General features: G+C 71.9%; 90 protein-coding genes, 1 tRNA gene, 1 rRNA gene, 1 pseudogene and 1 riboswitch. Of the genes and pseudogenes, 31 read left to right on the top strand and 62 right to left on the bottom strand.

The genetic code is table 11. The features are described 5' to 3' along the window. The first annotated feature begins 49 nt into the window (after positions 1-49). The 3 genes from ACZ59A_RS18295 to sepH all read left to right on the top strand — a co-directional run bounded on the left by ACZ59A_RS18295 (position 50) and on the right by sepH (position 4,089). Complete coding sequence (locus ACZ59A_RS18295; RefSeq protein WP_470959852.1) at positions 50-1,306, top strand: MFS transporter; 1,257 nt, start codon at positions 50-52, stop codon at positions 1,304-1,306. Then, positions 1,260-2,585 carry a D-arabinono-1,4-lactone oxidase gene (locus ACZ59A_RS18290; protein ID WP_470959851.1) on the top strand — a complete coding sequence of 442 codons (1,326 nt, stop codon included), beginning with the start codon at positions 1,260-1,262 and terminating at the stop codon, positions 2,583-2,585. The genes ACZ59A_RS18295 and ACZ59A_RS18290 overlap by 47 nt, the downstream gene beginning before the upstream one ends. 400 nt (positions 2,586-2,985) lie before the next feature. Beyond that, entirely contained in the window at positions 2,986-4,089 is a 1,104-nt protein-coding gene (sepH, locus tag ACZ59A_RS18285) for a septation protein SepH (protein WP_470959849.1), read from the top strand. Positions 4,090-4,161: 72 nt separating this feature from the next. On the opposite strand, the gene ACZ59A_RS18280 is transcribed toward sepH, so the two are convergent. Beyond that, on the bottom strand, positions 4,162-4,998 hold the full coding sequence (locus tag ACZ59A_RS18280; RefSeq protein WP_470959847.1) for a sulfurtransferase: 837 nt from the start codon (positions 4,996-4,998) through the stop codon (positions 4,162-4,164). A 287-nt stretch (positions 4,999-5,285) separates the two neighbouring features. Here ACZ59A_RS18280 and ACZ59A_RS18275 point away from each other — a divergent pair, with 287 nt between their 5' ends. Next, the gene (locus ACZ59A_RS18275; protein ID WP_470959845.1) at positions 5,286-6,089 is read left to right on the top strand and encodes a VOC family protein; all 804 of its coding nucleotides are present in this window, start codon (positions 5,286-5,288) and stop codon (positions 6,087-6,089) included. Between the two features lie 10 nt (positions 6,090-6,099). Here ACZ59A_RS18275 and ACZ59A_RS18270 read toward each other — a convergent pair whose 3' ends face one another. The 4 genes from ACZ59A_RS18270 to ACZ59A_RS18255 form a co-directional block, all read right to left on the bottom strand. Continuing rightward, positions 6,100-6,771 (bottom strand): thymidine kinase, encoded by a 672-nt coding sequence (locus ACZ59A_RS18270; RefSeq protein ID WP_470959843.1) that lies wholly within the window; start codon positions 6,769-6,771, stop codon positions 6,100-6,102. 65 nt (positions 6,772-6,836) lie between these two features. Beyond that, positions 6,837-8,057: an alkaline phosphatase family protein gene (locus ACZ59A_RS18265; RefSeq protein ID WP_470959841.1), complete on the bottom strand. Its 1,221-nt coding sequence runs from the start codon at positions 8,055-8,057 to the stop codon at positions 6,837-6,839. Then, positions 8,057-8,653: a DUF5998 family protein gene (locus ACZ59A_RS18260; RefSeq protein ID WP_468047853.1), complete on the bottom strand. Its 597-nt coding sequence runs from the start codon at positions 8,651-8,653 to the stop codon at positions 8,057-8,059. Before ACZ59A_RS18260 ends, ACZ59A_RS18265 begins: the two co-directional genes overlap by 1 nt. 62 nt (positions 8,654-8,715) lie before the next feature. Continuing rightward, the gene (locus ACZ59A_RS18255) at positions 8,716-11,610 is read right to left on the bottom strand and encodes a bifunctional acetate--CoA ligase family protein/GNAT family N-acetyltransferase (RefSeq protein WP_470959839.1); all 2,895 of its coding nucleotides are present in this window, start codon (positions 11,608-11,610) and stop codon (positions 8,716-8,718) included. Between the two features lie 199 nt (positions 11,611-11,809). Here ACZ59A_RS18255 and ACZ59A_RS18250 point away from each other — a divergent pair, with 199 nt between their 5' ends. After that, the gene (locus tag ACZ59A_RS18250; RefSeq protein WP_179937166.1) at positions 11,810-12,091 is read left to right on the top strand and encodes an HPr family phosphocarrier protein; all 282 of its coding nucleotides are present in this window, start codon (positions 11,810-11,812) and stop codon (positions 12,089-12,091) included. 114 nt (positions 12,092-12,205) lie between these two features. On the opposite strand, the gene ACZ59A_RS18245 is transcribed toward ACZ59A_RS18250, so the two are convergent. From ACZ59A_RS18245 to ACZ59A_RS18230, 4 genes are all read right to left on the bottom strand, one after another. Continuing rightward, positions 12,206-12,985, bottom strand: a complete 780-nt coding sequence (locus ACZ59A_RS18245) for a GntR family transcriptional regulator (RefSeq protein WP_470959837.1) — start codon at positions 12,983-12,985, stop codon at positions 12,206-12,208. 202 nt (positions 12,986-13,187) lie between these two features. Beyond that, positions 13,188-13,982 carry a M23 family metallopeptidase gene (locus ACZ59A_RS18240; protein WP_470959835.1) on the bottom strand — a complete coding sequence of 265 codons (795 nt, stop codon included), beginning with the start codon at positions 13,980-13,982 and terminating at the stop codon, positions 13,188-13,190. Between the two features lie 14 nt (positions 13,983-13,996). Beyond that, positions 13,997-14,158: riboswitch (cyclic di-AMP (ydaO/yuaA leader) on the bottom strand. A 269-nt stretch (positions 14,159-14,427) separates the two neighbouring features. After that, complete coding sequence (locus tag ACZ59A_RS18235; protein ID WP_470960620.1) at positions 14,428-15,813, bottom strand: M16 family metallopeptidase; 1,386 nt, start codon at positions 15,811-15,813, stop codon at positions 14,428-14,430. 20 nt (positions 15,814-15,833) lie between these two features. Further along, positions 15,834-17,207, bottom strand: coding sequence for a M16 family metallopeptidase (locus ACZ59A_RS18230; protein WP_470960619.1), 1,374 nt, complete (start codon positions 17,205-17,207; stop codon positions 15,834-15,836). 299 nt (positions 17,208-17,506) lie between these two features. Here ACZ59A_RS18230 and ACZ59A_RS18225 point away from each other — a divergent pair, with 299 nt between their 5' ends. After that, positions 17,507-19,954, top strand: a complete 2,448-nt coding sequence (locus ACZ59A_RS18225) for a DNA gyrase/topoisomerase IV subunit A (RefSeq protein ID WP_470959833.1) — start codon at positions 17,507-17,509, stop codon at positions 19,952-19,954. 96 nt (positions 19,955-20,050) lie between these two features. Here ACZ59A_RS18225 and ACZ59A_RS18220 read toward each other — a convergent pair whose 3' ends face one another. Next, positions 20,051-20,452, bottom strand: coding sequence for an SEL1-like repeat protein (locus ACZ59A_RS18220; protein ID WP_470959831.1), 402 nt, complete (start codon positions 20,450-20,452; stop codon positions 20,051-20,053). Positions 20,453-20,611: 159 nt separating this feature from the next. Here ACZ59A_RS18220 and ACZ59A_RS18215 point away from each other — a divergent pair, with 159 nt between their 5' ends. The 3 genes from ACZ59A_RS18215 (at position 20,612) to ACZ59A_RS18205 (ending at position 24,070) form a co-directional block, all read left to right on the top strand. Next, positions 20,612-21,598, top strand: a complete 987-nt coding sequence (locus ACZ59A_RS18215) for a sucrase ferredoxin (RefSeq protein ID WP_470959829.1) — start codon at positions 20,612-20,614, stop codon at positions 21,596-21,598. A gap of 103 nt (positions 21,599-21,701) precedes the next feature. After that, positions 21,702-23,372, top strand: a complete 1,671-nt coding sequence (locus ACZ59A_RS18210; protein ID WP_470959827.1) for an ATP-binding protein — start codon at positions 21,702-21,704, stop codon at positions 23,370-23,372. After that, positions 23,369-24,070, top strand: a complete 702-nt coding sequence (locus ACZ59A_RS18205) for a response regulator (RefSeq protein WP_470959825.1) — start codon at positions 23,369-23,371, stop codon at positions 24,068-24,070. Before ACZ59A_RS18210 ends, ACZ59A_RS18205 begins: the two co-directional genes overlap by 4 nt. 30 nt (positions 24,071-24,100) lie before the next feature. Here the strand turns inward: ACZ59A_RS18205 and ACZ59A_RS18200 are convergent, their stop codons facing one another. From ACZ59A_RS18200 to ACZ59A_RS18175, 6 genes are all read right to left on the bottom strand, one after another. Beyond that, complete coding sequence (locus tag ACZ59A_RS18200) at positions 24,101-25,708, bottom strand: solute symporter family protein (RefSeq protein WP_470959823.1); 1,608 nt, start codon at positions 25,706-25,708, stop codon at positions 24,101-24,103. Beyond that, complete coding sequence (locus tag ACZ59A_RS18195) at positions 25,705-26,157, bottom strand: DUF485 domain-containing protein (protein ID WP_468047873.1); 453 nt, start codon at positions 26,155-26,157, stop codon at positions 25,705-25,707. Before ACZ59A_RS18195 ends, ACZ59A_RS18200 begins: the two co-directional genes overlap by 4 nt. Before the next feature lie 101 nt (positions 26,158-26,258). Further along, a complete protein-coding gene (locus ACZ59A_RS18190; protein WP_470959821.1) occupies positions 26,259-26,948 on the bottom strand; it encodes a response regulator transcription factor in 690 nt (229 codons plus the stop codon). Then, the gene (locus tag ACZ59A_RS18185) at positions 26,945-28,099 is read right to left on the bottom strand and encodes a sensor histidine kinase (RefSeq protein WP_470959819.1); all 1,155 of its coding nucleotides are present in this window, start codon (positions 28,097-28,099) and stop codon (positions 26,945-26,947) included. Before ACZ59A_RS18185 ends, ACZ59A_RS18190 begins: the two co-directional genes overlap by 4 nt. Next, positions 28,096-28,599 carry a DUF1453 domain-containing protein gene (locus ACZ59A_RS18180; RefSeq protein WP_470959817.1) on the bottom strand — a complete coding sequence of 168 codons (504 nt, stop codon included), beginning with the start codon at positions 28,597-28,599 and terminating at the stop codon, positions 28,096-28,098. The genes ACZ59A_RS18185 and ACZ59A_RS18180 overlap by 4 nt, the downstream gene beginning before the upstream one ends. A gap of 204 nt (positions 28,600-28,803) precedes the next feature. Further along, positions 28,804-30,927, bottom strand: a complete 2,124-nt coding sequence (locus tag ACZ59A_RS18175; protein WP_470959815.1) for a DNA gyrase/topoisomerase IV subunit B — start codon at positions 30,925-30,927, stop codon at positions 28,804-28,806. Positions 30,928-31,368: 441 nt separating this feature from the next. On the opposite strand from ACZ59A_RS18175, the gene ACZ59A_RS18170 reads away from it, so the two are divergent. Further along, positions 31,369-31,593, top strand: a complete 225-nt coding sequence (locus ACZ59A_RS18170; RefSeq protein WP_358620766.1) for a DUF7455 domain-containing protein — start codon at positions 31,369-31,371, stop codon at positions 31,591-31,593. A gap of 162 nt (positions 31,594-31,755) precedes the next feature. Here the strand turns inward: ACZ59A_RS18170 and ACZ59A_RS18165 are convergent, their stop codons facing one another. From ACZ59A_RS18165 to ACZ59A_RS18140, 6 genes are all read right to left on the bottom strand, one after another. Next, positions 31,756-32,586 carry a S1 family peptidase gene (locus ACZ59A_RS18165; RefSeq protein ID WP_470959813.1) on the bottom strand — a complete coding sequence of 277 codons (831 nt, stop codon included), beginning with the start codon at positions 32,584-32,586 and terminating at the stop codon, positions 31,756-31,758. A gap of 214 nt (positions 32,587-32,800) precedes the next feature. Beyond that, positions 32,801-34,372, bottom strand: coding sequence for an RNA polymerase sigma factor (locus tag ACZ59A_RS18160; protein WP_470959811.1), 1,572 nt, complete (start codon positions 34,370-34,372; stop codon positions 32,801-32,803). A gap of 489 nt (positions 34,373-34,861) precedes the next feature. Next, complete coding sequence (locus tag ACZ59A_RS18155; RefSeq protein ID WP_470959809.1) at positions 34,862-35,812, bottom strand: FadR/GntR family transcriptional regulator; 951 nt, start codon at positions 35,810-35,812, stop codon at positions 34,862-34,864. A gap of 154 nt (positions 35,813-35,966) precedes the next feature. Next, positions 35,967-38,042, bottom strand: a complete 2,076-nt coding sequence (locus tag ACZ59A_RS18150; protein ID WP_470959807.1) for an ATP-binding cassette domain-containing protein — start codon at positions 38,040-38,042, stop codon at positions 35,967-35,969. 130 nt (positions 38,043-38,172) lie between these two features. After that, complete coding sequence (locus ACZ59A_RS18145) at positions 38,173-38,934, bottom strand: NUDIX hydrolase (RefSeq protein WP_470959805.1); 762 nt, start codon at positions 38,932-38,934, stop codon at positions 38,173-38,175. 168 nt (positions 38,935-39,102) lie between these two features. Continuing rightward, the gene (locus tag ACZ59A_RS18140; RefSeq protein ID WP_470959803.1) at positions 39,103-40,488 is read right to left on the bottom strand and encodes a DUF4192 domain-containing protein; all 1,386 of its coding nucleotides are present in this window, start codon (positions 40,486-40,488) and stop codon (positions 39,103-39,105) included. Between the two features lie 110 nt (positions 40,489-40,598). Here ACZ59A_RS18140 and ACZ59A_RS18135 point away from each other — a divergent pair, with 110 nt between their 5' ends. After that, positions 40,599-42,788 (top strand): RecQ family ATP-dependent DNA helicase, encoded by a 2,190-nt coding sequence (locus ACZ59A_RS18135; protein ID WP_470959801.1) that lies wholly within the window; start codon positions 40,599-40,601, stop codon positions 42,786-42,788. A gap of 219 nt (positions 42,789-43,007) precedes the next feature. Next, positions 43,008-43,628, top strand: coding sequence for a hypothetical protein (locus ACZ59A_RS18130; protein WP_470959799.1), 621 nt, complete (start codon positions 43,008-43,010; stop codon positions 43,626-43,628). 80 nt (positions 43,629-43,708) lie between these two features. Here ACZ59A_RS18130 and ACZ59A_RS18125 read toward each other — a convergent pair whose 3' ends face one another. From ACZ59A_RS18125 to ACZ59A_RS18110, 4 genes are all read right to left on the bottom strand, one after another. After that, positions 43,709-44,365, bottom strand: a complete 657-nt coding sequence (locus ACZ59A_RS18125; RefSeq protein ID WP_470959797.1) for a hypothetical protein — start codon at positions 44,363-44,365, stop codon at positions 43,709-43,711. Between the two features lie 68 nt (positions 44,366-44,433). Next, the gene (locus ACZ59A_RS18120) at positions 44,434-45,135 is read right to left on the bottom strand and encodes a ribonuclease HII (RefSeq protein ID WP_470959795.1); all 702 of its coding nucleotides are present in this window, start codon (positions 45,133-45,135) and stop codon (positions 44,434-44,436) included. Positions 45,136-45,325: 190 nt separating this feature from the next. Beyond that, the gene (locus tag ACZ59A_RS18115) at positions 45,326-46,216 is read right to left on the bottom strand and encodes an ADP-ribosylglycohydrolase family protein (protein WP_470959793.1); all 891 of its coding nucleotides are present in this window, start codon (positions 46,214-46,216) and stop codon (positions 45,326-45,328) included. 11 nt (positions 46,217-46,227) lie between these two features. Continuing rightward, complete coding sequence (locus ACZ59A_RS18110) at positions 46,228-46,887, bottom strand: histidine phosphatase family protein (protein WP_470959791.1); 660 nt, start codon at positions 46,885-46,887, stop codon at positions 46,228-46,230. Positions 46,888-47,070: 183 nt separating this feature from the next. Between ACZ59A_RS18110 and ACZ59A_RS18105 the strand changes: the two genes are divergently transcribed. Next, positions 47,071-47,694, top strand: a complete 624-nt coding sequence (locus ACZ59A_RS18105; RefSeq protein ID WP_470959790.1) for a TetR/AcrR family transcriptional regulator — start codon at positions 47,071-47,073, stop codon at positions 47,692-47,694. A gap of 48 nt (positions 47,695-47,742) precedes the next feature. On the opposite strand, the gene ACZ59A_RS18100 is transcribed toward ACZ59A_RS18105, so the two are convergent. The 4 genes and pseudogenes from ACZ59A_RS18100 to nrdR form a co-directional block, all read right to left on the bottom strand. After that, positions 47,743-48,348, bottom strand: a complete 606-nt coding sequence (locus ACZ59A_RS18100; protein ID WP_468047904.1) for a YdbC family protein — start codon at positions 48,346-48,348, stop codon at positions 47,743-47,745. 138 nt (positions 48,349-48,486) lie between these two features. Continuing rightward, positions 48,487-49,674 (bottom strand): annotated as a pseudogene (locus ACZ59A_RS18095) (pyridoxal phosphate-dependent aminotransferase); the annotation flags it as partial. 325 nt (positions 49,675-49,999) lie between these two features. Continuing rightward, complete coding sequence (locus tag ACZ59A_RS18090; protein ID WP_470959788.1) at positions 50,000-52,864, bottom strand: vitamin B12-dependent ribonucleotide reductase; 2,865 nt, start codon at positions 52,862-52,864, stop codon at positions 50,000-50,002. Positions 52,865-52,978: 114 nt separating this feature from the next. Beyond that, complete coding sequence (nrdR, locus tag ACZ59A_RS18085) at positions 52,979-53,500, bottom strand: transcriptional regulator NrdR (protein WP_468047907.1); 522 nt, start codon at positions 53,498-53,500, stop codon at positions 52,979-52,981. A 454-nt stretch (positions 53,501-53,954) separates the two neighbouring features. Between nrdR and lexA the strand changes: the two genes are divergently transcribed. Continuing rightward, complete coding sequence (lexA, locus tag ACZ59A_RS18080) at positions 53,955-54,758, top strand: transcriptional repressor LexA (protein ID WP_470959786.1); 804 nt, start codon at positions 53,955-53,957, stop codon at positions 54,756-54,758. Positions 54,759-54,851: 93 nt separating this feature from the next. On the opposite strand, the gene ACZ59A_RS18075 is transcribed toward lexA, so the two are convergent. From ACZ59A_RS18075 to ACZ59A_RS18060, 4 genes are all read right to left on the bottom strand, one after another. After that, on the bottom strand, positions 54,852-56,852 hold the full coding sequence (locus tag ACZ59A_RS18075) for an ATP-dependent DNA helicase (protein WP_470959784.1): 2,001 nt from the start codon (positions 56,850-56,852) through the stop codon (positions 54,852-54,854). Between the two features lie 167 nt (positions 56,853-57,019). Then, the gene (locus ACZ59A_RS18070) at positions 57,020-57,706 is read right to left on the bottom strand and encodes a GNAT family N-acetyltransferase (protein WP_470959782.1); all 687 of its coding nucleotides are present in this window, start codon (positions 57,704-57,706) and stop codon (positions 57,020-57,022) included. Positions 57,707-57,773: 67 nt separating this feature from the next. Beyond that, on the bottom strand, positions 57,774-59,801 hold the full coding sequence (locus ACZ59A_RS18065) for an IucA/IucC family protein (protein ID WP_470960618.1): 2,028 nt from the start codon (positions 59,799-59,801) through the stop codon (positions 57,774-57,776). 436 nt (positions 59,802-60,237) lie between these two features. Next, the gene (locus ACZ59A_RS18060; RefSeq protein WP_470960617.1) at positions 60,238-61,782 is read right to left on the bottom strand and encodes a diaminobutyrate--2-oxoglutarate transaminase family protein; all 1,545 of its coding nucleotides are present in this window, start codon (positions 61,780-61,782) and stop codon (positions 60,238-60,240) included. A gap of 242 nt (positions 61,783-62,024) precedes the next feature. Between ACZ59A_RS18060 and ACZ59A_RS18055 the strand changes: the two genes are divergently transcribed. Continuing rightward, entirely contained in the window at positions 62,025-63,200 is a 1,176-nt protein-coding gene (locus ACZ59A_RS18055) for a trypsin-like serine peptidase (protein WP_470959780.1), read from the top strand. A gap of 83 nt (positions 63,201-63,283) precedes the next feature. Here the strand turns inward: ACZ59A_RS18055 and hflX are convergent, their stop codons facing one another. From hflX to miaA, 6 genes are all read right to left on the bottom strand, one after another. Beyond that, positions 63,284-64,786, bottom strand: coding sequence for a GTPase HflX (hflX, locus tag ACZ59A_RS18050; protein WP_470959778.1), 1,503 nt, complete (start codon positions 64,784-64,786; stop codon positions 63,284-63,286). 118 nt (positions 64,787-64,904) lie between these two features. Next, a complete protein-coding gene (locus tag ACZ59A_RS18045) occupies positions 64,905-66,533 on the bottom strand; it encodes a M1 family metallopeptidase (protein WP_470959776.1) in 1,629 nt (542 codons plus the stop codon). Positions 66,534-66,599: 66 nt separating this feature from the next. Further along, on the bottom strand, positions 66,600-68,828 hold the full coding sequence (locus tag ACZ59A_RS18040; protein WP_470959774.1) for a RelA/SpoT family protein: 2,229 nt from the start codon (positions 68,826-68,828) through the stop codon (positions 66,600-66,602). A 135-nt stretch (positions 68,829-68,963) separates the two neighbouring features. Continuing rightward, positions 68,964-69,893 carry a diaminopimelate epimerase gene (gene dapF / locus ACZ59A_RS18035; RefSeq protein WP_470959772.1) on the bottom strand — a complete coding sequence of 310 codons (930 nt, stop codon included), beginning with the start codon at positions 69,891-69,893 and terminating at the stop codon, positions 68,964-68,966. A 125-nt stretch (positions 69,894-70,018) separates the two neighbouring features. Further along, the gene (locus ACZ59A_RS18030) at positions 70,019-70,519 is read right to left on the bottom strand and encodes a hypothetical protein (protein WP_470960616.1); all 501 of its coding nucleotides are present in this window, start codon (positions 70,517-70,519) and stop codon (positions 70,019-70,021) included. 108 nt (positions 70,520-70,627) lie between these two features. Then, complete coding sequence (gene miaA, locus ACZ59A_RS18025) at positions 70,628-71,566, bottom strand: tRNA (adenosine(37)-N6)-dimethylallyltransferase MiaA (protein ID WP_470959770.1); 939 nt, start codon at positions 71,564-71,566, stop codon at positions 70,628-70,630. A 189-nt stretch (positions 71,567-71,755) separates the two neighbouring features. On the opposite strand from miaA, the gene ACZ59A_RS18020 reads away from it, so the two are divergent. Both ACZ59A_RS18020 and ACZ59A_RS18015 read left to right on the top strand, forming a co-directional pair. Then, a complete protein-coding gene (locus tag ACZ59A_RS18020) occupies positions 71,756-71,992 on the top strand; it encodes a gliding motility protein (RefSeq protein WP_470959768.1) in 237 nt (78 codons plus the stop codon). A 25-nt stretch (positions 71,993-72,017) separates the two neighbouring features. Then, complete coding sequence (locus ACZ59A_RS18015; RefSeq protein WP_468047930.1) at positions 72,018-72,278, top strand: antitoxin; 261 nt, start codon at positions 72,018-72,020, stop codon at positions 72,276-72,278. A 243-nt stretch (positions 72,279-72,521) separates the two neighbouring features. Here the strand turns inward: ACZ59A_RS18015 and ACZ59A_RS18010 are convergent, their stop codons facing one another. Genes ACZ59A_RS18010 through miaB form a run of 3 tightly spaced genes read right to left on the bottom strand, consistent with a single transcriptional unit; the run spans position 72,522 to position 75,125 of the window. Then, on the bottom strand, positions 72,522-73,262 hold the full coding sequence (locus tag ACZ59A_RS18010) for a class III extradiol dioxygenase subunit B-like domain-containing protein (RefSeq protein ID WP_470959766.1): 741 nt from the start codon (positions 73,260-73,262) through the stop codon (positions 72,522-72,524). Positions 73,263-73,272: 10 nt separating this feature from the next. Further along, positions 73,273-73,578 (bottom strand): hypothetical protein, encoded by a 306-nt coding sequence (locus ACZ59A_RS18005; protein WP_468047934.1) that lies wholly within the window; start codon positions 73,576-73,578, stop codon positions 73,273-73,275. 56 nt (positions 73,579-73,634) lie between these two features. Beyond that, positions 73,635-75,125 (bottom strand): tRNA (N6-isopentenyl adenosine(37)-C2)-methylthiotransferase MiaB, encoded by a 1,491-nt coding sequence (gene miaB, locus ACZ59A_RS18000; protein ID WP_470959764.1) that lies wholly within the window; start codon positions 75,123-75,125, stop codon positions 73,635-73,637. Positions 75,126-75,203: 78 nt separating this feature from the next. Between miaB and ACZ59A_RS17995 the strand changes: the two genes are divergently transcribed. After that, on the top strand, positions 75,204-76,193 hold the full coding sequence (locus ACZ59A_RS17995; protein ID WP_470959762.1) for a TAXI family TRAP transporter solute-binding subunit: 990 nt from the start codon (positions 75,204-75,206) through the stop codon (positions 76,191-76,193). A gap of 51 nt (positions 76,194-76,244) precedes the next feature. Here the strand turns inward: ACZ59A_RS17995 and ACZ59A_RS17990 are convergent, their stop codons facing one another. Both ACZ59A_RS17990 and ACZ59A_RS17985 read right to left on the bottom strand, forming a co-directional pair. Then, positions 76,245-77,651, bottom strand: a complete 1,407-nt coding sequence (locus ACZ59A_RS17990; protein ID WP_470959760.1) for a sensor histidine kinase — start codon at positions 77,649-77,651, stop codon at positions 76,245-76,247. An 18-nt stretch (positions 77,652-77,669) separates the two neighbouring features. Beyond that, a complete protein-coding gene (locus ACZ59A_RS17985) occupies positions 77,670-78,392 on the bottom strand; it encodes a response regulator transcription factor (protein ID WP_470960615.1) in 723 nt (240 codons plus the stop codon). Positions 78,393-78,687: 295 nt separating this feature from the next. On the opposite strand from ACZ59A_RS17985, the gene ACZ59A_RS17980 reads away from it, so the two are divergent. The 8 genes from ACZ59A_RS17980 (at position 78,688) to ACZ59A_RS17945 (ending at position 85,240) form a co-directional block, all read left to right on the top strand. Then, positions 78,688-79,464, top strand: coding sequence for an amino acid ABC transporter ATP-binding protein (locus tag ACZ59A_RS17980; protein ID WP_470959758.1), 777 nt, complete (start codon positions 78,688-78,690; stop codon positions 79,462-79,464). Positions 79,465-79,537: 73 nt separating this feature from the next. Continuing rightward, positions 79,538-80,446, top strand: a complete 909-nt coding sequence (locus ACZ59A_RS17975; RefSeq protein WP_468047942.1) for a glutamate ABC transporter substrate-binding protein — start codon at positions 79,538-79,540, stop codon at positions 80,444-80,446. An 85-nt stretch (positions 80,447-80,531) separates the two neighbouring features. After that, positions 80,532-81,179, top strand: coding sequence for an amino acid ABC transporter permease (locus ACZ59A_RS17970; RefSeq protein WP_468047943.1), 648 nt, complete (start codon positions 80,532-80,534; stop codon positions 81,177-81,179). After that, positions 81,176-82,111, top strand: coding sequence for an amino acid ABC transporter permease (locus ACZ59A_RS17965; RefSeq protein ID WP_470959756.1), 936 nt, complete (start codon positions 81,176-81,178; stop codon positions 82,109-82,111). Before ACZ59A_RS17970 ends, ACZ59A_RS17965 begins: the two co-directional genes overlap by 4 nt. A gap of 161 nt (positions 82,112-82,272) precedes the next feature. Continuing rightward, complete coding sequence (locus tag ACZ59A_RS17960) at positions 82,273-83,988, top strand: FAD-dependent monooxygenase (protein WP_470959754.1); 1,716 nt, start codon at positions 82,273-82,275, stop codon at positions 83,986-83,988. Between the two features lie 146 nt (positions 83,989-84,134). Then, positions 84,135-84,224: a putative leader peptide gene (locus ACZ59A_RS17955; RefSeq protein ID WP_470959752.1), complete on the top strand. Its 90-nt coding sequence runs from the start codon at positions 84,135-84,137 to the stop codon at positions 84,222-84,224. 69 nt (positions 84,225-84,293) lie between these two features. Further along, positions 84,294-84,839 carry a cupin domain-containing protein gene (locus ACZ59A_RS17950; protein WP_470959750.1) on the top strand — a complete coding sequence of 182 codons (546 nt, stop codon included), beginning with the start codon at positions 84,294-84,296 and terminating at the stop codon, positions 84,837-84,839. A 5-nt stretch (positions 84,840-84,844) separates the two neighbouring features. Beyond that, a complete protein-coding gene (locus tag ACZ59A_RS17945; protein WP_468047953.1) occupies positions 84,845-85,240 on the top strand; it encodes a rhodanese-like domain-containing protein in 396 nt (131 codons plus the stop codon). A gap of 135 nt (positions 85,241-85,375) precedes the next feature. Here the strand turns inward: ACZ59A_RS17945 and recX are convergent, their stop codons facing one another. The 4 genes from recX to ACZ59A_RS17925 form a co-directional block, all read right to left on the bottom strand. Continuing rightward, positions 85,376-85,987, bottom strand: a complete 612-nt coding sequence (recX, locus tag ACZ59A_RS17940; protein WP_470959748.1) for a recombination regulator RecX — start codon at positions 85,985-85,987, stop codon at positions 85,376-85,378. Positions 85,988-85,990: 3 nt separating this feature from the next. Further along, the gene (gene recA, locus ACZ59A_RS17935) at positions 85,991-87,127 is read right to left on the bottom strand and encodes a recombinase RecA (protein ID WP_470959746.1); all 1,137 of its coding nucleotides are present in this window, start codon (positions 87,125-87,127) and stop codon (positions 85,991-85,993) included. Between the two features lie 137 nt (positions 87,128-87,264). Further along, positions 87,265-88,470, bottom strand: a complete 1,206-nt coding sequence (locus tag ACZ59A_RS17930) for an AI-2E family transporter (RefSeq protein WP_470959744.1) — start codon at positions 88,468-88,470, stop codon at positions 87,265-87,267. 100 nt (positions 88,471-88,570) lie between these two features. After that, on the bottom strand, positions 88,571-88,765 hold the full coding sequence (locus tag ACZ59A_RS17925; protein WP_468047961.1) for a DUF3046 domain-containing protein: 195 nt from the start codon (positions 88,763-88,765) through the stop codon (positions 88,571-88,573). 79 nt (positions 88,766-88,844) lie between these two features. Here ACZ59A_RS17925 and ACZ59A_RS17920 point away from each other — a divergent pair, with 79 nt between their 5' ends. The 4 genes from ACZ59A_RS17920 (at position 88,845) to ACZ59A_RS17905 (ending at position 96,177) form a co-directional block, all read left to right on the top strand. Continuing rightward, entirely contained in the window at positions 88,845-89,801 is a 957-nt protein-coding gene (locus ACZ59A_RS17920) for a hypothetical protein (RefSeq protein WP_470959742.1), read from the top strand. A 63-nt stretch (positions 89,802-89,864) separates the two neighbouring features. Next, positions 89,865-94,541 carry an ATP-dependent helicase gene (locus ACZ59A_RS17915; RefSeq protein WP_470959741.1) on the top strand — a complete coding sequence of 1,559 codons (4,677 nt, stop codon included), beginning with the start codon at positions 89,865-89,867 and terminating at the stop codon, positions 94,539-94,541. Positions 94,542-94,551: 10 nt separating this feature from the next. Next, positions 94,552-95,352, top strand: a complete 801-nt coding sequence (locus tag ACZ59A_RS17910) for an Fpg/Nei family DNA glycosylase (protein ID WP_470959739.1) — start codon at positions 94,552-94,554, stop codon at positions 95,350-95,352. A 36-nt stretch (positions 95,353-95,388) separates the two neighbouring features. Then, positions 95,389-96,177, top strand: coding sequence for an SDR family NAD(P)-dependent oxidoreductase (locus ACZ59A_RS17905; RefSeq protein ID WP_470959737.1), 789 nt, complete (start codon positions 95,389-95,391; stop codon positions 96,175-96,177). Here the strand turns inward: ACZ59A_RS17905 and ACZ59A_RS17900 are convergent. The 10 genes from ACZ59A_RS17900 to ACZ59A_RS17855 form a co-directional block, all read right to left on the bottom strand. Continuing rightward, positions 96,125-96,400 carry a hypothetical protein gene (locus ACZ59A_RS17900; RefSeq protein ID WP_470959735.1) on the bottom strand — a complete coding sequence of 92 codons (276 nt, stop codon included), beginning with the start codon at positions 96,398-96,400 and terminating at the stop codon, positions 96,125-96,127. The two genes, ACZ59A_RS17905 and ACZ59A_RS17900, sit on opposite strands and share 53 nt — an antisense overlap. Before the next feature lie 281 nt (positions 96,401-96,681). Beyond that, positions 96,682-97,161 (bottom strand): Dps family protein, encoded by a 480-nt coding sequence (locus tag ACZ59A_RS17895; RefSeq protein ID WP_468047973.1) that lies wholly within the window; start codon positions 97,159-97,161, stop codon positions 96,682-96,684. 154 nt (positions 97,162-97,315) lie between these two features. Beyond that, positions 97,316-97,699: a helix-turn-helix domain-containing protein gene (locus ACZ59A_RS17890; RefSeq protein WP_468047975.1), complete on the bottom strand. Its 384-nt coding sequence runs from the start codon at positions 97,697-97,699 to the stop codon at positions 97,316-97,318. Between the two features lie 109 nt (positions 97,700-97,808). Beyond that, positions 97,809-98,360 carry a CinA family protein gene (locus ACZ59A_RS17885; protein WP_470959733.1) on the bottom strand — a complete coding sequence of 184 codons (552 nt, stop codon included), beginning with the start codon at positions 98,358-98,360 and terminating at the stop codon, positions 97,809-97,811. Continuing rightward, positions 98,357-99,019 (bottom strand): CDP-diacylglycerol--glycerol-3-phosphate 3-phosphatidyltransferase, encoded by a 663-nt coding sequence (gene pgsA, locus ACZ59A_RS17880; RefSeq protein WP_470959731.1) that lies wholly within the window; start codon positions 99,017-99,019, stop codon positions 98,357-98,359. The genes ACZ59A_RS17885 and pgsA overlap by 4 nt, the downstream gene beginning before the upstream one ends. After that, on the bottom strand, positions 99,016-100,512 hold the full coding sequence (gene rimO, locus ACZ59A_RS17875) for a 30S ribosomal protein S12 methylthiotransferase RimO (RefSeq protein WP_468047981.1): 1,497 nt from the start codon (positions 100,510-100,512) through the stop codon (positions 99,016-99,018). Before rimO ends, pgsA begins: the two co-directional genes overlap by 4 nt. A gap of 67 nt (positions 100,513-100,579) precedes the next feature. Beyond that, positions 100,580-101,413: a helix-turn-helix domain-containing protein gene (locus ACZ59A_RS17870; protein WP_470959729.1), complete on the bottom strand. Its 834-nt coding sequence runs from the start codon at positions 101,411-101,413 to the stop codon at positions 100,580-100,582. A gap of 201 nt (positions 101,414-101,614) precedes the next feature. Beyond that, positions 101,615-104,422, bottom strand: a complete 2,808-nt coding sequence (locus tag ACZ59A_RS17865) for a DNA translocase FtsK (protein ID WP_470959727.1) — start codon at positions 104,420-104,422, stop codon at positions 101,615-101,617. 378 nt (positions 104,423-104,800) lie between these two features. Further along, entirely contained in the window at positions 104,801-105,475 is a 675-nt protein-coding gene (locus ACZ59A_RS17860; RefSeq protein ID WP_009714629.1) for a response regulator, read from the bottom strand. A gap of 297 nt (positions 105,476-105,772) precedes the next feature. Beyond that, on the bottom strand, positions 105,773-111,322 hold the full coding sequence (locus tag ACZ59A_RS17855) for a HAMP domain-containing protein (RefSeq protein WP_470959725.1): 5,550 nt from the start codon (positions 111,320-111,322) through the stop codon (positions 105,773-105,775). A gap of 250 nt (positions 111,323-111,572) precedes the next feature. Here ACZ59A_RS17855 and ACZ59A_RS17850 point away from each other — a divergent pair, with 250 nt between their 5' ends. Beyond that, the gene (locus tag ACZ59A_RS17850; RefSeq protein WP_470959723.1) at positions 111,573-114,203 is read left to right on the top strand and encodes a SpoIIE family protein phosphatase; all 2,631 of its coding nucleotides are present in this window, start codon (positions 111,573-111,575) and stop codon (positions 114,201-114,203) included. 106 nt (positions 114,204-114,309) lie between these two features. Here ACZ59A_RS17850 and ACZ59A_RS17845 read toward each other — a convergent pair. The 3 genes from ACZ59A_RS17845 to rrf all read right to left on the bottom strand — a co-directional run. Then, positions 114,310-114,382: transfer RNA gene (locus ACZ59A_RS17845), tRNA-Thr, on the bottom strand. Between the two features lie 63 nt (positions 114,383-114,445). Further along, entirely contained in the window at positions 114,446-115,144 is a 699-nt protein-coding gene (locus ACZ59A_RS17840) for a DegT/DnrJ/EryC1/StrS family aminotransferase (protein ID WP_470959721.1), read from the bottom strand. A 106-nt stretch (positions 115,145-115,250) separates the two neighbouring features. Then, positions 115,251-115,343, bottom strand: a 5S ribosomal RNA gene (gene rrf, locus ACZ59A_RS17835); the annotation flags it as partial.

Here is a 115,343-nt window from a genome sequence, read left to right as displayed (position 1 = left end):
TCCCCCTGCCGTCCTGTCCTGCGCTCTGTCCGCCCGCGGAGGCCCCGCCATGCCCGGTCCCAGCCCCTACCGTGTGATCTTCGCCGCCCCCGGCGCCAAGGCGTTCTCCGCGGCCGGGTTCCTCGGGCGGATGCCCGTGGCCATGACGAGCATCGGCGTGGTCACGATGGTCTCCCAGCTCACCGGCCGGTACGGCCTCGCCGGTGCGCTGGCGGCCACGCTCGCGCTCTCCCTCGCCGTCATCGGCCCGCAGATCTCCCGGCTGGTCGACCGGCACGGCCAGCGCCGGGTGCTGCGTCCCGCCGCCCTCGTCTCGCTCACCTCGCTTACCGGGCTGCTGCTGGCGGCGCACCGGGGCTGGCCGGACTGGACGCTGTTCGCGTTCGCCGCCACGGCCGGCTGTGTGCCGAGCGTCGGCTCCATGGTGCGAGCCCGCTGGGTGGCCATCCACCAGGACGCGCCGCGTGAACTGCACGCCGCGTACTCCTGGGAGGCCATCGTCGACGAGACCTGCTTCATCCTCGGGCCGATGATCTCGATCGGGCTCTGCACCGCCTGGTTCCCGGAGGCGGGCCCGCTGCTGGCCGGATGCTTCCTGGCCGTCGGTGTCCTCTGGCTCACCGCGCAGCGGGCCACCGAGCCCGTACCGCATCCGCGCGGGTCGCACACGAGTGGCTCCGCGCTGCGCTCGCGCGCGCTTCAGGTGCTGGTCCTCACCTTCGTCGCGGTCGGCACGATCTTCGGGGCGATCGACGTGGCGACGGTGGCGTACGCCGAGGACGAGGGTCACAAGGCGGCGGCGAGCCTGGTGCTGGCGGTGTACGCGCTGGGCTCGTGCATGGCGGGAGCCGTCTTCGGACTGCTGCCGCTCAAAAGATCACTCTCTTTCCGCTGGTTACTGGGTATTTGTGCGATGACCGTGAGTATGATCCCCCTCCAACTGGTCGGGAACCTTTCGTTTCTGGCCGTGGCGCTCTTTGTCGCGGGCCTGGCCGTCGCACCGACGATGGTCACGACCATGGCCCTCGTCGAACAGCACGTACCACGCGCGCATCTGACCGAGGGCATGACCTGGGTGAGCACCGGGCTCGCGGTCGGCGTGGCGCTCGGCTCGTCGGCCACCGGAGGGGTGGTGGACGCGGCCGGGGCCCGCGCGGGGTACGCGGTGCCGGCCGTGGCCGGGGCGCTCGCGGCAGCGGTGGCGTTCCTCGGGTATCGCCGGCTCCGGCCGGCGCCACAGCGGGAGGGGTCGGGTCCGGATGGCCGTCAAGACCGTAAGAACCGAGCGAAACAGCGTGTGGCGTAACTGGGCGGGGAACGTCATCGCCCGTCCGGTGCGCAGCGTGGCCCCCTCCTCCACCCAGGAGCTGGCCGAGGCGGTGCGGCAGGCCGTGGCGGACGGGCTGCGGGTCAAGCCGGTGGGCACCGGCCACTCCTTCACCACCACGGCCGCCACCGACGGCGTGCTGATACGCCCCGACCGCCTGGTGGGCGTGCGGGAGGTGGACCGGGAGGCGGGCACGGTGACCGTCGCGGCGGGCACCTCGCTGCATCAGCTCAACGAGACCCTGTCGGCCCACGGTCTGTCGCTGACCAACATGGGCGACATCATGGAGCAGACGGTGGCCGGGGCCACCGCCACCGGCACCCATGGGACCGGGCGCGACAGCGCCTCGATCGCCGCGCAGATCAAGGGGCTGGAGCTGGTCACGGCGGACGGCTCGGTGCTGCACTGCTCGCCGTCCGAGCACCCGGAGATCTTCGCGGCCGCCCGGGTGGGCCTCGGCGCGCTCGGCGTGGTCACCGCGATCACCTTCGGGGTGGAGCGGGAGTTCCTGCTCACCGCGCGCGAGGAACCGATGCCGTTCGACCGGGTGATGACGGAGTTCGAACAACTCGTCGCCGAGAACGAGCACTTCGAGTTCTACTGGTTCCCGCACACCGGCAACTGCAACACCAAGCGCAACAACCGCAGCACCGGCCCCGCCTCACCGGTCGGCCGGGTCAGCGGCTGGGTGGACGACGAACTGCTGTCCAACGGCATCTTCCAGGTGGCCTGCACGGTGGGCCGGGCGGTCCCCGCCACCATCCCCGGGATCGCCAAGATCTCCAGCCGCGCCCTGTCGGCCCGTACCTACACGGACATTCCTTACAAAGTCTTCACCAGCCCGCGCCGGGTCCGCTTCCTGGAGATGGAGTACGCGGTGCCGCGCGAGGCCGCCGTCCCGGCGCTGCGCGAACTGAAGGCGACCGTCGAGCGCTCGGGACTGCGGGTCAGCTTCCCGGTGGAGGTGCGGACCGCGCCCGCCGACGACATCCCGCTGTCCACCGCCTCCGGCCGGGACACCGCGTACATCGCCGTCCACCTCTACCGGGGCACCCCGCACCGGGCGTACTTCACGGCCGCCGAGCAGATCATGACCGCGCACGGCGGACGCCCGCACTGGGGCAAGCTGCACAGCCGCGACGCCGCGTATCTGTCGGAGGTCTATCCGCGGTTCGGCGAGTTCACCGCGCTGCGCGACCGGCTCGACCCGGACCGGGTGTTCGGCAACGACTACCTGCGGCGGGTGCTCGGCGGCTGACGGGGCGCCGGGGGCGGCCCGGCCGGGTCGGGCGCACCGGCACCGCCCTCCCTCGCGTGGACATTCGTTCCCGCCCACGGGGAGAAGCGGCCCATAAACGAAGCGGATCGTTCCGATTCTGACGGTCCTGTGAAACTTGCCGCCCAAATTGCGCCCCACTTCGAAGGTTTCGGCGCTGGATCACCACGCCACGCCCGAACTCTGCTGGCGCGCCGCTCCACCCGAGCGGCCCGAATGGAGTACTGTGGCGAGCCCTGGCCCCGCTTTCCCGTCCGGCCGCCCGGACCCAACGGGAGGGGGCAGAGGGCGGCAACCAACCGGCCCGGGCAACTCGGCAAAGTTGTGGCAGGCTGCACCCGGGCAGGCCACACTCGTCTAGCGGGAGAGCAGCGACGCAACCGTGACGTCGGCAGGCACCACCCGGGAGGTCCCCATGCCCGAACTGCGTGTCGTGGCCGTCAGCAACGACGGCACACGGCTGGTGCTCAAGGCTGCGGACAGCACGGAGTACACACTTCCCATCGACGAGCGACTGCGCGCCGCGGTGCGCAACGACCGCGCTCGACTCGGCCAGATCGAGATCGAGGTCGAGAGCCATCTGCGGCCCCGTGACATCCAGGCCCGTATACGCGCAGGCGCCACGGCCGAAGAGGTCGCGACGATGGCCGGCATCCCCGTCGACCGCGTGCGCCGCTTCGAGGGCCCGGTGCTCGCGGAGCGCGCGTTCATGGCCGAGCGCGCCCGTAAGACACCCGTGCGCCGCCCCGGCGAGAACACCGGACCGCAGCTCGGCGAGGCCGTGGCGGAGCGGCTGCTGCTGCGCGGCGCCGAGAAGGACACCGCGCAGTGGGACTCGTGGCGGCGTGACGACGGCACCTGGGAGGTGCTGCTGGTCTACCGCGTCGCCGGTGAGCCGCACTCGGCGAGCTGGACGTACGACCCGCCCCGGCGGCTGGTCCAGGCCGTCGACGACGAGGCGCGGACGCTCATCGGCGAGGCCGACGACACTCCGGAGCCCAGCTTCCCCTTTGTGCCGCGCATCGCCCGGCTGCCGCGCGACCGGGACAAGGACAGGGACCGGGACCGGGTTTCGTCCTCCGAATACGGCGACGACGAGGACGAGTCCGCGCTGCCGGTGGTGCCGTCCGCCTCGGTGGACGACGGCCTCGGCGGCGAGCGCGACTCGCTGACCAGCCTGCTGGAGGCCGTGCCCAACTTCCGTGGAGACATGGTCGTGCCCGAGGCGCCGGTCGTGGTGCCGCCGTCGCTGCCGGACGAGCCGGTGGAGGAGGCGGAGCCCGTCGAGCCGCCCGCCCCGGCGGCGAGCGCGGGTTCGGCGTACGCGGATGTGCTGATGCCCCGTTCGGTCGCGGGCCACCGCGACCGGCTGACCGGTACGACGGACCGCCAGGCGGAAGCGGACGGTGTCCGTCCGGGCCGCCGGGCGGCGGTGCCGAGCTGGGACGAGATCGTCTTCGGCACGCGCCGCAAGAAGCAGGAGTAGCCGCCGCATACACAAGCTCCGGGCCCGTCACCGACCTGCGGTGACGGGCCCGGAGACGGTGGGCGGCGCGATTCAGCCGCGCTCGGGGCCGGTGGCCACCGGACGGCTGCCGTCGGCGGACCACTCGCTCCACGAGCCCACGTACAGAGCTGCCGGAATCCCGGCTTCCGCCAGGGCCAGGACCTGGTGCGCGGCCGAGACGCCCGAACCGCAGTACACCCCGACCTCGGCGTCCCCGGTGGCACCGAGGTTCGCGAAGCGCTCGGCCAGCCGCTCGGCGGGCAGCAGATGGCCGTCGGCGGTGACGTTCTCGACGGTGGGAGCGGAGATCGCGCCCGGGATGTGGCCGCCGACCCGGTCGATCGGCTCGACCTCGCCGCGGTAGCGCTCCCCCGCCCGCGCGTCCAGCAGCACTCCGCGCCGCGCGAGCGCGGCCGCGTCGTCCGCCGTGAGCAGCGACAGGGCGCCGGGCCTGGGTACGAAGTCGCCCTCGGGCTCGCCCGGGAGTTCGGTGGTCAGCGCGCCACCGGCCGCGGTCCAGGCGGGCAGCCCGCCGTCGAGCACGCGTACATCGGGGTGGCCCGCCCAGCGGAGCAGCCACCAGGCGCGAGCCGCCGCCCACCCCTGTCCGCCGTCATACGCCACCACACGCCGGTCCCGGCCGACCCCGGCCCGGCGCATCGCGGCCGCGAACGCGGAAAGATCGGGCAGCGGATGGCGCCCCGCCGCCCCGGCCGGGCTCGCCAACTCGGTGTCGAGATCGACGTACACGGCGCCGGGCAGATGTCCGGCCTCGTACGCGGGGCGGCCGGGAGGGCCGCCGAGCTGCCAGCGCACGTCCAGCAGAAGCGGGGGACGCTCCCCCGCCAGCGCGTTCATGAGATCGGGTGCGGTGATGATGGCATTCATGGGAACCATCCTTGCGTAGATAGCCCTGCGACGTCTGGACCCCCCGATCACCGAACGCACAGCTGTTGGACACTCAACAGCAAGCAAAGCGAAACGGATGTGCGGCAATAAATCGGTCATTCTTCCTGCGGAGCACGCATATTGCGGCGCGGCCGGGGCGCTTGCCGCGGCAGGTGGTGCAAATATCGTTCGGGCCCCCCACATCAGCACCTCCGCAATCCCGCCCCGCGCCGCCGACCGGCCCGGGGCAGCACGGCCACGACGATGGTCCGAGGAGAGAGTGACGTATGACCGAGGCAGCGACTCGGCGCACACCGGGCACGCCCTGCTGGACGAGTTTGATGGTGCACAGCCTTGCCGCGACACAGGACTTCTACCACGCCCTGTTCGACTGGGAGTTCACGCCGGGTCCACAGCAGCTCGGCGCGTACGTCCGCGCCCTGCGGGACGGCCGACCGGTCGCCGGACTGGGCGAGCTGCCGCCGGAGCGCCACCTTCCGGTCTCCTGGATGACCTACCTCGCCTCGCACGACGCCGACGAGACGGCGGAACTTATCCGCGCCTGCGGCGGCACCGTGGCCGTCGGCCCGCTGGACGCGGATGAGGCGGGCCGGATGCTGATCGCCGCCGACCCGGAGGGCGCCGTGTTCGGGGTGTGGCAGGAGGACGAGCATGCCGCCCTCCGGGAGGCGGGGCTGCCCGGCACCCCGGTCTGGCACGAGCTGACGGCCCGCGAGTCCGGGGCGGTCGCGAAGTTCTACCAGATGGTCTTCGGCTACGAACCGGACGGTACGGAGAGCGCGGCGCCGCCCGACCCCGGTGAGCCCGGCCGCCGGACCCTGCATCTGGCGGGACGGCCGGTGTGCGGGATCCGGAACGGGGGCCGGGCCCTGCTCCGCGACCGGGGCGCGCACTGGATGACGCACTTCGCGGTGGCGGACGTGGACGAAGCGGTGCGCCGGGTGGCCGAGTTGGGCGGCCGGGTGGTCGAGCCGCCCGCGGACCGGGCGACCGGGCGCGCGGCCCTGGTCATGGACCGGGAGGGAGCGGCCTTCACGATCGTCCGAGCCGAGGGAGCCAAAGGGGACTAGGCCCCGCGCTCTAGCGGGCCGTCGGCGGACCGGCGGGCGAGTCGACCGGCAGCACATCGGGTGACAGGCTGGCGGCCCGCGCGCCGGCGGCCGTCATCCGGCGCCGGTGGTGGGGACGGCACAGCACCTCGTAACCCACCTCGCTCTCCGGCCGGTTGACGTCGCCCACGACCACCTGGGCGCCCTCGACGACCATCTCGCCGCCGACCGTACGGGCGTTGTGCGTCGCCCGGGCGCCGCACCAGCACAACGCCTCGACCTGGAGCACCTCCACGCGGTCCGCGAGTTCGACCAGGCGCTGCGAGCCGGGGAAGAGCTTGCTGCGGAAGTCGGTGGTGATGCCGAACGCGAAGACGTCCAGGCCCAGGTCGTCCACGATCCGGGCGAGTTGGTCTATCTGGACCGGGGTGAGGAACTGCGCCTCGTCCACGATGACGTAGTCGGCACGGCCCCCGGCCGTCAGCACGCCGACCACATGGGCGTAGAAGTCCAGGTCCGCCACGGCCTCGACGGCCTCGGTGACCAGCCCGAGCCGCGAGGAGAGCTTGCCGTGGCCCGCCCGGTCGTCCCGGGCGTAGATCATCCCCTGGAGCCCGCGGGCCGAGCGGTTGTGCTCGATCTGCAGAGCCAGCGTGCTCTTTCCGCAGTCCATGGTTCCGGAGAAGAACACCAGCTCGGGCATGGGGGTGGTGGGGCCTTTCGTACGGGAGGCGTGGCGGCAGGGCCGCGGGCGGGCAACGCGGTGGCTCAGGAGCGTACTTCGAGCAGCGGGACGAGCTGCTCCACCGGGGTCATCGAACCGTGCAGCCCGACCATCGCGGACTCCTTCGGCTCGGTCTCCGAGGCGACGATCGCGACGTCGTCGTGGGCGGCGGCCACGATGTCGCCGATGCGGCCGTAGACCCGGTCGTCCACGGCGCCGGGCGGCCCGAACCAGCCCGCCTCGATGGCCTCGTCACGGCTGGCCACCCACATCCGCTCCCCCACCACCTCGCGCCATACGGCGAGCACGTCACCGGCCGCGCCGGGGACCGCGTACAGATGGCGGGCACGGCCCTCGCCGCCGAGCAGCGCGACGCCCGCCCGCAGCTCCCAGTCCGTGTCGAAGTCGAGGCGCGAGTCCGGGTCGAAGGGGACGTCGATCATGCCGTGGTCGGCGGTGACGTAGAGCGCGGCGCGGGGCGGGAGTTGTTCGGCAAGCCGCCGGGCGAGCCCGTCGACGTAGCGGAGTTGGTCACGCCACTCTTCGGAGTCGACGCCGAAACGATGACCCTTGCCATCCACTTCGCTGTAGTACGTGTAGACGAGCGAGCGGTCCGCGGCGCCCAGCTGCTCGGCCGCGAGGTCCATCCGCTCCTCGCCGGAGAGCCTGCCGTGGAAGGTGCCGCCGCTCAGCGCGATCTTGGTGAGCGGGGTCTCCGCGAAGGTCGGCGCGGAGACCTGGCAGGTGTGCACGCCCGCGGCGTCGGCCAGCTGGAAGACCGTGGGATACGGCTGCCAGGCATGCGGATCCGTCCAGGGCTGCCAGCGCAGCTGGTTCATCAGCTGGCCGGTGGCGGGGTCGGCCACCGTATAGCCCGGCAGCCCGTGGGCGCCGGGCGGCAGGCCCGTGCCCACGGAGGCGAGCGAGGTCGCGGTGGTGGAGGGGAAGCCCGCGGTGAGCGGGGCGCCGGTGCCGCCGAGCGAGCTGGACAGCAGCGAGGTCAGAAAGGGCGCTTCGGCGGGGTGGTCGCGCAGCAGCTCCCAGCCCAGGCCGTCGACCAGAAAGACGCAGGCCCGGTCGGCCGGGGCGAGGGGAAGCCCGGACGTCAGCCCGGGAACCTGCTGGCCGGCGGCGATGGCGGGCAGCAGATCGGCGAGCGAACCGGTGCCGTAGCGCGGCACCGGAGCGGTGCGGGGGTCGAGCGGGACCGGCTCGGGCCAGGCGGAGTCGGCGGCGGTGGTCGGGCCGGTGGCGGAGCCGGGCATCAGCGGCCGGACTCCGGGGTGGCCGCGGTGGCCTCGGAGAGCGCCTGGGCGAAGGCGAGGGTCTGGCGGACGGTGTCGGGGCCGTCGCCCGCCTCGCTGACCCGCAGGCTCAGGTCGTCGGCGGTGGACGAGCCGGTGTAGCCGTGGTCGGCCTCGCAGTTGGGGTCGCCGCAGGCGGCGGGCTCCAGGTCGAGGCGGTTGACGGCGCCCCAGCCGATGGTCAGCACGACCTCGCGGGGCAGCGTGCCCGGGGTGTACGACTCGGGGTTGGCGACGACCCGGCTGAGCACGACCGACGAGATCCGGTGGAGCTTCACGGACTCGGTGGAGGTGGTCGCGTACGGCGACGGGGAGGTGCCGTCCGCCGCCTGCTCGTCGGTGTGGCTGACGATGAAGCGGTTTTCCGTGAGGACGAGGACCGTGACATGGCGGCGGACCTCGTTGGCGTCGAACGTGGTCTCCTGATGGACCAGGTACGACACGATGGGCTCGCCGCCCACGGCGGCCTCCACCGCCTCGGCCACGAGTGCCGGGTAATAGCCGCTGCGCTCGATCGCCGCGCGCAGCCCCTGGGTCGTCGTACCGGTCTTCGCCATGTGCACCATCCTACGGGGCGGCGCCGACACCGGCTCCCATGCCCGCCCGCGGTCCGGAGCCGTCAGTAGGCGGGCAGATGCCGGGGGCCGAGGTCGGTGCGCACGGGCGGCGGCGCCAGCCGCGCGGACGCGCCGAGCACGGAGAGGCCGCGCTGCGCGACGACCACCGGCTCCAGGTCGACGGCGACCACCTCGGGATGGTCGTCCACCAGCCGCGACACCCTCAGCAGCAGCTCTTCGAGGGCCGCGGTGTCCACCGGCTTGGAACCCCGCCAGCCGAAGAGGAGCGGAGCGGTCCGGATGGACCGGATCAGCTCGGCCGCGTCCCGGTCGGTGGCGGGGACCAGGCGGTGGGCGGTGTCGCCCAGCAGCTCGGACGGGGCTCCGGCGAGCCCGAAGGAGAGCACGGCTCCGGCGCCGGGGTCTATCGCGGCCCGTACGACGGTGTCGACGCCGCGCGGCGCCATCCGCTGCACGACCAGGCCCAGCTCCTCGGCCGGGCCGAGATCGGCGGTCAGTTCGGCGTAGGCGCGGCGCAGTTCCGTCTCGCCGCCGAGGCCGAGCCGCACCCCGCCCAGGTCGGTGCGGTGGCGCAGGTGCGGGGCGGTGGGCTTCAGCGCGACCGGATAGCCGAGCCGCCCGGCGGCCCGTACGGCGGTGTCGGGGTCGGGCCCGGGCAGCGCGGGCAGCACGCTGACTCCGTAGCGGGCCAGCAGGCGCTGGGTGTCGGCGGCGGACAGCTCGAAGCCGGACTCGCCGGGCCCGTCCGGCGGCGCGATGCCCTGGTGCGGGGCCCTCTCGGACGGGGCCAGCAGCACCGCGATGTCGGCGGCGGCCCCGGCCTCGTCGATGTCGTCGTGCTCGGGCACCCGGCCCGGCTCCCCGGATTCCCGCCGCCAGCGCGCGTACCGCACGGCCTCGGCGAGCGCCCGCACCGCACGCTCGGCGGCCGGATAGGCGGGGATCCGGCGGGCCTCGGCCGGTGGTTCGGCGCCCGGCACAGAGGCCGGGTCGCCCACACCCGCGAGCGCCTCCGCGAGGCCGGGGATCTCCAGGTGGACCACCACCACCGGCTTGGCCGCGCCGCGCCCGGGCGCCTCGGCGGCCGCCGTACGGACGGCCGCCGCCAGGGCCGCCGCGCGGGCGTCGCCGACGGAGGGGATGGCGGTGACGACGACGGCGTCGCACCCGTCGTCGCCGAGCGCCCCGGTCAGGGCGCGGTGGAAGTCCTCGGGGGCGGCGGCCGTGGTCAGGTCGCGGGGCACCAGCGGGCGCAGTCCTTCGGTGAGGCAGGCGTCGTAGGTGAGCAGGCCGAGGGATTCGGAGTTGCCGAGGATGGCGACGCGCGGCCCGTCCGGGAGCGGCTGGGAGGCGAGCAGGACCCCGGTGTCGGCGAGCTGGGTGACGGTGTCCACGCGCAGGACGCCCGCCTGTCGCAACAGGTCGGAGACGGTGGCATCGGGGATGCGGGTGGTGGGCACGGCGTGCCCGGTGGGGGCGCTGCCGCTGTGCCGGGCGCCCTTGACCACCACGACGGGCTTGACGGCGGCGGTGCGCCGGGCGAGCCGGGTGAACTTGCGGGGGTTGCCGATGGATTCGAGGTACATGAGGGCGACATCGGTCCGCGGGTCCTCGTACCAGTACTGGAGGAGGTCGTTGCCGGAGACGTCGGCGCGGTTTCCGGTGGAGACAAACGTAGAGATGCCCGCGAGGCCCGCGAGACCGGCGAGCCCCGCCATCCCCTCGGTACCGGTGGGCCGGGTGAGCCCCGCGCCGCGCCGGTGCAGCCCGGACAGCAGGGCGATGCCGATCGCGCCGGACTGGGTGAACAGCCCGATGCGGCCGGGGACCGGCAGCCGGGGGGAGAGGGAGGCGTTCAGCCGCACGCCGTCGGCGGTGTTGATGATGCCGAAGGCATTGGGGCCGATGACCCGCATGCCGTAGCTGCGGGCCTGGCGGACCAGCTCGCGCTGGCGGTCGCGGCCCTCGGGACCGCTCTCGGCGTACCCGGCGGAGAGGACGACGAGCCCCTGGACGCCGTGTTCGCCGCACTCGGCGACGACGGCGGGCACCTGCGCGGCGGGCACGGCGACGACGGCCAGGTCGACCGGTCCGTCGACCTCGCGCAGCGAGCGGTGGGCCGGGACGCCGTCGGGCTCCAGGCGCGTCCAGTCCGCGGGGAAGGCGTGGTTGACGGCGTGGACCCGCCCGGTGAAGCCGCCGTCGAGGAGGTTGCGCAGCGCGGTGCGACCGACCCCGCCGGGGGCCCGGCCGGTGCCGATGACGGCGACGGAGCCGGGGGTGAGCAGCCGCTGCACGGAGCGGGCCTCGGCGCGCTGCTCACGGGCGCGCATGACGGCCAGGGAGGCGTCGGTGGGTTCGAGGTCGAATTCGAGGCGGACGACGCCGTCGTCGAAGCTGCGCTTCTGGGTGTATCCGGCGTCCGTGAACACCTTGATCATCTTGGTGTTGGCGGGCAGCACCTCGGCGGCGAAGCGGCGGATGCCGCGCTCGCGGGCGACGGCGGCGATGTGTTCGAGGAGGGCGGAGGCCACGCCGCGGCCCTGGTGGGCGTCCTGGACCAGGAAGGCGACCTCGGCCTCGTCGGCGGCGCCGCGCTCCGCGGAGGACGACGGGAGTTGGGCGGGCAGCCCGTCCTCGTCGATGCGGTCGTAGCGGACGGTGGCGATGAATTCGCCCCCGACGGTCGCCGCGAGGCCGACCCGGTCGACGTAGTCGTGGTGCGTGAAGCGGCGGACGTCGCGGTCGGAGAGCCGGGGGTAGGGCGCGAAGAAGCGGTAGTACTTCGACTCGTCCGAGACGTGTTCGTAGAAGTTGACCAGGCGCTGTGCGTCATCGGGCGTGATGGGCCGGATCTGCGCGGTACCACCGTCCCTGAGCACCACGTCGGCCTCCCAGTGAGTGGGATACGCGTGATGATCCGACGGGCTCGGCATGGGGACAGGGTACGGGCTGAAGTCCGGGACGGAGAGGTCCGCATGGCGGACACCCTTGCGTGAACGGGGTGTGTCGAGGGAAAGTCCGTAACGGACCTGTTCGGACATGACCGGACCCACTCGGGCCCGACCCGGGCGAGACCGGACACCGTATGATCTGGTCTAGACAACAGCACCCGCAGATCTGAAGGGCAACACCATGGCTGAGCGCCGCGTCAACATCGGCTGGGCCGAGGGCCTGCACGCCCGCCCGGCGTCGATCTTCGTCCGTGCGGCGACCGCCGCAGGCGTCCCCATCACGATCGCCAAGGCGGGCGGCACCCCGGTCAACGCCGCTTCCATGCTCGCCGTGCTCGGCCTGGGCGCTCAGGGTGGCGACGAGGTCGTGCTCGCCTCCGAAGCCGACGACGCGGAGGTCGCGCTCGACCGGCTCGCGAAGCTGGTGGCCGAGGGTCTCGAGGAGCTTCCGGAGACCGTCTGATTCCGTCCGAATCGCATTTCGGCGCGGCGGGGCCGCGGTGAACCATTACGGATCACCGCGGCCCCGTTGTTTTTCCGCATCTGGAATTCCATTGAGCCGCATACCGGGAAGCTGTTAATTCTGCCCGCTCGCCGTGTTTACGGAATGTTTCGAAGTTCTCACCTGGGGCGCATTTCGCAATCGGTATTCGGCCAGCGAACGTTCGGTGTGAGCGCCGGCGAGCGTGCGCGCCCGGTCGGCGTCACCGCGCGCGACGGCGTCCACGATCGCCCCGTGCTCCGCCCAGGACTCGACGGCGCGCACCGACGGGTCCGCGCACCCGGCCGGGCCCGGTGCGCCCGGTGAGCCCGGTACCGACTGCGCCGCCTGCCGGGCCGGATCCACCGCGTACACCCACGCCGTCTTGCGCCGCAGCTGCACCAGCAGGCCCGCCAGGCTCGGGCTGCCGGACGCCTGGGCGAGCGTCTCGTGGAACCAGTCGCCCAGCGAGCGCAGCTCGCCCAGCCGCCCGCACTGCGCCCGCTCCTGGCCGAGCCGGACCAGACCCCGCAGCACCTTCAGATGCCCCTCGGTGCGGCGCTGGGCGGCCCTGGCGGCACCCAGCGGCTCCAGCAGGGCCCGGATGTCCAGGAGGTCGGCCGCCTCTTTCTCGGACGGCTGCGCGACGCACGCGCCCGCATGCCGCCGGGTCGTGACGAAGCCCTCGGACTCCAGGGTGCGCAGCGCCTCGCGTACGGGCACCCGGGAGACCCCGTAGCGCCGGGCGAGCAGTTCCTCGGCCAGCCGGCTGCCGGGTGGACAGACACCGGAGATGATGTCGTCACGGATCGCCGTGCACACCGCATGCGCCGAAATCCGGCGACCGCCCTGGAGTGCGGCCGTATCCCCGTTCACTTCCGGTCCCGCATTGTCGAACCTCCGCCTCAACCCCGCGAAACGCATCCGATTGGCGCGCGTTCAGCGACTCTATTCGAAGCCGCCGGGATTTCCGATGGGCGACGGGAATTCGGGGATATTTTTTGGTCACAGCGGAGCGGGTACGCCGAAGGCCCCGTCCGGAGCGGACGGGGCCTTTCGACAGGAGGGGCGGCGCGGGTCAGACGTTGACGCCGTGCGAGCGCAGGTACGACAGCGGGTCGATGTCCGAGCCGTACTCCGCGGTGGTGCGGGCCTCGAAGTGCAGGTGCGGGCCGGTGACGTTGCCGGTGGCGCCGGACAGGCCGATCTGCTGGCCGGGGGTGACCTTCTGCCCGACCGAGACGCCGATCGAGGAGAGGTGGCCGTACTGGGTGTAGGTGCCGTCGTTCATCTTGATGACGACGTTGTTGCCGTAGGCGCCGCCCCAGCCCGCTTCGACGACCTCGCCGGAGCCCACGGAGTGCACCGAAGTGCCCGTGGAGGCCTGGAAGTCGATCCCGGTGTGGCTGCCGGAGGACCACAGTCCGCTGGACGCCTCGTAGCCGGTGGAGACGCTGGAGCCGCTGATGGGCGACTCGAACGTGTTGAGGCGCTTGCGCTCCTCCTCACGTGCGGCGCGCTCCTTGGCCTCGCGCTCCGCCTTGGCCTTCTTCGCGGCCGCCTCGGCCTTGCGTGCGGCCTCCTGGCGGGCCACGGCCTCGGCCTTCGCCTTGGCGGCGGCGGCCTCCGCGGCGGCCTCCTGGGACTGGGCCTGCGCGTCGATCCGGTCGGAGAGACCGTCGCCCATCACCATCGCCTGGCGGAGACCGGTGTCCTGGGGAGACGGCGTCTCGCCGGTCGCGGCGAGGGCGGGGCCGGCGATGCCGGCGACGACGCCCGAGGCGACCGTGGTGATGCCCGCGATGTTCGCTCCGGTGCGGACAGCGGCTTGGCTGGGACGTCGGTGCTTCCCGGCGGCACGGGTGAACGCCATGGTGTGGCGCACTCCTTTCCTTCCTTCTCGCCTACCGGGTTAGCTGACGGGTTCGGAGCAGGAAGGTCTCCTACGGGCCCCTCCCCCGGCCGGGGAAGGCGTCCGATTCACCCCAGGGACGTTTGGGTCCCCGGCTCCCCTGGCACTCGCACCATGGGACTCGGCGATGACTGTCCGTGCCGCGGATGCGGCGGGTATCCGGCGAACAGCCGCACTGACGCTAGACGGGCCGTGTTTCGATCACCAAACGGTTACGGGTTTTTGTTGTTCTCGCCACAAACCAAACAGCCCTCAAATCGGGCATATGGGAGGACCCTGGCGTCTCATGCGACGCCAGGGTCCTTGTAGTGATAGTGCGTTGGGTCGGCCCCGGGGACATAACGGGCCCGACGGGCCTCGGTTCATCGGGCCGTGGTTCGCCGGCCGCGGTTCACCGGGCCGCGGTTCAGCCGGTGATGACGCGCACCTCTCCGATGCCGAGCGCCTTGACCGGCTCCTCGATCTTCGAGGCGTCACCCACCAGTACGGTCACCAGCCGGTCGGCCGGGAAGGCGCTCACGACCGCCGCGGTCGCCTCCACCGTGCCCGCCTCGGCGAGCCTGGCGTACAGCTGCGCCTGGAAGTCGTCCGGCAGGTGCTGCTCGACCTGGTCGGCGAGCGTGCCCGCGACGGCGGCCGCCGTCTCGTACTTGAGCGGGGCGACACCGACGAGGTTCTGCACGGCGACATCGCGCTCGGCGTCCGTCAGCCCCTCCTCCTTCAGCGTCCGCAGCACCGTCCACAGGTCCTCCAGCGCCGGGCCGGTGACCTCGGTGGCCACCGAACCGCTGATCGCCAGCAGCGAGGCGCCCGCCGAGCCGCCACCGGCCGGTGAGGGCGGCGTCGAGCGCAGCACCTGGCCGAAGGAGCGCACCCCGTAGGTGTAGCCCTTCTCCTCGCGCAGCACCCGGTCCAGCCGGGAGGTGAGGGTGCCGCCCAGGCAGTAGGTGCCCAGCACCTGCGCGGGCCAGACGCGGTCGTGCCGGTCGGCGCCGATACGCCCGATGAGCAGCTGGGTCTGGACCGCGCCGGGCCGGTCGACGATGACCACACGGCCGGTGTCGTCGGCGATGACCGGCGGGACCGAGCCCTGCGGGGCCGGGCCGCCGGTCCAGGCGCCGAGGGTGTCGGCGAGCGCCTGGTCGAGGTCGACACCGGTCAGGTCGCCGACGACGACCGCGGTCGCGGTGGACGGCCGGATGTGCGCCTCGTAGAAGGCCCGCACCGCGGCGGCGTCGATGCCCTCGATGGTCTCCTCGGTGCCCTGGCGCGGCCGGGACATCCGCGACTCGGTCGGGAACAGCTCCTTGGCCAGGGCCATGGAGGCGCGGCGGGCCGGGTTGGCCAGCTCGTGCGGGATCTCGTCCAGCCGGTTGCGCACCAGCCGCTCGACCTCGCCGTCGGGGAAGGCGGGGGCGCGCAGGGCGTCGGCGAGCAGGCCGAGCGCCTTGGGCAGCCGGGAGACCGGCACCTCCAGCGAGACCCGGAGGCCGGGGTGGTCCGCGTGCGCGTCCAGGGTGGCGCCGCAGCGCTCCAGCTCGGCGGCGAACTCCTCGGCGGTGTGCTTGTCGGTGCCCTCGGACAGGGCGCGCGCCATGATCGTGGCGACGCCCTCCAGCCCGGTCGGCTCGGTGTCCAGCGGGGCGTCGAGGTTGATCTCCACGGCGACGACCTGCTGGCCGGGGCGGTGGCAGCGCAGCACGGTGAGCCCGTTGGACAGCTCACCGCGCTCCGGCGCCGGGAAGGCCCACGGCCTGGGGGCGCCGCCCTGCGGCTGAGGGTGGAAGGTCATGGTGGCGGTGACGGCGTCGCTCACTGGGCCGCCTCCCCTTCTGCGTCGGTGTCGGCGGCGTCGGTGGACCGGTCTGCCCCGTCCACGTCCTCGGTGCCCTGGACGGGCTCGTAGACCAGCACGGCGCGGTTGTCGGGGCGCAGCCGCGCCGCGGCCACGGCCCGCACCTCCTCCGCGGTGATGTCCAGCACCCGCTGCACGGCGGTCAGGGCCAGCTGCGGGTCGCCGAACAGCACGGAGAACCGGCACAGCTCGTCGGCGCGGCCGCCGACGGTGGCCAGCCGGTCCAGCCACTCGCGCTCGATCTGCGCCTGGGCGCGCTCCATCTCCTGCGGCGTCGGGCCCTCCTCGGCGAAGCGGGCCAGCTCCTCGTCGACGGCGGTCTCGATGCCGGGCACCTCGACCCCGCCGGAGGTCTTCACGTCCAGCCAGCCCAGCGACGGCGCGCCCGCCAGCCGCAGCAGGCCGAACCCGGCGGCGACGGCCGTACGGTCGCGGCGCACCAGGCGGTTGTGCAGCCGGGAGGACTCACCGCCGCCGAGGACGGTCAGCGCCAGGTCGGCGGCGTCGGCCTCGCGGGTGCCGTCGTGCGGCAGCCGGTAGGCGGCCATCAGGGCACGGGCCGGGACCTCCTCCTCCACGACCTCGCGCAGCTGCCCGCCGATGACCTCGGGGAGGGTGCCGTCGCGCGGCGGCCGCTTGCCCTCGTGGGAGGGGATGGTGCCGAAGTACTTCTCGATCCAGGCGAGCGTCTGCTCGGGGTCGATGTCACCGACGATGGACAGCACCGCGTTGTTCGGCGCGTAGTACGTGCGGAAGAACTCCCGGGCGTCCTCCAGGGAGGCGGCGTCCAGGTCGGCCATCGAGCCGATCGGCGTGTGGTGGTACGGATGGCCCTCGGGGTAGGCCATGGCGATGAGCTTCTCGAAGGCCGTGCCGTACGGAACGTTGTCGTAGCGCTGGCGGCGCTCGTTCTTGACGACGTCCCGCTGGTTCTCCAGGCTCTCCTCGTCCAGCGCGGTCAGGAGGGACCCCATACGGTCCGCCTCCAGCCACAGCGCCAGCTCGACCTGGTGGGCGGGCATCGTCTCGAAGTAGTTGGTGCGCTCGAAGCTGGTCGTGCCGTTGAGCGAGCCGCCCGCTCCTTGCACCAGCTCGAAGTGGCCGTTCCCCGTCACCTGGGCCGAGCCCTGGAACATCAGGTGCTCGAAGAGGTGGGCGAGGCCGGTACGCCCCTTGACTTCGTGGCGTGAACCGACGTCGTACCAGAGGCAGAGCGCGGCGACCGGGGTCAGGTGATCCTCGGAGAGCACCACCCGCAGGCCGTTGGCCAGACGGTGCTCGGTCGCTTTCAGGCCGCCGGAGCCGGCCTGTTGCGTGGCCGTGTGACCCATGGGCATGTACGTCCCTTCGATCGCGTGATGGAGCGCGTGCGAACCGCGTGATGAGCGCTTCTGTCACTGTATGCAACCGCACGGACATCTGGCGAAGTTCCCGTCACGCAAAGGTCCGGCCAAGGTCCCGCCGCGCTCCCGCGGGAGCGCGGAAACGGGTTGGGGAAAGGCCGCGCGGGTCCGCTCACGGGGGCCGCGCGGTGCCTCTCGGGGACGGCCCGTTCCACAGTTGTCGGCGGACGGGGCCACAATGGTCCGCGTCAGATCCCGCTCTGCCCGTTGAAGGAGCCGCAAGCGCGATGGCCCGCCGCAGCACGAAGAGTCCGCCGCCGGACGACTTCGAGGAGCGCATCCTCGACATCGACGTCGTCGACGAGATGCAGGGCTCCTACCTCGAGTACGCCTACTCGGTCATCTATTCGCGCGCGCTGCCCGACGCCCGCGACGGGCTCAAGCCCGTGCACCGCCGCATCCTCTATCAGATGAACGAAATGGGGCTGCGCCCCGAGCGCGGCTTCGTGAAGTGCGCCCGCGTCGTCGGCGAGGTGATGGGTAAGCTCCACCCGCACGGTGACGCGTCGATCTACGACGCCCTGGTGCGCATGGCGCAGCCGTTCTCGATGCGCCTGCCGATGGTCGACGGCCACGGCAACTTCGGTTCGCTGGGCAATGACGACCCGCCGGCCGCCATGCGGTACACCGAGTGCCGGATGGCCTCGGCGACCTCGCTGATGACCGAGTCCATCGACGAGGACACGGTCGATTTCTCGCCGAACTACGACGGCAGCGAGCAGGAGCCCGTCACCCTCCCCGCCGCCTATCCGAACCTCCTGGTCAACGGCACGTCCGGGATCGCGGTCGGCATGGCGACGAACATGCCGCCGCACAACCTGGGCGAGGTGGTCGCCGCCGCCCGCCACCTGATCAGGCACCCGAACGCGGACCTCGACACGCTGATGCGGCATGTGCCGGGACCCGACCTGCCGACCGGCGGACAGATCATCGGGCTCAGCGGCGTCCGGGACGCATACGAGACGGGGCGCGGCACCTTCAAGATCCGCGCCACGGTGGCCGTGGAGGACGTGACGCCCCGCCGCAAGGGCCTCGTCGTCACCGAACTGCCCTTCACCGTCGGCCCCGAGAAGGTCATCTCCAAGATCAAGGACCTGGTCGGCGCGAAGAAGCTCCAGGGCATCGCCGACGTCAAGGACCTCACCGACCGTGCGCACGGCCTGCGCCTGGTGATCGAGATCAAGAACGGCTTCAACCCGGAGGCCGTGCTGGAGCAGCTCTACAAGCTCACGCCGATGGAGGAGTCCTTCGGCATCAACAACGTGGCGCTGGTGGACGGCCAGCCGCTCACGCTGGGGCTCAAGGAGCTGCTGGAGGTCTACCTCGACCACCGCTTCGACGTGGTGCGCCGACGCAGCGAGTTCCGGCGCACCAAGCGGCGCAACCGGCTGCACCTGGTCGAGGGGCTGCTGGTGGCCCTGCTCGACATCGACGAGGTCATCCGCCTCATCCGGTCCAGCGAGAACTCGGCGCAGGCCAAGGAAACGCTGATGGACCGCTTCCAGCTGTCCGAGGTCCAGACGCAGTACATCCTGGACACTCCGCTGCGCCGGCTGACCAAGTTCGACCGGATCGAGCTGGAGTCGGAGCGCGACAGGCTCAACGCGGAGATCGAGGAGCTGACCCGGATCCTCGATTCGGACGCCGAGCTGCGCAAGCTGGTCTCCTCCGAACTGGCCACGGTCGGCAAGAAGTTCGGCACCCCGCGGCGCACGGTGCTGCTGGAGTCCGCCGACGCCCCGCTGGCCGCGGTGCCGCTGGAGGTCGCGGACGACCCGTGCCGGGTCCTGCTGTCCTCCACCGGGCTGCTGGCCCGTACGGCGAACGGGGAACCGCTCGCGGGCGAGGGACAGACCAAGCGCAGCAAGCACGACGTGATCGTCTCGGCCGTCCCGGCGACGGCCCGCGCGGAGGTCGGGGCGGTGACCTCGACCGGGCGGCTGCTGCGGCTCCAGGTGATCGACCTGCCACAGCTCCCGGAGGCGACGCCCGATCTGGCGGGCGGGGCGCCGATCGCCGAGTTCCTGTCGCTGGAAGACGGCGAGGAGCTGATCTGTCTCACCACCCTGGACGAATCCTCGCCGGGGCTCGCGATCGGCACGGAGCAGGGCGTCGTCAAGCGCGTGGTCCCGGACTATCCGGCCCACAAGGAGGAGCTGGAGGTCATCGGCCTCAAGGAGGGCGACCGGATCGTGGGCGCGGTCGAGCTGCGCACCGGCGAGGAGGATCTGGTCTTCATCACTGACAACGCGCATCTGCTGCGCTATCCGGCCGGTCAGGTGCGGCCACAGGGGCGTGCCGCGGGTGGCATGGCGGGCGTCAAGCTCGCGCCCGACGCGAAGGTGATCTCGTTCACGGCGGTCGACCCGGCGGCCGACGCGGTGGTGTTCACCGTCTCCGGTGCGCACGACACGCTCGACGACTCCGTACAGCAGACGGCCAAGCTCACCCCCTTCGACCAGTACCCGCGCAAGGGGCGGGCCACGGGCGGGGTGCGCTGTCAGCGGTTCCTCAAGGGCGAGGACTGTCTCGTGCTGGCCTGGGCGGGCGCGACCCCGGCCCGCGCGGCGTCCGCCACTGGCGCCCCGGTGCCACTGCCCGAGCCCGATCCGCGCCGGGACGGCTCCGGAATGCCGCTCACCAAGCCGGTGGCGGTGGTCGCCGGGCCGGTCTAGGCACGGCCGGAAACGGACGGCGGGGGGCGCGGCACCGGAGGGTGCCGCGCCCCCTGCGCATGCCCGGCCGGGCGGATGCGCCGCGATGGGCGGAGGTCAGTGCCCGGCTCCGTTGCGCCGGGCGCGCAGCTGCCGGAGGGCGGCTTGGGCGCCGGAGTGGCCGCGGTCGGCCGCCTTCCGGAAGTGCCGCTCCGCCTCGGCCGGATCGCCGAGATCCAGCCGCAGGGTGCCGAGCACCACCAGCGCGGTGAGGTCCCCGGCGGCGACCGCCTTGCCGAGCCAGTGCAGGGCCTCCGGGTACGCACCGCGGTTGCCGAGCCCGATGCCGTAGACCGTCATGCCCTCCCGGTCACCGGCGAGCGCCGCCTGCCGGGCGAGCGCCTCGGGGATCGGCCGCCCCTCGGCGTACGCCGTCCGCACCCTCGCCTTCAGCGCCGGATCCAGCCGCGCTCCGCGCCTCCCACGGCGCCCGCGCCACCGCGCCCACAGCCCACGCATGAGGAACCCCCCTCCGCCCCCGGAGCGCCATTCTCCCGCCGTCCCCGCCCCGCGGAACAGGGTGCACCCCAGGGGGGAACCGGGCCGTCCCGCTCCGCCCGTCACCCTGATTCCCCCACCCGTGCGCGAAGTTGATCGACAGAGGTTAGGCTTACCTTCGTGAGCACGTGCACGACCGCTTCCCGGAATCTGTCCGAGCCGCTCGCCGGGACGGCGGCCACCGCCCCCACCTGGCTGCTTCTCGAACAGCCGGGCCCCTGGGGAACCGAAGCCCTGACGGCCAGCCGGCTGGACCCGGCGGTGGGCCGCGCCCTGGAGCGCGCCGCCGAGGGCACCGGCGTACGGGTCGCGCTGATCCGTCGGCCCGGCCGCCACGCCGACCTGCACGCGGGCAGCCGTCACCGGGTGTTCGTGGCGCACACCCGGCCCGGCCGCCCCTGGATCCGCACGACCGCCCTCGCGGACCCGGGGAAGCTGCTCGGCCTGGACTTCGCCGCGCTGGGCGCGGGCGACCCGGGCGGGCTGGCCGGTGCGTGCGACGACGCTCCCGGCGACGTCCCCGGGGAGTGGGAGGAGTACACCGGCGACCCGCTCGTGCTGGTGTGCACCAACGGCAAGCGCGACCGCTGCTGCGCGCTGCTCGGCCGCCCTCTCGCCGCCGAGCTGACCGCCGCCGGGGTGGAGGGCACCTGGGAGATCACCCACATCGGCGGCCACCGCTTCTCGCCGACGCTCGTCGTCCTGCCGCACGGGTACGCGTACGGCCGGGTCACCGCCCAGGACGTCAAGGACACCCTCGCGGCGCTGCGCGAGAACCGGGTGGCCACCGAGGGCTGCCGCGGCCGCTCCGCCTGGGAGCGGCCCGGACAGGCGGCCGAGCTGGCCGTCCGCGAGCTGACCGGTGAGGACGGCGCCGACGCGCTGACCGTCGTACGGACCGAGAGCGCCGCCCCCGCCTGGTCGGTGACCGTGGCGCACACCGACGGCCGGGTGTGGCGGGTGAGCGTGGCGCAGGTGGCCGCCGCCCCGCCGCGGCAGCAGAGCTGTGGTTCGCCGCTGGGCTCCCCGGCCCGTATGGACGTGGTCGGCATCCGGGCGGTGCGGCCCGCGCGCGACGCACGGACAGTAACCATCGGCAGGCGCTGAGCGACCTTCTCCCCCGGCCGCCCCCGGCCTCGCCCGCCTCGCGCGGGGTCACGGGGGTCCTGGCGGCGTCCCCGCGTCCCGCCCTTCGTTACCCTTCGTTGCCATGAGCGCCGCGATACCGCCGGGGCCGTCCGCCACGGCCACAAGGTGGCGCATCGGCTGGCCCCGACGCGTCTTCTCCCAGGTGCTGCTGATGCAGCTGGCCATCGCCACGGGTGTCACCGTGCTCGCGACCGGCCTCTTCCTGCGTCCGCTCGGCTCCCAGCTCGACGACCAGGCCATGCGCCGTGCCCTGTCCATCGCCCAGACCACGGCCTCGGAACCGCGGCTGGTCACGGCGCTGCAGCACACCCATCCCTCCCCGCGGGGCCCGGTCCAGGCCGCGGCGGAGCGCATCCGCCGGTCGACCGGCGCCGAATACGTCGTGATCATGGACCGGCGCGGGGTCCGCTGGTCGCACACCTCCCCGGGCGAGATCGGCAAGCACGTCTCCACCAGCCCCGACGAGGCCCTCGCGGGCCATGAGGTCATGCAGATCGACGACGGCACGCTCGGCCGCTCCGCGCGCGGCAAGGTGCCGCTGCGCGACGGGAACGGCCGCATCGTGGGCGCGGTGTCGGTCGGCATCGCGTACGAGACCGTGCGCGGACGGCTGCTCGGCGCGCTGCCCGGAATGCTCGCGTACGCGGGCGGCGCGCTCGCCGCCGGCGCCCTGGCGGCCTATCTGGTGTCCCGCAGGCTCCAGCGGCGCACCCATGACCTCGCCTTCTCCGACATCTCCGCGCTGCTCGCCGAGCGCGAGGCCATGCTGCACGGCATCCGCGAGGGGGTCGTCGCGCTCGACGCGCACGGCCGCATCCGGCTGATGAACGACGAGGCGCAGCGGCTGCTGGACCTGCGCGCCGAGGACACTGGAGCGCCGCTGGAGGCGGTGCTGCCGCCCGGCCGTACGACCGATGTGCTCGCCGGCCGGGTCACCGGCGCCGACCTGCTGACCGTCAGCGGCGGCCGGGTGCTGGTCGCCAACCGGATGCCCACGGACGACGGCGGCGCGGTGGCCACCCTGCGTGACCGCACCGAACTGGAGCGGCTCGGCCGCGAACTGGACGGCACCCGCGGGCTGATCGACGCACTGCGCGCCCAGGACCATGAGCACGCCAACCGGATGCACACCCTCCTCGGCCTGCTCGAACTGGAACTCCACGAGGAGGCGGTGGAGTTCATCACCGAAGCGGTCGGCGTGCACCGCGCCACCGCCGAGCAGGTCACCGAGCGGGTGCACGATCCGCTGCTGGCTGCCCTGCTGGTCGGCAAGGCCACGGTCGCCACGGAGCGCGGGGTGTCCCTGCGCATCGGCGAGGGCACCCTGCTGCCGGACCGGCTGGTGGATCCGCCGGGGCTGGTGACGATCGTCGGCAACCTGATCGACAACGCCCTGGACGCGGCGGTCGGTTCGGCCGAGCCGCGGGTCGAGGTGGAGCTGGGCGCGGACGACCGTACGGTGCTGCTGCGGGTCTCGGACACCGGGCCCGGCGTCCCCGCCGACCGGCGCGACCTGGTCTTCACCGAGGGCTGGTCCACCAAGAAGCCGCCCGCGCACGGACAGCGCGGCATCGGGCTGGCGCTGGTGCGCCGCCTCGCCGAGCGCCAGGGCGGCAGCGCACGGGTGGCCGACCGCGACGGTGGCGGCGCCGAGTTCACCGTCGTCCTCCCCGAGGCACTGACCGAGGAACCGGCCGAGGCGCCGCTGACCGCGACAGGAGAGCCGCGATGACATGGGACACCGGCCTGGGCGGCCTCATCGAGGTCCTGGTCGTGGACGACGATGTGCGGGTCGCCCGCGTCAACGCGGCGTACGTCGGGAAGGTGGCGGGCTTCCGGGTCGCCGGGCAGGCGCACACGGCCGCCGACGCGCTGACCTTCCTGGAGCGGGGCCACGCCGATCTGGTGCTGCTCGACCACTATCTGCCGGACGAGACCGGGCTGGCGCTGGTGGGGCGGCTGCGGCAGCTGGGCCACCACACCGACATCATCATGGTGACCGCCGCCCGCGACATCGGCACCGTCCAGGCCGCGATGCGCCACGGCGCGCTGCAGTACCTCGTCAAGCCGTTCAACTTCGCCGGGCTGCGGGCCAAGCTGGAGGGCTACGCGGCGCTGCGGCGCGCCCTGTCGGGCGGCGGCGAGGCCGGGCAGGACCAGGTGGACCGGATCTTCGGCGCCCTGGGCGGCGCCTCGGCAGGCCCCGCCGAGCTGCCCAAGGGCCACTCCGCGCTCACCGCCGACCTGGTACGGGAGGTGCTGCGCGGCGCCGACGGCCCGCTGTCGGCCCAGGAGGTCGCCGAGCGCGCGTCGCTCAGCAGACAGACCGCCCAGCGCTATCTGAAGCTCCTGGAGCGCACGGGCCGGGTACGGCTCAGCCTCAAGTACGGCGAGACCGGCCGCCCGGAACACCGCTACGACTGGGTCTGAGCCCTAGGCGCTCGGGCCCGGGCGGGGCACTCAGGCGGCTCCCGCCCCGGTGAGGGCCCGTACCTCCGTCTCCGCGTGCCTGGCCGCGTGCCCGCGGGTGTCCGCGGCCTCGCCGGAGAGGACCGTGCCGAGCCACCCGGCGAGAAAGCCGAGGGGGACCGAGACCAGCCCGGGGTTCTGCAGCGGGAAGACGTGGAAGTCCACCCCGGAGAAGATCGCCTCGGGGCCGCCGGAGACCACCGGGGAGAGCACCACCAGCACCACCGCCGGGACCAGCCCGCCGTAGACCGACCACACCGCGCCGCGCGTGGTGAACCGCCGCCAGAACAGCGAGTACAGCAGCACCGGGAGATTCGCGGACGCGGCGGCCGCGAAGGCGAGCCCCACCAGGAAGGCCACGTTGAGATCGTCGGCGAGCAGCCCCAGGCCGATCGCCGCCGCCCCGATCCCGACCGCCGCGACCCGCGCGACGGCGACCTCGCTGCGCGGTGTGCGGTCCTTGCGGCGGCTCAGCGAGGCGTACAGATCATGGGCGACGGAGGCCGAGGAGGCGAGGGTGATCCCGGCGACGACGGCGAGGATGGTGGCGAACGCGATGGCGGCGACGATCGCGAACAGCACCGTCCCGCCCGTCGACCCGGCGCCCCCGCCGAGGTCGAGCGCGAGCAGCGGCACGGCCGTGTTGCCCGCCGCGTTGGAGCTGTGTACGGCATCGGTGCCCAGCACGGCCGCCGCGCCGAAGCCCAGCACGATCGTCATCAGGTAGAAGCCGCCGATCAGCCCGATCGACCAGATGACGGACCGGCGGGCGGCCGGGGCCGTCGGCACGGTGTAGAAGCGCGAGAGGATGTGCGGCAGACCGGCGGTGCCCAGCACGAGAGCGATCCCCAGGCTCACGAAGTCCAGCCGGGCGGTCCAGCCGTCGCCGTACGCGAGGCCCGGGGCGAGGAAGTCGCTGCCCTGCCCGCTGTGCAGCGCCGCGGTGCTCAGCAGGGCGTCGATGTCCCCGTGGAAGCGGACCAGGACGAGCACGGTGAGCGCCACCGCACCGCCCATCAGCAGGACGGCCTTCACGATCTGGATCCAGGTCGTGGCCCGCATCCCGCCCAGCGCGACGAAGACCACCATCAGGGTGCCGACGCCGATGACCGTCCAGGACCGGGCCCGGGACCCCGTCTCGTCCAGCAGCAGGGCGACCAGGCTGCCCGCGCCGACCATCTGGGCGACGAGGTAGAGCACGCACACGGTGACCGAGGAGACGCCCGCGGCGATGCGGACCGGGCGCTCGCTCATCCGCGCGGCCAGCACATCGGCCAGGGTGAACCGGCCGCAGTTGCGGACGAGTTCCGCGACCAGCAGCAGCACCATCAGCCAGGCCACCAGGAAGCCGACGCAGTAGAGCACCCCGTCGTAGCCATAGAGCGCGATGAGGCCGGAGATGCCGAGGAAGGAGGCGGCCGACATGTAGTCCCCCGCGATGGCGAAGCCGTTCTCCATGGGGGAGAACAGCCGCCCGCCCGCGTAGAACTCCTCCGGGGAGCCCTGCCGTCGACGGCTCGCCCAAGTGGTGATCGCGAGCGTGGCGGCCACGAAGACGCCGAAGAGCAGCAGCGCGAGGCTCTGCTGATTGCCGGTCACCGCCCGTGCCCCCGCATCATCTCCTGCGTCACCCAGCGCAGCTCCAGCGCGACCCGGTCCCTGCGCAGCCGCGCGTGGCGGGCGTACGCCCACGTCAGCAGGAAGGTGGTGGCGAACTGGGCGAGGCCCGCGACCATCGCGACATTGAGCGCGCCGACCACCGGACGGGCCATCACGCCGGGCGCGGTGGTCGCCGCGACCACATACGCCAGGTACCAGAGCAGAAAGGCGGCGGCCGCGGGGAAGACGAAACGGCGGTAGCGCCTGCGCACCTCCTGGAAGGCGGCGCTGCCGTGCACCTCCGTGTACACCTCCTCGGCAGCGGGCGGGCGGGCGCGCCGGGGCGGGCCGGTCGTCTCGTCCGGCCCGCCCCAGCCGGAGGCGAGCGCGTCGTACCAGGGATCGTCCGGCCGGGCCGCCCCGGCATCGCGCGCGTTGTGCATGTCCACCCGAAAGCTCCTTGTTCACTGCCGCGTTGGCGTGCCCAAGGATGGACAGAGTGGGAAGATCCCGGATACTCCAATACCGGACGTTCACCCCATCAGGTGACTCAGGTGATGAACAACCCGGAATCGGTGTCGGGCGGAGCGGCGATGCCGTGGTGGTAGGCGTAGCGCACGGCCTGGGCGCGGTCGCGGACCGCGGTCTTGGCGAACAGGTTGTTGATGTGCGTCTTCACCGTGGCGGGCGCGATCTGCAGCCGACGCGCGATCTCCGGGTTGGACAGCCCCTCGGCGACCAGCGCCAGAACCTCGGCCTCACGGGGCGTGAGCCCGTCCGGCAGCGGCCCCGCGGGGGCTTCCCGCTCGGGCTCGCCCCGGTCCGCGAACCGCTCCAGCAGCCGCCGCTGCACCTTGGGCGACAGCCCGGCGTCCCCCGACATCACGCCCTCCACGGCCCGGACGATCTCGTCGGCGTCGGCGTCCTTGGTCAGATAGCCGCGGGCACCGGCGCGCAGTGCCGGGAAGAGCGAGTCGTCGTCGGCGTAGGTGGTGAGCACCACGACCCGCGTGCCCGGGTGCTCGGCGCACACCCGGCGCGTCGCCTCCACACCGTCGCAGCGGGGCATCCGCAGATCCATCAGCACGATGTCCGGGGCCAGCTCGGCCACCAGCCGCAGCGCCTCCTCGCCGTCGCCCGCCGAGCCGACGACCTCGATACCGGGCAGCAGCCCCAGCAGCATCACGATGCCCTCGCGCACCACCGTCTGATCGTCGGCCACCACGATCCGCGCCGTCACAGCGGCACCCGCAGTCGCACCACGAACCCCTCCCCTTCCGGCCCGGCCTCCAGCGTGCCGCCGAGGAGTTCGGCGCGCTCGCGCATTCCGAGCAGACCGTACCCGGCGCCGCTCCCCGTCAGACCGGCGGCGGCCGGTGCCTTACGGGCGCCGCCGTCGCGGACCTCCAGCGAGACCGTGTGCTCGGCGTAGCCCAGCCGCAGCTCCACCCGGGCGCCCGGCGCGTGCTTGCGGACGTTCGTCAGCGCCTCCTGCGCAACCCGGCGGATGGTGAGCCCCGCCTCAGCGGTCAGCGGCCGCGGCTCGCCCTCCCGTACGAAGCGGGCGCCCTCGGCCGCGGCCGAATCCCGCAGGAAGTCCTCCACCGGGGCCATCTCGCCGCGCAGCGCGGACAGCGCCTGCCGGGTCTCGGCGAGCCCGTCGCGGGCCATCCCCCGGGCGGCGACCACACGGTCCAGCACCTTCGCGGAGTCCTCGCCGCGCTCGATCAGCAGCCGCGCCGCCTCCAGGTGGACCAGCTGCGCGGACAGGCTGTGCGCCAGCACATCGTGGATCTCCCGGGCGATCCGGGACCGCTCGGCCAGCGCCGCCGACTCGGCCTCCGCACGCCGGGCCACCCGCTCCTGCTCGAGCAGCCGGTAGCCGGTTCCGCGGGCCTCCTCGTCCAGCCGGAGCGCATAGCCGCCGACCAGCAGGCCCCCGACCGTGGCCACCTCGCCGAGCGGCGAGTTGCCACTCGCGAGCACATACGCCCCGGAGGCCGCTGCCGCGCAGCCGAGCGCCACCGCCAGCGGCAGCCGCTCCATGGCGAGGATGGCGCTCACGATCCAGACCACGGCGGCCGGGCTCCGCGCCCCGGCGGCGTGCAGCGCGGCGGCCGCGCCGATCAGCACGGCGAGCAGCGCCAGGGCGGGGGCGAGCCGGTGGTCCACGGTGACGCGACGCAGCGCGTACAGCAGGGCCGCGCACCCGGCGAGGGCGCCGATCAGCGCCACCCGCTGGATCCCGGGGAAGGCGTCGTCCCGGACGACGCCCACCAGCAGCCACCCGGCCCCGGCCACCCATATGCCGCCGTTGATCAGCAGCCGGGTCCGCGGCACGCCCTGACGCGTGAGCGCCTGCCGCGAAGGCCACTCCGTCCATCTGGTCATCGGTTGAGTGTGCCCTGCGCACCGGCCCGGCCCGGCACCGGCTCCGTCCCCCGCGCCCGCATCATGACGACGGCGCCGCGCAGCAGCAGGGACGCCGCGAGGGAGAGCATGAGCGGGCCGCTGCCCTGCGACACGCCCGCCAGTGCGCCCACCCCCGCCAGAGCCGCCCGGCACACCACGGCGCCCGCCCACACCATCGCCGTGGTCTTGGCGCCCTGGATCCAGACCGCGCCGGAGTCGTCCGTCCACACCCGGCTGGTCCACCCCCACCCGGCCCCGGTCACCACCCCGACGAGGACCTCCACCACCAGCAGCGCGGCGGCGGCCACGCGGTGGTCGTGGTCGATCAGCCCGGGTTCGCGCAGCGCGAGGAACCCGAGCACCACCGGGACCACCCACCAGCGCCGCGCGTCCTCGGCCACCTTCTGCGGCCGGAACTGCCGTACGAGCACGATGACGACGACCGCGGCGATGAGCACTGCCTTGGCGAGTTCCGGCATGACGAGAGCCTCCGTGGGGCGGGAACGACAACGCTCCCGACGCTACGGACGGGCCCGGCCGCGGGGATCGGAGCCAGGGCGGATCCCGGGTGGAAACCGTCCCTCCACCCGGGGGTGGAGAGACGGCTCGGGTACGGAGTGACCGACGCCTCGGATGCCTCGGGCACCTCGGACGCCTCGGACGCCTCGGACGCCTCGGACGCCTCAGACGTCGATGCGCGACCGGTCCAGGGTCGCCGCCGAGTTGGTGATGAACTCCTTGCGCGGCGCGACCTCGTTGCCCATGAGCAGGTGGAAGGCGTGCTCCGCGGCCTCCAGGTCGCTGATGTTGATACGCCGCAGCGTGCGGTGCCGCGGGTCCATCGTGGTCTCCGCGAGCTGGTCGGCGTCCATCTCGCCGAGACCCTTGTAGCGCTGGATGCCGTCCTTGTAGCGGACCCCGCGGCGCTCCAGGTCCAGCAGCGTCTCCCGCAGCTCGTTGTCGGAGTACGTGTAGATGTACTTCTCCTGGCCCCGCTTCGGGTTGACCAGCTCCACCCGGTGCAGCGGCGGTACGGCCGAGAAGACCCGCCCCTGCTCCACCATCGGCCGCATATAGCGCTGGAAGAGGGTGAGCAGCAGACAGCGGATGTGGGCGCCGTCGACATCGGCGTCGGCGAGGAAGATCACCTTGCCGTAGCGGGCCTGGTCGATGTCGAACGTACGGCCCGAGCCTGCCCCTATGACCTGGATGATCGACCCGCACTCGGCGTTCTTCAGCATGTCCGAGACGGACGACTTCTGAACGTTGAGGATCTTGCCGCGGATCGGCAGCAGCGCCTGGAACTCGGAGTTCCGGGCGAGCTTGGCCGTACCCAGCGCCGAGTCGCCCTCGACGATGAACAGCTCGCTGCGGTCCACGTCGTCGCTGCGGCAGTCGGCCAGCTTCGCGGGCAGCGAGGAGGACTCCAGCGCGGTCTTGCGGCGCTGCGCCTCCTTGTGCTGGCGGGCCGCGATCCGCGTACGGGCCGCGGCGACGACCTTCTCCAGGACGGCGCGGGCCTGCTGCTTGGCGTCCCGCTTGGCGGAGGTCAGGAACGCCTTCAGCTCCTTGGTGACCACGTTGGCCACGATCCGGGAGGCGGCCGAGGTACCCAGCACCTCCTTGGTCTGGCCCTCGAACTGCGGCTCCGCGAGCCGCACGGTCACCACCGCGGTCAGGCCCTCCATGACGTCGTCCTTGACGACGTCGTCCTCGGCGACGCGCAGCATCTTGGCGGTGCGGAGCACCTCGTTGACGGTCTTGGTGACCGAGCGCTCGAAGCCGGAGACATGCGTGCCGCCCTTGGGGGTGGCAATGATGTTCACGAAGGACTTGGTGGTGGCGTCGTAGCCGGTGCCCCAGCGCAGCGCGATGTCGACGCCCAGCTCCCGGGTGACCTCGGTCGGCGTCATGTGGCCGCGCTCGTCGAGGACCGGCACGGTCTCCTTGAAGGTGCCCTGCCCGGACAGCCGCATCACGTCGCAGACGGCCTTGTCCTGGGCGAGATACTCGCAGAACTCGCTGATCCCGCCGTCGTAGCGGAAGGTCTCCTCGACGGGCCCGTCCCGGCCGTCCAGGTTCCGCTCGTCCCGGACGACCAGCGTCAGGCCCGGCACCAGGAAGGCGGTCTGGCGGGCGCGGGCGTGCAGGTTCTCCAGGGAGAGCTTGGCGTCCTTGAGGAAGATCTGCCGGTCCGACCAGTAGCGGACGCGGGTGCCGGTGCGGGTCTTGGGAATCCGCTTACCCTTGAGAAGACCACCGGTGGGGTCGAAGGGGGCGTCGGGTCCGGACTCGGTGAAGATACCGGGGACGCCGCGGCGGAAGCTGATCGAATGGGTCTTGCCGTCCCGGTCCACCTCGACGTCGAGGCGGCTGGACAGCGCGTTCACCACGGAGGCACCGACGCCGTGCAGACCGCCGGAGGCGGCGTACGAGCCACCGCCGAACTTGCCACCGGCGTGCAGCTTGGTCATCACGACCTCGACACCGGACAGCCCGGTCTTGGGCTCGACGTCGACCGGGATCCCCCGGCCGTTGTCCCTGACCTCCACGGAGCCGTCGTCGTGCAGATGCACGTCGATGCGGTCACAATAGCCGCCCAGGGCTTCGTCCACAGAGTTGTCGATGATCTCCCACAGGCAGTGCATGAGACCGCGGCTGTCGGTCGATCCGATGTACATACCGGGGCGCTTGCGCACTGCCTCGAGCCCCTCGAGGACGAGAAGGTGCCGCGCGGTGTAGTTGGAGCCGCCCCGGTCTGCTCCGGTCAGCATCGCAGTGGACGGCACGGACGTGTCGGCGGTCACGCGGTTCGCTCCTCGCTGAATTTCTGTTGGCCCGACTTTGGGCACGATGGTGGCACGGGTCGCCCGTCAGAGCGTACCGAGGCCTGATAGAGCCTTCGTGCCGCCACCCGTGAAACGTCCATCCTAGTCCGGGCAGCCCCAGTTTCGCTCGTACGTTCGATAACCCGTTTGGCGTGAAGCACACATCACGTTCCCTTGGAGGCATGAACCATTTAGGCTCCGGGCACGTCCTCATGAACAACCGGCAACCCAGCCGGGAGGACAAAACCCGACATGCGACGTGAATCCGTAAACCAACGCAATACGGCTCATTCGCCGCCAACCGTCATCATCCGGCCCCTCAGAAGCAATTTTTGAGAAAAAGCCACGAGCGGGAACGATATCGGGCTGGTTGGATGTTGATCCTGGTACGACAGCTCGTCGAGCTAGAGAAGAGGCGACGTGACTACTGTTCTGACCCCCGCGAGCCCGCTGACGGCCGCTGACCGCTGCGACCGCTGCGGCGCCCAGGCATACCTGCGCGTCGTCCTGATGAGCGGCGGTGAACTGCTCTTCTGCGCCCACCACGGCCGCAAGTTCGAGCCGGAACTCAAGAAGATCGCCGCGGAAATACAGGACGAGACCGAGCGGCTGACCGCCGCTCCGGCATCCGCGTCGGACGACTGACGCCGACGCCTTTCGCGCCACGACGACGAGCGAAGCCGGCCAAGGGCCGGATGTCGGGCGGCCCTCCCCAGCCAGGGGAGGGCCGCCCGCGCTCGTGTCGCGGCGTCTCGTGACCCTGCCTCCCGGGCCTCCCGGCGGGCCCGAGGCGCCCGCTCGGCCGTCTCAGCCATACGCGGCCACCAGGGACGCCATCGCCGAGACCCGTGTATAGACGCCCGGCCGCCCGGCCACCGCACAGCCACTCCCCCAGGACACCAGGCCCACCAGCCGCCCGTCGGCGACCAGCGGACCTCCGCTGTCCCCCTGGCAGGCGTCCCGGCCGCCGCTCGTGACCCCGGCACAGACCATCGAGGCCGGCTGATAATCGCCCTCCGTGTTTCCGGGGTAGGCGCTCCGGCACGTCGCGTCGGTCAGGACGCGCACCGCCGTGGCCCGCAGCGTCAGCGCATAGCTGCCGTCGCCGTCGGTGTCACCCCAGCCGTACACCAGCGCCTTGCTCCCGGGCCGGTAGCCCGGATCCCCGGCCCGTGCCATGTGGATGACGTAGGCGGGCGGCAGCGGCCGCCCCAGGGTGAGCACCGCGATGTCACCGGCCCGGTCGTCGGACTGGTACGCCGGATTGACCCACACCTTCGCCGGTGCCATCTCCACCCCGCGGGTCCCCCGCAGATCATTGCGGCCGACGATCACCCGCAGGTCCTGCACGTCCTGCCACTTCTTACCCAGCACCGCCCGGCTCAGACAGTGCGCCGCCGTGATGACCCGCGTGGGGGCCACCGCCACACCGCCGCAGTACTGCCCCGAGCGCTTCGCGCCGAACAGCTCACGGCTGGCCAGCGCGACGGCCCAGGGCGCCTCGGCCGTACGGACCCGATGCCCGCCCACCACGGCACGGTCGGCCGTCGCCGGGGCGGGCGCGATCAGCAGCAGCGCGAGCGCGGCGGCGAGCAGCACGGCGAGGCGTGCGGAGAATGACGGCAGCGACCTACACATGCAGCCTCCTGACCGTACGGAGCGAGTCGCCCACCCAGCGTCACCCCGCTCGGCGCGGTCCGCATCCCGGAGTGGGCCAACCGGGGCGGGCCGCCGTGGGCCATCCGGGTGGAGCACCCTCGGACAGCCAGGACGGGCCGTCCCCGGACAGCGCGAAGGCCGGGCCCCCGAAAGGAGACCCGGCCTTCGTATGGCGCTGTGCGGCGCGGCCCGTTTAGTCCAGGTAGTCCCGGAGGACCTGGGAGCGGGACGGGTGGCGCAGCTTCGACATGGTCTTGGACTCGATCTGGCGGATGCGCTCACGCGTCACGCCATAGACCTTGCCGATCTCGTCGAGCGTCTTCGGCTGACCGTCGGTGAGGCCGAAGCGCATGGACACCACGCCCGCCTCGCGCTCGCTGAGCGTGTCCAGCACCGAGTGCAGCTGCTCCTGGAGCAGGGTGAAGCTCACGGCGTCGGCCGGGACGACGGCCTCGGAGTCCTCGATGAGGTCACCGAACTCGCTGTCGCCGTCCTCGCCCAGCGGGGTGTGCAGGGAGATCGGCTCGCGGCCGTACTTCTGGACCTCGATGACCTTCTCAGGGGTCATGTCCAGCTCCTTGGCCAGCTCCTCCGGGGTGGGCTCACGGCCCAGGTCCTGGAGCATCTGGCGCTGCACCCGCGCGAGCTTGTTGATGACCTCGACCATGTGCACCGGGATACGGATGGTGCGGGCCTGGTCGGCCATGGCACGCGTGATCGCCTGGCGGATCCACCAGGTGGCGTACGTCGAGAACTTGTAGCCCTTGGTGTAGTCGAACTTCTCGACGGCGCGGATCAGACCGAGGTTGCCCTCCTGGATCAGGTCCAGGAAGAGCATGCCGCGGCCCGTGTAGCGCTTGGCCAGGGAGACCACCAGACGGAGGTTGGCCTCCAGGAGGTGGTTCTTGGCGCGACGGCCGTCCTCGGCGATGATCTCCAGCTCGCGCTTGAGCTTGGGAGCGAGCTTGTCGGCGTTGGCGAGCTTGTCCTCGGCGAACAGACCGGCCTCGATCCGCTTCGCGAGCTCGACCTCCTGCTCGGCGTTGAGCAGCGGGACCTTGCCGATCTGCTTCAGGTAGTCCTTGACCGGGTCGGCGGTGGCACCGGCCGCGGCGACCTGCTGCGCCGGGGCGTCGTCCTCGTCCTCGTCGGAGAGCACGAAGCCCGCGTTCTCCGGCTCGGGCTCGGCGCCCTCGGGGGCCGGCTTGCCCGCCGCCGGCACCTCCTCGATGACGTCCTCGGCCTCGAGGATCTCGTCGGTGACGTCCTTCTTGGCGGTGGTCTTCTTCGCGACCGTCTTCTTGGCGGCGGTGGTCTTCTTCGCCACCGCCTTCTTGGCCGTGGCCTTCTTGGCCGCGGCCTTCTTCGCGGGCTCCGCCGACGCCTCCTCGGCCGGGCCGCCCGCGGCGGTCGCGGGAGCGGCCGGAGCGGCGGGGGCCTTCTTGGCGGCGACCGTCTTGGCCGCGACGGTCTTGGTGGCGGTGCGCTTTGCCGGGCTCTTCGCTGCGACGCTCTTGCGGGTGCGCTTGGGCGCCTCTGCGGCACTGACCATCAGCGTCACACCCTCCTCGTCGAGGATCTGGTTGAGGCTGCGCAGAACGTTCTTCCACTGGGTTGGCGGAATCTGGTCAGCCTCGAAGGCCCGACGCACGTCATCGCCGGCGATCTGCCCCTCAGCCTTTCCCCGCTCGATGAGCGCCATGACAGACTCGGATTCGGCGATCTCCGGCGGGAGCGTACGGGATGTGCTGGCCGACACGAACAACCTCTCGGAACGTTGGAAACGGCTTCCGGCCCCGTCCGCTGTGGACCGGAGCCGACGACCGCCGGCAGGGATGAACCGACGGCGCGCGGGCGGAGTGCGGAGGAGTACAGCGTCGCGAGCGACATCTGTATTCCCTCCGCGACTGCCACCTCTTTAATCATCGCGCTGCCCCAAAGAGCGTTACGCCCAATCGTCGTGGCCCGAGTCACACCACATATCGGTCCTCATACTCACCAAACGGGACAGATAACTCCGAGTCGATCACGCACCGGCTCCCGGGCGGCGCTCCCGATCCGCCCGTACTGCGGTCCATGTCACGTCCCGAGCCTCCCGCCCCGCGCCGTCGTTCACGTTTCGCGCCGCGCCGCCGAACCCGCGGGCGGGATCCGGCGACGCCGCTCCGTACGCCGTACGCCGCTCACCGCCGGCGGCCCGCCGCCCGCGGTTTGCCATACGCCGTACACCCCGGGCGCCGCATGCGCCGCGGGGTCAGTGCTCGCGCGGCGCGGGCACCCCGACCTCGGCGTGGTCGAGGTCCGGGTGGACGATCAGGAGTTGGCGCACGGCCGCTTCGGCCGCCGCGGCATCCCCCGACCCGACCGCCTCGACGATCCGGCGGTGGTGGCCGACACTCGCCTCGGTGAGCCGGTCACAGCCGGTGGCCGGTGCCCCGGAGACATGGAGGGCGGCGGCGACGATGCCCGCCAGATGCTCCAGCATCCGGTTGCCCCCGACCTGGAGCAGCAGGGCGTGGAACTCGGCGTCGGCGCGGGAGAACGTGAGGGTGTCGCCCTGGGTCAGCGAGTGCCCCATGATCTCGGCCATGTCGGCCAGTCGCTGCTGCACGTCCTCGCGGCCGTGCCCCGCGGCGAGGCGCGCCGCCAGCGGTTCGATCGTCCAGCGCAGCTCGCACAGCTCGCGGCGCTGATCGTCGCGCTGTGGCCCGAAGGCGCGCCATTCGATGATGTCCGGATCCAGCAGGTTCCAATCGCTGACCGGGCGGACCCGGGTGCCGACGTTGGGGCGGGCGCTGACCAGGCCCTTGGCCTCGAGGACGCGCAGCGATTCCCGGACGACCGTGCGGGAGACCTCGAAGCGCTGTCCGATCTCCTCCGGGACCAGCGGGCGGTCGGCGCCCAGGTCGCCGGAAACGATCATCTGTCCGAGCTGCTGAACGAGCTGGCCGTGCAGCCCGCGGCCCCGGTTGCCGGCCGCGCGGCGGCCCACCCGGCCGATCTCCGCGTCCGCGCCGTCCCAGGAGGGGGCGCTGCCGCGGTCGGCGCCGGGGGCGTCGGCGTAGGAGTAGCGGTCAAGCTCGCCCGAGCCAGCGAGGCCGGAGTCGGCGGGACGAGCCGCGGTCATGGTGGTGTGCGCAAGGGTACTCACGCATCCTTTGTCGGCGACGCTCCGGAGGCCCTTGAGGTCTTTGGTGAAAAGCACACGAAAGGGTGATCGCCCATTACCTCACAATTGACGCTGATTCGGACAGAAAGCAGCACCCTTCACCGGAGTTGCGACCACTTCACGAGCCGACCCTGCATCACCAGTTCCGAGCCGCGGACCGGGGCGCAGGGGCCGGTCCGCGGTCGGCCGCCTACTGGCGGGCCCTTCTGCCGCGCAGCCCGGTGAGGGCGTAGGCGAACAGCAGCACCGCCACCGACAGCATCAGGGCCTGCCCCACGGGTTGGCCCGCGAGCCGCAGCACGGCCGCCACTCCCCGGTTGAGCACGGACGGCGGGCGGTCCAGCGCGACGGCGCGCAGCCGGTGCGGGAGCCCGACGAGCAGGTGCAGCGACGGCTCGTCCATCGCTCGCCGGACCACGGGAACCGCCAGGAGCGGCACCGCGAGGAGCGTGGCCAGCCCGAGCGCGGTGGACCGGAAGACGCCCGCGGCGAGCAGCCCGGCCCAAGAGCAGCCGATGGTGAGGCCGAAAACGCTCGCCATCAGCACCGGCCAGTCGCTCGGAAGCGGAACCGCGTTCCCCCCGACGAGCAGCAGGAGCGCCGCGCTGTCGAGGACGATGGCGCCGAGCGTCAGCAGCGTGGCCCCGACCGCGCAGACGACGAACTTGGCGGCCAGCAGTCCGATCTGCTGCGGTACGGCGTCCCGGGCGGGGGCCAGTGCCGGATAGCGGAACTCGTCGCCGAAGGCGAGGGCGCCCAACAGCCCGGCGGCGATCGCGATGGGCGGCAGCGGAAGGTCGGCCGGCCAGCCGGTGAGCCGGTGCAGCTCCCCGGCTCCGCCCTCGCGGGCCAGCAGAACGGAGGCGAGGAGCGAGAGGGCGAGCGCCGCGGCACCGATCAGCCAGCCGGTCCGTACTCCGGTGGCGCGGCGCAGTTCGTATCGCATCGGCCAGGCGGGGCCGGGGAGCCGGAGCTTGTGGAGCACCCGGGGCGACGAGGCCTCGGGGTCACGGGCGCGGACTCCCGCGGGGGTCGCGGGCCCCAGGTCGGCGGCCTCCTCGACCAGCCGGTGCACCACGATGCCGTGGCGGTAGGCGGTCTCGCCGACGGAAGCGCTGGGGAGGCCGTAGACGGAGATGCGGGTCTCGTCGTCCCGCACCACCGAGAACGGGTCGGCGACCGCCTCCTCCTCGCCCTCGGGCTCCCTTTCAGCCACCGCGGCGCCCCCGGGCGCCGTGGCACTCATGGCCGCCGCGGCACTCGCGGGCGCCTCGACGCCGGGTCCCGGGACAGGGACGGATACGGGGACGGTGGCGGGCTCGGCGTCCGTCTCGGGAGCGCTCACCCCCGCGGGTGCGGTGTCGCCCTCTGCCTTCGCCTTGTCCTTGGCGCGGCCCAGACCACCGAGCCTGACCTTGACCTTGATCCCGACCTTGCCCTCGCCCTCGGCAGCGGCCTCTGCCGCCTGGGCGTGAGCCGCCGCTTCGGCCGCCGCACGCTCCGCTCGCCGCTCGGCTTCCGCCGCCTCGCGGGCGACATCCGCCTCCTCCTCCAGGACGGCGGCCAGCCGCCCGGCGAGCGGCGAGCGGACGACGACGCGGGGGCGCAGCCGGGTGCGCGTGAACTCCTCGACCGGCTGATCGGCCACCAGCCGGCCCGCTTCCAGAGTGAGGACGCGGTCCGCGACGCGGGCGACCCCTTCGGCGTCCTCGGTGGTGATCAGCACGGCGCCGCCCTGGTCGGCGAATCCGCGCAGCAGTCCGTTGAGCCAGTCGACCTCACGGGCCGACAGACCCCGGGCCGGTTCGTCCAGCACGAGGGTGTGCGGATCTCCGAGCAGCGCGGTGGCGATGCCGAGGCGGCGCTCCATCCCGAGGGCCAGATCGCCGAGGCGCTCGTCCGCCAGGTCGGTGAGACCGACGACATCGAGGACGACATCGGCGCGGGCGGCGGGCACCCCGGCGGCGGCGCCGAGCATTCTCAGGTGACCGCGCGCGGTGCGCCCCGGATGCCCTGGGACATCGTCGAGGAGGACGCCGATCTCGCGGGCCGGGCGCCGGATGCGATGCAGGGGGCGGCCCCGGAAGAACGCGGAGCCATGGCCCCGGTCGAGCTGCAGCAGCAGCCGCAACGCGCTGGTCTTCCCGGCGCCGGGACCACCGAGCAGGGCGGTGACACGCCCCGGCGGGGCCTCGAAGGTGAGATCGTCGATGGCGGGCGCGTGGTTGCGGCGGCGGGCGCTGGTCAGTCCGGTGGCCTGGATCATGGCTTCTCCCGCGGGGCATGGAACCGCTCGGTGGCACGTGGGGACTGGTGACGTACCGGAGCACGGTAACCCGCTATGTCCTATTTCGTCGGCACATACACCCCCTGCCGAGTCGTCGTGTCACAGGCCGTCACACCTCGGGGCGAAGCATGGGCGGATTGAGCAGCGTGGCGCCCCCGGCCCGGAACAGCTGGGCGGGCCGCCCGCCCTGACGGGTCGTCGTGCCCCCGGTGGGCACCAGGAAGCCCGGGGTGCCGGTGACCTTGCGGTGGAAGTTGCGCGGATCCAGGGCCACGCCCCACACCGCCTCGTACACCCGGCGCAGCTCGCCGACCGTGAACTCCTGGGGGCAGAAGGCGGTGGCCAGCGAAGAGTATTCGATCTTGGAGCGGGCGCGCTCGACACCGTCCGCGAGGATGCGGGCGTGGTCGAAGGCGAGCGGGGCGGCCAGGTCCGGGTCCCGGCCGAAGGCTCCTTCCTGGTCGAGCAGCGACTCGACCGGGGCCCAGCGGACACTGTGGGCGTCGCCCCCGGGCCGGGGCGCGGGCAGGTCGGGCGCCAGCGCCAGATGCGCGACGCTGACCACCCGCATCCTGGGGTCCCGCTTCGGGTCGCCGTAGGTGGCGAGCTGTTCGAGGTGCGCGGCGTTCGGCGGGACCGGAAGCGTCGGGTCATGCGCGTGCAGCCCGGTCTCCTCGGCCAGTTCCCTGGCCGCGGCGGCGGACAGGTCCTCGTCGGCGCGTACGAAACCGCCGGGCAGCGCCCATCGCCCCTTGAAGGGCGGCTCGCCGCGGCGGACGGCCAACGCGCACAGCGCGTGCCGCCGCACGGTGAGCACGACCAGATCCACGGTGACGGCGAAAGCCGGAAAGGCCGATGGGTCGTAGGGCATGGGACGATCATAGTCGTCTGCCTGACGATAATCAGGCCGTTGAGCATGATCGGCAATGTTCCCGAAACCGCTCTCCCAGGCGTTTTCCCGTTCGGCGTTCGCACCTCCTTCCGCATGGAGCGATCACACCCGAGGCGATCCTGACGGTCCGTCCGGCGCCGCCCGTGGTCAGCGGCGGCTGCGCGTGCCGCGACCGCCCGTCCTGCGCCGGGTCCGGGCCCTGCCCTCCGGCCGCCGCCTGGCACCGGACGCGCCCGGTCCGCCGGAGCCGCCCGGTCCGGTGGTGCGCACGGGCCATCGCCGCCCGGTCCGCTCCGGATGGTCTCCACCGTCCGCCGCGGGCTCCGCCTCCGCGGGCTCGGGGGCCGCCTCGGCGGTCGTACCGCCGAGCCGCCGCAGCTCCTCATGGACCGCGGCGTGCACCGCCTGGTCCGCGCTGTCCCGGCGCAGACACTGGCGCAACAGCTCGGGATCGAGCCCCTCGTTGCACGCCTGATGGAGCAGCTTGGCGAAGAGGTAGTGCGGATCGACCCGCAGCGCACGGCCGAGCGCGACCCGGGCCGAGGGTTCGTCACCGGACGACCAGGCGACCCAGCCGGTAAGGGTGAGCGGGGCCGCGGCATGCTCCCCGTACGAGCCGACGCAGCGGCGGGCCAGTGCGCGCCACAGCCGCAGCGCCGCCTCGGCCTCCGGCTCCTCCATCCACTCGGCGGCCCGGTCGCGCGCCACCCGGTCCTGCAACCCGATGATCACCGAGGCGGCTTCCTCGTCGTCCAGCAGGCCGTCGTCGCGGGCGTCGGCCGTGCCCGGGTCGGCGATCGGCGGTGCGCCGCACAAGCGGTCCATCATCCGGCGTGCCGTGCCGAGGGTCTCCTCCCGCACGGCGGCACAGTCCACACCGCCCAGGATTTTCGGTACGAGACGGCTCCCGGCCATGTCCAGCGCCCGCTCCTGCCCCTCGGCGCGGGCCCCGGTGAGCGGCGCGAGCCTGGCCTCCATCTCGCGCAGCGAACCGCGCACGTGCACCCCCGCGAAGGTCGCCGCCGCGGCCATCACCGAGGTGCCCGGCATGGCGAGCGGCACCCCTTCCGGCGGACAGCAGCGCCGGTCGGGACAGACATACGACCAGAACCGGCCGTCGGAAATGCACAGCGCCTCGAAGACCGGCACCTCGAAGCCGCCGCACGCGGTGCGCAGCCGCTGGGCGAGGGGCCGCAGCCGCTCCATCACCTCCCGGCCGGACTCGCCCTCGGCCGGTTCCTGGCACAGGAACAGCACGATCCCATCGGGCCGGTCGCCTCGCCGCTCGCTGCCCCCGATCAGGCACTCGGCGAGCTGGTCGCACACCTCGGGCCACTCCTCGCGGACGCGGGGGATACCGAGCCGGAGTCTGCCGCCGAACCGGCCGCGCGGGCCGTGCAGCGCGATCATCACCACGCTGTCATCGGGGTGGAAGCCCAGAACGTAGGGCAGGGCGTCAGCCAGCTCGGCGGGGCTGCGGAGGGTGACCTGCTCCTCGCCGGACAGACCGGCCGTGTCGTTGTCTCGAGTCATGGCCCGACGGTCCCTCAGCCCGGTCGGCTCCGCCAGCCCTGTGGATAACGTTATCCACAGGCTGCGAGCCCCGTTCGCGCGTTGTCGGGGGGATCGGGTTGCATGGGGGCATGAGCGACGAAAACCTGCGCATCTCGGCCGACCGCGTCCTGACCCGCCTCGTCGGGGACACCTCCGGTTCCGCGCGACTGCGGGAGGATCAATGGCGGGCCATCGAGGCGCTGGTCGCCGATCGCCGCCGGGCGCTGGTCGTGCAGCGCACCGGCTGGGGCAAGTCCGCTGTGTATTTCGTCGCAACCGCGCTGCTGCGCGAGCGCGGCAGCGGCCCGACCGTGATCGTCTCCCCGCTGCTGGCGCTGATGCGCAACCAGGTCGAGGCCGCGGCCCGGGCCGGTATCCACGCCCGCACCATCAACTCCGCGAACGCCGAGGAGTGGGACACCATCCAGGCGGAAGTGGCCGCGGGCGAGGTGGATGTGCTGCTGGTGAGCCCCGAGCGGCTGAACAACCCCGATTTCCGCGATCAGGTGCTGCCCCGGCTCGCCGCCGCCACCGGGCTGCTGGTCGTGGACGAGGCGCATTGCATCTCCGACTGGGGCCATGACTTCCGGCCCGATTACCGCAGGCTGCGCACCATGCTGGCCGATCTGCCCCAGGGCGTTCCCGTGCTGGCCACGACCGCGACGGCCAACGCCCGGGTGACGGCGGATGTGGCCGAGCAGCTGGGCACAGGCGGGCGGGAGAAGCCGGGGGACGAGGAGGGGAGCGCGCGCGCGCTGGTGCTGCGCGGGCCGCTGGACCGGGAGAGCCTGAGCCTGGGCGTGCTGCCACTGCCGGATGCCGCGCACCGGCTCGCCTGGCTCGCCGACCACCTCCATGAGCTGCCGGGCTCCGGAATCGTCTACACCCTCACCGTCGCCGCGGCCGAGGAGGTGACCGCGTTCCTGCGGCAGCGCGGCCACACCGTCGCTTCCTACACCGGCAAGACCGAGAACGCGGATCGCCAGCAGGCCGAGGAGGACCTCCTGGCCAACCGGGTCAAGGCGCTGGTCGCCACCTCGGCGCTGGGCATGGGCTTCGACAAGCCGGACCTCGGCTTCGTGGTGCACCTGGGTTCGCCCTCCTCCCCCATCGCCTACTACCAGCAGGTCGGCCGCGCCGGGCGCGGTGTGGAGCATGCCGAGGTGCTGTTGCTGCCCGGCCGCGAGGACGAGGCGATCTGGCGCTATTTCGCCTCGCTCGCCTTTCCGCCCGAGGAGCAGGTGCGCCGCACGCTGGACGTCCTGGCGGCGGCGGACCGGCCGGTGTCCCTGCCCGCGCTGGAGCCGCAGGTGGAGCTGCGGAGGTCGCGCCTGGAGACGATGCTCAAGGTGCTCGACGTCGACGGGGCGGTGCGGCGGGTGCGCGGCGGCTGGACCGCCACCGGCCGCCCCTGGACCTACGACGCCGAGCGGTATGCGTGGGTGGCGCGGCAGCGCGAGGCGGAGCAGCAGGCGATGCGCGACTACGCGTCGACGGGCGAGTGCCGGATGGAGTTTCTTCGGCAGCAGTTGGACGACGAGAAGGCGGCGCCATGCGGCCGCTGTGACAACTGCGCGGGGGCCCGGTTCACCACCGAGGTCTCCGACGCCTCCCTCGACGCGGCGCGTGGCGAGCTGGGGCGGCCCGGCGTGGAGGTGGAGCCGCGTCGCATGTGGCCGACCGGGCTGCCCGCGGTCGGCGTCGACCTCAAGGGGCGTATTCCGGCGGGCGAGCAGGCCGCGGCCGGGCGGGCGCTCGGTCGTCTCTCCGACATCGGCTGGGGAAACCGGCTGCGTCCCCTGCTGGCCCCGCAGGCTCCGGATACCGCGGTTCCCGACGATGTGGCGAGCGCGGTGGTGACCGTGCTCGCGGACTGGGCCAAGGGCCCCGGTGGATGGTCCTCGGGCGCCCCGGACGCACCAGCCCGTCCGGTGGGTGTGGTCACGATCGCCTCGCACACCCGGCCCCAGCTCATCCAGAGCCTCGGCGAGCGCATCGCCGCCATCGGCCGGATGCCCCTGCTGGGCACCGTCTCGTACCACGACACCGGGGTGGATACCCGGGTGCCGCGCACCAACAGCGCGCAGCGGCTGCGGGCGCTGCACGGGGCACTGACCGTGCCGCCCGCACTGGCGTCAGCCATTGCCGAAGCCGATGGCCCGGTGCTGCTCGTCGATGACCTGGCGGACACGGGCTGGACGTTGGCCGTCGCGGCCCGGCTGCTCCGCCGGGCCGGTGCCGCCGAGGTGTTTCCGCTGGTCCTCGCCGTGCAGGGGTGAGCACGGCGGTGGCCCGCAGGCGGTGAGGAATATAGGAGGCACATAGCCGCAAACCGGCCAGGTGTGCCAACTGCTCATTGCCGCATGCGAGCGCTTCCCGCCAGAATTGTCAGAAGCTCCCCGCCCCGGCCCTCTCGTGGTCCTGACGGGGCCGTGTCGTGGTGTGCGCCCGCGCCCGACCCTCGCACGGACCATGGGCGCGCAGACGAAGGGAGGACCGTGACCTTCGGCTTCGCTCCGCCACCGTCCGCCGATCCCGCTGTCCGGCTGGGCCGGATGCTCGAACCCGCCGAATGGGCCGCCGCCGGCATTCCGCTGCTGCGCAATCCGCGTGAGGTCGTCCTCGGGCTGCACAGCCGCCATCTGCCGACTCCCTCGACGGCCGTGGTCGCGGTCCTCGACCCGGAGGAACGCCTCACGGCGAGCGCGTCGTTCAGCCAGCACGGCTCCGCCGCACCCGACGGATGGGAATTCCGCAACGCGCTCCTGTCCCGGCTACGCCGGGTGATCCCGCACGATCTGCGGCGCCGCTCACCGGTCCGCACCGCCGTGCTGCTCTACTGCCGCGAGGGGGAGAGCCGGTGGACGGAGGAGGACGGCGCCTGGATGTGGGGTCTGCGGGACGCCTGCACCCTGCACGGGCTGCGCTGTGGTGCGTACATCACGCTGACCCGGGAGGGCTGGCAGGTCCTGGGAGAGGGGCGGGGCGGCCGTCGGCCGCACTCCGCTTCGCTCCGGACCGCACTGGGGATCGCCCCCGCACCCGATGGCGACGCCGCACCCCTGCCGCGGCCCCTGGGCAGGGCGCGTGAGGTGCTGCACCGCTCAGCGGCCGTGTGACCGCCGACCGTCCGGAGGCCGGACAGCTCCTTGACGGGCGTCAGGGGCTGCCGGGCACCGGGCGTACGGGAAGTGCGGAGTCAGACGCCCGCGGCCATAAGGGTGTTGATGCGCTGCGGGTCACCACAGACGATCAGCAGCGCCGAAGCACGGCTCATCGCCTGGGGCAGTGCGCGGGCCACGGCATCGTCCGCCCCGCCGTTGACGGCGACGACCACGACCGAGCGGCCCGTGGTGCGGTCGGCGTCCGCGGCGGCGTAGAAGACGTCGTCACCGGCGTCGTGCTGCGCCCAGTAGGACGCCTCGCCGAAGGACAACTCATGTGCCGCCCACGGATGCTGGTCCCCGGTGGCCAGCACCAGGATTTCGCCTGGCGCCCGGCCGGAGTCCAGCAGCAGGTCGACCGCCTCGTCCGCCGCGTCCAGGGCGCCGTCCACCGAAGCGGGGATCAGCTGGATCTGGGGCGCGGCCGCCGAGTCGGGGGCAGTCTTGGCAGCCGAGGCCGCGGGTGCGGTCGGCGCAGGCTTCGCCGCATCGCTCGTGGTGCGCTGCGACGGAGCCGACGAGGTCCCGGCGGAACCACGGTTCGGACCGGGGCTGCCGGGTCGCCGCGGGGCGGGCCGGGGGCCGGGACCAGGGACAGGACGAGGGGTCGGCGCGGTGCGGCCTGCGGCCGGTGTCGCGCGAGGACCCGGGACACTCTCGTGAATCTGAGGCTCCTCGGGGATGAGAGGCATGGGCTGATGTCTATCAAACGTCGGTGCGAGTCGCACCAGCGGGTGGTGGTTTGGACCGGTCGGTCTGCTCAGAAGTCGAAGCCGAGTTGGCCGTCGACCTCCAGCTCGGACGGTCCAGATGTACTGCGCACGCGCTTGAGGTGCCGCCAGCGGGGCAGCCCGTCCAGGTAGGCCCAGGACAGCCGGTGGTGGGGCGTGGGCCCCTGTTCCCGCAGGGCAGCGCGGTGCACGGGGGACGGGTATCCGGCGTTGTCCCCGAACCGGAAGTCCGCGTGCGCGTCTCCCAGTTCGGCCATCAACGCGTCCCGCCGCACCTTGGCGATCACGGAGGCGGCAGCGACGGCCACACAGGACTGATCGCCCTTGATGACCGTGCGGACCCTCCAGGGATCGCCGAGGTAGTCGTGCTTGCCATCGAGGATCACCGCGTCCGGACGGACGGGCAGCCCGTCGAGAGCCCGGGTCGCGGCGAGCCGGAGGGCGGCCGTCATGCCCAGGTCGTCGATCTCCTCGGGCGAGGAGTGACCCAGAGCATGCGCGGTGACCCACGACTCCAACACGGACGCCAGCTCCGTGCGCCTCTTGGGGCTCAGCAGCTTGGAATCCGTGAGCCCGGTCGGCGGACGCCGCAGTCCGGTGACCGCCGCGCAGACCGTCACCGGGCCTGCCCAAGCCCCTCGCCCGACCTCGTCGACACCGACGACGGTCTTGGCTCCTGTCGTGGCGCGGAGCGAGCGCTCGACACTGTGGGTGGGCGGTTGGTAGGCCATGGCGAGGACAACATTACGCCGCTCACCCGGGCGCCGTGTACCCGGATCAGGCGCTACGCCGCAGAGCTGCCGGAACGGGCCCGGTCGCGGACGGCTCCGACGGCCCCGGCACCCAACCCGGCGCGGCACGGGGGCGGTTCGACGGCCCGGCGGACGCGATGTGACCCGGGACGACGCACGGTGCCGTCCGTCAGTCCGCCGACGGGATCCAGGCCGGAAGCGGCTCGGTGTGCTCCTGCCATCCGCGAGGCGGTGCGCCACGTGAACCGGATGCGATCACTCCGCCCGCGATCGCGCAGGTGGTGTCCACGTCCCCGCCGGCCTGCGCGGTCGTCCAGAACGCGTCCTCGAAGGAGTCCAGGTGCCGGGCCGCGGCCCACAGCGCGAAGGGCACGGTGTCGTGGGCGCTGGTGCGGCGGCCGCATCCCAGCACCGCGGCGACGGTACCGGCATCCGCGTAGTCCAGCATGTCGCGGGCGCGCCGCAGCCCGGCCTGGACGGCGCTGCGCGGGACGGCCTCGATCACCCGGTCCAGCAGGACCTCCGGCCCGCCGTGGCCCGCCGGGTCGGCCACCACGGCCGCCGCGGCGGCCACCGCCATCGTCCCCGCCACGGCCTCCCGGTGCTGGTGCGTGGTGTACGCGGAGATCTCCGCCTGATGCGTCGCCTGCTCCACATCGCCCGCGTACCAGGCCCCCAGGGGAGCGATCCGCATGGCGGCGCCGTTACCCCATGATCCCTGGCCCTGGAACAGTCCGGCGGCCAGATCGCGCCAGTCGCCGCCCTCCCTGACCAGCCGGAGCATCCGGTTCACGGCGGGGCCGTACCCCCGGTCGAAGTCATGACGCACGGCGAACGACCGGGCAAGGTCGTCCTGGTCGATCCGGCCGTGCTCGGCGAGAACGGCCAGCACGGAGCAGCCCATCTCGGTGTCGTCGGTCCACTGCCAGGGGGCGGGCGGCAGTTCGCGGCGCTTGAGGAAGGGATAGTTGGCGGGAACGAAGAACTGGGAGCCGAGGGCATCGCCCACGGACAGCCCGCGCAGGCTCGCCAGAGCCCGGTGGTAACGGTCAGCGGTCATCGCTGGGCACTCTAACCGGTGAGTCCGTAGGGCTCGGGTGTGCACCAGCGCTCGAAGGGGCGGTCGAGGTGGTAGCGGCCGTCCGAGCCCAGCAGCAGCATCCGCGTCTCGGCGTTGTCCGGGTTGGACAGGGACTCGAATTCGGCGACGCTCCAGTGCAGCCAGCGCATGCAGAAGAGCCTCATGGTCAGCCCATGGGTGACCAGCAGGACGTTCGGCGGATGCGCCGGGTCCTCGAAGCTGCGCCACAGGCTCTCCAGGAACGCGTCCACCCGGTCGTAGACATCGGCCCCGGACTCGCCCTGCGCGAAGCGGTAGAAGAAGTGCCCGTAGGCGTCGCGGTAGGTCTTCTGCTTCCGCACGTCCTCGCGGTCCTGCCAGTTTCCCCAGTCCTGCTCGCGCAGCCGCGGCTCCTCCCTGACCCGGGTGCGGGACGGGTCCAGGCCGAGCAGCTCCAGGGTCTGGTGGGTGCGCCGGTACGGCGACACATAGACCGATACGCGCTCGTCGGCGAAGGTGGCACGCAGCCCGATACCCGCCTCCTGCGCCTGCTGCCGCCCGGTCTCGGTCAGCTTCAGGGCATGGTCGGGTACGCGTTCGTACACCGAGTCATCCGCATTCCCCTCCGATTCTCCGTGTCGTATGAGGATGATGCGCCGGGGTCGTGCCATGCCGCCCACCCTAGATCGGGCGTGCGGCGAACGCCTCGCTCCCCTCCTCCGCCACCGGGCGGCCGTCCTCCGCCTCGCAGACACGACCGGCGAACCGTCGGCCGACCGAGCCTGCAAACACAACCACAGTTGCATTACCCTCAGGGTGACACGGGAAACCAGCTAACGCAACCGGAGTCGCAATTGCCGTCAGAGAGCGCAGCCCACACCCCGGGCACCGTCCGCCCCGGCGGGCGCACCGCGCGCACCCGCGCCGCGGTCCGCGACGCCGTGCTCACCGGCCTCGCCGAGCACGGCTATCCGGGCCTGACCGTCGAGTACGTGGCCGAACACTCCGGCGTCCACAAGACGACGGTCTACCGGCGCTGGGGCAGCGTCGAGGGGCTGGTGGCCGACGCGCTCCAGCTCGCCGGGGAGGACTCCTGGGCGGCCCCCGACACCGGCAGCCTCGGCGGCGATCTGCGGGTCCTGGCCCGCGAGGTGACCGAGACGTTCGGGGACGCACCGGCCGCCGCAGCACCGACCGCCTTCGTCGCCGCCGCGTTCCAGTCCCGGCGCGCGGCGGAGGCGCTCCACGACTTCTACGCCGAGCGGTTCGCCCGGTGTGAAACCGTGGTGACACGGGCCGTCGAGCGCGGCGAGGCGCCTGTCGGCACCGACGCCGCGGCGGTCGTACGGGCCGTATCCGCCCCGCTCTTCTTCCGGGCGCTCATCACCCGTGAGCCCATAGGCACACCGCTCGCCGACCAATCGGCGGCAGCCGTCGCCGCAGCCGTCCGGGCCGGGGCCTACCTTCCGGCCGGGTGACGATCGGACGCGTGCCCCAAGGGGCCGCGTCCTGGCGCGGTCGCGCCCTCAGACCGTCCATGCGGACTCGACGCCCACCACGTCGCCGGCTATCGCGGCCACGTCCGCCTCCGTCTGTGCGCGCAGCCCCAGCCGCTCGACCCGCTCCACCCGGTACTTCCCGTGCTCGGCGGCCGAGTCCCACATCGACAGCACGAGGAACTCGTTTCCCGGCGCCTCGCCGAAGACCCCGCGCAGCATGCCGGGCGACCCCGCCATCGCCGGATTCCACACCTTCTCCTGTACCAGCGTGAAGTGGTCCACCCGGTCCGCGTGCACACGGCAGTGCGCGACCCGCAGCACGTCCGCGTCATGGAATCGGGGCTGGAAACCGACCTTCACATCGAAGCGATGCTCGAAGAGCCGGACCTGCATGTTCCGGTACGTGCCGGACTGCGCGGCCGCCAATCGGTTGTGCGACCGCGCCATGAAGGAGTCGTAGAACGCCCGGCTCTCCCAGAACGCGAAGACGTGCGCCACGTTCGGCCGCCCCCGGCTCCAGCCACCGCCCTGCCCCCGGAATCCCGGCTCGCCGGGCATCCCCGCCCACTTCCGCTGCCCCCGCTCGAACCCCGGGCGGTCCACCACGGTGCAGCGAATCCACTTGACCAGCACCGCGCCATCCTACGGCCCCGGCGGTGGCCCGCGTCACACAGCAAACCGTCCACCCGGCGGTGGACGGGGATGCCACGAAGGAGACCGCGTCCGCCCTCCCCCATGGGCCTCCGGTCACCGCCGCCTGCGCCCCGTACCCGGTCCCGGAAGCCCCGCACCGGCACCCGGCATTCCGTTACCGGGCCCCGGAAGCCGCATGCCCGGACCCGGCGCGTACGCCGCCTGCAGCTGCTGTCCTCCGGGAAGGGGCGCGTACCAGGCGCTTCCGTACAGGACGCTGCTGAGCCCGGACAACAGCCGTTGCACATCGGGTTCCGATCGCACCACCAGCCGCATGAACTGGCTGCTGCTGCCGAGCTTGTTGCCGCACTCGCGCACCAGCACGCCGTGTTCGGCGAGCAGCCGGTCCCGGACCTGCACGCCGTTCGCCCCCTCCGGCAGTTTGACGAACACGAAGTTTCCCTGTGAGGGGAAGACGGTCATGCCCGGCAGACACCCCAGTTGCGAAATCATTTCCTGCCGGTCGCGGGCGAGCATCCGCAGACTCATCTCGTAGTCCTGCTGGTGGTCCTTGAGCATGAAGACGATGATCTCGGCGAAGGAATTGAGGTTCCACTTCGGCAGCCTGGACCGGATCTTCCCGGCGAGCGAGGGGTTCGCCACCAGATAGCCGAAACGCACGCCATGCAGGCCGAAGTTCTTTCCCAGGCTGCGCAGGACAACGGCGTTCGGGCGCAGCACGGCCTCGTCGACGACGCTCGGCCAGGGGCCGGAATCAGGGTCGGCGAACTCGAGGAAGGACTCGTCGATGACGACCAGATCGAGGTCCGCGAGGGAGTCCATGAACGAAATGACGGCATCACGGGAGAGGAGACCGCCGTCGGGATTGTTGGGATTGCAGATGACGGCGGTGCGCGACCCTCTCAGCCGTATGAACGACACGAAGGCATCCGGGTCGAGGGCGAAGCCGTGCCGCTCCGGCAGCCGGAACATGTCCACGCGCTTACCGGTTTCCTCCGGCTGGTCCGTCCACCGGCCGAAGGTGGGGATCGGCACGGCCAGGCTGTCCTTGACGAGCAAATGGTCGATCCAGGTGATGAGTTCCGTCGACCCGTTTCCCATCGCCATGGTCTGTGGCTGCAGATCGAGCAGATGCGCCAGTTCGGCTGTGATCGTATCGGCGGAGCTGGGGTAATAGGTAAGAATTTCCCGCAGCATGGCCGACAGCTCGTCGAACATGCCGGGGGTGGGGAAATAGGGATTGCAGGGGATACAAAAATCCACGATGTCCTGTCCGCCGCCCGAAACTCCCGCGCGGTTCAGCATGAAGTACGACGGACTGTGGTTGGTGCCCCGGAAAAGCTGTGCGGCATTACCCGTGTTGCCGATGGCGGCGACAGTCACAGCAAGACCTCCTCGGTCACATGGGCCGTGCTGGGCACGACGTGCGGCTCCGCTTGCACAGAGCGTCGCGCACGAGCCACCGCCAGTCGGGGCGTTGCCAAATTTCATGGCGCGTGTGAGAAGTCGAGTGACAGGAGATACCGGAACCGCTACAGTCCCCTCGGCTTCTGCCCGGCCCCGCCCACGCAAGCGGGGCGCGGCCCGAAGGCCACGCCCCGCATCGATGGTCACCCGCCAGGGCGGACGATCAGCTGCAGCCGCTCGTCGAGCCGCAGCCCTCGCACAGGTAGCAGCTGCCCGCGCGGCGCATCTTGGTGCCGCAGGAGAAGCACAGCGGTGCGTCCGCGTTCAGGCCCAGCTGGATCTCGACCAGCTCGGTCGAGCTGTGGGCCTCCTTCGGGGCGGACGCCTCGGACTGGGCGACGGTCGTGGTGGCCTTCGGGGCCTCCAGTCGGCGCGGCGCCGACTGGGCCAGGCTCTCGACGTCGACGTCGTCCTCGGACGCCTCGTACGAACCGGTCTCCAGGTGGCGCTGGCGCTCCTCGGCGGAGTGGATGCCGAGCGCGGACCGGGTCTCGAACGGCAGGAAGTCCAGCGCCAGCCTACGGAAGATGTAGTCGACGATCGACTGGGCCATCCGCACGTCCGGGTCGTCCGTCATGCCGGCCGGCTCGAAGCGCATGTTGGTGAACTTCGAGATGTACGTCTCCAGGGGCACCCCGTACTGGAGGCCGACCGAGACGGCGATGGAGAAGGCGTCCATCATGCCCGCGAGGGTCGAACCCTGCTTGGACATCTTCAGGAAGACCTCGCCGAGGCCGTCGTCCGGGTAGGAGTTCGCCGTCATGTAGCCCTCGGCGCCGCCGACCGTGAAGGAGGTGGTGATCCCGGGACGGCCCTTGGGCAGGCGCTTGCGGACCGGGCGGTACTCGACGACCTTCTCGACCTCCGGCGCGGCCTGCTCCACCGCCTTCTCCTCCTTCTTCTTGGCGGAGAGCGGCTGGCCGACCTTGCAGTTGTCGCGGTAGATCGCCAGCGCCTTGAGGCCCAGCTTCCAGCCCTCGAAGTAGATCTCCTCGATCTCCTCGACGGTGGCCGACTCCGACATGTTGACCGTCTTGGAGATCGCGCCGGACAGGAACGGCTGGGCAGCGGCCATCATCCGCACATGCCCCATCGGCGAGATGGAGCGCTCGCCCATCGCGCAGTCGAAGACCTCGTAGTGCTCGGGCTTCAGCCCCGGCGCGTCGATCACATTGCCGTGGTCGGCGATGTGGGCGACGATCGCCTCGACCTGCTCCGGCTGGTAGCCGAGCCGCTTGAGCGCCTTGGGGACCGTGTTGTTCACGATCTGCATCGAGCCGCCGCCGACCAGCTTCTTGAACTTCACCAGGGCCAGGTCCGGCTCGACGCCCGTGGTGTCGCAGTCCATCATCAGGCCGATGGTGCCGGTGGGGGCGAGCACCGACGCCTGGGCGTTGCGGAAGCCGCTCTTCTCGCCGAGGCGCAGCACGTCCTGCCATGCCTCGGTGGCCGCCGCCCAGACCGGCGAGTCCAGGTCGTCCACGCGCTTGGCGATGGCGTTGGCGTCCGAGTGCTGCTTCATGACGCGGTTGTGGGCGTCCGCGTTGCGGGCGTAGCCGTCGTACGGGCCGACGACGCCCGCCAGCTCGGCGGAGCGCTTGTACGAGGTGCCGGTCATCAGGGAGGTGATGGCTCCGGCCAGGGCCCGGCCGCCGTCGCTGTCGTAGGCGTGGCCGGTGGCCATCAGCAGGGCGCCGAGGTTGGCGTAGCCGATGCCCAGCTGGCGGAAGGCGCGGGTCGTCTCGCCGATCTTCTCGGTCGGGAAGTCCGCGAAGCAGATGGAGATGTCCATCGCGGTGATGACCAGCTCGACGACCTTGGCGAAGCGCTCGGCGTCGAAGCGCTGGTTGCCCGCGCCATCGTCCTCGAGGAACTTCATGAGGTTGAGCGAGGCCAGGTTGCACGAGGAGTTGTCCAGGTGCATGTACTCGCTGCACGGGTTGGAGGCGGTGATCCGGCCCGACTCCGGCGAGGTGTGCCAGTAGTTGATCGTGTCGTCGTACTGGATGCCCGGGTCGGCACAGGCCCAGGCCGCCTCGGCCATCTTGCGGAAGAGGGACTTGGCGTCGATCTCCTCGATGGCCTCACCGGTCATGCGGCTGCGCAGGCCGAACTGCGAGCCGGACTCCACGGCCTTCATGAACGTGTCGTTCACACGGACCGAGTTATTGGCGTTCTGGTACTGGACGGACGTGATGTCGTCGCCGCCCAGGTCCATGTCGAAGCCCGCGTCGCGCAGGGCGCGGACCTTCTCCTCTTCCTTGACCTTGGTCTCGATGAACGCCTCGACGTCCGGGTGGTCGACGTCGAGCACGACCATCTTGGCGGCCCGGCGGGTCGCGCCGCCCGACTTGATCGTTCCGGCGGAGGCGTCGGCGCCGCGCATGAAGGAGACGGGCCCGGAGGCGTTGCCACCGGAGGAGAGCAGTTCCTTGGAGGAGCGGATGCGGGAGAGGTTCAGGCCGGCGCCGGAGCCGCCCTTGAAGATCATCCCCTCTTCCTTGTACCAGTCCAGGATCGACTCCATGGAGTCGTCCACGGAGAGGATGAAGCAGGCGCTGACCTGCTGCGGCTGCTTGGTGCCGACGTTGAACCACACGGGCGAGTTGAAGCTGAAGACCTGGTGCAGCAGCGCGTACGTCAGCTCGTGATCGAAGATCTCGGCGTCCGCCGGGGAGGCGAAGTAGCCGTTGGCCTCGCCGGACTTGCGGTACGTGCTCACCACCCGTTCGATGAGCTGCCTCAGGCTCGCCTCACGGTCCGGAGATCCGACCGCGCCGCGGAAGTACTTGCTCGTGACGATGTTGACCGCGTTCACCGACCAGAAGTCGGGGAATTCCACGCCGCGCTGTTCGAAGTTGACCGACCCGTCACGCCAGTTGGTCATGACGACGTCACGACGCTCCCACGCCACCTCGTCGTACGGGTGCACGCCGGGGGTGGTGTGGACGCGCTCGATACGCAGACCCTTGTTCTTGCTTCCCTTGGAGCGGGAGCCTCGTGCGGGGCCGCTCGTCGTCTCTGTCATTCCGCCTCCCAGTACGGGCGAAAACGCCCTGATGTGCCCATTTCTTCCCAGGCACGGTGTCTCTGTTTTTCACCCGGAGACGCGATGCGCCCCGGGCAGCTCTTCGGCCGCCGGTCAGTCGGCGGCAGTGGTGGGCGCGGGGGCCTCCGCGGCCCCGTCGGCGCCGGGCCCGCGGTCGTGCGCGGGAGGCCGTTGCTGGTCACGCAGCTCCGCGACCGCGGCCTCGAAGTCCTCGAGCGAGTCGAAGGCGCGGTAGACGGAGGCGAAGCGGAGGTAGGCGACGAGGTCCAGCTCCTGGAGCGGACCGAGTATGGCGAGCCCCACGTCATGGGTGGACAGCTCGGCGCTGCCGGTGGCCCGTACGGCCTCCTCCACGCGCTGGCCGAGCTTGGCGAGGGCGTCCTCGGTGACGGGACGGCCCTGGCATGCCTTGCGGACCCCGGAGATGACCTTGTCGCGGCTGAAGGGCTCGGTGACCCCGCTCCGCTTGATCACCATCAGTGACGCGGTCTCCACTGTCGTGAAGCGGCGCGAACAGTCGGGGCACTGGCGGCGCCTGCGGATCGAGCAGCCGTCATCCGTGGTCCGGCTGTCGACGACGCGGCTGTCGGGGTGCCTGCAGAAGGGGCAGTGCATGACTCCGTACCCTCCCTCACCCTCAAGAACGGCGCATGACTGATAAGCCCCGACCGGCCGCGCAGGCCCGTCGAAGCGACCACAAGCATAGGCGAAGATCTCGGCAACGAATCACCAGGGACCACAAGCTGTGGGTAGCTGACATCCATCAAACCACTAGATCTGGTGTCTGGCACTCAACCGCACCGGATGGCGTGTCACAGCTCGGGAGCAGGCACGAGAGTACGCGAACCTCACTGGTCCCGGATCCACAGGGGCCGGAGTGCAAGACTGAACCCCGCCGCCGGGCACCACCGGAGCCCCCCTTTCAGCCCGCGCCGGAACCGCCCTATACACCTAAGCCTGTGATCACGTCAGCTCATCTAGGATATTTCACTCGAACGTGTGTTTGGCGCAACCTTTCGAAAGCAACTACCGTTGTCCAACTAGGGAGAACATCTCGAGAGGGGCCGTCGTGACCACCACCGCAGAGAGCGCCACTGTTACCGCCCAGGAGCGCTCCCAGAGCCGACTCGAACAGACGCACGCGATGAATGAGACGCACGCGATCAACGACGCGAGCACGAACCTGGAGGGGCAGAAGACGACCCGATCACTACCCGGGCGACCTCCAGGAATCCGGGCGGACAGCTCAGGGCTGACCGACCGGCAGCGTCGCGTCATCGAGGTCATCCGCGACTCTGTGCAGCGGCGCGGCTACCCGCCGTCCATGCGGGAGATCGGCCAGGCGGTGGGCCTCTCCAGCACCTCGTCCGTCGCCCATCAGCTGATGGCCCTGGAGCGCAAGGGCTTCCTGCGGCGCGACCCCCACCGGCCCCGGGCGTACGAGGTCCGTGGCTCGGACCAGCCCAGCGCGCAGCCGACGGACACCACCGGCAAGCCCGCCGCCTCCTACGTCCCGCTGGTCGGCAGGATCGCGGCCGGTGGGCCGATCCTCGCCGAGGAGTCGGTCGAGGACGTCTTCCCCCTCCCCCGCCAGCTGGTCGGCGACGGTGAGCTCTTCGTCCTCAAGGTGGTCGGCGACTCCATGATCGAGGCCGCCATCTGCGACGGGGACTGGGTCACGGTGCGCCGCCAGCCCGTCGCCGAGAACGGTGACATCGTCGCCGCGATGCTCGACGGGGAGGCGACGGTGAAGCGCTTCAAGCGCGAGGACGGCCATGTCTGGCTGCTCCCGCACAACGCCGCGTACCAGCCGATCCCCGGTGATGAGGCGACCATTCTCGGCAAGGTCGTCGCGGTGCTGCGGCGCGTCTGAGCCGACGGTCCGAGGTGCGCCCCCAGCGCGCGCCCCACGACCGGGCCCCGGGACCACTGCGCCGGTTCCGGGGCCCTGCTGTATCCCCGCGCGCTACGCCCCCTCGGCCTTGGCCGCCGCGTCGATCGCGGCCAGGGAACGGCGCACCTGGTTGCGATCGGTCGTGTACCAGAAGTCCGGCATGGTCTTGCGCAGGAACGAGCCGTAGCGGGCCCGCTCGACCCGCGGATCCAGAACGGCAACGACGCCGCGGTCCCCGGAGGCTCGCACGAGCCGCCCCGCCCCCTGCGCCATCAGCAGGGCGGCGTGCGTGGCCGCGACCGCCATGAAGCCATTGCCACCGGCCTCCTCCACTGCCTTCTGGCGGGCGCTCATCAGCGGGTCGTCGGGGCGCGGGAAGGGCACCCGGTCCATGACCACCAACTGACAGCTCGGGCCCGGCACATCCACGCCCTGCCACAGCGACAGCGTGCCGAACAGGCAGGTCCTGGGATCGGCGGCGAAAGATCGGATCAGCTCGCCGAGAGTCTCCTCGCCCTGGAGGAGAATGGGCGTGTCGAGCCGTCCGCGCAGCTCTTCCGCGGCGGCCTGGGCGGCACGCATGGACGAGAACAGCCCGAGTGTGCGTCCGCCCGCGGCCTCCACCAGCTCGGTCAGCTCGTCCAGCATGTCGCTGCGGCTGCCCTCGCGGCCGGGCTGGGCGAGATGCTTGGCGACGTAGAGGATCCCCTGCTTCGCATAGTCGAAGGGCGAGCCGACGTCGAGGGACTGCCAGCGCGGAGCGGACTCCTCGCCGCCCTCTGGGTCCTGCGGGCTCTCGGGAGCGAGGCCGAGCGAGGCGGCCACCCCGTTGAAGTCCCCGCCGATCTTGAGGGTGGCGGAGGTGAGGATCACCGAACGGTCCTCGAACAGCTTCTCTCGCAGCAGACCAGACACGGACAGCGGGGCGACGCGCAGCGAGGCACCGAAGCGGTCGTGCCGCTCGTACCAGATCACGTCGAACTCGGAGCCCTCCACGATCCGCTCCGCCACCTGGTGGATGTTCTCCACCGCGCCCAGGGCCTGCTTGCGGACGGCGTCCTCGTCCTGAACCGAGGCATCGCGCGTGGCGCCGAGCGCGGAGATCACCGTACGGGCCGCGTCGCGCAGCGCCATCAGGGCATAGCTCAGGTCCTCGGGGATGGTCTCGAGGCGGCCGGGCAGCGCCAGCTCCATGATCCGCTCGAAGGTCTCCGACGCGGTCTGGAGCGCGTCGGCCGCCTTCTCGTTGACCAGCTTGGCGGCGCGCCGCACGGCCCGGTTGACCTGTCCAGGGGTGAGCTCGCCACTGGCGACGCCGGTGACGCGGGAGACCAGCTCATGCGCCTCGTCGACGATCAGCACCTCGTGGCTGGGCAGAACCGGGGCGCCCTCGATGGCGTCGATGGCGAGCAGCGCGTGGTTGGTGACGACGACCTCGGCGAGCTTTGCGCGCTCGCGGGCGGCCTCGGCGAAGCACTCCGCGCCATAGGCGCACTTGGACGCGCCCAGGCATTCCCGGGAGGTGACCGACACCTGGGACCAGGCGCGGTCGGAGACGCCGGGCGTCAGATCGTCGCGGTCGCCCGTCTCGGTCTCGTCGGACCAGTCGCGCAGCCGCATCAGGTCCTTGCCCAGCTTGCTGGTGGGCGCGGCCGCCTCGAAGGGGTCGAACAGCCCGGCCTCGTCGGCGTCCTCCTGCGGCACCCCTTCGTGGAGGCGGTGCAGGCACAGGTAGTTGGACCGCCCCTTGAGCATGGCGAATTCGGGGCGGCGGCGCAGCAGCGGGTGCAGCGCGTCGACGGTACGCGGCAGATCGCGCTCGACGAGCTGGCGCTGCAGGGCGAGGGTCGCCGTGGCGACGACGACGCGCTCGCCCTGGGCGAGGGCGGGCACCAGATAGCCGAGCGATTTTCCGGTGCCGGTACCGGCCTGGACCAGCAGATGGGAGCTGTCGTCGATCGCCTCGGCCACGGCTTCGGCCATGGCTGTCTGACCAGGGCGTTCGGTGCCGCCGACGGAGGTGACGGCGGCGTGCAGCAGGTCTGCGAGTGGAGGCGAGGACGTGTCAGTCATAGGGCTGCCAGCCTACGCGCCGGCACCGACATCACTCTCCCTGGCGGCCGCATAGCCCTCCGTGGAGGGAACGCGTGGCATCGGCGGAACCTGGACGGGCCGAGCGGTGTATCACAGGAAACGGCGGCGATCGGAGGCCGTCGCGGAGCATAGGGGGTCACGATGGCTCACAGCAGGTGGCGCAGGGCGCGGTCGCGCAGCATCAGTGCCGCGCGTTTCCCGGGGAGGTCCACCTCGGCGGAGAAGCGGAAACCGGCGCCGAGGAAGGCCGCGACGGAGGGGGTGTTGCGCAGGTCGGGTTCGGCCACGACGCGCGCGCAGGACGGGCGGTGTTCGAGTACGAGATCGGCCGCGGCCCGGAGCAGGGTCGTGCCGAGGCCCTGGCCACGGTCGCTGACGCGGCCGATGAGCAGATGGATGCCGGTGTCGTGCGGCCGGGCCGGGTAGTGCCGGGCGAGGGGGTCGAGATCGGCGCGGTACACCTCCCAGTAGCTCATCGGGACGCCGTCCAACACTCCCAGGCAGGGCACGCTCCGGCCGTCGCCGTCGAGTTGGCCGCCGAGGTGGCTCGCCGTGATGTCGTCCGGGCCGTCGAGTTCCCAGAAGGCGGCCACGGCGGGGTCGTTCATCCATCGGGCGATGAGCCGCAGATCGCGCCCGATGCGGACCGGGACCAGTTGGAAGGCTCCCGCCGGGGTGCTGGTGGGGCCCCATTCGGCGATGCGGTCCAGCAGGTCGGGGCGGCTGCCGGACTCCGGGCCGGTCAGCTGGCTCTCGGGGATTCGCGCGGCGTCTTCTTCCTGGCGCATCCGCATGTCGATGGTGTCGTCGGTGCTGGAGTCGGAGTGCGGCACGGCGACGCTCTCCTCTCATGGATCTCAGACGCGCCGTGAGGGGCGTGATCGGCGGGGTGGACGGGCGTCATGCCGGGGAAGCGGCGGAAGTGACAAGGGGGTTGGCGATGGTGACGTAGACGGACTGGGTATCGACCGGCCCCACGAGTTCGTCCAGGCCGCGCAGGCGGGTGAGCAGGTTCGCCTTGCAGCGCAGCGTGGGTGTCTCGAGGAGGCGGGCGGGCAACCGCGAGCGGAGCTTGCCGGAGCCGGACGCGGCGTCGGCGAGGAAGCGGCGGAACGCGGCAAGCAGCACGCGCTCGTCGGCGAGCCGCTGCGCCCCGAACGCTCCGATCACACCGAGGACGTTGTTGACGCCGAGGTAGTAGGCGAAGCGCTCATCGGTGACCTCGTCGGACACGAAGGTGTCGCTGTGCCCGCCGATGCCGGGCAGCCGCCGCTGGAGATCGTCATAGCGGGACTCACGGAAGTAGTAGCCCTGGTTGTCCCGGTAGCGGCCCCCGACCGGCCAGCCGTCCGGGTCCAGCAGCACCAGGGTGTTCTGCTGGTGTGCCTCCAGGGCGATGCCCGCCTCTCCGTCCAGCCAGAGCACCGGGCGTACGACCGTGTGCAGATAGCGCAGGAACCACTCGGCGCTGACGGCTGCCGAGGAGCGGCCGGTGCGGGCAGCGAGCCGGGCGATGAGGTGGGCCAGGCGTGAGCGCATGGCGGGCCGCCCCGGCCAGGGCCGGAGCGAGAGGAGCCCGGCGACGCAGACGGCGTCGTCGCCCGGGCCGAACGGGTTGTGCCGGATGACGACGTCGAGTCCGGTCAGGGGGTCGCCGTCCGGACCGTCCACCGCGAGCCAGGCCGGGTCACGGACGATGTCGAAGCCGAATCCGGGGAAGGCGGCCCGCCACTGCTCGGCCAGCCCGCTGCGCAGCAGCCGGTGCACCTCGACACCACGGCGGAGCTCCTTGCGGAGGTTCTCGCGGCGGGAGTTCGTGATCCGCAGCCCGAGGGAGAGTTTGAGCATCGCGGGCGCGCCGGGCCGGTAGACGGTGCGGACCGAGGAGGTGGGGTGCCAATGTCCACCGGCCGGGCCGAGGTCGTGCAGCAGGCCCGCGTCGAACAGCGCGGCGACGGCCGGGCGATGACGGATCTCATGGGCCTGCCAGGGATGGAGGGGCAAGGGCACGGACCCGGCGGGCAGTTGCAGACCACTGCCCGCGAGCGAGAGGGCCAGCCTCTCGGCCGGCACCGTTCTGCCGCGTTCGGTCCAGGCCGACTCGCAGGCGAGCAGGGACCGGTCGACGGCCAGCCAGTGCAGGGGGAAGGAGCCGCGCGATTCGGGTGAGCAGACAGGTGACGCGGCGTCGGAGAGACCTTCGCGGCTCTTCGGCGTGGGATGAAGGGGGTGACCGAGGAGGAGGGACTGTTCCGCGCTGAGAAAGGGGGTTCCGGCGTCAGGGTCGGCGGGCACGGCCCGGCGATGGGCGAGGAATTGGGCGGTGCGTCGTACGGAGTCCGCGACCCGGCCGATGAGTTCGGAGGCTTCCGCGTCGATCTCGTCCTGCCGGGCGGCGTAGGCCGCCTCCCGGGTGAGCAGCGCCGCGAGGGCCACCGCGCCGACGGCGGGTGCGTCCCAGGGGCCGTGTTCCAGCACCGGTGGGCCGAAGCGGTGCCAGCCGGTGGCCGACCAGTAGCGCACGGGCACCTGGAGGGAGGTGCCGCTCGCGGCGAGGGGGATGCGCAGGGTCTCGCCGTCCGGGGGCCCTGCGGCGGTCTCCCGTACCCAGCAGCGCAGCAGGTTCTCGACCCCTGCGGCGTCGGCGGCGAGCTGCGGATCGGGATGGTCGAGGGGGTCCTGTCCTGCGGTGGGAGCGGGGTCCTCGGGCAGGTCGTGCCCGCTGTGGTCCTGCCGCGGCACCGGGGCCGTCACGGGGAGGGGCGGCTCGGCAGAGGCTGCCGACGGTGCGAGCGCCGTGACCTGGGTCGGCATGGACCGGGGCGACACGGGCTGCGGCGGCGTGGGCTGACGCGGTGCGGCCTTGGGCGGCGTGGGCTGGGGCGGCGTGGGCGGGAGTCCGGTGGCCTCCCGCGCGGTCAGGGCCATGGGCGGCTGGGACATGAGCAGCTCGGTGGCAAGGGGCACGGCGGTCGGCGGCCCGGCTGGGGGCGGCGCCGACTCGGGCGGGGGCGCTGAGGGCTGGGGACGTACCGCGGCCGGGTGCGGCGGCCGCCGCTGTGGTTCCGGCAGCGCGGGCGCGGGTGGGAATCCCGTCGTCGGCTCCACGGCGGCCCCTGGCGGCGCGGAGAGCACGGTGGGCGGTGCCTCACCTCCGGTTGGGGGGCGCCCGGCGGCGGGGGTACGGGCCGTACGGTCGGTCATGGCACCGTCCTCCGGGTCCGGCTGGGGAAACTGGGGGGCTCGCCCAGGGGAGTGCGGCATGGTGGGTACGGCGCTCGTGTCACGGCCTTCACGCCGGGAGCCTGGCGCCTGCCTCCTTCGATGGTGCGGTGGTGGTGCGGTCTGACGGCCGCGGAGCCCGTCACCGGCAGCCTCCGGTGAAGGGCGGGGCGGGTGACGGCAGTTCAGGGGCGGCGCGGTCGCCGAGAGCGCGGATCGCGGCGTCCAGGGCGTCGGCGAGCCGGTCCAGAACGGCCTCGGCCTGCTCATCGGTGATGGTCAGCGGCGGAAGGAGGCGGATCACGGCGGAGTGGCGGCCGCCGAGTTCCACGATCAGACCGCGGCGCAGGCACTCCCGCTGTACGGCGGCCGCCAGCATCGGGGCGGCGGGCCGGGCAGCGGGAGGCGCGGCGGCGCCGGTGTCCGTACGGCCGTCTGCGCCGCTGTCCGCACCGGCGTAGGCACCGGTCGTCACGGCGGTGTCGGCCGTGGCCTCGCGGTGCCCGGGGCCGGGGTCCGGCTCCGCCGGGTCGACCAGCTCAAGGCCGATCATGAGTCCGCGGCCGCGGACGTCCCCGATGTGGGGCCACTGCGCGGCGAGGGCGCGCAGTCGGGTCAGCATGCGCTCACCGATGACCGCGGCCCGCTGCGCGAGGCCGTTCTCACGGACGTACGCGAGGGTGGCCGCGCCCGCCGCCATCGCCAGCTGGTTGCCGCGGAAGGTGCCCGCGTGGGCGCCGGGGCGCCACACGTCCAGCTCCTCCCGGTAGACCACGACGGCCAGCGGCAGGCTGCCGCCGATGGCCTTCGACAGCACCATCACATCGGGCACCACGCCGCTGTGTCCGACCGCCCAGAAGGAACCCGTGCGCCCCACACAGGTCTGCACCTCGTCCGCGATGAGCGGGATGCCGCGGGCCGCGGTGATCTCCCGCATCCGGCGCAGCCAGCCGTCCGGTGCGGGGATCACCCCGCCCTCGCCCTGCACCGGTTCAAGGAGCATCCCGGCCGGTGCGCCCGTCCCGCCCTTCGGGTCGTCCAGCAGCCGCTCGGTCCACCGCGCCGAGAGTTCCGCGCCGCGCTCACCGCCCACCCCGAACGGGCAGCGGTAGTCATAGGGGAAGGGCAGCCGGGTCACGCTCGGCGTGGGGGCGCCGCCGGAGGCGGCCAGCGCCCCGGCCGTCATCCCGTGGTAGGCCCCGGAGAAGGCCAGCAGACCGTCTCGCCCCGTGGCGGTCCGTACCAGCTTGAGCGCGGCTTCGACGGCGTCCGTGCCCGCGGGGCCGCAGAACTGCACCCGCGCGTGCGCGGCCAGTTCGGGCGGCAGCGTGGCGAACAGCTCGTCCGTGAAGGCGTCCTTGACCGGCGTGGCCAGGTCCAGGACCTGGAGCGGGGCTCCCGAGTCCAGGACGGCGCGGATCGCTTCCAGCACCACCGGATGGTTGTGCCCGAGCGCCAGCGCCCCGGCTCCGGAGAGGCAGTCGAGATAGCGGCGGCCGTCGGCTCCCTCGATCGTCAGCCCGCGGGCGCGCACCGGGACGATGGGCAGCGCCCGGGCGTAGGTGCGGGCGGCCGACTCCCGCAGCGCCTGGCGACGCAGGATGGCCGGGGCGTCCTCGCCGGGCCCGTCGCCGTACGGCACAACGGGCGGCGCGGGGTCCGGCGTCGTCGGCGGGAGCTGGGTCATGGCCACGGCTCACGGTCCTCTCGCTGCTGAACACCCTCCGGCTGTCCCCCGTACGTACCAACGACGGGTCAGGCCCGGGATCACGGGCCTGGCCGAAGAACCTTGCCGCCGGGAACCAAGGACCCGCGTGCAGCCGTCGTAGGCGACACCGGCATAGTGGGGGATCACCCCACTGTCGGGGGGAGCATGACAATTCCAGACAGGCCGTGAAGCAGTTCAGAACATCAGGGGGAGTTCCGCCCATGCCTTTCAAACGCCGACCCGCGCTCGCGACGGCGGCCGTCGCCGCCGTGCTGGCGCTCACCGCCACCGCGTGCGGATCGTCGGACGACTCGGCCAGCGCCAAGGCGTCCGCCTCGTCGGCGCAGCAGGGCGCGGACGACATCAAGCTGCCGGACAACCTCAACGACAAGCTGAAGAACCTCGGCGTCGATCTGGACGAGTGGAAGAACGGCGCCTGGAACAAGTGGGACCGGGATGACTGGCTCCGCGAAGCGGGCGACTTCATCAACCCGATCATCAAGGGGCTGTGGAAGCCGGACCGGATGCGGGACGCCCAGGAGCCGGACAAGCCGGTCGACGACAGTGACATCGAGGACGACCAGGGTGTGACCGACCCCGATCCGCAGCCGGTGAAGGCCAAGGAGGTCGACAGTCCGTACAGCTCCCGGGTTCCCTACGCGGGCAAGGTCTTCTTCGACGGCCCCGAGGGTTCGATGGTCTGCTCCGCGACCGTGGTCGAGGACCCCGCTCACCCCGGCAAGTCCAACATGGTCTGGACGGCGGGCCACTGCGTCCACGCGGGCAAGGGCGGCGGCTGGTACAAGAATCTGATGTTCGTGCCCTCGTACAACGACTCCGGCAAGTCGGCGGCCGAGCTGGAGAACGCCACCAGGGATGAGCTGGCCCCCAAGGGCGTGTGGTGGGCCGACTGGGCGCAGACCTCCTCCCAGTGGATCGACAACGGCGCGGCCACCGGCGGCAAGGGCGCACCGTACGACTTCGCGGTCATGCACGTGAAGCCCGAGGTCAGCGGCGGCAAGTCGCTGGAGGAGACGGTCGGCGGCGCGCTGCCGGTCGACTTCAACGCCCCGGCCGTGAAGTCCATCGACGAGATCACGGCCACCGGCTACCCGGCCGCTCCGCCGTTCGACGGCCAGAAGATGAACCAGTGCGCCGACCAGCCGGGCAGGCTGTCGCTGGACGCCAAGCAGCCGACCATGTACCGCATCGGCTGCACGATGACCGCCGGTTCGTCCGGCGGCGGCTGGGTCGCGAACGGTGCGGACGGCAAGCCCGCGCTGGTGTCCAACACCTCGATCGGCCCGTCCGATGCCACCTGGCTGGCGGGCCCGCACCTGGGCCCCGAGGCCAAGGGCGTCTACAACTCGGTCAGCAAGAAGTTCGCGGGTCAGTAGTCACCCGCGGTCAGGTCGGCACAGCGGCGAAGGCCCGCCCCCGCGAGGGGGCGGGCCTTCGCCGTGAGCCGTGCCGTTCGGTCCTACTGCCGCGCACCTGCCGGGGCCGGTGCGAACCGCCGCAGCTCGGCCGCCAGCTCCTCGTGCACCCGCGCCTTGAGCAGAGTGCCCTCCGGGGTGTGCTCCTCGGAGATCACCTCACCGTCGGCGTGCGCACGCGAGACCAGCTTGCCCTCGGTGTAGGGCACCAGTGCCACGATCTCGACCTGCGGCCGGGGCAGTTCGTCGTCGATCACCGCGAGCAGCTCGTCGATGCCCTGCCCGGAACGGGCCGAGACGGCCATCGCGCGCCGCTCCATGCGCATCAGCCGCTGCAGCACGAGCGGATCGGCCTTGTCCGCCTTGTTGATGATCACGATCTCGGGCACGTCGACCGCGCCCACGTCACGGATCACCTCGCGCACCGCGGCCAGCTGCTCCTCCGGCGCCGGATGCGAGCCGTCCACCACATGGAGGATCAGATCGGCGTCGCCGACCTCCTCCATGGTCGACCGGAACGCCTCGACCAGGTGGTGCGGCAGATGGCGGACGAAGCCGACGGTGTCCGCCAGCGTGTACAGCCGCCCGCTGAGCGTCTCGGCCCGGCGCACGGTCGGGTCCAGGGTGGCGAACAGCGCGTTCTCCACCAGCACGCCCGCGCCGGTGAGCCGGTTGAGCAACGAGGACTTGCCCGCGTTGGTGTACCCGGCGATGGCGACCGAGGGAACCTTGTGGCGCCTGCGCTCCTGCCGCTTGATGTCGCGGCCGGTCTTCATCTCGGCGATCTCGCGGCGCATCTTCGCCATCTTCTCGCGAATGCGGCGCCGGTCCGTCTCGATCTTGGTCTCACCGGGACCACGGGTGGCCATACCGCCGCCCGACGATCCGGAGCCACCGCCACCCATCTGCCGGGACAGCGACTGACCCCAGCCGCGCAGCCGCGGCAGCATGTACTGCATCTGGGCGAGCGAGACCTGCGCCTTGCCCTCTCGGGACTTGGCGTGCTGGGCGAAGATGTCGAGGATCAGGGCGGTGCGGTCGACCACCTTGACCTTGACGACGTCCTCAAGGTGGATCAGCTGGCCGGGGCTCAGCTCGCCGTCGCACACGACGGTGTCGGCACCGGACTCGAGCACAACCTCGCGCAGCTCCTCGGCCTTGCCGGAGCCGATGTACGTCGCGGGGTCGGGCTTGTTGCGGCGCTGGATGACGCCGTCGAGCACCACGGCGCCCGCGGTCTCCGCGAGCGCGGCCAGCTCGGCCAGCGAGTTCTCCGCGTCATGCACCGTGCCGGACGTCCAGACGCCGACGAGCACCACGCGCTCCAGACGGAGCTGCCGGTACTCGACCTCGGTGACGTCCTCGAGCTCGGTGGACAGCCCCGCCACACGCCGCAGCGCGGCGCGGTCCGAGCGGTCGTACTGGTCGCCGTCACGCTCTCCGTCGATCTCGTGACTCCAGGCGACGTCCTCTTCCATCAGGGCGTCGGCCCGAAGGCTCTCGGCGAGGCGCTGCCGGTCCTGCGGAAGGGAAGAGGAGTGGGTCAAAGGAATCCTTACGTCGAGGGACATCGTCACTGTCGTCAACGTACGACGGGCCGGTGGGATTCCCCACCGCTCGGCCGCGACGCCGACCCCTCGATGGTCGCACGCGGCAGCGGGGCCGTCACTCAGGTTTCGCGACCGGCTTGGCGCCCGGCTTCGCACCCTGCTTCGTGCCTGGCTTCGCGCCTGGCTTCGCGCCCGGTTTGGCGTCCGGCTTCGGGGCCCGCCTCCAGTCGGGGTGCCCGGGCATCTTCGGCGTCTTCTTCCCGTACAGCCAGGGGTGCAGGAAGCCGTTCAGGTCCCGGCCCGATACCTCCGAGGCGAGCTGGACGAAGTCGGCGGTCGAGGCCACGCCGTCCCGGTGGCGGACCACCCACTCCCGCTCCAGCCGCTCGAAGTCCGCCCGGCCGATCCGCTGCCGCAGCGCGTACAGGACCAGGGCGCTGCCGTCGTAGACGACCGGCCGGAAGAGCCCGATCTGCTTGCCGGGTTCGGCGGGCCTGGGCGCGGCGGGCGGTCCCCCGGCGGCACGCCAGGCGTCGGACTGCTCGTAGGCCAGCCGCATCCGCCGCTCCAGGCTCGCCTTGCCGTACTGCTCCGCGTACAGCGCCTCGTACCAGGTGGCGTGGCCTTCGTTGAGCCACAGATCGGACCACCGGCGCGGGCTGACGCTGTCGCCGAACCACTGGTGCGCCAGCTCGTGCAGCATGATCGACTCGACGTACCACCGGGGGAACGCGTCGTCGGTGAACAGGCCGCGTTCGAAGAGCGAGAGCGTCTGGGTCTCCAGCTCGAAGCCCGTGGTGGCGTGGGAGATCAGCACACCGTAGTCCTCGAAGGGGTACGGCCCGACCTTCTTCTCCATCCAGGCCAGCTGCCCCGGAGTGCGCGCGAGCCACTTCGCGAGCTTCTTGCGGTCCGCGGCGGGCACCACGTCGCGCACCGGCAGCCCATGCGGGCCCGTGCGGTGGAGCACGGCGGAACGGCCGATGGAGACCTGCGCCAGCTCGGTGGCCATGGGGTGGGCGAGGCGGTACGACCAAGTGGTGCGCGCCCCTTCGCGGACGCGCCCGGCCGGAAGGCCCCCGGCGACGACCGTGAGGTTCTTCGGCGCGGTGACCCGGAAGGTGAAGCGCGCCTTGTCGGACGGATGGTCGTTGCACGGGAAGACCCGGTGGGCGGCGTCGGCCTGGTTGGCCATGGCCAGCCCGTCCCGGGTGCGGACCCAGCCACCGCTCGCGCCGTCCCCCGGGTCGCTGGTGTGCTGGACGACGACCCGGAATTCCGCGCCCCGCTCGATCCTGGTGCGCGGGGTGATGACCAGGTCCTCGCCCGCGGTGACGAACGCGGCGGGCGCGCCGTCGACCCGTACGGAGCGCACGGCGCCCTGGGCGAAGTCCAGGTTGAGGGTGCGTAATCCGGCGGTGGCGCGGGCGTCGATGGTGGTGACGGCGTCCAGCGGCCGGTTCGCGCGGCGGTAGTCCAGGGCGATGTCGTACGCCGTGACGTCGTAGCCGGGGTTGCCGAGCCGCGGGTAGAGCGGGTCGCCGATGCCGAGCGGCCGCGGACCCGAGGCGCTCACCGGCCCGGCGGCGGAGGACGGGCCGACCGAGGCGAGAACGGCGGCCAAGGCGACGGTCACGAGGGCGGTCCTGCGGCGCCCCATCCGCGGAAGCGGCCCGGCCGCCCGCGGAAGGGGGCCGGACGTCGGCGGGAGGGAGCCGGGGCGGGGGCCCGGAGAATGCGTCATGCCTTACGGCTATCAGCGCCCGGGCGGGGGCGCAGTCCCACCCGGGCCCGATCCACCCGAAGGAGTTCAGGAACGGGCGGTCGCCACCCGGCGGCCCTCCCTGGTCACGTCGTAGACGCCGGGGACGTCGCGCATGGCGCGCATCAGCGTCGGCAGCCGGCCCGCGTCGGACAGCTGGAGCGTGTACGTATGGCGAACCCGCTGCTCACGCGGCGGTTCCACGGCGGCGGCGACCACCTCGGCACCCTCCGCGGCGATGGCCTCGGTGAGGTCCGCGAGCAGATGCGGCCTGCTGAACGCCTCCGCGAAGAGGGTGACCCGGTAGTCGCCGCCGTCCCCGTCGTCCTCCTCCGACCAGCGCACCCCGACCCGGGCCCGCCCGGCCGCGGTCATCCGCGCCACGGCGGGGCACCGCTCGCGGTGGACGGTGACGGCGCCGCCGCGCACCGCGAAGCCGGTGATCGCGTCCGGCGGTACGGGCGTGCAGCACCGGGCCAGCCGGACGATCACGCCGGGCAGGTCGACGACGATGCCCGCCTCCGGGCGGCCCGCGGGGGCCACGGAGAGCACGGTGGGGTCCGCGTCCCCGGCGTACCCGGCGTCCACCGGCTCGGCCTGACCCGGCTCGGACTCGCCCAGCTCGGCCTCTTCCAGCTCCACGGGGGCATGCAGGTGCTCGGCACCGGGCGCCTCGCCCTGCGGCGGCTCGTGCGCCGGGTCGGCCGGATGGGCGGCCAGCCAGCGGTTGATGGCGATGCGGGCGGCCGGGGTACGGGCGTGGTCGAGCCATTCCGGCGAGGGCCCGGACGAGGCCGCGTCCCCCGTCATCAGCAGCTGGAGCGTGTCGCCGTCGCACAGCACGGTGCTGAGCGTGGCGATCCGCCCGTTGACCCTGGCCCCGATGCAGGAGTGAGCGTCCTCGCCGTACTGCGCGTACGCGGCGTCCACGCAGCTCGCGCCCGCGGGCAGGCCCAGGGTGCCGCCGTCGGACCGGAAGACCGTGATCTCCCGGTCCTGCGCGAGGTCGTCGCGCAGGGCGGTCCAGAAGATGTCGGGGTCGGGGGTGGCGCTCTGCCAGTCGAGCAGCCGGGACAGCCAGCCGGGGCGGGTCGGGTCGGCCCGCTCGCCCTCGGGCGCGGCGGCCGCCTCGGTCGGGGCGTACGGATTGCCGAGGGCGATCACCCCGGCTTCGGCGACCCGGTGCATCTGGTGCGTGCGGATGAGGACTTCGGCGACCTCGCCGGTGCGCCCGGCCACGGCCGTGTGCAGCGACTGGTAGAGGTTGAACTTGGGGACCGCGATGAAGTCCTTGAACTCCGAGATCACCGGAGTGAAACAGGTGTGCAGCTCGCCGAGGACCGCGTAACAGTCCGCGTCGTCGGCGACGAGGACCAGAAGCCGCCCGAGGTCGGATCCGGTCAGCTCGCCGCGCTTGATCCCGGCGCGGTGGACGGAGACGAAGTGCCGTGGGCGTACCAGGACTTCGGCGGTGATGCCCGCCTCCTGCAGCACGGTCCGTACGTCCTCCGCGGCGCGGGCGAGCGGATCGGGGCGGTCCGCGTGGGACTGGAGCAGTTCGCGGGTGTGGGCGTACTCCTCGGGGTGGAGGATCGCGAAGACCAGGTCCTCCAGCTCGGTCTTGAGCGCCTGTACGCCGAGCCGTTCGGCCAGCGGGATCAGAACGTCGCGGGTGACCTTGGCGATGCGGGCCTGTTTCTCGGGGCGCATCACGCCGAGGGTGCGCATGTTGTGCAGCCGGTCGGCGAGCTTGATCGACATCACCCGGACGTCGTTGCCGGTGGCGACCAGCATCTTGCGGAACGTCTCGGGCTCGGCCGCCGCCCCGTAGTCGACCTTCTCCAACTTGGTGACGCCGTCGACGAGATAGCGCACCTCCTCGCCGAACTGCTCCCCCACCTGGTCGAGCGTCACCTCGGTGTCCTCGACCGTGTCGTGGAGCAGAGACGCCGTCAACGTGGTCGTCTCGGCGCCCAGTTCGGCGAGGATGAGCGTGACGGCCAGCGGATGTGTGATGTACGGCTCACCGCTTTTGCGCATCTGGCCGCGGTGGGAGGACTCGGCGAGCACATACGCCTGGCGCAGCACATCCAGATCGGCGCCGGGGTGATACGCGCGGTGCACCTTCGCGACGTGTTCGATCGCGTCCGGCAGCCGGTCCCTGGATGCCGGTCCCAGCAGCGCGGCCCGGCCGAATCTGCGGATATTGCGCAGGTCGATACGGGGGAGGCCGCGCCTGCGGCCGAGAGCGGCTTGATCTGGGGCCTCTGCGCTCATGGGCACCTCCGGCGGCGTCGAGCGTCAACCGGCGTGGGCACTCCCCCGGGCCGGTGCTTGATGCTATCGAGCCCACCACGCACGGCCGACCGGCTCTCGCCCAGAGTGAAACGGATCACCCATGAGAGGGACGAGTCAGTCGAGCACCGCGTCCAGCCACACAGGATCCAGTTCCCCCTCGGCGACGATCACGGCAGGGCCCGTCATCTCCACCGTACCGTCCGGCTGCTCGCTGATGACAAGTCGCCCACCGGGTACGTCCACCGTGTACGTGACGGGCCGGCCGGTAACGCCCGGGTCGGCGCCGTCGCGGCGCGCGGCGGCCACCATGACGGCGCAGGCGCCGGTGCCGCAGGAACGGGTCTCGCCGGAGCCGCGCTCGTGCACGCGCATCGCGACGTGCCGCGGGCCGCGGTCGACGACGAACTCGACGTTGGTGCCGTCCGGGTACGCGGAGGCGGGGTGGACGGCGGGAGCCGTGAACAGGTCCCCGGCCTGGTCGAGGTCGTCGACGAAGGCGACCGCGTGCGGGTTGCCCATGTTGACGTTGCGGGCGGACCAGGTCCGGTCGCCGACCGCGACGGTGATACCGCCGTCGGGGCCGGGCCCGGGCAGCGCGGCCTTGCCCATGCCGACGGTGATCGCGCCGCCGTCCGCGTCCGCGTCCGGGGCACCGCCGGGCGCCCCGGCGGCCTTGGCGATGTGGATGTGCCGCAGTCCGGCGCGGGTCGCGATCGTCAGATCGCCCTCCTCGGCGAGCCCCGCCCGCTGGAGGTACCGGGCGAACACGCGGACGCCGTTTCCGCACATCTCGGCGATGCTGCCATCGCCGTTGCGGTAGTCCATGAACCACTCGGCCTCGGCGGCCATGTCCCGCGCCTCGGGGTGCGCCGACGACCGCACGACGCGGATCAGCCCGTCGCCGCCGACACCGGCCCGGCGGTCGCAGAGCCGGGCGACGGCGGCCGCGGACAGCTCCAGGTGACCGTCCAGGTCGGGGACGATGACGAAATCGTTCTCGGTGCCGTGGCCCTTCAGGAACCGCAGCCGGGGCGCATTGCTCATCCCTCGATCCTACGGGGCTCCGCGCGGGCCGTCGCTTCCGTACCGGGCGGGCCCGGGGAGCGGCTGGCAGACGCCAGGGGGTGTCTTGTCGGTCAAGCCGCCCGGCATGATCGGCGAGACACCCCCTAGCGCAGGCGGGCCACGCGCCAGAACGTGAGGGTCGCGAGCAGCACCACGATCACCACGTAGAGCACCACGAAGCGCCAGTCCGGACGGCGGCCGGAGCCCCGGGGCGGCAGGCCGGGCCAGGTGTAGCCCACCCGGCGGGCGGCCATCAGGCCCCAGCCCGCCGCGCAGCAGCTGAGCAGCAGGCCCAGCATGGCCACGACCGCGCCGCCGTCGCCGAACTCGAAGGCGAGCGGGAAGGCGAACATCAGCGAGCCGAGGATGGCGAGGCCGACGATCGGCGCGATCTGCCAGATCCGCAGCCGCCGCGGCGGGCGCAGCTCGCGGAAGGACTCCCCGGATGCCTGCTCACCGGGCTCGCCCGTCTCGTCGAGCACCGGGTCCCCCAGCTCGGGGAGCACGGGGACCTCGTCGGGGCCGTCCGGGGTCAGCGGCCCGGGATCGCCTTGCGGCGAGTCCCGCGCTGCTTGCTGCGCTGCGTCGCGAGGGCCGGCCTCCATCGCCACACGCCCTCCCAACTCCAGACACCACGGCACGATCGGTGCTTGATGATGGCATGCCCGCGGGGGCCGCAATGACGAGCGGAGCGTCCCGATGCCATCACGTGATCAGGCTGTGACCGCCCGTTCAACCAACGAGAGCGCGTTCGCCAGGAGTTCTTCCCGGTCCGCGGCCGCTCCGCTGAGCCAGTGGACCCTCGGATCGCGGCGGAACCAGGAGTCCTGGCGGCGCGCGAACCGCTTGGTGGCCCGCACGGTCTCGGCCCGGGCCTCGTCCTCCGTGCACTCCCCGGCGAGGGCGGAGAGCACCTGCTGATAGCCGAGGGCCCGGGAGGCCGTACGCCCCTCCCGCAGCCCGGCCGCCTCGAGCCGGGTGACCTCGTCCACCAGCCCGGCCTCCCACATCCGGTCCACGCGCACGGTGATCCGCTCGTCCAGCTCGGGCCGCTCGACGTCCACGCCGATCTGGAGGGTGTCGTAGACAGCCTCGTGACCGGGGAGGTTGGCCGTGAAGGGGCGGCCGGTGATCTCGATGACCTCCAGCGCCCGCACCACCCGCCGCCCGTTGCTGGGCAGGATCGCCCGGCCCGCCTCGGGGTCGGCGGCGGCCAGCCGGGCATGCAGGGCTCCCGGGCCCAGCTCCTCCAGCTCGGCCTCGAGCCTGGCCCGCACGGCGGGGTCGGTGCCCGGGAAGTCGAGCGCGTCGATGGCCCCGCGGATATACAGGCCCGAGCCGCCGACCAGGACCGGCGTACGGCCCTCGGCGAGCAGCCGGTCCATCTCGGTGCGGGCCAGTCGCTGGTATTCGGCGACGCTGGCCGCCTGGGTGACGTCCCAGATGCCGAGCAGACGGTGCGGCACGTCCTGCCGCTCCTCCTCCGTCAGTTTGGCGGTGCCGATGTCCATGCCCCGGTAGAGCTGCATGGAGTCGGCGTTGACGACCTCGCCGTCGAGGTGTCGGGCGAGTGCGACGCCCAGATCGGACTTGCCGGCCGCGGTGGGGCCGACGACGGCGATGACTCGCGGCGGATGGCCTGCTGTATTCACCCGCCCAGTCTCGCAAACCCCGGGGGGCCTCCTCGAACGAGCGACGTGACAGGGGACGGCCGTGGTCGTTGCCTGTTGCGAGGTTCCGAGGACCGGTTCGGGAAACCGGCCCCCGCGAGCGGCGCAATGGGACGCTCCGAGCGGCACGGGATTTCGCCCACACGAGTAGGCTATGGAGTAGATATGGGCGTGTTTTCCAGGTTTCGTCGAGCGTCGAAGGAGACGAGCCGTTCGTCCGAAGAGGCCCCATCCGAGCAGTCCGCGACCGACACCGTGACGGTGGCACCGGCCCCCGGGGTCCACGCCGAGGCGGAGCCGGAGCGGGCCGAGGAGGAGTCCGCGGCGGGCGAGGCGGCGTCGATCCCGAAGCAGCAGTCCGCGGCCGAGACGGCCGACAGCGAGGCCGGTGAGGGCGCCCGCACATAAGGGATCCGATGAGGGAAGGTGGCCCATGGGCCTGCTGGACAATCTCAAGGCCAAGGCCGGTGTCATGAAGGACCGGGCCGGCAGCTTCGCACAGCAGCACGAGGCCAAGGTCGAGCGGGGTCTCGACAAGGCCGCCAAGACGGTCGACACCAGGACCAAGGGCAAGTACAGCGCCAAGATCGAGGCGGGCACGGGCAAGGCGAAGGACGCTTTCAGCCGCCTCTCCCACCGGAACGAGGACCGCAGCGGGAGCGAGCGCAAGGACCAGGGCGGCGAGAGCGCCTGACCCCCGCCGGTACGCGGCCGCGGAGCGGATGCCTCGCGGCCGCCGTCGCCGTGTGCCCGTACGTCCCGGACACCGGGCTGCCGTAAACAGGGCTGCCCTGCGTCGTGCCGCGGTACGTCGCGCCCCGCATCGCGCTGCCATGGACCGCGCTGCCGTCCCCCACACCGCGGCGCGCCTCGCCGCTCCGGCGTCGGCTCGCCCCGGTGCCTTGCCGCCCGGCGGCCGCCGTCGGCGATGCCCGCGCTACGCCCAGCGGGCCACGAAATACCCCACGCCGTATGGCGCCTCGTCATACCGCAACTCCCCCTTCAGCCCCGCCCCTTCGCCCGCCCCCGCGAGCACCTGCAGCGGGGCGCGGCCCGCCGCCTTCAGCTCGTAGGCCAGCTCCTCGTCGAGCGCCGCGAGGGCCGTGGTGTCGGCCGACGCCAGCGCCCGCGCCACCTCGGCGTCGAACGCGGCGGCGCGCTCGTCGAGATAGCCCGGCGCCTTCAGCGTCCGGCACGCGCTGCCGTCGCCCATCACCAGCAGCGCGACCCGCTCCTCCGACGCCGCGAGCTTCCTTCCGACTTGGATACACCGCTCGGCCGCGAGAGGTTCCCCCACCCCCAGCCCCTCGACGGGCGAAACGTCCCACCCCGCCCGCTCCAGCAGCCACGCGCCGACGGCCAGCGACGGCGGCAGCGGCCGCTCGGGCTCCCCGGCCCCGCCGCCGCCTTCAGCAGCCACCGGAGCCGCGCCCCCGAGCCGTACCTCCATGTCCACGCCGAAGCCGCGGAACGATCCGGTCGCGCCCTGCGGATGTGCCCCGCGCCCGGAGTGCTCCGCCGGACCGGCCACGATCAGCCGCTCGGGCCGGGCCGCCTCGAGTGCCGCGACCGCGTCCAGGCACGCCGCGCGCAGCGCGTCCAGCTCGGGGGCCGCTCCGGCGGCCACCTCGGGCACCAGCAGCGGCGGACACGGACAGACGGCGGCGGCGATCAGCATGATCGCCAGCCTATCCGGCGGGCTCGGGGCGGGGCGCCGAGTCCCACAGCAGCTCGGCCACCCGGAACCGGTAGCAGTAGTTGCCGGTCGCGGCCTCCAGGACCATCAGGAACACGTCCCCGTCCCGGTACACCAGCTTCCGGTAGGGATTCACCGGGTGCCGCGGCTCGTACCGCAGCGCGCGCTCACGCAGCGCCTCCAGCGCCTCCTCGCGGGTCCCCGGGACATGCCCCAGCGCCGTGATCGAGTGGTTGCGGGCCCCCGGGCCCATGATCTGGAGGTAGTCCTCGACCAGCAGGCCCCACCACGTCGTCATTCCGTCCCCCGTCGGTCCTGTGCCAGTGCGCGCCGCGACGCCGCGCGCGACGCTCGTCAGTCGCAGCCGCAGCCCGTCGCGGGCGCCGGGGCAGGGGCCGGGGCGCCGATGGTGGGCAGCCCGAGCATCACACCAGCGGGCTTCTTCTCCCCGGCCGCGTTCCGCCGCTCCCAGGCGTCTCCCGCGCGCGTGCGCCGGACTCCCCCGGCCGGGCCCTCGGCCAGCAGGTGGTGCGGCGCGGCGTAGGTGATGTCGACGGTGACGACGTCGCCCGGGCGCACCGGCTCCTCGGGCCGGGCGAAGTGCACCAGGCGGTTGTCGGGGGCGCGGCCGGACAGCCGCCGGGTGGCGTCGTCCTTGCGGCCCTCGCCCTCGGCGACGAGCACCTCCAGCGTCCGCCCCACCTGCTTCTTGTTCTCCTCCCAGGAGATCTCCTCCTGGAGGGCGACCAGCCGCTCGTACCGCTCCTGGACGACCGCCTTCGGCAGCTGCCCGTCCATCTCGGCGGCGGGCGTCCCGGGCCGCTTGGAGTACTGGAAGGTGAACGCCTGGGCGAACCGCGCCTCGCGCACCACGTGCAGCGTCTGCTCGAAGTCCTCGTCCGTCTCGCCGGGGAAGCCGACGATGATGTCGGTCGAGATGGCGGCGTCCGGCATGGCGGCGCGCACCTTCTCGATGATGCCGAGGTAGCGCTCCTGCCGGTACGAGCGGCGCATCGCCTTCAGCACGGTGTCCGAGCCGGACTGCAGCGGCATGTGCAGCTGCGGCATCACGTTGTCCGTCTCCGCCATGGCGGAGATGACGTCGTCCGTGAAGTCGCGCGGATGCGGCGAGGTGAACCGGACCCGCTCCAGCCCCTCCACGTTTCCGCAGGCGCGCAGCAGCTTGCTGAACGCCTCGCGGTCGCCGATGTCGGAGCCGTACGCGTTCACGTTCTGGCCGAGCAGGGTGATCTCGGTGACGCCCTCGGCGACCAGCGTCTCCACCTCGGCGAGGATGTCGCCCGGGCGGCGGTCCTTCTCCTTGCCGCGCAGCGCCGGAACGATGCAGAACGTACAGGTGTTGTTGCAGCCGACGGAGATCGAGACCCACGCGGCGTACGCGGACTCGCGCCGGGTCGGCAGGGTGGAGGGGAAGGCTTCGAGGGACTCGGCGATCTCGACCTGGGCCTCTTCCTGGACCCGGGCGCGCTCCAGCAGCACCGGCAGGCTGCCGATGTTGTGGGTGCCGAAGACGACGTCGACCCAGGGGGCCTTCTTGACGATGGTGTCGCGGTCCTTCTGGGCCAGGCATCCGCCCACGGCGATCTGCATGCCCGGGCGCCGGGCCTTGACCGGTGCGAGCCTGCCGAGATTGCCGTAGAGCCGGTTGTCGGCGTTCTCCCGCACCGCGCAGGTGTTGAAGACGACGATGTCCGCCTCGCCCTCGGCTGTGCCTTCGGGCGCACGGACATACCCGGCGCCTTCCAGCAGGCCGGACAGGCGCTCGGAGTCGTGGACATTCATCTGGCACCCGTAGGTGCGCACCTCGTAAGTCTTCGCACTCATCTCAATCGACCAGGGTACGTGTTCGTCCCGCTCCCCCGCCCCTCCCTTCCCGGGACGGGGCCTGGCAGGATCCTGCCCATGGCCGTCAGTCTTCCGCGCCCGGACCGGCGCCGCGCCCTGCAGTCCGCCGCGGCGGGCGTGGTCGTGCTTGCGCTGCTGCTGTGGTGGCTCCTGCCGGTCGGGGGCGAGGAGCAGCCCCGGGGGAAGGTGACGTTCGCGACGGGGGTGTCCACCGGCGTCTACCAGACCTACGGCGAAATGCTGAAGCGGGATCTGTCCCGCGACCTGCCCGATGTGGACGTCACGCTTCAGGAGACCCGGGGGTCGCCCGACAACGTGGAGCGGCTGGCCCGCGGCCGGGCCACCTTCGCCATCGCCGCCACCGACGCCGTCGCCGCCTACCACGGCAAGGACGCCGGGCGGCTGCGTGCCTGCGCGCGGCTGTACGACGACTACATGCAGCTGATCGTGCCGCGCGGCTCGAAGGTGCGCTCGGCCCGGGATCTGCGGGGCCTGCGGGTCGGCGTCGGGGACGACGGCTCGGGCGTACAGCTGATCACGCGGGGGCTGATCAAGGCCGCGGGGCTCGACTTCGACAAGGACATCACGGCTGTGCGCTCCGGTATCGACACGATGCCCGGCCTGCTGCGGAAGGGGAAGCTGGACGCCTTCTTCTGGTCGGGCGGACTGCCGACCACCGCGGTGCGCACCCTGGCCCAGGAGTATCCGATCCGGCTCGTCCAGCTCGGCGACCTCACCGGCCCGCTGCACCGGCAGGGCGGGGTGACGCGCTACTACCGGGCGGCGACCGTGCCCGCCGACGCGTACCAGGAGATGCGCCAGCCGGATGACGTCAAGACGATCGCGGTGCCGAACCTGCTGGTCACGACGGACCGGGTGGACCCCGAACTGGCGAAGGGCGTCACCCGCACGGTGATAGAGAACCGGGACCGCATCGGGGCGAAGGTGCACGCCGCGCAGAAGGTGGACCTGCGGACGGCCGTATTCACCGATCCGCTGCCGCTGCACCAGGGCGCCTCGCGCTATTACCGCTCGGAGAAGCCATGAGGCTCGGGCGGGCGCCCATGAGGATCCGGCGGGGCGCATAAGGGTCCGGCCTCAGTGCGGCTTTTCGCGCGGCACGGTGATGGTGACGCGCAGTCCACGGGGTTCGTTGGGCGCGTAGGCGATGGTGGCCTCGCCCGCCGTGAGCAACGCCCGGGAAATGGACAGGCCCAGCCCGGAGCCCGAGACGTTCTGGTGCCGGTTGCTGCGCCAGAAGCGGTCGCCGATCCGGGCCAGTTCGTCCTCGGTGAGGCCGGGGCCGCCGTCGGCGACGGTCAGGGCGATGGTCTCGCCGTCGGCCCGCGCCGAGACCTCGACGTGCGACCCCTGGGGCGTGAATTTCAGCGCGTTGTCGACGACCGCGTCCAGAGCGCTGGACAGGGCGACCGGATCGGCCCAGCCGGTGATCGCCGAAGGGCCCGTATAGGCGAGTCCGACCTCCTCGCGTCCGGCGACCGGAAGCCAAGCGTCCACCCGGTCGGCGGCCAGTTCGGCGATGTCGGTGAGCCGCAGGTCGGCCGCCGTGTGCTCGGCCAGGGCGAGGTCGAGGAGATCGTCCAGCACGCGGGCCAGGCGTTTGCCCTCGGTGCGCACCGAGGCGATCTCCTCATGGCCGTCGGGCAGTTCCAGCCCCAGCAGCTCGATGCGCAGCAGCAGCGCGGAGAGCGGGTTGCGCAGCTGGTGGGAGGCGTCGGCGACGAAGGCCCGCTGCTGTTCGAGGACCTCCTCGACGTTGTCGGCCATCTCGTTGAACGAGCGGGCCAGCCGCCGCAGCTCCGGCGGGCCCGAGGCGGCCGCGACCCGCGACTGCATGCGCCCGGTCGCGATGTCGTGGGTGGCGGTGTCGAGGATGCGTACGGGCCTCAGCACCCAGCCGGTGAGCCGGATCGCGGCCCCCACCGCGAGCAGCATCGCGGCGCACTCCCCACCGGCGATGACCAGCCAGCCGTGCAGGATGCGCGAGCGCATCCGGCCGGTGGGCGAGTCGGTCACGACGACGGCCACCACGTCCCCGTCCCGTACGACCGGGGACGCGACGGTGAGCCTGCCCTCCTGCCAGGGCCACACCTGCGGCGGATCGTGGCTGCGGCGCCCGGCCAGAGCCTCCTCGAAGGCCTCGGCACCGACCCCGTTCCGGGGCAGCCGCCAGTCGGCGGGCGCCTTGGCCATCTTCAGGCCGTCCCGGAAGAACACCCCGGCCCGGATGCCGTACAGATCGTGATAGCGCGTGAGTTCCGAACTCAGCGTATGGAGCCGTTCGTTGCCCTCCTCGCCCGCCACAGCCGTCGGCCCGGCCGTGACGAACTGGGCGAGCGCGGCGAAGCGGGCGGTGTCGTCGATCCGGTCGACGACCACACGCTGCTGCTCACGGGCGGCCAGGCTCCCGGCGAGCGGGAAGCCGAGCGCGAGCAGTACGCCCGCCATGAGGACGATCAGCAGCGGGAGGAGACGAGTGCGCACGCGGGGAGCCCTGGCCGCTCAGCCGGCCGGGGCGACGAGACGGTAGCCCACGCCGCGGACAGTCTCGATCAGAGCGGGCATGTGCAGCTTGGAGCGGAGGGAGGCGATGTGGACCTCCAGGGTGCGCCCGGTCCCCTCCCAGCTGGTGCGCCACACCTCGCTGATGATCTGCTCACGGCGGAAGACCACGCCGGGCCGCTGGGCGAGCAGCGCGAGCAGGTCGAACTCCTTGCGGGTGAGCGAGACCGTCGTGCCGTCCACCGAGACCTGGCGGGTGGGCAGTTCGATGGTGACCGGACCGAGCCGCAGCGGCGGCTGCGGGCCCTCTCCGCTCTCCTCGGGGCCGGTACCGGCCGCGGCGCCGGAGTCGGACGGGAGGGTGCGCCTGCTGACGGCGTGGATGCGGGCGAGCAGCTCCATGGTGTCGTACGGCTTGACCACGTAGTCGTCGGCGCCGAGGTTGAGCCCGTGTATGCGGGACCGTACGTCGGAACGCGCGGTCACCATGATCACGGGCGTCGCGGTGAGCTTGCGGATCCGGCCGCACACCTCGAAACCGTCCTGGTCCGGCAGTCCGAGGTCGAGGAGTACGACGCCGAAGGGGGCGCCCGCACCGGGCAGCAGCGCCTGCAGCGCCTCCTCGCCGCTGCGGGCGTGGGTGATGTCGAAGCCGTGCCGGGACAGGACCGCGGACAGGGCCGCGGCCACATGGTTGTCATCCTCGACGAGCAGCAGCCTCACCGGCTCCTCCTCCACCTTCCCTCTCATGGGTGCGCGCCTCGGTTATGCGCCGCCCGAACGTGACCGAAGACACGGCCCCAGGGAATCCACTCCGATCCACACTCACTCGTCAAGACGCATACAGTCACAGGACGGTTTCCGTTATGCAGCCGGTACGGCGCGCCTACGACCATTTACGCAGAGTGCCGACCCGAGGCCAGATCGTTATCCTCAATTTCCGCTCAGATGTAATGACGCTGATCGTGGCTGCTCATTAATGTCCTCCCAACCAAGGAGGACGGGAGCGGAAAGCCGAATGAGCGAAGTATCGGTGACCAAAGACGCTGCGCCGGTGGCGAACGCGTTGGTCGCGCTGTCCGGAGTCAACAAGCACTTCGGCGCGCTGCATGTCCTCCAGGACATCGACCTGACCATATCCCGTGGCGAAGTGGTCGTCGTCATCGGACCGTCGGGTTCCGGCAAGTCCACGCTGTGCCGCACCATCAACCGGCTGGAGACGATCGACGCCGGATCCATCACGATCGACGGCAAGCCGCTGCCCCAGGAGGGCAGGGAGCTGGCCCGCCTGCGGGCGGACGTCGGCATGGTCTTCCAGTCCTTCAATCTCTTCGCGCACAAGACGGTGCTCGAAAACGTGGTGCTGGGCCAGATCAAGGCCCGTAAGGCGGACAAGAAGGCCGCCGAGGACAAGGCCCGCAAGCTGCTCGACCGGGTGGGCGTCGGCGCCCAGGCGGACAAGTACCCCGCGCAGCTCTCCGGCGGTCAGCAGCAGCGGGTGGCCATCGCCCGGGCGCTGGCCATGGACCCGAAGGTGATGCTCTTCGACGAGCCGACCTCGGCGCTCGACCCGGAGATGATCAACGAGGTGCTGGAGGTCATGCAGCAGCTCGCCCGGGACGGCATGACGATGGTCGTCGTCACCCACGAGATGGGCTTCGCGCGCTCCGCCGCGAACCGCGTGGTCTTCATGGCGGACGGCCGGATCGTCGAAGAGGCCGAGCCGGACCAGTTCTTCAACAATCCGCGCAGCGACCGGGCCAAGGACTTCCTCTCGAAGATCCTCCACCACTGAGCCGCGCCGACCACCAAGTTTGCGATGACGTCAAGTCCGCGAAGACGTACGGAACCAAGGATGGGGCAGCACCATGAGGATGCGTAACACGGCAGCGGCCGCGGCAGTGGCACTCGCTCTGGCGGCGACCGCGACCGCCTGTGGCGGCGAGAAGGGCACCGCCGGCGACAAGCCGAAGGGCGGCGAGGTCTACGACGGCTCGTACACGGTCGCCAAGGACGTGAAGCTGGACTCGCCGACCCTGAAGGCGGCGCAGAAGCGCGGCAAGATCGTCATCGGTGCCAAGGCCGACCAGCCCTTCCTGGGCTTCGTGGACACCGAGGGCAAGCGCTCCGGCTTCGACATCGAGATCGCCAAGATGGTCGCCGCCGACCTCGGCTTCTCCGCGGACAAGATCACCTTCAAGACGGTCGACTCGAACGTCCGCGAGACCTCCATCTCCAAGGGCCAGGTCGACTACTACGTCGGCACGTACACGATCAACGACGAGCGCAAGAAGCAGGTCGGCTTCGCGGGCCCGTACTACCAGGCGGGTGCCGACCTGCTGGTCCGCAAGGACGAGAAGGGCATCACCGGCCCGGACAGCGTCAAGGGCAAGAAGATCTGCTCGATCGTCGGCTCGACTCCGCTCCAGGAGATCAAGAAGCCGAAGTACGGGGCCAAGACCACCGAGCTGAGCAAGTACTCGCTCTGCGTCAAGCAGCTCCTCGACGGCCAGGTCGACGCGGTCACCACCGACGACGCGATCCTCAAGGGCTACGCGGCCCAGCGGCCCAGCAAGCTCAAGCTGGTCGAGAAGCCGTTCACCGAGGAGCCGTACGGCATCGGGATGAACAAGAACGACAAGGTGCTGCGCGACGCGATCACCGACTCGCTCGAGAAGCACATCAAGAACGGCGACTACAAGAAGGCGTACGTCGGCACGCTCGGCAAGTCCGGCTCCTCCTACGTCGCGCCGAAGACCCCGCTGCCCCGCTACTGAGCAGGTCCGGTCTCCGGTCCCCCGTTCACCCGTGAAGCCGGTGCGCTCCGCACGCCGCTGACCCGACCGCTACCGCGGAGAATCGATGAACGTACTCCTCGATCATTTGCCCCAGTTCCGTGAGGGGTTCCTCGGAACTCTCGCCCTCACGGCGGCCAGTGCGGCGCTCGCCCTCGTCCTGGGCATCATCATGGCCGGCTTCCGGGTGTCCCCCATTCCGCCGCTGCGCGCCTTCGGCACGGCGTGGGTCACCCTGTTGCGCAACACCCCGCTGACCCTGCTGTTCCTGATCGCCTTCTTCGTGGTCCCGCAGATCTTCTTCCCGGGAACGAGTCCGTTCGTTCTCGCGATGCTGGCGCTGGGCTGCTACACGTCGTCCTTCGTCTGCGAGGCCGTGCGGTCCGGTATCAACACCGTGCCGCTCGGCCAGGCGGAGGCCGCCCGCAGCCTGGGCATGACCTTCACGCAGACGCTGCGGATGATAGTTCTGCCGCAGGCCACCCGGACCGTGATTCCTCCCATGAGCAGCATCTTCATCGCTCTCACGAAGAATTCGGCCATCGCGGGCGCCTTCAGCAACACCGAACTGTTCAACGTCTCGAAGCTGCTCAGTGACAAGGGCTTCGCGATCGGGTGGATCTTCCTGTGGATCGCCCTGTGCTACCTCGTCATCACCTTCGCCATCAGCGGTGCCTTCCGACTGCTGGAGAGCCGCTTGGAGGTGGCCCGATGAGCGCGAGTGTCCTCTATGACGCGCCCGGCCCCAAGGCCCGTATCCGCAACCGCGTCTACTCGGTCGTCGGCAGCCTCGCCGTCCTCGGCCTGATCGCCTTCGCCGTCCTGCGGCTGAACGACAAGGGCCAGTTCGCGCCCGAGATGTGGGAGATCTTCAACTACGCGGGCGTGCGGACCAGCATTCGCGACGGCGTGGTCACCACCCTCCAGGTGTTCGCAGTGGCATCGGTGCTCTCGCTGATCCTGGGCGTCGTGCTCGCGGTCGGCAGGCTCTCGGACCACAAGCCCGTCCGCTGGCTCACGACCGGGTTCATCGAGCTGTTCCGGGCCATCCCGCTGCTGATCACCATCTACGTGCTGTGGGTGCTCTTCCTCACCTACCGCTCCGATCTGGGCCTCAGCGGCGACAGCACCGGCTTCTGGGCCCTGGTCATCGGCCTGACCGTCTACAACGGCTCGGTGCAGGCCGAGGTGCTGCGGGCGGGCATCAACTCGGTGCCCCGCGGTCAGCGTGAGGCCGCCTACGCCCTCGGTATGAGCAAGACCCAGGTCATGACGACGGTCCTGATCCCGCAGGCCGTCCGGGCGATGCTGCCGACCATCATCAGCCAGCTCGTGGTGACCCTGAAGGACACCTCGCTCGGCTACGTCATCACCTACCAGGAGCTGCTGTTCCAGCTCCAGCAGCTCGCCGGGAACATCGTCGTCAACGACGACAACCCGTACGTCCCGGTGATCATCGTCGGCGGCGCCATCTACATCGCGATGTGCCTGGCCCTCTCCTCCCTGGCCACCTGGATCGAACGGCGCGGCCGGCGCGCCAAGACCGGCATCCCGGTCGCGGACGCCGCCCAGCCGCTCGCGGCCGCCGACGGGCTCGACCCGGTGGATCAGCCCGCGCCGGCGCAGCCGGCCGGCAAGACCGACTGAGGCAAGCGGGTCCTGACGGGCGGTGGCGCGCGCGCCACCGCCCGTCGCCGCTTGACGCGGGCACTCGCAGTCGGTTGCATGCTTTCTGTGATCGCTCACCGGGTTTCAACTGCCAGTTTCCGTACATCACGTACGCCCCGCAGGGCCATGGGAACCGCGCCGTGGACCCGGTGATCGTCGCCGGGGCGGGCCCGGTCGGGCTCACCCTGGCCCTCGCCCTTGCCCGTCTGGACGTCCCCGTCGTGCTGTTCGACGAGACCGCCGGGGGCGACGAGCCGCGCCTGGCCCGCACCGTCGTGCTGCGCCCGGACACCGCCGCCCTGCTGGAACGGCTCGGCTGCCGGGCCGCGGCCGGGGCGCGGCCGTGGACGGGGTGGCGCACGCTGCGCCGCCGCCAGCTCGTACGGCAGGTGCCCCTGGAGCCCGGCCCGCTCTTCGGCGCCCCTCCCCCGGCGGCCCCCGAGGACGGCAACGGGCGGGACGGCGCCGCGCGGGACGGTGAGCCGGAGGCGCCGGTGCCCTCGCCGCTGCATCTGCCCCAGCACGAGCTGACCCGGGCCCTGCGGGCCGCGCTGACCGCCATCGGTGACGAGGATCTCGTACGGATCGTCCCCGGCACCCGGGTCGAGACCGTGGAGCAGGACGCGCGCGGGGTGAGCGTACGGACCCGGGGCGCCCAGGCCACCTGGTGGCGGGGCAGCCATCTGGTCGGCTGCGACGGCCCCCGGTCCACCGTCCGCAAGCAGCTGGGGGTGCGCTTCCCCGGCCGTACGGCGGTGGAACGGCACGCCGTCGCCGCCCTGCGCGCGAACCTCCCCTGGCCCGGCGAGGCCGTACTGCACCGTTCGCCGCCGTGGCGCAGCATCGACGCGGAGGTGACGGCCCGTCCGCTGCCGCATGACATCTGGCGGATCGACTGGCTGCTCCCGCCGGGCCGCGACCTCGTCACCCCGGACGCGCTGATGGTTCGGGTGCGCGACACCCTCGCGGGGTGGTGCGAGGAGACCGCGATCCCCTACGAGCTTCTGGACACCGGCGTGCACACCGTGCACCACCGGCTCGCACGGCGCTGGCGCGTGGGGCGCGCCTTCCTCGCCGGGGACGCCGCCCATCTGCACGGCGCGCTGGGCACCCAGGGACTCGAAGAGGGGCTGCGGGACGTCGGCAACCTGGCCTGGAAGCTCTCCCTCGCCTGGCACCACGGCGCCTCCGACGCCCTGCTCGACAGCTATCAGGCGGAGCGGCGGACGGCCGTCGCCGCGCGGCTGCGCACCGCCGACCAGGCGTTGCCGCTGGTCCGGGCGGCCGGGGGTTGGCGCGCGGTACGGCGCACCGTGCTGCCCGGGGGCACGCGCGGCCATGACGCGCTCCTCACCGACGGTCACCTCGGCGATGGTCCGCTGGGCGCGCCCCCCGTCTACCACCGCTCCCCGCTGGCCCCCGCGGCGCCCCAGGAGGGCTCCGTCACGGTGGGCACACCGACCGGGGGGCCGGTGGCCGATGTCCGCGTGACCGCGCCGGACGGTGCGGTGGTGCGGCTGCAAGAGCGGCTCGGCCGGGAGCTGCTGGTGGTGCTGGTCGCCCCGGGCACCGGGGTGTGGGACCGCCGCCACTGGATGCGCGCCGGGCTGATGCCCCGGCTGGCGGCGGCCGTCTCGGCCCTGCCGATGCGCACGGAACTGCTGGTCGCCGAGGAGTACCCGGGGGCTCCGGCCCACACCGTGCTGCTGGTGCGGCCCGACGGTCATCTGGCCGCGGCGCTGTCCGGGGTGCGCCCGGCCGAGCTGTACGCGTGCGCCGACGCGGCGCGGGGCGGGGACACCGCCCGGGGCGCGGACGCGGAGCAGCGGGACGCGGAGGCCGCGGCGCGCCGGTAGTGACACGGCACGTCGGCGTGGTGAGTCGTCTGTCACGCACCCCCACGTCCTTCATGGCGCTGACGTGGTACGCCGGTGCGTGAGCCGTCCCGGACCTCGTCCGGTGTCATTGACCTTCCCGTCCGGCTCATGCTTCACTGCGGAGCGTGACTGACACCGGCCTGCCTCTCTTCTGGCGGAGGGTCCATCTGGACCTCCTCCGCTATGCGGGCTGCGTGTGTCGTCCGTCCTGTTGATCCGCTGATCCGCTTTTCCTCCCGCGCGGTCCGGCCGCGCCTCTTTCGCGATCACCCAGGACGGTTCCCGTGTCTGACGCACCTCTTCTCACGCCCGCGCGCCCCTCAGCCGGTCCCGACGCGCCGCCCAGCGAGGCCGATCTGCTGGACTTCGTCCGTCGTACCGCCGCCGACGCCGAGCTCGTGGCCTCGCTCCCGCTCGACCCGGAGGGCCGCACCTGGCTGCGGCTGGAGGGCCCGGGCGGCAGCGAGGCGTGGCTGATCGCCTGGCCGCCCGGCACCGGTACCGGCTGGCACGACCATGGCGGTTCGCACGGGGCCTTCGTGACGGCCGCCGGTGAGCTGAACGAGCAGTCGCTGGCCACCCGCCTGCCCACCGAGGGCTGGAAGACCCTCGAACTGGCCGAGGGCGTGGACCGCGAACGGCGGCTGTCCGCCGGGCGCGGCCGGGCCTTCGGTGCGCACCATGTCCACGAGGTCATCAACCCGTCGTCGGAGCGGCATGCGGTGTCGGTGCACGCCTACTACCCGCCGCTGCCGCTGATGCGGCGCTACAGCCGCACCGGCCAGGTGCTGCGGCTGGAGCAGGTCGAGCGGCCGCAGGAATGGGAGTAGGCGCGATGGGTGCGGAACACGTGGCGAAGCGGAGCGTGGACGAGCTGCTGGCCGAGGCGCGCCAGGGGCTGGACCGGCTCGGCCCCGAAGAGGCCGCTGCCGTGCGGTCCGCGGGCGGGCTGCTGGTGGACATCCGGTACGCGGCGCTGCGGGAGCGCGACGGGACCATCCCGGGGGCGCTGATCGTCGAGCGGAACGAGCTGGAGTGGCGGCTCGATCCGCAGTGCGACCACCGGCTGCCCGAGGCCGCGCACCACGATCTGCACGTGGTGGTGGTCTGCAACGAGGGCTATGCGTCGAGCTTCGCGGCGGTCTCGCTGCGGCAGCTGGGCCTGACGCGGGCGACCGATCTGGTCGGCGGCTTCCAGGCGTGGCGGGCGGCCGGTCTCCCGGTGCACTGACCGGGCGTACTGACCTCCCGGCCCGCTGCCCCCTCCGGTGAGCTGATCCAAGCGGCCGGACCGCCTCCGCACGGCCGGACCACCCCCGCCTGGCCGGGCCGCCCCCGTACCGGCCCAGGCCCGTGGGCCGGAGGGTCAGACGTCGGGCAGCTGGTGCTCCAGCAGCTCCGGGTCCTCGCCTTCCTCCTCCAGCGCGCGCCGCACCACCCGGAGTGCCAGGCCCTCGGGATACCCCTTGCGGGCGAGCATTCCGGCGAGGCGGCGCAGCCGCTTCTCCCGGTCGAGGCCGCGGGTGGTGCGCAGCTTGCGCTCGACCAGCTCGCGGGCGGTCTGCTCCTCCTGATCGGTGTCGAGCTGCCCCACGGCGTCGGCGATCAGCGCGGGGTCGACGCCCTTGGTGCGCAGCTCACTGGCGAGCGCGCGGCGGGCCAGGCCCCGGCTGTGGTGCCGGGACTCCACCCAGGCGTCCGCGAACGCCGCGTCGTCGATCAGCCCGACGTCCTCGAACCGGGACAGCACCTCCTGCACCGCCTCGTCGGGGATGCCGCGGCTGTGCAGGGCGTCCGCGAGCTGCTTACGGGTGCGCGCGGTCCCGGTGAGCAGGCGCAGGCAGATCGCCCGCGCCTGCTCCTCCGGGCCGAGCGGCGTCCCCTGCTCGGCCCTCGACGAGGAGGGGGCGCCGCGATCCGGACGGTCCGGGGGCTCCGGACGGCCCGGGCCGTCCGGCCAGTCGGTCCGCCGTGTCATGGATCAGCTCTTCGCCGTGGCGGTCTTGGCCGCCTTCGCCCCGGACTTGGCCGCCGGAGCCGCCGCGGGCTTCGCCGCCGCGGTGGCGGGCACGGCGCCCGCCGCGTCCGGGCCGGGCTCGGCATCGGGCGCGGGCGCCGCGGGCTTCACGCCGATACCGAGCTTCTCCTTGATCTTCTTCTCGATCTCATTGGCGAGATCGGGGTTGTCCTTCAGGAAGTTGCGGGCGTTCTCCTTGCCCTGGCCGAGCTGGTCGCCCTCGTACGTGTACCAGGCACCGGACTTGCGCACGAAGCCGTGCTCGACGCCCATGTCGATGAGACCGCCCTCACGGCTGATGCCCTGGCCGTAAAGGATGTCGAACTCGGCCTGCTTGAAGGGCGGCGCCACCTTGTTCTTGACGACCTTGCAGCGGGTGCGGTTGCCGACCGCGTCCGTGCCGTCCTTGAGGGTCTCGATACGGCGGATGTCGATGCGGACCGAGGCGTAGAACTTCAGCGCCCGGCCACCGGTCGTCGTCTCCGGAGAGCCGAACATGACACCGATCTTCTCGCGCAGCTGGTTAATGAAGATCGCGGTGGTCTTGGACTGGTTCAGCGCACTGGTGATCTTGCGGAGGGCCTGGCTCATCAGCCGGGCCTGGAGACCGACGTGCGAGTCGCCCATCTCACCCTCGATCTCCGCGCGCGGCACCAGAGCGGCGACGGAGTCGATGACGATGAGGTCGAGCGCGCCGGAGCGGACCAGCATGTCCACGATCTCGAGCGCCTGCTCGCCGTTGTCCGGCTGGGAGAGGATCAGCGAGTCGGTGTCCACGCCCAGCTTCTGCGCGTAGTCGGGGTCGAGCGCGTGCTCCGCGTCCACGAAGGCCACGGTGCCGCCCGCCCGCTGGGCGTTGGCCACCGCGTGCAGGGTCAGGGTCGTCTTGCCGGAGGACTCCGGGCCGTAGACCTCCACCACGCGGCCGCGCGGAATGCCGCCCACACCAAGGGCGACGTCGAGAGCGGTCGACCCGGTGGGAATCACCTCGATGGGGTCGTTCGGCCGGTCGCCCATACGCATCACGGCGCCTTTGCCGAACTGCCGTTCAATCTGTGCGAGCGCGGCGTCGAGCGCCTTCTCGCGGTCGTTTCCTGCCATGGGTTCCACCCGGTTTGCTTGAGTCGATCGCTTCACGTCCATGACGCTAGCGCCTGCCACTGACAAGCGGCCCGGACATGCTCGGCCTGTGGATAACCGGGCCGGGCCTCCATAAGAATGGATGTTCGATTTTTGTGTCAACCGCGCCGGGACAGCGCATGTCGCATGCGTGCCAGCGCGGAGGCACCGCGCCGCCGCGTCCGCCCGTGCATCCGCGGATCGTCCGTCACGTCGTAGCGCTTGATGTACGCGCCGAGGAACGCCTGCAGCGTCGCGGTCGCCGGAATCGCGATCAGTGCCCCCACCGCGCCGAGCAGCGCCGTGCCCGCGATCACCGATCCGAAGGAGACGGCGGGGTGGATGTCCACGGTCCGCGCCGTGATCCTCGGCTGCAGCAGGTAGTTCTCGAACTGCTGGTAGACCACGACGAACACCAGCACCCAGAGCGCGTACCAGGGGTTGACGGTGAAGGCGATCAACATCGGCAGGGCACCCGCCAGATAGGTGCCGATGGTCGGGATGAACTGGGAGATCAGCCCCACCCAGACGGCCAGCGCCGGGGCGTAGGGCACGCCCAGGCTCTCCAGCAGGATGTAGTGCGCGACCCCGGAGATCAGCGCCATCAGCCCGCGCGAGTAGATGTAGCCTCCGGTCTTGGCGACCGCGATCTCCCAGGCCCGCAGCACCTCGGTCTGCCGGTTCGGCGGCAGGACGGAGCACAGCGCCCGGCGGAGCCGGGGGCCGTCGGCGGCGAAGTAGAAGGCGAACAGCGTCACCGTGAGGAGCCGGAACAGCCCGCCGAGCACCTGCGCGGAGACGTCCAGCACATTGTCGGCGCTGTTCTTCACATAGCTCTGCAGCCAGTCGGAGTGGAGCATGCTGTCCTGGATCTCCAGCCGGGACAGCCGGGTGTGGAACGTCTCGTTGATCCAGCTGACCACCTGATCGAGGTACTTCGGGAAGTCCTGGACCATGGTCATGATCTGGTCGGCCAGCATCGAACCGAGCAGGGTGAAGAAGCCCGCGGCGCCGATGAGGATGCCGATGAAGACCACTCCCGTGGCCAGGCCCCGACGGACGCCGCGGGCGGCCATGCGGTCCACGGCCGGTTCGATCGCGAGCGCCAGGAAGAACGCGATCAGGACGTTCAGCAGCAGTCCGGTCAGCTGATCGAAGGCCCAGGTGGCAAGCCGGTAGCAGGCCACCAGGGCAAGGGCGAGCACCATGGCGCGGGGCAGCCAGCGCGGCATGCGCGCGGACTGTGCGGGCGCGTCCTTGGGGGCCTGTGCTGTGGTCGGGACGCCGTCGGCGTCGGGGGAGAGGGTCTCTTCGGTCGGGGCCACCCGGCAAGTGTGGCGTACACCCGTCCAAAAAATCCGGCCACCCCGGGAGTCCGCCTCCCCGCACGCCTCCCGGCCCCCGCTCGGCGCCTGTCAGCGCTCGTCAGCGCTTGTCGGCGGGGATCTCCATCGCGGTGCAGACCCCGCGCCAGATGTCCTTGGCATCCCAACCCGCGGCGAGCGCCTGGTGGACGGTCCGGCCGCCGAGCTGGGACATCACATGATCGCGCGCGAAGGAGTCGGCGTACGCCTCGCCGAAGTAATCCGCCATCCGCTGCCAGAAGACCGTCAACCGCATGCGCCCAGTATCGCGCTCCCGGGGTGCACCGGTGCGTGAGCCCCCTTCCCCAGGCGATTCCCGCCCTACGGTCTGTCCCATGGATCGATCCGCAGCAGTCCCCTCCTCCCAGCCCACGCCGCCCGCGCCCGCCTCGCCGCTCGCGCGCGCCGCGCGGTTCGTGTGGCTGACCGCACGCGTGCTCGAGCAGCGCCGGTTCGCGTATCACTTCCAGGACGCCGACGCGGAACCGGTCGAGACCGCGCTCGCCGCGTACCTGGGCGCCGACGGGGGCTACGGCCACGCTCTGGAGCCGGATCTGCGCGGCCCGGTGAGCCAGCCGCAGCACGTCGCCCACGCCCTGCGGGTACTCGACGGGATCGGCCGCTGCGGCGGGCAGCGGGTGGAGCGACTGTGCCGCTATCTGACCGCGATCTCCACCCGGGACGGCGCGCTGCCCGGATGCCACCCGTCGCTGCGCGACTACCCGGCCGCCCCCTGGATCCGGCCGTCGGAGCATCCGCGCGGCGATCTGCTGACCACCGGGCCGGTGGTGGGGCTGCTGCACCGCAACGAGGTGTGGCACGCCTGGCTGTTCCGGGCCACGGACTTCTGCTGGGCGGCGGTGACGGCGCTGGAGGGAGGCGGTCCGGCACGTCCGTACGAGGTGGGGGCGGCCGTCGCCTTCCTGGACGGCGCCCCGGACCGGGCGCGCGCCGAGGAGGTGGCCGAGCGGCTGGGCCGCCGGGTGCGGGAGCGGCGGCTGGTGGTGCTGGACCCCGAGCGCGCCGAGGACGGCCCCCTGCCGCCCGGCCATGGCCCTGGCGAACACACCTTCGTGTACGACCTCGCCCGTACGCCCGGCTCGCTGGCCCGCCGCTGGTTCACCGACGCCGAGGTGGAGCGCTCGCTGGACTTCCTGGCGAACGCGCAGCGGGAGGACGGCGGCTGGCCCGCCCGGCGCCGGGCCTGGGCCCAGGGTGCGGCGCTGGAGTGGCGGCCGGTGGTGACCGTGGAGGCGCTGCTCACGCTGCGCGCCTATGGGCGGGCGGTCTGAGGTATCTCCACGCTGACCTGCGCGGACGGCCCGTTGTCAGTGGGGCGGTGCACGATGGGTGGCATGGCACGGTCGGCGCTGCACGCATTCTCCCCGGCCACCCGCGGGTGGTTCACGGGCGCCTTCACCGCGCCCACGGCCGCGCAGGAGGGGGCATGGCGGGCGATCGGCGAGGGCTCGGACGTGCTGGTGGTCGCCCCGACCGGCTCGGGCAAGACGCTGGCGGCGTTCCTCGCGGCGCTGGACCGGCTGGCCGCCGAGCCGCCGCCCGCCGAGCCCCGCAAGCGCTGCCGAGTGCTGTACGTGTCGCCGCTGAAAGCCCTGGCGGTGGACGTGGAGCGCAATCTGCGCAGCCCGCTCACCGGCATCCGGCAGGAGTCGGTGCGCCTCGGCGAGCCCGAGCCGGAGATCCGGGTGGGCATCCGCTCCGGCGACACCCCGCCCGCCGAGCGCCGCGCCCTGGCCACCCGCCCGCCGGACATCCTCATCACCACCCCCGAGTCGCTGTTCCTGATGCTCACCTCCGGCACCCGGGAGGCGCTGCGCGGGGTGGAGACGGTGATTCTGGACGAGGTGCACGCCGTCGCGGGGACGAAGCGCGGCGCGCATCTCGCGCTGTCCCTGGAGCGGCTGGACGAGCTGCTGGACCGGCCCGCCCGGCGGATCGGCCTGTCGGCGACGGTGCGCCCGGTGGACGAGGTGGCGCGCTTCCTGTCGCCGCGGCGCACGGTGGAGATCGTCCAGCCGCCCTCGGGCAAGGAGTTCGACCTGTCGGTGGTCGTCCCCGTGGAAGACCTGGGGGAGCTGGGCGGCTCCCCGGCCCAGGACGGGCAGCCTGGCGAGAAGCCGTCGATCTGGCCGCATGTGGAGGAGCGGATCGCCGATCTCGTCCAGGCGCACCGGTCCACGATCGTCTTCGCCAACTCCCGTCGGCTGGCCGAGCGGCTGTGCAACCGGCTCAACGAGATCGCCTACGAGCGGGCCACCGGTGAGGCGCTGCCCGAGGACCACTCCCCCGCCGAGCTGATGGCCGAGGCCGGTGCGGCCCGTGGCGCCCCCGCGCTGCTCGCCCGTGCGCACCACGGGTCGGTGTCCAAGGAGCAGCGGGCCTTGGTCGAGGAGGATCTGAAGGCGGGCCGGCTGCCCGCCGTCGTCGCCACCTCCAGCCTGGAGCTGGGCATCGACATGGGCGCGGTGGACCTGGTCGTCCAGGTCGAGTCGCCGCCCTCGGTGGCCTCCGGGCTGCAGCGGGTGGGCCGGGCGGGCCACCAGGTCGGCGCGGTCTCCACCGGGGTGGTCTTCCCCAAGTACCGCGGCGATCTGGTGCAGGCGGCGGTGGTGACCGAGCGGATGCGGGAGGGGTCCATCGAGTCGCTGCGGGTGCCCGCGAACCCGCTGGACGTGCTCGCCCAGCAGCTCATCGCCATGACGGCCATGGACAGCTGGGACGTGGAGGAGCTGCTGGCCCTGGTCCGCCGCGCCGCCCCGTTCGCCTCGCTCCCGGAGTCGGCGTACACCTCGGTCCTCGACATGCTCGCGGGCCGCTATCCCTCCGACGCCTTCGCCGAGCTGCGGCCGCGCCTGGTGTGGGACCGGGTCGCCCATACGGTCACGGGGCGGCCGGGGGCGCAGCGGCTCGCGGTGACCTCCGGCGGCACCATCCCCGACCGCGGGCTGTTCGGCGTCTTCCTGGCGGGTGCGGACCCCAAGAAGGGCGGCGGCAGGGTCGGGGAGCTGGACGAGGAGATGGTCTACGAGTCGCGGGTGGGCGATGTGTTCACCCTGGGCACCACGTCCTGGCGGATCGAGGACATCACCCGCGACCGCGTCCTGGTCTCCCCCGCTCCCGGCGTCCCCGGCCGGCTCCCGTTCTGGAAGGGCGACCAGCTCGGCCGCCCGCTCGAACTGGGCCGGGCGCTGGGCGCGTTCCTGCGGGAGGTCGGTGCGCTGACCCCGGAAAAGGCCCGGGCGCGGCTGCTGGCCGCCGGGCTCGACGTCTGGGCCGCCGACAACGTGATCGCGTACCTGGGTGAGCAGCGCGAGGCATGCGGCCATGTGCCGGACGACCGGACGATCGTGGTGGAGTGCTTCCGGGACGAGCTGGGCGACTGGCGGGTGGTGGTCCACTCCCCCTTCGGGGCGCAGGTCCACGCCCCCTGGGCGCTCGCGCTCGCCGCGCGGCTGTCCGAGCGGTACGGCATGGACGCCCAGGTGATGCACGCGGACGACGGCATCGTGCTGCGGCTTCCCGACGCGGACCTCATGGGCCTGGACCTGCTCGACTCGGATCCGATGCGGCAGGGCACCGAGTACGACGGCGAGCAGTCCCCCATCGGTGCGGCCGATGTCGCCTTCGACCGGGGCGAGGTGTCCCAGATCGTCACCGATCAGGTCGGCGGCTCGGCCCTGTTCGCCTCCCGGTTCCGCGAATGCGCCGCGCGCGCCCTGCTGTTGCCCCGCCGCGATCCCGGCAAGCGCACTCCCCTGTGGCAGCAGCGTCAGCGCGCCGCCCAGCTCCTCCAGGTGGCGAGCGAGTTCGGCTCGTTCCCCATCGTCCTGGAAGCCGTCCGCGAATGCCTTCAGGACGTCTTCGACGTCCCCGGCCTCACCGAGCTGATGGGCGACCTGGAGGCCCGGCGGGTGCGGCTGGTGGAGGTGACCACCCCGGAGCCGTCCCCCTTCGCCCGCTCGCTGCTCTTCGGCTATGTGGCGCAGTTCCTGTACGAGGGCGACTCGCCGCTGGCCGAGCGGCGCGCGGCGGCCCTCTCCCTCGACTCGCGGCTGCTGGCCGAGCTGCTGGGCCAGGCCGAGCTGCGCGAGCTGCTGGACGCCGATGTCCTGGCCGAGCTGGAGCGCGAGCTGCAGTGGCGCACCGAGGACCGCCGGGTCAAGGATACCGAGGGCGTCGCCGATCTGCTGCGGCTGCTCGGCCCGCTCACCGGCGCCGAGCTTGCCGAGCGGGGCGCCGACCCGGCGTGGGCGGCCGAGCTGGAGCGGGCCCGGCGCGCCATCCGGGTCCGTATCGCGAGCGAGGAGCGCTGGGCGGCCGTCGAGGACGCGGGGCGGCTGCGCGACGCGCTGGGCACGGCGCTGCCGGTCGGCGTCCCCGAGGCGTTCACCGAGCCCGTGGCCGACCCGCTCGGCGATCTGCTGGCCCGCTACGCCCGCACCCACGGCCCGTTCACCTCCGCCGCGGCGGCCGCCCGGCTGGGCCTGGGCACGGCCGTCACCGACGGCGCGCTGCAGCGCCTGGCAGCGAGCGGCCGCGTCGTGCAGGGCGAGTTCCATCCGGCGGGCCTCGGACAAGAGTGGTGCGACGCCACCGTGCTGCGCCGGCTGCGCCGCCGGTCACTTGCCGCGCTGCGCCAGGAGCTGGAGCCCGTACCGCCCTCGGCGCTCGCCGCCTTCCTCCCCCAGTGGCAGCATCTGGGCACCCACAGCCTGCGGGGCATCGACGGGCTGGTGCGCGCCGTCGAGCAGCTCCAAGGCGCACCGGTCCCGGCGTCCGCCCTGGAGAAGCTCGTCCTGCCCTCCCGGGTCGGCGATTACAACCCGACGATGCTGGATGAGCTGACCGCCGCCGGTGAGGTCGTCTGGGCCGGGGCGGGCGCGCTGCCCGGCAAGGACGGCTGGGTGAGCCTCCATCTCGCCGAGACCGCGCCGCTGCTTCTGCACACCCCGCACCCCTTCGAGGCGGGGCCGCTCCACCAGGCCGTGCTGGACGCGCTGGCCGGAGGCTTCGGTCTGTTCTTCCGGCAGATCGCGGAGCACGTCCGGGCCGCCGGTCACGAATTCCAGGACGCCCAGCTCGCGGAGGCCATATGGGATCTGGCCTGGTCCGGTCGGCTCACCGGCGACACCCTGGCCCCGCTGCGCTCCCTGCTGGGCTCGGGCCGCACCGCGGGCGCCACCGCCCACCGCGCCAAGCGCTCGGTCCCCCGGGGCCGGTACGGCACGCTGACCGGGCGCACCGGCCGCCCCACCGCCTCGCGCAGCGGGCCGCCGACCGTCGCCGGGCGCTGGTCGCTGCTGCCGGAGCGCGAGCTCGAGCCCACCCATCGCGCGCACGCCCTGGCGCGCACCCTGCTGGACCGGCACGGAGTGGTCACCCGCGGGGCGGTCGCTGCCGAGGGAGTGGAGGGCGGCTTCTCCGCGGCGTACCGGGTGCTGTCGGCCTTCGAGGAGACCGGCCAGGCGCGCCGCGGCTATGTGGTGGAGGGGCTGGGTGCCGCGCAGTTCGCGATGGACGGCGCGGTCGACCGGCTGCGCGCGGTCAGCACGGCGCGCGACCGGGCGGGGGGCGGCGCGTCGGCGGGCGCGCCCTTCAGCGGTCCGCCGGGGAAGTCGTCGCCGCGTACGGTCGTCCTCGCCGCCGCCGACCCGGCCAACGCGTACGGCGCGGCCCTCCCCTGGCCCGATCCGCCCGAGGGCGCGAGCCACCGTCCGGGCCGCAAGGCGGGGGCGCTGGTGGTGCTCGCCGACGGCGAGCTGGCCCTCTACATGGAGCGCGGCGGCAAGACCCTGCTCGCCTGGCCGGGCGGCGAGGCGGCGTCCCCGGAGGACGACGCCCGGCTGCGTACCGCCATGGAGGCCCTGGCCCAGTCCGCCCGCGCGGGCGCCCTCGGCTCGGTGACCGTCGAGCGGATCAACGGCGCCGCGGCGCTGTCCTCGCCGACCGGCCGCGTCCTGGAGGCCGCGGGCTTCCACGCGACCCCGCGCGGCCTGCGGCTGCGCCCGTGAGGGGGCGGAGATGCCCGAGGGCGACACCGTCCGGCAGACGGCCCGGCGCCTCCACGACGCACTGGCCGGCCCGCCGCTCACCGGATGTGATCTGCGGGTGCCCCGGCTGGCAACCGTCGACCTCACCGGCCGCCGGGTCCTCGAGGTGGTCGCGCGCGGCAAGCATCTGCTCACCCGGGTCGAGGGCGGGCTGACCCTCCACTCCCATCTGCGGATGGACGGCGCATGGCTGGTGTACGGGCACGGCGAGCGCTGGCGCGGCGGCCCGCACCACCAGATCCGCGCCGTGCTGGCCACGGCCGAGCGCACCGCCGTCGGCTATCGCCTCCCGGTCCTGGAGCTGATGCGCACCGCGGACGAGGACCGCGCGGTGGGCCACCTCGGGCCCGACCTCCTCGGCCCGGACTGGGACCCGGACGAGGCGCTGCGACGGCTGCTCGCCGATCCGTCCCGCCCGGTGTACGAGGCGCTGCTGGACCAGCGCAACCTGGCCGGGATCGGCAATGTGTACGCGTGCGAGCTGTGCTTCATGCTGCGGCTCGCGCCCTGGCTGCCGATCGGCCGCGTCCCCTCCCCCGAGCGCCTGGTGGCCCTCGCCAAGCGGCTTCTGGAGGCCAACCGGACGCGCCGGGCCCGGGTCACCACGACGCACGCGCGCCCCGACCGGCGGCTGTGGGTGTACGGCCGCGCCGGGCGCCCCTGTCTGCGCTGCGGTACGCCGGTGCGCGCCGCGGCCCAGGGGCGCGCGGGTCAGGAGCGCACGACCTTCTGGTGCCCGGTGTGCCAGCCGGAACCGTCCCCGGCAGAGTAATTGACGGGCCGTCAGATCCGGTCGTACCGTCGCCACATGACCGTCACGGCGTACGACCTCACCGGCCGCACCGCACTGGTCACCGGCGCCGCGAGCGGCATCGGCCGCGCCACCGCCGTCCTGCTGGCATCGGCCGGGGCAGTCGTGCACTGCGCCGACCTGGACGAGAAGGGCACCCGCCGCACCGCGGAGCGCATCACCTCCGACGGCGGCAGCGCCCACGCCCACCCCCTCGACGTCACCGACCGCGCCCAAGTCGCGGCCGTCGTCTCCGCCGCCGCCACGGCGGCCGTCCGCGCCGGGGGCCATCTCGCCGTGCTGGCGGCCATCGCCGGGATCATGCACCGCAGCCCGGTCCTGGAGACCGCGGAGGCCGATCTGGACCGGGTGCTGGCGGTCAATTTCAAGGGCGTGCTGTACGGCTGTCAGGAGGCGGCCCGCGCCATGATCGACCACGGTGCGGGCGGGTCCATCGTCACCATGGCGTCCGGCGCGATCGACTCCGGCACCCCCGGGCTGCTGTGCTACGGCGTCGCCAAGGCCGCCGTGGTCCAGCTGACCCGGACCCTCGCCGCCGAGGTGGGACGCCACGGCATCCGCGTCAACGCGGTCGCCCCCGGCTGGGTCCGTACGCCCATGACGCGGCGCAGCAGCGCCGAGGAGCAGGGACATGCCGAGGCACCCATGATCCGTCACTCACCGCTGGGGCGGGTCGGCGAGCCGGAGGACATCGCCCATGCGGTGCTGCATCTGGCGTCGGACGCCTCCGCCTTCACGACGGGCCAGATTCTGCGCCCGAATGGCGGAGTCGCGATGCCCTGGTGATCCGCTCGCGCACGCGTCCGCGCCGGGGCGAGGGGCCGCAGTGCACGGGCAGCAGGCTCAGCCCCCAGCCACCGATGGCGAACGCCCCCTCGACCGGCCCGGTCCCGGTCGGCTGCACCGCCAGCCGGAGCACGGACCACCACCACAGGACGCCGAGAACGAGCGCTATCGCCCATCGAACCGGCCTTCGGCGCAGCGTGCCGGCCCCTCCCACGGCTGCCATGCTGCCTCCTTCGGGCGACGCTAGCGGGCGACGCTAGACGCCAGTTCGCACGCGGCGGGAGGGCGCACAGAAGGCCCGTCAGCGCGTGTCGGACCCCCGCGCTCCCCCAGTGTGCCCAGCCGCGCCGCGGGGCGCACCCAGAGCGGGGCACACCCGCGACCGGCCCATGAGCCGACGTCCGTCAGCTCGCAGACTGTGCGGCCATCGCCGGGGAGCGGGTGCCGTTGCCCCGGCGATGACCACACAGGGTGCGAGCGGAAGCACCGCCCCTGTCTCGTCGCTCAGTGTCCGTTGACGTTCTCCGCCTGGAACATCCAGTGGTGCTTCTCCAGGTCCCGGGTGAGCCCGATGAGAATGTCCTGGGTCACCGGGTCCGGCTCGTCCGTCGCGGCGATGCGCTCGCGCATGCGCGAAATGATCGACCCGAGCGCGTCCACGAGCGTCCGCACCGCGTCCTTGTCCTGGGTCCAGCCCTCCTTGACGTTGCCGACGGCGCTCTGCTTGGCCACCGTCTCGGCCCGTCCGTCCGGCGCTATCCCTAGCGCCGAGGCACGCTCCGCGACGGTGTCGGCGTGCGTCCTGGCCGTCGACACCACATCGTCGAGCTGGAAGTGCACCGTGCGGAAGCGCGGTCCGATGACCGTCCAGTGGATCTGCTTGCCCACCAGGGCGAGGTCCACGAGGTCGACGAGGGCGCCTTGCAGAGCGTCACTGACGACCTTGAGGTTCTCCTCGGCGAGCGGGCTCTTGACCACAGACATCCGCTTCCTCCTGTTCGACCGTTTGGCCCCCCTTGATTACCTCTCCACCAGTCAGGTGACCTGAAAGCCGCCGGTCAAACATCGAGCCCCGGTCCGGTATCGCTACCGGGCCGGGGCTCGAAGAGCTTCCGCGCTGACGTCGACGTGAAGGCCGTCAGGCCGCCACGACGTCCACAGCCTCCTTGGGCGGCTTGATGGTCACCCGCTCGTCCGGAACGCCTGTCACGGACGAGACGGATACCGAATTGAGCATCGGACGCATCGGTGCCGGCACCTTCTCGCTCGCCGTGGCCGACTCCGCCAGCTCCGCGAGCGACAGCTCGTCGCTGACCTCGCGCATGACCTGTGACATCCGTACGTCCAGGGCGTCGCAGATCGCCGACAGCAGCTCGGACGAGGCTTCCTTCTGCCCGCGCTCGACCTCTGACAGATAGCCGAGCGACACCCGGGCGGAGGAGGAAACCTCGCGCAGAGTACGGCCCTGGCGCTGGCGCTGCCGGCGCAGCACGTCACCCAGCAGGCGACGGAGCAGAATCATCGCTGGCTCCCTCCTCGGACCTCGGATCCGGATCCTTCTCGCCCCACCGTACCGCCTCTGGCTGTGCCCGTGCGGGGAGCGATGTCGTGTTCACTCAGGGCTGCAAACATCAAAATTCGCCGTGTTGTTCCGTATCCTGTGCCCCCGCTGTCGCGATCAATTCGCTGAACAGCAGCTTGACCACCGCGTGGACGCTCTGTGCGCGGATTCCGGCCCGGTCCCCCTCCAGCCGCAGCGCCGCGGCCGCCGGTCTGTTCGAGGGCCCGGCGACGGCCACGTGGACGGTGCCCACCGGGTGGCCGTCCTGCGATGTGGGACCCGCCACACCGGTGGTCGCCACGCCCCAGTCGGCACCCAGGGCGCGCCGTACTCCCTCGGCCATCTGCCGGGCGACCTCCGCGTCCACCGCCCCGCGCTCGGCCAGCAGCGCGCCGTCCACACCCAGCAGCTCGCGCTTGAGATCGGTGGCGTACGCGGTCACCGAGCCGCGGAAGGCGTGGGAGGCCCCGTCCACGGCGGTCAGCTCCGCGGCCACCAGGCCGCCGGTCAGGGACTCGGCGACGGCCACGGTCTGCCCGCGCCGCCTCAGCAGCGCCAGAACCTCGGCCGCACTCGCCTCAGCGGCACCGTCTCGCGCCGCCGCCGTCTCTTCGCCGCTCACCGGGCCGGTTCCTGCCCGGGCTCCTCCCCCGCACCGCCGCTCGCCGCCGCGCGGCCCGCCCGGCGCAGTACCAGGGCCTGCCGTACGTAGTCGAGGCCGGTGAGGACGGTCAGGGCGACGGCCACGGCCATCACCCAGAACCGCAGCGTGGCCAGCGGTCCGGTGATCACGAGGATGTACATCCCCACGGCCACCCCCTGGGCGAGGGTCTTCATCTTCCCGCCGCGGCTGGCCGGGATGACCCCGATCCGGATCACCCAGAACCGCATCAGGGTGATCCCCAGCTCACGGAAGATGATCACGCCCGTCACCCACCACGGCAGATCGCCGAGGACCGACAGACAGATCAGCGCCGCTCCCATGATCGCCTTGTCCGCGATGGGATCCGCGATCTTGCCGAAGTCGGTGACCAGGTTGTACCGGCGGGCCAGATGCCCGTCGAACAGGTCGGTGATCATGGCGATGGCGAAGGCGGCCCAGGCGTAGGCACGCCAGGCCGGGTCGTAGCCGCCGTCATGGAACATCAACAAAACGAACCCGGGCACCAGGACCAGGCGCGCCATGGTGAGGATGTTGGCGATGTTCCACAATCCGGCGGGCCGGGCGGCCGCGGCGGCCCGGTGGTGGCTCCCCGCGGCGGAGGCCGGGACGCCTGTCATCTGTCCGCCTCCTCGGTAGACGCGCCGCCGCCCCGCTGCTCCAGCGGTTCCAGCGGCTCCGCGACGAGGTCCACTCCCTCCGCCGCGATCACCTTCGCTTCGACCATACGTCCCGCGGCGGGCCGGGCCGACGTGCGGAGCAGCGTCTGCCCGTCGGTCTCCGGCGCCTGGTGGGCGGCCCGGCCCAGTACGGCACCGGTCTCGTCGATCTCGTCCACCAGCACCGTGACGGTCTCGCCGAGCCGCTCGTCCGCCCGCTGGGCGGTCAGCTCCTCCGCGAGCCGCGAGATGTGCTCCAGCCGGTCCGCGACCTCGTCCGGGTCGACCTTCTCCTCGTAGCCCGCGGCCTCGGTGCCGTCCTCGTCCGAGTACCCGAAGACACCGATCGCGTCGAGCCGCGCCTCGGTGAGGAAACGCTCCAGCTCCGCCACGTCGTCCTCGGTCTCGCCGGGGAATCCGACGATGAAGTTCGAGCGGGCGCCTGCCTGCGGCGCCTTGCCTCTGATCGCTTCCAGCAGCTCCAGGAAGCGGTCGGTGTCGCCGAAGCGGCGCATCCGGCGCAGCACCCCGGGCGAGGAGTGCTGGAAGGACAGGTCGAAGTACGGGGCGACCTTCTCGGTGGAGGTCAGCACGTCGATCAGCCCGGGCCGCATCTCGGCGGGCTGGAGGTAGCTGACCCGGATCCGCTCGATCCCGTCCACCGCGGCCAGCTCGGGCAGCAGCGTCTCCAGCAGCCGGATGTCGCCCAGGTCCTTGCCGTAGGAGGTGTTGTTCTCGGAGACCAGCATGACCTCCTTCACCCCCTGCTCGGCCAGCCACCGGGTCTCGCCCAGCACATCGGAGGGACGGCGGGAGATGAACGAGCCGCGGAAGGACGGGATGGCGCAGAAGGAGCACCGCCGGTCGCACCCGGAGGCCAGCTTCACGGAGGCGACGGGGCTGTTCCCGAGTCTGCGGCGCAGCGGGGCGCGCGGGCCGGAGGCCGGGGCGACACCGGCGGGCAGGTCCTCGGGCGGGGTGTCCTGGGCGTGGCCGGGCAGCGCCACGGCGGAGCTGTCCTGCCGCTCGGCTGGGCTGATCGGCAGCAGCTTGCGACGGTCGCGCGGGGTGTGGGAGGCGTGGATGCCGCCGGAGAGAATGGTCTGCAGTCGGCCGGAGATGTCGCTGTAGTCGTCGAAGCCGAGCACCCCGTCGGCCTCGGGCAGCGCCTCGGCGAGTTCCTTGCCGTACCGCTCGGCCATGCAGCCGACGGCCACGACCGCCTGGGTGCGGCCGTGGTCCTTCAGATCGTTCGCCTCCAGCAGGGCGTCGACCGAGTCCTTCTTGGCGGCCTCGACGAAACCGCAGGTGTTGACGACGGCGACGTCGGCGTCGGCGGCTTGCTCGACGAGCTTCCAGCCGTCCGCCGCCAAGCGGCCTGCGAGCTCCTCCGAGTCCACCTCGTTACGGGCGCAGCCAAGGGTGACAAGGGCGACAGTGCGGCGTTCGGGCATGGGCTCAGACTACTTTGTCGCAGCCCCGGCCTCTGCTGCCAGGTCTCCCACCCCGTCGCCGGGCTGGTCAGCCCGCTTCGGGATCGCCCTTGGTGTAGCTCAGACGCTGGACCGAGCCGCTGTCGCTCAGGTTCTTGACTTCCTTGCCGTTCACGAAGAGCTTGATCGCCCCGGCGTTGCCCAGCACCAGGTCGATGCGCTTGCTGTCGCTGAACGTCTTGGACTGGCCCTTCCGCAGCACGCCCTCTTCCATCAGCCGCCCGTTGTGGTCCTGTGCGGAGATCCAGCTCTGGCCGTCCTCCGCGGTCAGCTTGACGGTGACCTTGTCCGCGGGGACGCCCGCGATGGCGCTCTCGGACGGCTCGGGCTTGTGCCCGCCGGGCTTGCTGGGGGCGGCGCTGGGGCTGCTGGAGGTGGAGGCGGTCGGCTTGGCCGAGCCGGTCTCGTCCGCGACCGAGGAGCCGTCGTTCTTGTCGCCGCCACTGAAAAGCGTGAATCCGACGAATCCGACGACGGCGACGATCGCGGCGACCATCGCGGCCGTCCAGTTCGGCCTGCGGGGTTCGGGACGGATGCGCTCGGCGTCGAAAAGCGGCGCCGCCGGGGTCGGCTCGGGCCGGCCGCCGTGCTCGGCGTCGAACTGGTTGATCAAGGTCGCCGGGTCGAGCCGGACGGCGCGCGCGAGCACACGGATGTGCCCCCGGGCGTACACATCCCCGCCGCAGCGGGAATAGTCGTCCTGCTCGATCCCCTGCACTATGGGGACACGCACCCGGGTGGCGGAACTGACCTCGTCGACGGTCAGCCCTGCGGCGATGCGGGCCTGCTGGAGGGCGCGACCGACGGAAGGCCGGTCGTCTTCGGGGGAGTTGCCGTCTTCGAGAGCGTTGCCGATGGACACGGGGGCGCCTTTCGAGCGTGAGCCACCTGCTGGAGGTTCAGTCTAGGGGTGGGGCGAAAGGGTCGGGCAAGCGGGAGGACGGAGTTTGTCCGCCATCGGGATTGACCTGTGACCTGCGGTGCGGCCTGCAGTCTGGGACGTCACTCCGCCACCTCCCTCAACTTGACGTCTCGGCAGGGGAAACGGTTGCCCGCCATACCCTTATGAGTGAGCCTTACCGCGGATCACCGCGATCACGCCATCCAATTCGTCCGGCTTGACGAGCACATCGCGCGCCTTGGACCCCTCGCTGGGGCCGACCACCCCGCGGGACTCCATGAGATCCATCAGCCGGCCCGCCTTGGCGAAGCCCACCCGCAGCTTGCGCTGGAGCATCGACGTCGACCCGAACTGCGTAGAAACTACCAGCTCAGCGGCCTGGCACAGCAGATCGAGATCATCGCCGATCTCCTCGTCGATCTCCTTCTTCTTCGACGTCCCGACCGTGACGTCTTCCCGGAAGACCGGTGCCATCTGGTCCTTGCAGTGCGCGACGACCGCCTGGATCTCGGCTTCGGTCACGAACGCGCCCTGCATCCGGACCGGCTTGTTCGCGCCCATCGGCAGGAACAGCCCGTCGCCCTTGCCGATCAGCTTCTCGGCGCCCGGCTGGTCCAGGATGACCCGGCTGTCGGCCAGCGAGGAGGTCGCGAAGGCGAGCCGCGAGGGCACGTTCGCCTTGATCAGACCGGTGACGACGTCCACGGACGGCCGCTGGGTGGCCAGCACCAGGTGGATGCCCGCCGCCCGGGCCAGCTGTGTGATCCGTACGATCGAGTCCTCGACGTCCCGCGGCGCGACCATCATCAGGTCCGCCAGCTCGTCGACGATCACCAGCAGATACGGATACGGCTTGAGCTCCCGCTCGCTGCCCTCGAGCTGCTTCACCTTTCCCTCGCGCACCGCCGCGTTGAAGTCGTCGATGTGGCGGAAGCCGAACGCGGCGAGGTCGTCGTAGCGGAGATCCATTTCGCGGACGACCCATTGCAGGGCCTCGGCCGCGCGCTTGGGATTGGTGATGATCGGTGTGATCAGATGCGGAATGCCCTCGTACGCGGTCAGCTCCACGCGCTTGGGGTCGACCAGCACCATGCGCACGTCGTCCGGGGTCGCGCGCACCATGATCGAAGTGATCAGGCAGTTGATGCACGACGACTTTCCGGAACCGGTCGCACCGGCCACCAGCACATGCGGCATCGTGGCCAGGTTGTGCGCCACGTAGCCGCCTTCGACGTCCTTGCCGAGCGCGACGACCATGGGGTGCGTCTCGCCCACCGAGTCGGCCGAGCGCAGCACGTCCCCGACGTTGACCATCTCGCGGTCGCTGTTGGGGATTTCGATGCCGACCGCCGACTTGCCGGGGATCGGGCTGATGATCCGCACATCGGGGCTGGCGACGGCGTACGCGATGTTCTTGGTCAGCGCCGTGATCCGCTCGACCTTGACGGCCGGGCCCAGCTCCACCTCGTAGCGGGTGACCGTCGGGCCGCGGGTGAAGCCGGTGACCGCGGCGTCCACCTTGAACTCCGAGAACACCTTCGACAGCGACTCCACCACGGCGTCGTTGGCGGCGCTGCGGGTCTTGCCGGGGCCGCCGCGCTCCAGGAGATCGAGCGAGGGCAGGGCGTAGGTGATGTCGCCGGAGAGCTGCAGCTGCTCGGCGCGCGGCGGCAGCGCTTCGCCCGGCTCGGCGGCGGTCCGGGTGAGGTCGGGGACCTCGGACCGCTCCGACGCGGCGGAATCGCCGCCCTTCCTGCCCTTGCCCGGCCCGGCCTTGCCGGAATCGCCCGTGACCGGCACCCCACCGGTGCCGGATCCGTCGTCGTGCTCGCCCGAGATGCCGTTGCTGAGCCCGGCGACGAGCGGTGAGGGCTGGACGCCGTGCAGCACCGCGCCGTCCACCGAGGCGGCCGCGGCGGCCGCCACGTCCACCGCGTCCATGGTGCGGTCCAGCGGGGGCTGCACGGACGACTGCCGACGCGACCGCCGACGCTTGCGCAGAGCCTCCTCCTCGGCCTGCTCAGGGTCGCTCGCGCCGTCCGGGCCCGCTTTCTCCAGCGAGGTCCCGCGAGGCTGCCTGGCGGGCTTCTCGCGCCATTCGTCGGCGTACCCGGCGGCATCGTCGGCCGCGTCGCCGTACGCCGGCTCCTCGTCCCGCACCACGCCGAGCCGGATGCCGAGCGACCGAAGCCGCTGCGGAATCGCGGCGACCGGTGTCGCGGTGACGACCAGCAGCCCGAAGACGGTGAGCAGCACCAGCAGCGGTACGGCCAGCACATCGCCCATCGCGTAGATCAGCGGCCGGGAGACGGCCCAGCCGATCAGCCCGCCCGCGTCCTGGATCGCCGCGTCACCCTGGCCGCGCCCGGGGGCGCCGCAGGCGATGTGGACCTGTCCGAGGACGCCTATCACCAGCGCGGACAGGCCGATGACGATCCGCCCGTTGGCCTCGGGGCGTTCGGGGTGGAGGAACAGCCGCCCGGCGATGGCACCCAGGAGTATCGGCACCACCAGGTCCAGGCGGCCGAAGGCGCCGGTGACGAGCATCTCGACCAGATCACCGACCGGGCCCTGGAGGTTGGACCAGGTCCCGGCCGCGACGATCAGGGCCAGGGCGAGCAGCAGCAGCGCGCTGCCGTCCTTGCGATGGGCCGGGTCGAGTCCCTTCGCGCCGCGCCCTATGGAACGGAACATCGCCGCGACGGTGCGCGCGAGGCCCATCCAGACGGCGCGCGCGGCGCGGTACACACCGCTGGTGGCGTAGGGGGCGGGCGGCGGGGCGGCCTTGGCGGCCGCCTTCTTCCTCGGGGCCGCCTTCTTCGCGGGCGCGGCTGCCTTCTTGGCGGGCGCCTTCTTGGCCGCCGCCTTCTTCGCGGGCGCCTTCTTCACAGCGCCTCCGGACTGCCCGGCGCGCTTCTTCGAGGTGCCCGCGGTGCTCTGGGAACCCTTGCCGGACGTACGAGAGGCCATGGAGGCGAGATTACCCGCGTCCGCCGTACGGAGCACGTATGGCATGGGCATCCCGCGCCACCGAGGTCACATCCGTGTCGCATCCGGGCTCGACACCGGCCAGACGGTGAAGGGAGAGTGACAGGACGTCAACGGCCGGGTGGCCACGCGGCGGTGCGGCGCTAGGGGGTGTCTTGTCGGTCAGGCCGGATCAGCGAGCGGCGTCTGGTGCAGGGGGCACCTCCCAGCGGTAGCCGGGGGAGCATCGCAACCCGCGTGAGGAGAGCGCAGGGGGGCACCGCCCAGCGGTAGCTGGGGGAGGCGCTGCGTGCGACGAGCGCGGGGCCGCGAGGTGCCGTGCCAGGCGTCGGGAGCCCGGCATGATCGGCGAGACACCCCCTAGTTCTGCGAGGGGACCTGACCGGCTCCGCTGCCCGCGCCGGGCTCCAGCGCGTCCAGCGCCCGGCGCAGACCGGTGAGCTTGCGCTCCAGATGGGCGGCGGTGGCCACGGCAGCCGCGTCGGCCGACTCGTCCAGCTGCTTGGACAGCGCCTCGGCCTGCTCCTCCACGGCGGCGAGCCGGGCGGACAGCTCGGCCAGCAGCCCGGCCGACTCCTTATCACCGGCGGCGGGCTGGCCACCCTCCAACTGCAGCCGCAGCAGGGAAGCCTGCTCCCGCAGCTGGCAGTTCTTCATGTACAGATCGACGAAGACCGAGACCTTCGCTCTGAGCACCCACGGGTCGAAGGGTTTGGAGATGTAGTCGACCGCGCCCGCCGCATACCCCCGGAAGGTGTGGTGCGGGCCGTGGTTGATCGCGGTGAGGAAGATGATCGGGATGTCCCGGGTCCGCTCCCGCCGCTTGATGTGCGCCGCGGTCTCGAAACCGTCCATGCCCGGCATCTGGACGTCCAGCAGGATCACCGCGAAGTCGTCCGTCAGCAGCGCCTTGAGCGCTTCTTCCCCTGACGATGCCCGCACCAGGGTCTGATCGAGCGCGGAGAGAATGGCCTCCAGCGCCAGCAGATTCTCCGGCCGGTCATCGACCAGGAGGATCTTGGCCTTCTGCACCATGCCCCGTCCTCCTCGTCCCGGCTTGGGGTCTCCCCAGCTCGAAGCGCTGGGGGAAGCACCGGGCGCCGCCCCAGGGGACGACTCCCTTGCGTCGCCCGTCCTTGTGCCGGTCATGGTAGCCGCACCCCGCTGTTCGCCACACCCTGTCACCGCGATGTCACTGTGCACGTAGCAGAAACGCGGCGAGAGACCAGAAGGTTCCCCGATTCCCGCGTTCCCACACGTGTTCGGCGACAGTCAGTCAACACCACGATGGTGTCCGGTGTCCCATCGGACACTCCTCTGCCTTTCACCTGGTCACTCATCCGACATCCACTGCTCCATCACCGTCAGAAGATGATCGGTGTCGACGGGCTTGGTGACATAGTCCGACGCACCCGCCTCGATGCTCTTCTCCCGGTCGCCCTTCATCGCCTTCGCGGTGAGCGCGATGATGGGCATCCCGGCGAACTGCGGCATCCTGCGGATCGCCGCCGTCGTGGCGTAGCCGTCCATCTCCGGCATCATGATGTCCATCAGGACGAGCACCACATCGTCGTGCTGCTCCAGGACTTCGATGCCCTCCCGCCCGTTCTCGGCGTAGAGCACCTGCAGCCCGTGCTGTTCCAGCACGCTGGTGAGCGCGAAGACGTTGCGGATGTCGTCGTCGACGATGAGCACCTTCTCACCGTGGAAGCCGCCCGCGGGCTCCGGGGCCACCAGATCCTGGCCGCCCAGCATCCACGGCTCGGATGCCTGCGGCTGACGGCCGGACGCCCGGCCGCCACCGTTCCGGCGGATCTCCGGGGCGGGCGTCTGCGGCTCGGGAGCCCGTGACGGCTCCTGCTCGGTCCGCTGACGCCGCCGGAAGAGCCCGGCGGCCCCGCGGGTCCGCTGCGCCGTGGCGTCGGCGGTGACGTCGTGCTCAGGCGCCCGCTCCGCCCCGGCCTCGGACTCGTCGTCCTCGTCGTCCTCGGCGGGGTCGTACGCCTCCAGCGCGGGCGGACCCACGCTGCCCGGCGTCAGCTGCGGGTAGCCGTGCGGCGGCAGCTCGCTGGGGTGCAGCGGCAGGTACAGCGTGAAGGTCGAACCGCGGCCCGGCTCACTGGCCGCGTGGATCTCACCACCGAGCAGCCGGGCGATCTCCCGGCTGATGGACAGGCCGAGGCCGGTGCCGCCGTACTTCCTGCTGGTGGTCCCGTCGGCCTGCTTGAACGCCTCGAAGATCACTCGCATCTTGCTCGCGGCGATACCGATACCGGTGTCGGTGACCGAGAAGGCGATCATCTCGCCCTCCGGGTCACGCAACGCGCCGTGTTCCAGCAGCTGTTCCCGGATGGCGTTGGGCACATCCACCCCGGCGGGCCGGATGACCAGCTCCACCGCGCCGCCGTCGGTGAACTTCACCGCGTTGGACAGCAGGTTGCGGAGCACCTGCAACAGCCGCTGCTCGTCGGTGTGCAGCGTCGCCGGAAGCTCCGGCGAGACCCGGACCGAGAAGTCGAGGCCCTTCTCCGCGGTCAGCGGCCGGAACGTCGCCTCCACGTAGTCGACGAGCTGGACCAGGGCGATCCGCGTCGGGCTGACGTCCATCTTGCCCGCCTCGACCTTCGACAGGTCGAGGATGTCGTTGATCAGCTGCAGCAGATCCGAACCGGCGCCGTGGATCGTCTCGGCGAACTCCACCTGCTTCGGCGACAGATTGCCCTCGGCGTTGTCCGCGAGCAGCTTGGCGAGGATCAACAGCGAGTTGAGCGGCGTGCGCAGCTCGTGCGACATGTTCGCCAGGAACTCGCTCTTGTAGCGCATCGACACCGCGAGCTGCTCGGCGCGCTCCTCGAGAACCTGCCGGGCCTCCTCGATCTCGGTGTTCTTGACCTCGATGTCGCGGTTCTGCCGGGCCAGCCGCTCGGACTTCTCCTCCAGCTCCGCGTTGGACGCCTGGAGCGCCTTCTGCCGGTTCTCCAGCTCCGCCGACCGCTCCCGCAGCTGCTCGGTCAGCTCCTGGGACTGCTTGAGCAGCACCTCGGTCTTGGTGTTGACGCTGATGGTGTTGACGCTGGTGCCGATCATCTCGGCGATCTGGTTGAGGAAGTCCTTCTGGATCTGCGCGAAGGGCTGGAACGAGGCCAGCTCGACCACGCCGAGCAGCTGCCCCTCGAAGAGCACCGGCAGCACGATCACATGCGCCGGGGCCGCCTCGCCGAGACCCGAGGCGATCTTGAGGTAACCCGGCGGCACGTTCTCCACCAGGATCGGGCGCTTCTCCTCGGCGACCGTGCCGATGAGCGTCTCGCCCGGCCGGAAGGACGTGGGCATCGAACCGATGGAGTAGCCGTACGAGCCGATCAGCCGCAGCTCGTAGCCCTCCTCGGCGGTGCTGTCCGCGACCACCTCGGTGCCGTCACCGATCGGCACCGCCAGGAAGAACGCGCCGTGCTGGGCGGAGACCACCGGGGTCAGCTCGCTCATGATCAGCCGGGCGACGTCCTCCAAGTCGCGCCGCCCCTGCATCAGACCGGAGATCCGGGCGAGGTTGCCCTTCAGCCAGTCCTGCTCCTTGTTGGCGAGCGTGGTCTCGCGGAGGTTGGCGATCATGGTGTTGATGTGGTCCTGGAGGACCTGGATCTCGCCGGAGGCGTCCACGTCGATCTTGAGGTTGAGGTCGCCGCGGGTGACCGCGGTCGCGACCTCGGCGATGGCGCGCACCTGACGGGTCAGGTTCCCGGCCATCTCGTTCACCGACTCGGTGAGGTCCTTCCAGGTACCGGCCACGTCCCGCACCCGGGCCTGGCCGCCCAGCTGCCCCTCGGTACCCACCTCGCGGGCCACCCGGGTCACCTGGTCGGCGAACGACGACAGCTGATCCACCATCGTGTTGATCGTGGTCTTGAGTTCGAGGATCTCACCCCGCGCCTCGATGTCGATCTTCTTGGTCAGGTCACCCTGGGCGATCGCCGTGGTGACCATCGCGATGTTGCGCACCTGTCCGGTCAGGTTGGACGCCATCGAGTTCACGGACTCGGTGAGGTCCTTCCACGTCCCGGAGACGCCCGGCACCCGCGCCTGGCCGCCCAGGATTCCGTCCGTGCCCACCTCGCGCGCCACACGGGTGACCTCGTCGGCGAACGAGGACAGCGTCGTCACCATCGTGTTGACGGTGTCGGCCAGCGCCGCGACCTCGCCGCGCGCCTCGACCGTGACCTTCTTCGTCAGATCGCCGTTGGCGACCGCGGCCGAGACCTGCGAGATGTTGCGCACCTGGATGGTCAGGTTATTGGCCATCAGGTTCACGTTGTTGCTGAGGTCCTTCCAGATGCCGGTCACGCCCGGCACCCGCGCCTGGCCGCCCAACTGCCCTTCCGTACCCACCTCACGGGCCACCCGGGTGACCTGCTCGGCGAACGACGACAGCTGGTCGACCATCGTGTTCACGGTGGTGACGAGCTCCAGGATCTCGCCCTTGGCGTCCACCGTGATCTTCTTCGACAGGTCGCCCTTGGCGACCGCCGTGGTCACCTCGGCGATGGAACGCACCTGGGACGTCAGGTTGTTGGCCATGCCGTTGACGGACTGGGTCAGGTCCTTCCAGGTGCCGGAGACCCCCTGCACCTCGGCCTGGCCGCCCAACTGGCCCTCGGTGCCGACCTCCCGGGCGACCCTGGTGACCTCCTCCGCGAAGGACGACAGCTGGTCGACCATCGTGTTGAGGGTGTTCTTCAGCTCCAGGATCTCGCCCCGGGCGTCGACGTCGATCTTCTGCGAGAGGTCACCGCGCGCGACCGCCGTGGCGACCTGCGCGATGTTACGGACCTGGGCGGTGAGGTTGCCCGCCATGCCGTTCACCGAGTCGGTCAGGTCGCGCCAGACGCCCGCGACCCCGGGTACCTGCGCCTGACCGCCGAGACGCCCGTCCGTACCCACCTCGCGGGCGACCCGGGTCACCTGCTCGGCGAAGTCGGACAGCTGGTCGACCATCGTGTTGATGGTGTTCTTCAGCTCCAGGATCTCGCCGCGCGCGTCCACCTCGATCTTCTGCGACAGATCGCCGCGGGCGACCGCCGTGGTCACCTGGGCGATACCGCGCACCTGCGAGGTCAGGTTCCCCGCCATCGAGTTGACGGAGTCGGTCAGGTCCTTCCAGGTGCCGCTGACGCCGTCCACCCGGGCCTGGCCGCCCAGCCGGCCCTCGGTTCCCACGTCCCGCGCCATGCGGGTGACCTGGTCGGCGAACGAAGAGAGCTGATCCACCATCGTGTTGACGGTGTTCTTCAGCTTGAGCATCTCGCCGGAGACGTCGACGGTGACCTTCTGCGACAGATCGCCGTTCGCCACCGCGGTCGTCACCTGGGCGATGTTGCGCACCTGTCCGGTGAGGTTGCGGAAGGCGGTGTTCACCGAATCGGTGAGGTCCTTCCACGTTCCCGCCGCACCCGGCACCTGCGCCTGACCGCCCAGCTCGCCCTCGACACCGATCTCCCGGGCCACCCGGGTCACCTCGGCACCGAAGGACTGCAGCTGATCCACCATCGTGTTGACGGTGTTCTTCAGCTCCAGCATCTCCCCGGCCACGTCGACGGTGACCTTCTGCGACAGATCGCCGTTCGCCACCGCGGTCGTCACCTGGGCGATGTCCCGCACCTGCGCCGTCAGGTTACGGAAGGCGGTGTTCACCGAATCGGTGAGATCCTTCCACGTTCCCGCCGCACCCGGCACCTGCGCCTGACCGCCCAGCAGCCCCTCGGCGCCGACCTCGCTGGCCACTCGCGTGACCTCGTCCGCGAAGGTGCGCAGCGTCTCCGTCATCGTGTTGATCGTGTCGGCGAGCTGCGCGACCTCGCCGCGTGCGCTCACCGTCACCTTCTGCGACAGATCACCGTTGGCGACCGCCGTCGTGACCTGGGCGATCCCGCGCACCTGGGCGGTGAGGTTCCCCGCCATCAGGTTGACCGAGTCCGTCAGGTCCTTCCAGACGCCCGCGACGCCCGGCACCTTCGCCTGGCCGCCCAGTTCGCCCTCGGTGCCCACCTCACGGGCGACCCGGGTCACCTCGGCGGCGAACGAGGAGAGCTGGTCCACCATCGTGTTGACGGTTTCCTTCAGCTCGAGCATCTCCCCGGACACGTGAACCGTGACCTTCCGGGACAGATCACCCTTCGCCACCGCCGTCGTCACGAGCGCGATATCCCGCACCTGAGCGGTGAGCCGGGACGCCATCGTGTTGACGGACTCCGTGAGGTCCTTCCACGAACCCGACATACCGCGCACCCGGGCCTGGCCGCCCAGCTTGCCCTCGGTGCCGACCTCACTGGCGACTCTCGTCACCTCGTCGGTGAACGCCGAGAGCTGATCCACCAGCCCGTTGACGGTGCGCCCCACCTTGAGGAACTCACCGCGCAGCGGATGCGCCGACCCATCGGCACCCTGTGCCCGCAGGTCCATGCGCTGCTCCAGGTCGCCCTCGGCGACCGCGGACAGCACGCGACCCACCTCGGACACCGGCCGCACAAGATCGTCCACCAAGGCGTTGGACGCGTCAATAGCCGCCGCCCACTGCCCCTCACAGGCCCCGGTCTCCAGCCGCTCCGTGAGCTTTCCCTCACGGCCCACCACCCGCCGCACCCGGGTCAGCTCACCCGTGAGCTGCAGATTCCGGTCCGCGACCTCGTTGAAGACCGCGGCGATCTCGGACATCACGCCCTCGCCCGAGACCGTCAGCCTCTTGCGGAAGTTGCCGTCCCGCATCGCCGTCATCGCGGTCAGCAGCCGGTTCAGGGCCGCCGTATCCACTTCGGTCGTCCCATTGCTCCGGGACCGTCCGCCTTTCGCGCGCGTGTTCGTGCCCCGCGCCGCTGCGCCAGACTCCACCGTGTCCCTCCCGCAGGGTTGACCGTCCTCGTCGGGTTCTTCTTCCAGCTTGCCCAGTGTTTCACCATGGCCCAACCAGGCCATAACAGTTCGGCAGCATCGCATACCGGCGCCAGCCCCCTCCGGGTGGAATCACGGCAGACCGGCATTCGCGGGGGCGGTTGAGGTAAGTAACCTGGCATCCGGCCAGGCATCGGAGGGGCGCTGCGACATGGGTGAGCAGTTCGCCGAGACACAAATGAGGAGACCTGTGATCACCGCGCGGGCAGCCGCCACCTTCGAGCCGGTCGGACGCTCGGTCGCCGCCGCCCGCACTTTTGTCCGGGACACCCTGCAGGGCTGGGGTCTGACCGACATCGTGGACGACGCGGTCGTCCTCACCAGCGAACTTGTCACCAACGCGGTGGTGCACGCCGGCACCACCGCCGATGTCGTGTGCATCCGCGCGGAGACCGGTGTCCGCGTCGAGGTCGCCGACCGCTACCCCGAACGGGAAGTTCCGCTCCAGAGCAACGGCGGCCACCATTTCGGCAGCCCTGATCGCGAAGGCGGCCGTGGTCTGCTACTGTGCGCCGCACTCGCCGCACGCTGGGGCGTCGAGTACTCGGCCACCCACAAGCAGGTCTGGTTCCAGCTCGATTTCCCCGAGCGGCCGGCCGGAACCCGGGCCGCCGGGCCCACGCTGCCCTCCAGTGCCCTGCCGATCGCCGACGCCCGGGTCCACGTCGGGGTCGTCCAGGTCGACAGCGACGGCCTCATCAGTGCCTGGAACGACGACGCTCAGGAACTGTTCGGCTACAGCCCGGAGCAGATCGTCGGCAAGCCCCTGACCGATCTCGCCGCCTGGCCGCACACCCCCGGCACCAGCACCGGCGTCGCCGAGGCGCTCCAGCTCTCCCGCTGGGAGGGCTCGTACGGCATCCGCGGCGCCGACGGACGGGTCTCCCCCGTCTACGCCTCCCACCTGCGCATCCGCGATGCCGACGGCGATCCCTCCACCGTCTGCCTCCTGGTCCGCGACCAGGAGCGCGCCGTGCTGCAGAGCCCGATGCGCGGGGCCGCGGCAGACACCTCCGACCCCTCCGACCGCGGCCCGGCCAGCGACGCCTTCGAGGTCTTCATCGGCTCGCCCGCCCCCGACGACCTCGACGGACTCCTCCAGCGCACCGTCGAACGCGCCCGCGACATGCTCGACGGGGACGCCGCCTATCTGCTGCTCGCCACCGACGACGAGACCGAGCTGGAGGTGCGGGCCTCCACCGGCCTGCCGTCCGCCCGGCAGCGGTTCGCCCGCGTCCCCGTGGAAGCGGGCACCGGGCGCTACGGGTCGGCCCGGATGCCCGCCGTCCACGAGGATCTGTCCGCCCTTCCCGGCGCGGTGCCCCTGCTCGTCAACACCGGTATGCGTTCGGTCGTCACCGTCCCCCTCAAGGTCGAGGGCCGGCTCACCGGCTCGCTCGGCGTCGCCGCCGAGTCCCCCGGCCGCTACAGCAACGAGGAAGCGCTGCGGCTCCAGTTCGCCGCCGACCGCATCGCCCTCGCCGTCGAACGCGCCCGCCTCACCGAGCTGGAGCGGCTGCGCCGCGGCTCCCTCTCGTTCCTCGTCGAGGCGTCCGATCTCCTCGCGGGCACGCTCGACCGCGACCAGACGCTGGCCCTCATGGCACAGATGACGGTGCCCACCCTGGCCAGCTGGTGCGCCGTCTATACGGTCGCCGACCAGGCATCCGACCCGGAGCTGTCGTACGTCCTGCATGAGGACGAGGACCGGATCGACGGCCTCAAGGCGCTGCTCACCAAGATCGACCCACCGGAGCAGGTGCCCACCGGCGGCGCCCGCGGCTGGACCGGCCCCTACGAGGCGGCCCACGCGGCCGCGCTGCGCACCTCGCTGCGCAGCCTCAGCCTCGGCGACTCCGCCCGGCCCTCCTCGGGCCCGGGCGCCTCGCTCGCGACCGCGTCCGCCGTCGGCGGCGAGACGGTCGTCCTGCCGCTGGTGGCCCGTAACCGCGTCATCGGCATGCTCACCCTCGGCAAGCCCACCGACGAGCACTTCCGCCAGGAGAACCTGGAGCTGGCCGAGGACCTCTCGCGCCGGGCGGCGCTCGCGCTGGACAACGCGCGGCTCTACTCGGAGCGCACCGCCATCAGCCAGTCCCTGCAGCGCAGTCTGCTGCCTCCGGAGCTGCCGGAGGTCTCCGAGGGAGTCGAGGTCGAGGTCATCTACCGTGCCGCCGGTGAGGGCAACGAGGTCGGCGGTGACTTCTACGACCTCTTCCCGATCCGCGACGGCGCGTACGGCTTCGCCATCGGCGACGTCTGCGGCACCGGACCGGAGGCCGCCGCGGTCACCGGTCTCGCCCGGCACGCGCTGCGGCTGCTCGCCCGCGAGGGCTTCGGCGGCCCGGCGGTCCTGGAGCGGCTCAACGCGGCGATCCTCGACGAGGGCGCCCGCAGCCGCTTCCTCACCCTCCTGTACGGGGAGCTGTGGCCGCAGCAGAACGGCGGCGCGGTGCTCAAGGTGGTCTGCGCCGGTCACCCGCTGCCGCTCCGGCTGCGCCAGGACGGCTCCGTCGAGGCGGCGGCCGAACCGCAGCCGCTGCTCGGCGTCATGGACGACCTGGAGCTGTACGAGCAGACGGTGACGCTCGACCCGGGCGACGTCCTGCTGTGCGTCACCGACGGGGTGACCGAGCGGCGCGAGGGCACCAGGATGCTCGGCGACGACGGTCTGGTGGACGTCCTCACGACCTGCACCGGGCTCAACGCGGGAGCGGTGGCCGCCCGGGTGCTGCGCGCGGTCGAGCGCTTCGCGGCCGAACCGCCGTCCGACGACATGGCGATCCTCGCGATGCGCGTCCCCGAGCTGCAGGACGCCTGACCGCCACGGCCGGGGCACCACCGGGTGCCCCGGCGCCCTCGGCGCTGTTCAAGCAGTTCAACACGACGAAAGGCCCCCGCCGGTTGGCGGGGGCCTTTCGCAGGAGAGCCCCAATACGGAATCGAACCGTAGACCTTCTCCTTACCATGGAGACGCTCTGCCGACTGAGCTATTGGGGCGCGGCAACGAGATAGATCATACCCGAATTCGAGTGCGCTCTCGACCACCCGCCCCTCGATCGCTCAGGCCGCTGACTGCAACAGGCCTCCCAGCGCATTGCAGGCCGAGACCACGCGCTGCAACTCCCGCCGGGACATGGCTGGGTCGACGGGCAGCGCGAGGCATTCGTCGGCCGCCCGCTCCGTCTCCGCGAGCCACAGATCGCGCCGGAAGCGCGCGGTGCGGTGCGCCGGGGTCTGAATGGGTACGTGGCACACGACGCCGCGAGACCGCAGCGTACGGGCGAACGCGTCCCGGTCCGGGCGTCCATTGCCCGGCACCCTCACGACGTACTGCTGATAGGTGTGTTCCATGCCGGGCTTGGACGCAGGGGTGACGACCCCGCGCAACTTTCCGTTCAGATAGGCCGCGTTGGCCTGTCGGCGCAGTACCTCTCCGACGGGCTCGCACACGGCGCCGTGTCCGACCACCAGCACGCCGTGCCGCTGTCCCAGCCCGGTGAGGCGCGCCATGTCGGCCGGGTGTCCGAAGGTGTGTATGGCCACGATGGCCGCGGTCCGGGGCGTGAGCGCCCCGGCCACAGCGTCCGGGTGTATGCAGAAGGTCTCGGCGTCGATGTCCGCGAACACCGGCCTCGCGCCGGCCAGGAGCACCGCTTCCGCCGCTTCGGGTGTGCCGTAGGACGGCACGATCACTTCGTCGCCCGGCCGTACGCCCGACCGGGTCAACTCACGCCACAGCTCATCCGTTGGAGTCCCCATGAACGGCATGTTGCCCAGGCAACATGAACACCGAGTGGCCCGCAACACAACAAAAAGAGAGGTCTGTCGGGAACTAAAGTTCCCGACAGACCTCTCTCCAATATTTGTTCGGCGGCGTCCTACTCTCCCACAGGGTCCCCCCTGCAGTACCATCGGCGCTGAAAGGCTTAGCTTCCGGGTTCGAAATGTAACCGGGCGT

This window comes from Streptomyces sp. NPDC040405, assembly GCF_055595765.1.
The sequence above is the reverse complement of the archived record's forward strand: the minus strand, read 5'-3'. Positions and strand labels throughout refer to the sequence as shown.

Excerpts from the sequence above, each read along its gene's own strand:
- ACZ59A_RS18295 (WP_470959852.1), top strand. The coding sequence starts at position 50 with ATGCCCGGTCCCAGCCCCTACCGTGTGATCTTCGCCGCCCCCGGCGCC.
- ACZ59A_RS18290 (WP_470959851.1), top strand. The coding sequence starts at position 1,260 with ATGGCCGTCAAGACCGTAAGAACCGAGCGAAACAGCGTGTGGCGTAAC.
- ACZ59A_RS18280 (WP_470959847.1), bottom strand. The coding sequence starts at position 4,998 with ATGAATGCCATCATCACCGCACCCGATCTCATGAACGCGCTGGCGGGG.
- ACZ59A_RS18275 (WP_470959845.1), top strand. The coding sequence starts at position 5,286 with ATGACCGAGGCAGCGACTCGGCGCACACCGGGCACGCCCTGCTGGACG.
- ACZ59A_RS18270 (WP_470959843.1), bottom strand. The coding sequence starts at position 6,771 with ATGCCCGAGCTGGTGTTCTTCTCCGGAACCATGGACTGCGGAAAGAGC.
- ACZ59A_RS18265 (WP_470959841.1), bottom strand. The coding sequence starts at position 8,057 with ATGCCCGGCTCCGCCACCGGCCCGACCACCGCCGCCGACTCCGCCTGG.
- ACZ59A_RS18260 (WP_468047853.1), bottom strand. The coding sequence starts at position 8,653 with ATGGCGAAGACCGGTACGACGACCCAGGGGCTGCGCGCGGCGATCGAG.
- ACZ59A_RS18255 (WP_470959839.1), bottom strand. The coding sequence starts at position 11,610 with ATGCCGAGCCCGTCGGATCATCACGCGTATCCCACTCACTGGGAGGCC.
- ACZ59A_RS18250 (WP_179937166.1), top strand. The coding sequence starts at position 11,810 with ATGGCTGAGCGCCGCGTCAACATCGGCTGGGCCGAGGGCCTGCACGCC.
- ACZ59A_RS18240 (WP_470959835.1), bottom strand. The coding sequence starts at position 13,982 with ATGGCGTTCACCCGTGCCGCCGGGAAGCACCGACGTCCCAGCCAAGCC.
- ACZ59A_RS18235 (WP_470960620.1), bottom strand. The coding sequence starts at position 15,813 with ATGACCTTCCACCCTCAGCCGCAGGGCGGCGCCCCCAGGCCGTGGGCC.
- ACZ59A_RS18230 (WP_470960619.1), bottom strand. The coding sequence starts at position 17,207 with ATGGGTCACACGGCCACGCAACAGGCCGGCTCCGGCGGCCTGAAAGCG.
- ACZ59A_RS18225 (WP_470959833.1), top strand. The coding sequence starts at position 17,507 with ATGGCCCGCCGCAGCACGAAGAGTCCGCCGCCGGACGACTTCGAGGAG.
- ACZ59A_RS18220 (WP_470959831.1), bottom strand. The coding sequence starts at position 20,452 with ATGCGTGGGCTGTGGGCGCGGTGGCGCGGGCGCCGTGGGAGGCGCGGA.
- ACZ59A_RS18210 (WP_470959827.1), top strand. The coding sequence starts at position 21,702 with ATGAGCGCCGCGATACCGCCGGGGCCGTCCGCCACGGCCACAAGGTGG.
- ACZ59A_RS18205 (WP_470959825.1), top strand. The coding sequence starts at position 23,369 with ATGACATGGGACACCGGCCTGGGCGGCCTCATCGAGGTCCTGGTCGTG.
- ACZ59A_RS18185 (WP_470959819.1), bottom strand. The coding sequence starts at position 28,099 with ATGACCAGATGGACGGAGTGGCCTTCGCGGCAGGCGCTCACGCGTCAG.
- ACZ59A_RS18180 (WP_470959817.1), bottom strand. The coding sequence starts at position 28,599 with ATGCCGGAACTCGCCAAGGCAGTGCTCATCGCCGCGGTCGTCGTCATC.
- ACZ59A_RS18165 (WP_470959813.1), bottom strand. The coding sequence starts at position 32,586 with ATGTGTAGGTCGCTGCCGTCATTCTCCGCACGCCTCGCCGTGCTGCTC.
- ACZ59A_RS18150 (WP_470959807.1), bottom strand. The coding sequence starts at position 38,042 with ATGATCCAGGCCACCGGACTGACCAGCGCCCGCCGCCGCAACCACGCG.
- ACZ59A_RS18145 (WP_470959805.1), bottom strand. The coding sequence starts at position 38,934 with ATGCCCTACGACCCATCGGCCTTTCCGGCTTTCGCCGTCACCGTGGAT.
- ACZ59A_RS18140 (WP_470959803.1), bottom strand. The coding sequence starts at position 40,488 with ATGACTCGAGACAACGACACGGCCGGTCTGTCCGGCGAGGAGCAGGTC.
- ACZ59A_RS18135 (WP_470959801.1), top strand. The coding sequence starts at position 40,599 with ATGAGCGACGAAAACCTGCGCATCTCGGCCGACCGCGTCCTGACCCGC.
- ACZ59A_RS18125 (WP_470959797.1), bottom strand. The coding sequence starts at position 44,365 with ATGCCTCTCATCCCCGAGGAGCCTCAGATTCACGAGAGTGTCCCGGGT.
- ACZ59A_RS18120 (WP_470959795.1), bottom strand. The coding sequence starts at position 45,135 with ATGGCCTACCAACCGCCCACCCACAGTGTCGAGCGCTCGCTCCGCGCC.
- ACZ59A_RS18115 (WP_470959793.1), bottom strand. The coding sequence starts at position 46,216 with ATGACCGCTGACCGTTACCACCGGGCTCTGGCGAGCCTGCGCGGGCTG.
- ACZ59A_RS18110 (WP_470959791.1), bottom strand. The coding sequence starts at position 46,887 with ATGGCACGACCCCGGCGCATCATCCTCATACGACACGGAGAATCGGAG.
- ACZ59A_RS18090 (WP_470959788.1), bottom strand. The coding sequence starts at position 52,864 with ATGACAGAGACGACGAGCGGCCCCGCACGAGGCTCCCGCTCCAAGGGA.
- nrdR (WP_468047907.1), bottom strand. The coding sequence starts at position 53,500 with ATGCACTGCCCCTTCTGCAGGCACCCCGACAGCCGCGTCGTCGACAGC.
- ACZ59A_RS18075 (WP_470959784.1), bottom strand. The coding sequence starts at position 56,852 with ATGACTGACACGTCCTCGCCTCCACTCGCAGACCTGCTGCACGCCGCC.
- ACZ59A_RS18065 (WP_470960618.1), bottom strand. The coding sequence starts at position 59,801 with ATGGCCCTGACCGCGCGGGAGGCCACCGGACTCCCGCCCACGCCGCCC.
- ACZ59A_RS18060 (WP_470960617.1), bottom strand. The coding sequence starts at position 61,782 with ATGACCCAGCTCCCGCCGACGACGCCGGACCCCGCGCCGCCCGTTGTG.
- ACZ59A_RS18055 (WP_470959780.1), top strand. The coding sequence starts at position 62,025 with ATGCCTTTCAAACGCCGACCCGCGCTCGCGACGGCGGCCGTCGCCGCC.
- ACZ59A_RS18045 (WP_470959776.1), bottom strand. The coding sequence starts at position 66,533 with ATGACGCATTCTCCGGGCCCCCGCCCCGGCTCCCTCCCGCCGACGTCC.
- ACZ59A_RS18040 (WP_470959774.1), bottom strand. The coding sequence starts at position 68,828 with ATGAGCGCAGAGGCCCCAGATCAAGCCGCTCTCGGCCGCAGGCGCGGC.
- dapF (WP_470959772.1), bottom strand. The coding sequence starts at position 69,893 with ATGAGCAATGCGCCCCGGCTGCGGTTCCTGAAGGGCCACGGCACCGAG.
- ACZ59A_RS18030 (WP_470960616.1), bottom strand. The coding sequence starts at position 70,519 with ATGGAGGCCGGCCCTCGCGACGCAGCGCAGCAAGCAGCGCGGGACTCG.
- ACZ59A_RS18015 (WP_468047930.1), top strand. The coding sequence starts at position 72,018 with ATGGGCCTGCTGGACAATCTCAAGGCCAAGGCCGGTGTCATGAAGGAC.
- ACZ59A_RS18010 (WP_470959766.1), bottom strand. The coding sequence starts at position 73,262 with ATGCTGATCGCCGCCGCCGTCTGTCCGTGTCCGCCGCTGCTGGTGCCC.
- ACZ59A_RS18005 (WP_468047934.1), bottom strand. The coding sequence starts at position 73,578 with ATGACGACGTGGTGGGGCCTGCTGGTCGAGGACTACCTCCAGATCATG.
- miaB (WP_470959764.1), bottom strand. The coding sequence starts at position 75,125 with ATGAGTGCGAAGACTTACGAGGTGCGCACCTACGGGTGCCAGATGAAT.
- ACZ59A_RS17995 (WP_470959762.1), top strand. The coding sequence starts at position 75,204 with ATGGCCGTCAGTCTTCCGCGCCCGGACCGGCGCCGCGCCCTGCAGTCC.
- ACZ59A_RS17980 (WP_470959758.1), top strand. The coding sequence starts at position 78,688 with ATGAGCGAAGTATCGGTGACCAAAGACGCTGCGCCGGTGGCGAACGCG.
- ACZ59A_RS17975 (WP_468047942.1), top strand. The coding sequence starts at position 79,538 with ATGAGGATGCGTAACACGGCAGCGGCCGCGGCAGTGGCACTCGCTCTG.
- ACZ59A_RS17970 (WP_468047943.1), top strand. The coding sequence starts at position 80,532 with ATGAACGTACTCCTCGATCATTTGCCCCAGTTCCGTGAGGGGTTCCTC.
- ACZ59A_RS17965 (WP_470959756.1), top strand. The coding sequence starts at position 81,176 with ATGAGCGCGAGTGTCCTCTATGACGCGCCCGGCCCCAAGGCCCGTATC.
- ACZ59A_RS17945 (WP_468047953.1), top strand. The coding sequence starts at position 84,845 with ATGGGTGCGGAACACGTGGCGAAGCGGAGCGTGGACGAGCTGCTGGCC.
- recX (WP_470959748.1), bottom strand. The coding sequence starts at position 85,987 with ATGACACGGCGGACCGACTGGCCGGACGGCCCGGGCCGTCCGGAGCCC.
- recA (WP_470959746.1), bottom strand. The coding sequence starts at position 87,127 with ATGGCAGGAAACGACCGCGAGAAGGCGCTCGACGCCGCGCTCGCACAG.
- ACZ59A_RS17925 (WP_468047961.1), bottom strand. The coding sequence starts at position 88,765 with ATGCGGTTGACGGTCTTCTGGCAGCGGATGGCGGATTACTTCGGCGAG.
- ACZ59A_RS17920 (WP_470959742.1), top strand. The coding sequence starts at position 88,845 with ATGGATCGATCCGCAGCAGTCCCCTCCTCCCAGCCCACGCCGCCCGCG.
- ACZ59A_RS17915 (WP_470959741.1), top strand. The coding sequence starts at position 89,865 with ATGGCACGGTCGGCGCTGCACGCATTCTCCCCGGCCACCCGCGGGTGG.
- ACZ59A_RS17910 (WP_470959739.1), top strand. The coding sequence starts at position 94,552 with ATGCCCGAGGGCGACACCGTCCGGCAGACGGCCCGGCGCCTCCACGAC.
- ACZ59A_RS17905 (WP_470959737.1), top strand. The coding sequence starts at position 95,389 with ATGACCGTCACGGCGTACGACCTCACCGGCCGCACCGCACTGGTCACC.
- ACZ59A_RS17900 (WP_470959735.1), bottom strand. The coding sequence starts at position 96,400 with ATGGCAGCCGTGGGAGGGGCCGGCACGCTGCGCCGAAGGCCGGTTCGA.
- ACZ59A_RS17895 (WP_468047973.1), bottom strand. The coding sequence starts at position 97,161 with ATGTCTGTGGTCAAGAGCCCGCTCGCCGAGGAGAACCTCAAGGTCGTC.
- ACZ59A_RS17890 (WP_468047975.1), bottom strand. The coding sequence starts at position 97,699 with ATGATTCTGCTCCGTCGCCTGCTGGGTGACGTGCTGCGCCGGCAGCGC.
- pgsA (WP_470959731.1), bottom strand. The coding sequence starts at position 99,019 with ATGACAGGCGTCCCGGCCTCCGCCGCGGGGAGCCACCACCGGGCCGCC.
- rimO (WP_468047981.1), bottom strand. The coding sequence starts at position 100,512 with ATGCCCGAACGCCGCACTGTCGCCCTTGTCACCCTTGGCTGCGCCCGT.
- ACZ59A_RS17865 (WP_470959727.1), bottom strand. The coding sequence starts at position 104,422 with ATGGCCTCTCGTACGTCCGGCAAGGGTTCCCAGAGCACCGCGGGCACC.
- ACZ59A_RS17860 (WP_009714629.1), bottom strand. The coding sequence starts at position 105,475 with ATGGTGCAGAAGGCCAAGATCCTCCTGGTCGATGACCGGCCGGAGAAT.
- ACZ59A_RS17840 (WP_470959721.1), bottom strand. The coding sequence starts at position 115,144 with ATGGGGACTCCAACGGATGAGCTGTGGCGTGAGTTGACCCGGTCGGGC.